General features: G+C 68.2%; 106 protein-coding genes (2 of these 106 only partly in view). 48 read left to right on the forward strand and 58 right to left on the reverse strand.

Features of this window, described 5'->3' with window-relative positions; translation table 11 throughout:
* The 3 genes from KO481_RS17980 to KO481_RS17990 form a co-directional block, all read right to left on the reverse strand.
* Positions 1-903 carry the beginning of a DUF5682 family protein gene (locus tag KO481_RS17980; protein ID WP_245401058.1) on the reverse strand. 1497 nt of this gene lie to the left of the window's left edge, so 903 of the gene's 2400 nt are visible here — the first part of the coding sequence; the start codon lies at positions 901-903; the stop codon falls past the left edge of the window.
* Between the two features lie 234 nt (positions 904-1137).
* The gene (locus KO481_RS17985; protein ID WP_215918298.1) at positions 1138-2238 is read right to left on the reverse strand and encodes an ATP-binding protein; all 1101 of its coding nucleotides are present in this window, start codon (positions 2236-2238) and stop codon (positions 1138-1140) included.
* Positions 2235-5267 (reverse strand): SWIM zinc finger family protein, encoded by a 3033-nt coding sequence (locus KO481_RS17990; RefSeq protein WP_215918299.1) that lies wholly within the window; start codon positions 5265-5267, stop codon positions 2235-2237. The genes KO481_RS17985 and KO481_RS17990 overlap by 4 nt, the downstream gene beginning before the upstream one ends.
* A gap of 411 nt (positions 5268-5678) precedes the next feature.
* Here KO481_RS17990 and KO481_RS17995 point away from each other — a divergent pair, with 411 nt between their 5' ends.
* From KO481_RS17995 to KO481_RS18015, 5 genes are all read left to right on the forward strand, one after another.
* Positions 5679-8090, forward strand: coding sequence for an AAA family ATPase (locus KO481_RS17995; protein WP_308166671.1), 2412 nt, complete (start codon positions 5679-5681; stop codon positions 8088-8090).
* Entirely contained in the window at positions 8075-8497 is a 423-nt protein-coding gene (locus tag KO481_RS18000) for a hypothetical protein (RefSeq protein WP_215918300.1), read from the forward strand. The genes KO481_RS17995 and KO481_RS18000 overlap by 16 nt, the downstream gene beginning before the upstream one ends.
* Before the next feature lie 335 nt (positions 8498-8832).
* On the forward strand, positions 8833-9243 hold the full coding sequence (locus KO481_RS18005; protein WP_215918301.1) for a YchJ family protein: 411 nt from the start codon (positions 8833-8835) through the stop codon (positions 9241-9243).
* 140 nt (positions 9244-9383) lie between these two features.
* Positions 9384-9656, forward strand: a complete 273-nt coding sequence (locus tag KO481_RS18010) for an Rdx family protein (protein ID WP_215918302.1) — start codon at positions 9384-9386, stop codon at positions 9654-9656.
* Positions 9657-9810: 154 nt separating this feature from the next.
* Complete coding sequence (locus KO481_RS18015) at positions 9811-11400, forward strand: carboxylesterase/lipase family protein (RefSeq protein WP_215918303.1); 1590 nt, start codon at positions 9811-9813, stop codon at positions 11398-11400.
* On the opposite strand, the gene KO481_RS18020 is transcribed toward KO481_RS18015, so the two are convergent.
* Positions 11397-12713, reverse strand: a complete 1317-nt coding sequence (locus KO481_RS18020; protein WP_215918451.1) for a cytochrome P450 — start codon at positions 12711-12713, stop codon at positions 11397-11399. The two genes, KO481_RS18015 and KO481_RS18020, sit on opposite strands and share 4 nt — an antisense overlap.
* Before the next feature lie 236 nt (positions 12714-12949).
* Between KO481_RS18020 and KO481_RS18025 the strand changes: the two genes are divergently transcribed.
* The 3 genes from KO481_RS18025 to KO481_RS18035 all read left to right on the forward strand — a co-directional run bounded on the left by KO481_RS18025 (position 12950) and on the right by KO481_RS18035 (position 15355).
* The gene (locus tag KO481_RS18025; protein ID WP_215918304.1) at positions 12950-13534 is read left to right on the forward strand and encodes a dihydrofolate reductase family protein; all 585 of its coding nucleotides are present in this window, start codon (positions 12950-12952) and stop codon (positions 13532-13534) included.
* A 14-nt stretch (positions 13535-13548) separates the two neighbouring features.
* Positions 13549-13905 (forward strand): YciI family protein, encoded by a 357-nt coding sequence (locus tag KO481_RS18030; protein WP_215918305.1) that lies wholly within the window; start codon positions 13549-13551, stop codon positions 13903-13905.
* Between the two features lie 154 nt (positions 13906-14059).
* Complete coding sequence (locus KO481_RS18035) at positions 14060-15355, forward strand: RNA polymerase sigma factor (protein ID WP_308166661.1); 1296 nt, start codon at positions 14060-14062, stop codon at positions 15353-15355.
* A 5-nt stretch (positions 15356-15360) separates the two neighbouring features.
* On the opposite strand, the gene KO481_RS18040 is transcribed toward KO481_RS18035, so the two are convergent.
* The 7 genes from KO481_RS18040 to KO481_RS18070 form a co-directional block, all read right to left on the reverse strand.
* Entirely contained in the window at positions 15361-16689 is a 1329-nt protein-coding gene (locus tag KO481_RS18040; protein WP_215918306.1) for a KamA family radical SAM protein, read from the reverse strand.
* Between the two features lie 19 nt (positions 16690-16708).
* Entirely contained in the window at positions 16709-18118 is a 1410-nt protein-coding gene (locus KO481_RS18045) for an amino acid permease (RefSeq protein ID WP_215918307.1), read from the reverse strand.
* A gap of 18 nt (positions 18119-18136) precedes the next feature.
* Positions 18137-19381 carry an ATP-grasp domain-containing protein gene (locus KO481_RS18050; RefSeq protein WP_215918308.1) on the reverse strand — a complete coding sequence of 415 codons (1245 nt, stop codon included), beginning with the start codon at positions 19379-19381 and terminating at the stop codon, positions 18137-18139.
* Positions 19357-20643, reverse strand: a complete 1287-nt coding sequence (locus KO481_RS18055; RefSeq protein WP_215918309.1) for an MFS transporter — start codon at positions 20641-20643, stop codon at positions 19357-19359. The genes KO481_RS18050 and KO481_RS18055 overlap by 25 nt, the downstream gene beginning before the upstream one ends.
* Positions 20633-21691 carry a GNAT family N-acetyltransferase gene (locus tag KO481_RS18060; RefSeq protein WP_215918310.1) on the reverse strand — a complete coding sequence of 353 codons (1059 nt, stop codon included), beginning with the start codon at positions 21689-21691 and terminating at the stop codon, positions 20633-20635. The genes KO481_RS18055 and KO481_RS18060 overlap by 11 nt, the downstream gene beginning before the upstream one ends.
* Positions 21692-22313: 622 nt before the next feature.
* On the reverse strand, positions 22314-23030 hold the full coding sequence (locus KO481_RS18065) for a TIGR03089 family protein (RefSeq protein WP_215918311.1): 717 nt from the start codon (positions 23028-23030) through the stop codon (positions 22314-22316).
* Positions 23018-24484: an LCP family protein gene (locus KO481_RS18070; RefSeq protein ID WP_215918312.1), complete on the reverse strand. Its 1467-nt coding sequence runs from the start codon at positions 24482-24484 to the stop codon at positions 23018-23020. Before KO481_RS18070 ends, KO481_RS18065 begins: the two co-directional genes overlap by 13 nt.
* Positions 24485-24610: 126 nt before the next feature.
* On the opposite strand from KO481_RS18070, the gene rfbD reads away from it, so the two are divergent.
* From rfbD to manB, 3 genes are all read left to right on the forward strand, one after another.
* Positions 24611-25456 carry a dTDP-4-dehydrorhamnose reductase gene (gene rfbD, locus KO481_RS18075; protein WP_215918313.1) on the forward strand — a complete coding sequence of 282 codons (846 nt, stop codon included), beginning with the start codon at positions 24611-24613 and terminating at the stop codon, positions 25454-25456.
* 312 nt (positions 25457-25768) lie between these two features.
* Positions 25769-26659 carry a glycosyltransferase family 2 protein gene (locus KO481_RS18080; RefSeq protein ID WP_215918314.1) on the forward strand — a complete coding sequence of 297 codons (891 nt, stop codon included), beginning with the start codon at positions 25769-25771 and terminating at the stop codon, positions 26657-26659.
* 61 nt (positions 26660-26720) lie between these two features.
* Positions 26721-27818 (forward strand): mannose-1-phosphate guanylyltransferase, encoded by a 1098-nt coding sequence (manB, locus tag KO481_RS18085; RefSeq protein ID WP_215918315.1) that lies wholly within the window; start codon positions 26721-26723, stop codon positions 27816-27818.
* A gap of 174 nt (positions 27819-27992) precedes the next feature.
* On the opposite strand, the gene KO481_RS18090 is transcribed toward manB, so the two are convergent.
* Complete coding sequence (locus tag KO481_RS18090) at positions 27993-28418, reverse strand: DUF4267 domain-containing protein (RefSeq protein ID WP_215918316.1); 426 nt, start codon at positions 28416-28418, stop codon at positions 27993-27995.
* Between the two features lie 89 nt (positions 28419-28507).
* Between KO481_RS18090 and KO481_RS18095 the strand changes: the two genes are divergently transcribed.
* Both KO481_RS18095 and KO481_RS18100 read left to right on the forward strand, forming a co-directional pair.
* Complete coding sequence (locus KO481_RS18095; protein ID WP_215918317.1) at positions 28508-29098, forward strand: TetR/AcrR family transcriptional regulator; 591 nt, start codon at positions 28508-28510, stop codon at positions 29096-29098.
* Positions 29099-29213: 115 nt separating this feature from the next.
* Positions 29214-30686 (forward strand): phytoene desaturase family protein, encoded by a 1473-nt coding sequence (locus tag KO481_RS18100; RefSeq protein ID WP_215918318.1) that lies wholly within the window; start codon positions 29214-29216, stop codon positions 30684-30686.
* 61 nt (positions 30687-30747) lie between these two features.
* Here the strand turns inward: KO481_RS18100 and KO481_RS18105 are convergent, their stop codons facing one another.
* From KO481_RS18105 to KO481_RS18125, 5 genes are all read right to left on the reverse strand, one after another.
* Positions 30748-31671, reverse strand: a complete 924-nt coding sequence (locus KO481_RS18105; protein ID WP_215918319.1) for a cation diffusion facilitator family transporter — start codon at positions 31669-31671, stop codon at positions 30748-30750.
* 117 nt (positions 31672-31788) lie between these two features.
* The gene (gene manA, locus KO481_RS18110; protein ID WP_215918320.1) at positions 31789-33003 is read right to left on the reverse strand and encodes a mannose-6-phosphate isomerase, class I; all 1215 of its coding nucleotides are present in this window, start codon (positions 33001-33003) and stop codon (positions 31789-31791) included.
* Positions 33003-34136 (reverse strand): SIS domain-containing protein, encoded by a 1134-nt coding sequence (locus KO481_RS18115; protein ID WP_215918321.1) that lies wholly within the window; start codon positions 34134-34136, stop codon positions 33003-33005. Before KO481_RS18115 ends, manA begins: the two co-directional genes overlap by 1 nt.
* A gap of 90 nt (positions 34137-34226) precedes the next feature.
* On the reverse strand, positions 34227-35603 hold the full coding sequence (locus KO481_RS18120; protein ID WP_215918322.1) for a phosphomannomutase/phosphoglucomutase: 1377 nt from the start codon (positions 35601-35603) through the stop codon (positions 34227-34229).
* Between the two features lie 25 nt (positions 35604-35628).
* Entirely contained in the window at positions 35629-36018 is a 390-nt protein-coding gene (locus KO481_RS18125) for a DUF3499 domain-containing protein (protein WP_215918453.1), read from the reverse strand.
* A gap of 130 nt (positions 36019-36148) precedes the next feature.
* Here KO481_RS18125 and KO481_RS18130 point away from each other — a divergent pair, with 130 nt between their 5' ends.
* Positions 36149-36625: a metallopeptidase family protein gene (locus tag KO481_RS18130; RefSeq protein ID WP_215918323.1), complete on the forward strand. Its 477-nt coding sequence runs from the start codon at positions 36149-36151 to the stop codon at positions 36623-36625.
* A 46-nt stretch (positions 36626-36671) separates the two neighbouring features.
* Here KO481_RS18130 and KO481_RS18135 read toward each other — a convergent pair whose 3' ends face one another.
* On the reverse strand, positions 36672-36905 hold the full coding sequence (locus tag KO481_RS18135) for a WhiB family transcriptional regulator (RefSeq protein ID WP_153410847.1): 234 nt from the start codon (positions 36903-36905) through the stop codon (positions 36672-36674).
* Positions 36906-37475: 570 nt separating this feature from the next.
* Between KO481_RS18135 and cofD the strand changes: the two genes are divergently transcribed.
* The 3 genes from cofD to KO481_RS18150 all read left to right on the forward strand — a co-directional run bounded on the left by cofD (position 37476) and on the right by KO481_RS18150 (position 40552).
* Entirely contained in the window at positions 37476-38489 is a 1014-nt protein-coding gene (gene cofD / locus KO481_RS18140) for a 2-phospho-L-lactate transferase (protein ID WP_308166662.1), read from the forward strand.
* A gap of 85 nt (positions 38490-38574) precedes the next feature.
* On the forward strand, positions 38575-39927 hold the full coding sequence (locus tag KO481_RS18145) for a coenzyme F420-0:L-glutamate ligase (protein WP_372452075.1): 1353 nt from the start codon (positions 38575-38577) through the stop codon (positions 39925-39927).
* 106 nt (positions 39928-40033) lie between these two features.
* A complete protein-coding gene (locus KO481_RS18150) occupies positions 40034-40552 on the forward strand; it encodes an NUDIX hydrolase (RefSeq protein ID WP_215918325.1) in 519 nt (172 codons plus the stop codon).
* A gap of 28 nt (positions 40553-40580) precedes the next feature.
* Here KO481_RS18150 and KO481_RS18155 read toward each other — a convergent pair whose 3' ends face one another.
* Together KO481_RS18155 and KO481_RS18160 are read right to left on the reverse strand one after the other, a co-directional pair.
* Positions 40581-42128 carry an acyl-CoA carboxylase subunit beta gene (locus tag KO481_RS18155; RefSeq protein ID WP_215918326.1) on the reverse strand — a complete coding sequence of 516 codons (1548 nt, stop codon included), beginning with the start codon at positions 42126-42128 and terminating at the stop codon, positions 40581-40583.
* Between the two features lie 190 nt (positions 42129-42318).
* Entirely contained in the window at positions 42319-43674 is a 1356-nt protein-coding gene (locus KO481_RS18160; RefSeq protein WP_215918327.1) for a cation:dicarboxylate symporter family transporter, read from the reverse strand.
* Between the two features lie 125 nt (positions 43675-43799).
* On the opposite strand from KO481_RS18160, the gene KO481_RS18165 reads away from it, so the two are divergent.
* From KO481_RS18165 to hpf, 11 genes are all read left to right on the forward strand, one after another.
* Positions 43800-45377 carry a sensor histidine kinase gene (locus KO481_RS18165; protein ID WP_215918455.1) on the forward strand — a complete coding sequence of 526 codons (1578 nt, stop codon included), beginning with the start codon at positions 43800-43802 and terminating at the stop codon, positions 45375-45377.
* Positions 45374-46123: a response regulator gene (locus KO481_RS18170; RefSeq protein ID WP_215918328.1), complete on the forward strand. Its 750-nt coding sequence runs from the start codon at positions 45374-45376 to the stop codon at positions 46121-46123. Before KO481_RS18165 ends, KO481_RS18170 begins: the two co-directional genes overlap by 4 nt.
* 354 nt (positions 46124-46477) lie before the next feature.
* Entirely contained in the window at positions 46478-47644 is a 1167-nt protein-coding gene (locus KO481_RS18175) for an alkane 1-monooxygenase (protein WP_215918329.1), read from the forward strand.
* A 79-nt stretch (positions 47645-47723) separates the two neighbouring features.
* On the forward strand, positions 47724-49199 hold the full coding sequence (gene ahcY / locus KO481_RS18180; protein ID WP_215918330.1) for an adenosylhomocysteinase: 1476 nt from the start codon (positions 47724-47726) through the stop codon (positions 49197-49199).
* Between the two features lie 105 nt (positions 49200-49304).
* Complete coding sequence (locus tag KO481_RS18185) at positions 49305-49931, forward strand: Uma2 family endonuclease (RefSeq protein WP_215918331.1); 627 nt, start codon at positions 49305-49307, stop codon at positions 49929-49931.
* Positions 49932-49986: 55 nt separating this feature from the next.
* Positions 49987-50634 carry a dTMP kinase gene (locus KO481_RS18190; protein ID WP_215918332.1) on the forward strand — a complete coding sequence of 216 codons (648 nt, stop codon included), beginning with the start codon at positions 49987-49989 and terminating at the stop codon, positions 50632-50634.
* A 78-nt stretch (positions 50635-50712) separates the two neighbouring features.
* Positions 50713-51390 carry an MtrAB system response regulator MtrA gene (gene mtrA, locus KO481_RS18195; RefSeq protein WP_245401060.1) on the forward strand — a complete coding sequence of 226 codons (678 nt, stop codon included), beginning with the start codon at positions 50713-50715 and terminating at the stop codon, positions 51388-51390.
* 271 nt (positions 51391-51661) lie between these two features.
* Entirely contained in the window at positions 51662-53542 is a 1881-nt protein-coding gene (mtrB, locus tag KO481_RS18200) for an MtrAB system histidine kinase MtrB (protein ID WP_308166663.1), read from the forward strand.
* Positions 53539-55392, forward strand: coding sequence for an MtrAB system accessory lipoprotein LpqB (gene lpqB, locus KO481_RS18205; RefSeq protein ID WP_372452067.1), 1854 nt, complete (start codon positions 53539-53541; stop codon positions 55390-55392). The genes mtrB and lpqB overlap by 4 nt, the downstream gene beginning before the upstream one ends.
* Positions 55393-55472: 80 nt before the next feature.
* Positions 55473-56111, forward strand: a complete 639-nt coding sequence (locus KO481_RS18210) for a ComF family protein (RefSeq protein WP_215918334.1) — start codon at positions 55473-55475, stop codon at positions 56109-56111.
* Between the two features lie 169 nt (positions 56112-56280).
* Positions 56281-57051: a ribosome hibernation-promoting factor, HPF/YfiA family gene (gene hpf / locus KO481_RS18215; protein ID WP_215918335.1), complete on the forward strand. Its 771-nt coding sequence runs from the start codon at positions 56281-56283 to the stop codon at positions 57049-57051.
* Between the two features lie 249 nt (positions 57052-57300).
* Here hpf and bluB read toward each other — a convergent pair whose 3' ends face one another.
* From bluB to KO481_RS18245, 6 genes are all read right to left on the reverse strand, one after another.
* Positions 57301-57927, reverse strand: a complete 627-nt coding sequence (bluB, locus tag KO481_RS18220) for a 5,6-dimethylbenzimidazole synthase (RefSeq protein WP_215918336.1) — start codon at positions 57925-57927, stop codon at positions 57301-57303.
* Between the two features lie 264 nt (positions 57928-58191).
* A complete protein-coding gene (locus tag KO481_RS18225; protein ID WP_215918337.1) occupies positions 58192-59445 on the reverse strand; it encodes a fatty acid desaturase family protein in 1254 nt (417 codons plus the stop codon).
* Between the two features lie 97 nt (positions 59446-59542).
* Positions 59543-60988: a fatty acid desaturase family protein gene (locus tag KO481_RS18230; protein WP_215918338.1), complete on the reverse strand. Its 1446-nt coding sequence runs from the start codon at positions 60986-60988 to the stop codon at positions 59543-59545.
* A gap of 106 nt (positions 60989-61094) precedes the next feature.
* Positions 61095-62243: a ferredoxin reductase gene (locus tag KO481_RS18235; RefSeq protein ID WP_215918458.1), complete on the reverse strand. Its 1149-nt coding sequence runs from the start codon at positions 62241-62243 to the stop codon at positions 61095-61097.
* Positions 62244-62369: 126 nt separating this feature from the next.
* Complete coding sequence (locus KO481_RS18240; RefSeq protein WP_372452068.1) at positions 62370-62957, reverse strand: DUF6912 family protein; 588 nt, start codon at positions 62955-62957, stop codon at positions 62370-62372.
* Positions 62941-64362 (reverse strand): WS/DGAT/MGAT family O-acyltransferase, encoded by a 1422-nt coding sequence (locus KO481_RS18245; RefSeq protein ID WP_215918339.1) that lies wholly within the window; start codon positions 64360-64362, stop codon positions 62941-62943. The genes KO481_RS18240 and KO481_RS18245 overlap by 17 nt, the downstream gene beginning before the upstream one ends.
* Before the next feature lie 195 nt (positions 64363-64557).
* On the opposite strand from KO481_RS18245, the gene KO481_RS43965 reads away from it, so the two are divergent.
* Both KO481_RS43965 and secA read left to right on the forward strand, forming a co-directional pair.
* Positions 64558-65154, forward strand: coding sequence for an Rv3235 family protein (locus KO481_RS43965; RefSeq protein WP_281066116.1), 597 nt, complete (start codon positions 64558-64560; stop codon positions 65152-65154).
* 96 nt (positions 65155-65250) lie between these two features.
* Entirely contained in the window at positions 65251-68094 is a 2844-nt protein-coding gene (gene secA, locus KO481_RS18255) for a preprotein translocase subunit SecA (protein WP_215918341.1), read from the forward strand.
* 109 nt (positions 68095-68203) lie between these two features.
* On the opposite strand, the gene KO481_RS18260 is transcribed toward secA, so the two are convergent.
* A complete protein-coding gene (locus KO481_RS18260; protein ID WP_372452069.1) occupies positions 68204-69019 on the reverse strand; it encodes a magnesium and cobalt transport protein CorA in 816 nt (271 codons plus the stop codon).
* Positions 69020-69169: 150 nt separating this feature from the next.
* Here KO481_RS18260 and KO481_RS18265 point away from each other — a divergent pair, with 150 nt between their 5' ends.
* Positions 69170-69859 (forward strand): DUF8020 domain-containing protein, encoded by a 690-nt coding sequence (locus KO481_RS18265; protein WP_215918342.1) that lies wholly within the window; start codon positions 69170-69172, stop codon positions 69857-69859.
* Between the two features lie 10 nt (positions 69860-69869).
* Positions 69870-70574: a DUF8020 domain-containing protein gene (locus tag KO481_RS18270; protein WP_215918343.1), complete on the forward strand. Its 705-nt coding sequence runs from the start codon at positions 69870-69872 to the stop codon at positions 70572-70574.
* Between the two features lie 188 nt (positions 70575-70762).
* Here KO481_RS18270 and KO481_RS18275 read toward each other — a convergent pair whose 3' ends face one another.
* Positions 70763-71365, reverse strand: coding sequence for a DUF8017 domain-containing protein (locus KO481_RS18275; protein ID WP_215918344.1), 603 nt, complete (start codon positions 71363-71365; stop codon positions 70763-70765).
* 670 nt (positions 71366-72035) lie between these two features.
* On the opposite strand from KO481_RS18275, the gene KO481_RS18280 reads away from it, so the two are divergent.
* The gene (locus KO481_RS18280; RefSeq protein WP_215918345.1) at positions 72036-72434 is read left to right on the forward strand and encodes a hypothetical protein; all 399 of its coding nucleotides are present in this window, start codon (positions 72036-72038) and stop codon (positions 72432-72434) included.
* Between the two features lie 66 nt (positions 72435-72500).
* Here KO481_RS18280 and KO481_RS18285 read toward each other — a convergent pair whose 3' ends face one another.
* The 3 genes from KO481_RS18285 to KO481_RS18295 form a co-directional block, all read right to left on the reverse strand.
* The gene (locus KO481_RS18285; RefSeq protein WP_215918346.1) at positions 72501-73439 is read right to left on the reverse strand and encodes an SDR family NAD(P)-dependent oxidoreductase; all 939 of its coding nucleotides are present in this window, start codon (positions 73437-73439) and stop codon (positions 72501-72503) included.
* A 188-nt stretch (positions 73440-73627) separates the two neighbouring features.
* On the reverse strand, positions 73628-74410 hold the full coding sequence (locus tag KO481_RS18290) for a ComF family protein (protein WP_215918347.1): 783 nt from the start codon (positions 74408-74410) through the stop codon (positions 73628-73630).
* A 35-nt stretch (positions 74411-74445) separates the two neighbouring features.
* Entirely contained in the window at positions 74446-75408 is a 963-nt protein-coding gene (locus KO481_RS18295; protein ID WP_215918348.1) for a DNA-processing protein DprA, read from the reverse strand.
* A gap of 391 nt (positions 75409-75799) precedes the next feature.
* Here KO481_RS18295 and KO481_RS18300 point away from each other — a divergent pair, with 391 nt between their 5' ends.
* Positions 75800-75940: a hypothetical protein gene (locus KO481_RS18300; RefSeq protein WP_215918349.1), complete on the forward strand. Its 141-nt coding sequence runs from the start codon at positions 75800-75802 to the stop codon at positions 75938-75940.
* A gap of 142 nt (positions 75941-76082) precedes the next feature.
* A complete protein-coding gene (locus KO481_RS18305) occupies positions 76083-76925 on the forward strand; it encodes an alpha/beta fold hydrolase (protein WP_215918350.1) in 843 nt (280 codons plus the stop codon).
* A 34-nt stretch (positions 76926-76959) separates the two neighbouring features.
* Here the strand turns inward: KO481_RS18305 and KO481_RS18310 are convergent, their stop codons facing one another.
* Positions 76960-77277 (reverse strand): hypothetical protein, encoded by a 318-nt coding sequence (locus KO481_RS18310; protein WP_215918351.1) that lies wholly within the window; start codon positions 77275-77277, stop codon positions 76960-76962.
* 214 nt (positions 77278-77491) lie between these two features.
* On the opposite strand from KO481_RS18310, the gene KO481_RS18315 reads away from it, so the two are divergent.
* Positions 77492-79363 (forward strand): DNA/RNA helicase domain-containing protein, encoded by a 1872-nt coding sequence (locus KO481_RS18315; RefSeq protein WP_308166664.1) that lies wholly within the window; start codon positions 77492-77494, stop codon positions 79361-79363.
* Positions 79364-79939: 576 nt separating this feature from the next.
* Here KO481_RS18315 and rsgA read toward each other — a convergent pair.
* The 3 genes from rsgA to KO481_RS18330 form a co-directional block, all read right to left on the reverse strand.
* A complete protein-coding gene (rsgA, locus tag KO481_RS18320) occupies positions 79940-80977 on the reverse strand; it encodes a ribosome small subunit-dependent GTPase A (protein WP_372452076.1) in 1038 nt (345 codons plus the stop codon).
* Positions 80938-82263 (reverse strand): 3-phosphoshikimate 1-carboxyvinyltransferase, encoded by a 1326-nt coding sequence (aroA, locus tag KO481_RS18325; protein WP_215918352.1) that lies wholly within the window; start codon positions 82261-82263, stop codon positions 80938-80940. The genes rsgA and aroA overlap by 40 nt, the downstream gene beginning before the upstream one ends.
* Before the next feature lie 190 nt (positions 82264-82453).
* Entirely contained in the window at positions 82454-83959 is a 1506-nt protein-coding gene (locus KO481_RS18330; RefSeq protein ID WP_215918353.1) for an aldehyde dehydrogenase family protein, read from the reverse strand.
* 145 nt (positions 83960-84104) lie between these two features.
* Here KO481_RS18330 and KO481_RS18335 point away from each other — a divergent pair, with 145 nt between their 5' ends.
* On the forward strand, positions 84105-84908 hold the full coding sequence (locus KO481_RS18335) for an SOS response-associated peptidase (RefSeq protein ID WP_215918354.1): 804 nt from the start codon (positions 84105-84107) through the stop codon (positions 84906-84908).
* 15 nt (positions 84909-84923) lie between these two features.
* Here the strand turns inward: KO481_RS18335 and KO481_RS18340 are convergent, their stop codons facing one another.
* From KO481_RS18340 to ybaK, 4 genes are all read right to left on the reverse strand, one after another.
* The gene (locus KO481_RS18340; RefSeq protein WP_215918355.1) at positions 84924-85214 is read right to left on the reverse strand and encodes a hypothetical protein; all 291 of its coding nucleotides are present in this window, start codon (positions 85212-85214) and stop codon (positions 84924-84926) included.
* A 235-nt stretch (positions 85215-85449) separates the two neighbouring features.
* Positions 85450-87162, reverse strand: coding sequence for an MDR family MFS transporter (locus KO481_RS18345; protein ID WP_215918356.1), 1713 nt, complete (start codon positions 87160-87162; stop codon positions 85450-85452).
* The gene (locus KO481_RS18350) at positions 87159-87653 is read right to left on the reverse strand and encodes a MarR family winged helix-turn-helix transcriptional regulator (protein ID WP_215918357.1); all 495 of its coding nucleotides are present in this window, start codon (positions 87651-87653) and stop codon (positions 87159-87161) included. The genes KO481_RS18345 and KO481_RS18350 overlap by 4 nt, the downstream gene beginning before the upstream one ends.
* Before the next feature lie 151 nt (positions 87654-87804).
* Complete coding sequence (gene ybaK, locus KO481_RS18355; RefSeq protein WP_215918358.1) at positions 87805-88311, reverse strand: Cys-tRNA(Pro) deacylase; 507 nt, start codon at positions 88309-88311, stop codon at positions 87805-87807.
* Positions 88312-88441: 130 nt separating this feature from the next.
* On the opposite strand from ybaK, the gene KO481_RS18360 reads away from it, so the two are divergent.
* Positions 88442-89269, forward strand: a complete 828-nt coding sequence (locus KO481_RS18360) for a sigma-70 family RNA polymerase sigma factor (protein ID WP_443677997.1) — start codon at positions 88442-88444, stop codon at positions 89267-89269.
* A 38-nt stretch (positions 89270-89307) separates the two neighbouring features.
* A complete protein-coding gene (gene rsrA, locus KO481_RS18365; protein ID WP_215918464.1) occupies positions 89308-89568 on the forward strand; it encodes a mycothiol system anti-sigma-R factor in 261 nt (86 codons plus the stop codon).
* Positions 89569-89656: 88 nt separating this feature from the next.
* On the opposite strand, the gene KO481_RS44810 is transcribed toward rsrA, so the two are convergent.
* Positions 89657-89731 carry a 50S ribosomal protein bL37 gene (locus KO481_RS44810; RefSeq protein WP_110293457.1) on the reverse strand — a complete coding sequence of 25 codons (75 nt, stop codon included), beginning with the start codon at positions 89729-89731 and terminating at the stop codon, positions 89657-89659.
* A gap of 204 nt (positions 89732-89935) precedes the next feature.
* Between KO481_RS44810 and KO481_RS18370 the strand changes: the two genes are divergently transcribed.
* Together KO481_RS18370 and KO481_RS18375 are read left to right on the forward strand one after the other, a co-directional pair.
* Positions 89936-90151 carry a biotin/lipoyl-binding carrier protein gene (locus KO481_RS18370; RefSeq protein WP_215918359.1) on the forward strand — a complete coding sequence of 72 codons (216 nt, stop codon included), beginning with the start codon at positions 89936-89938 and terminating at the stop codon, positions 90149-90151.
* Between the two features lie 104 nt (positions 90152-90255).
* Positions 90256-91767 carry a sensor histidine kinase gene (locus tag KO481_RS18375; RefSeq protein ID WP_215918360.1) on the forward strand — a complete coding sequence of 504 codons (1512 nt, stop codon included), beginning with the start codon at positions 90256-90258 and terminating at the stop codon, positions 91765-91767.
* A gap of 134 nt (positions 91768-91901) precedes the next feature.
* On the opposite strand, the gene KO481_RS18380 is transcribed toward KO481_RS18375, so the two are convergent.
* Positions 91902-92156, reverse strand: coding sequence for a WhiB family transcriptional regulator (locus KO481_RS18380; RefSeq protein ID WP_040827274.1), 255 nt, complete (start codon positions 92154-92156; stop codon positions 91902-91904).
* Positions 92157-92388: 232 nt separating this feature from the next.
* Positions 92389-93348, reverse strand: coding sequence for a diacylglycerol/lipid kinase family protein (locus KO481_RS18385; protein ID WP_215918361.1), 960 nt, complete (start codon positions 93346-93348; stop codon positions 92389-92391).
* A 140-nt stretch (positions 93349-93488) separates the two neighbouring features.
* Here KO481_RS18385 and KO481_RS18390 point away from each other — a divergent pair, with 140 nt between their 5' ends.
* Positions 93489-93983: a hypothetical protein gene (locus KO481_RS18390; RefSeq protein ID WP_308166665.1), complete on the forward strand. Its 495-nt coding sequence runs from the start codon at positions 93489-93491 to the stop codon at positions 93981-93983.
* A gap of 7 nt (positions 93984-93990) precedes the next feature.
* Here KO481_RS18390 and KO481_RS18395 read toward each other — a convergent pair whose 3' ends face one another.
* The 10 genes from KO481_RS18395 to KO481_RS18440 form a co-directional block, all read right to left on the reverse strand.
* The gene (locus KO481_RS18395; protein WP_215918362.1) at positions 93991-94599 is read right to left on the reverse strand and encodes a GNAT family N-acetyltransferase; all 609 of its coding nucleotides are present in this window, start codon (positions 94597-94599) and stop codon (positions 93991-93993) included.
* A gap of 19 nt (positions 94600-94618) precedes the next feature.
* A complete protein-coding gene (locus tag KO481_RS18400) occupies positions 94619-95866 on the reverse strand; it encodes an RNA polymerase sigma factor (RefSeq protein ID WP_215918363.1) in 1248 nt (415 codons plus the stop codon).
* Positions 95867-96035: 169 nt separating this feature from the next.
* Positions 96036-96377 carry a YciI family protein gene (locus tag KO481_RS18405; protein ID WP_215918364.1) on the reverse strand — a complete coding sequence of 114 codons (342 nt, stop codon included), beginning with the start codon at positions 96375-96377 and terminating at the stop codon, positions 96036-96038.
* Between the two features lie 116 nt (positions 96378-96493).
* Positions 96494-96970 (reverse strand): GNAT family N-acetyltransferase, encoded by a 477-nt coding sequence (locus KO481_RS18410; RefSeq protein WP_215918365.1) that lies wholly within the window; start codon positions 96968-96970, stop codon positions 96494-96496.
* A 52-nt stretch (positions 96971-97022) separates the two neighbouring features.
* A complete protein-coding gene (locus KO481_RS18415; RefSeq protein ID WP_245401062.1) occupies positions 97023-97637 on the reverse strand; it encodes an acid phosphatase in 615 nt (204 codons plus the stop codon).
* Positions 97638-97706: 69 nt separating this feature from the next.
* The gene (locus tag KO481_RS18420; RefSeq protein WP_215918367.1) at positions 97707-97970 is read right to left on the reverse strand and encodes a hypothetical protein; all 264 of its coding nucleotides are present in this window, start codon (positions 97968-97970) and stop codon (positions 97707-97709) included.
* 127 nt (positions 97971-98097) lie between these two features.
* Entirely contained in the window at positions 98098-98343 is a 246-nt protein-coding gene (locus tag KO481_RS18425) for a Smr/MutS family protein (RefSeq protein ID WP_215918368.1), read from the reverse strand.
* A 97-nt stretch (positions 98344-98440) separates the two neighbouring features.
* On the reverse strand, positions 98441-99535 hold the full coding sequence (locus tag KO481_RS18430) for an alkaline phosphatase family protein (RefSeq protein ID WP_215918369.1): 1095 nt from the start codon (positions 99533-99535) through the stop codon (positions 98441-98443).
* Positions 99535-100803 carry an alkaline phosphatase family protein gene (locus KO481_RS18435; RefSeq protein WP_215918370.1) on the reverse strand — a complete coding sequence of 423 codons (1269 nt, stop codon included), beginning with the start codon at positions 100801-100803 and terminating at the stop codon, positions 99535-99537. Before KO481_RS18435 ends, KO481_RS18430 begins: the two co-directional genes overlap by 1 nt.
* A gap of 101 nt (positions 100804-100904) precedes the next feature.
* On the reverse strand, positions 100905-101357 hold the full coding sequence (locus tag KO481_RS18440) for a MarR family winged helix-turn-helix transcriptional regulator (RefSeq protein WP_215918371.1): 453 nt from the start codon (positions 101355-101357) through the stop codon (positions 100905-100907).
* Between the two features lie 47 nt (positions 101358-101404).
* On the opposite strand from KO481_RS18440, the gene KO481_RS18445 reads away from it, so the two are divergent.
* A complete protein-coding gene (locus KO481_RS18445; RefSeq protein ID WP_215918372.1) occupies positions 101405-102097 on the forward strand; it encodes a class I SAM-dependent methyltransferase in 693 nt (230 codons plus the stop codon).
* Positions 102098-102208: 111 nt separating this feature from the next.
* Here the strand turns inward: KO481_RS18445 and KO481_RS18450 are convergent, their stop codons facing one another.
* The 3 genes from KO481_RS18450 to KO481_RS18460 all read right to left on the reverse strand — a co-directional run bounded on the left by KO481_RS18450 (position 102209) and on the right by KO481_RS18460 (position 107342).
* On the reverse strand, positions 102209-103756 hold the full coding sequence (locus KO481_RS18450; protein ID WP_245401063.1) for a GMC oxidoreductase: 1548 nt from the start codon (positions 103754-103756) through the stop codon (positions 102209-102211).
* Between the two features lie 212 nt (positions 103757-103968).
* Positions 103969-105192 carry an Rv3212 family protein gene (locus KO481_RS18455; protein ID WP_215918374.1) on the reverse strand — a complete coding sequence of 408 codons (1224 nt, stop codon included), beginning with the start codon at positions 105190-105192 and terminating at the stop codon, positions 103969-103971.
* Between the two features lie 380 nt (positions 105193-105572).
* Complete coding sequence (locus tag KO481_RS18460) at positions 105573-107342, reverse strand: DEAD/DEAH box helicase (RefSeq protein ID WP_215918375.1); 1770 nt, start codon at positions 107340-107342, stop codon at positions 105573-105575.
* 358 nt (positions 107343-107700) lie between these two features.
* Here KO481_RS18460 and KO481_RS18465 point away from each other — a divergent pair, with 358 nt between their 5' ends.
* Positions 107701-108399: a ferritin-like fold-containing protein gene (locus KO481_RS18465; RefSeq protein ID WP_215918376.1), complete on the forward strand. Its 699-nt coding sequence runs from the start codon at positions 107701-107703 to the stop codon at positions 108397-108399.
* Positions 108400-108497: 98 nt separating this feature from the next.
* The gene (locus KO481_RS18470; protein WP_215918377.1) at positions 108498-108725 is read left to right on the forward strand and encodes a DUF3107 domain-containing protein; all 228 of its coding nucleotides are present in this window, start codon (positions 108498-108500) and stop codon (positions 108723-108725) included.
* Between the two features lie 76 nt (positions 108726-108801).
* On the opposite strand, the gene fasR is transcribed toward KO481_RS18470, so the two are convergent.
* On the reverse strand, positions 108802-109461 hold the full coding sequence (fasR, locus tag KO481_RS18475; RefSeq protein ID WP_215918378.1) for an HTH-type transcriptional activator FasR: 660 nt from the start codon (positions 109459-109461) through the stop codon (positions 108802-108804).
* 227 nt (positions 109462-109688) lie between these two features.
* Here fasR and KO481_RS18480 point away from each other — a divergent pair, with 227 nt between their 5' ends.
* The 3 genes from KO481_RS18480 (at position 109689) to KO481_RS18490 (ending at position 113105) form a co-directional block, all read left to right on the forward strand.
* Entirely contained in the window at positions 109689-110579 is an 891-nt protein-coding gene (locus KO481_RS18480; RefSeq protein ID WP_308166666.1) for a DUF3152 domain-containing protein, read from the forward strand.
* 232 nt (positions 110580-110811) lie between these two features.
* Positions 110812-111996, forward strand: a complete 1185-nt coding sequence (moeZ, locus tag KO481_RS18485) for an adenylyltransferase/sulfurtransferase MoeZ (RefSeq protein WP_215918379.1) — start codon at positions 110812-110814, stop codon at positions 111994-111996.
* A 257-nt stretch (positions 111997-112253) separates the two neighbouring features.
* A complete protein-coding gene (locus tag KO481_RS18490; RefSeq protein ID WP_215918380.1) occupies positions 112254-113105 on the forward strand; it encodes a TIGR02569 family protein in 852 nt (283 codons plus the stop codon).
* A 123-nt stretch (positions 113106-113228) separates the two neighbouring features.
* Here KO481_RS18490 and KO481_RS18495 read toward each other — a convergent pair whose 3' ends face one another.
* Positions 113229-114698, reverse strand: coding sequence for an MFS transporter (locus KO481_RS18495; protein ID WP_215918381.1), 1470 nt, complete (start codon positions 114696-114698; stop codon positions 113229-113231).
* A gap of 127 nt (positions 114699-114825) precedes the next feature.
* Positions 114826-115343, reverse strand: partial view of a FadR/GntR family transcriptional regulator gene (locus KO481_RS18500; protein ID WP_215918382.1) — the 3' portion only. Its footprint extends 151 nt past the window's final position; only the last 518 of its 669 coding nucleotides appear in the window; its start codon lies off the right edge, out of view; it ends in the stop codon at positions 114826-114828.

A 115343-nucleotide genomic window follows, 5' to 3' on the forward strand; every position in this document is an offset into this window, starting at 1 on the left:
CGTCAGCGAGGTCTTGACCTTCGGTAATCCCTTGAGCAGCACCGCATCCGGCGCCGCGGGCCCCAACTTCCCCGCCAGCGCGGGCGCATGCCATGCCCCGCAGACCACCGCCAGCCGCCGCGCACCGCCCTTGAGCGCCTTGCGCATCGTCTGCCGCATGTACGCCTCGCGTCGCAGCGTGTGCGTGTCGATCGGGCCGCCGATGAGGTGCTCGAGTGAATCCTTCAGGGCCGGTCGCGAATCGGACCGGGCAGCCGTTGCCGCAGAACTGTCTGGAGTGGCGGGTGGGCTACCGGTGTCGGTGATGTCGGCTGCATTGGATTCTGCGGCGGGAGGGTCCTTGGGGGATGCTTCGCCCGCTGCCTCCCGCAGCGCGCCCATCGCCTCCAGGATTGCCTCGAAAACGTCTGCGTCGGCCGAGGATTCGATGATCGCATCCCACCATCGCTCGGGGTCGTCGTATCCCGCGGCGGCGGCGAGGGCCGCCAGCGGATCACCGCGACCGGCGTGCTCGTCCTCCGCCGCCAACGTGTTGGCGGCGGGCAGATCGCAGAAGCGCACTGGGACATCGTGTTCGGCGGCGTAGCGCAGTGCCTGCCACTCCGGGGAGAACACCGCGAACGGCCAGAACGCCGCGCGCGCGGGCGAATCCGGGAGGTAGGCCAGCAGGGCGACCGGGGGCGCCATGCCCTCGGCGGCGACATACGCGATCAGCGGGTCGGCGTCGGCCGGACCTTCGATGAGGATTATGTCGGGGCGAAAGCGCTCCAGCGCCAGGCTGAGCGAGCGCGCCGAGCCCGGGCCGTGGTGGCGGATTCCGTACACCCGCGTCTGCGGCACCGAGTCGTCGACGACTTGTGTGCCGAAGTGCTGAGATTCGGATGCTGTGCGAGTCGATCCCATGTCAAGCGCCTCGTCGTCGCGGCACCATGTGCTGCTGATGCGTCGAGTCCGATATGAAGACGCGGCTGGAGTGTCCGATTCGGGCAACCCGGAGCGAGTGCACCGTCGCGGCCGGTCCGGTCGATTCCATGTCAGGTCTCCCGTCGGTGGGGCGACACCCGGTGCGGATGCAGCGCCCTCGCGGTTGGACCGTGGCGCGGGTGCCGGATTCCGGCCCTGCGGGCCCGGACGCGCTCATCCGTGCACCTCGCGGCAGGCGCGGTAGAAGTCCGCCCAGTCGTCGCGTTCGCGCACGACCGCTTCCAGGTACTCGGTCCACACCACCGTGTCGGCGACCGGATCCTTGACGACCGCGCCGAGTACGGCGCCGGCGATATCGGACGCGCGCAGTACCCCGTCGCCGAAGTGTGCCGACAGCGCAAGGCCGCTGGTGATCACCGAGATCGCCTCGGCGGTGGACAGGGTGCCCGAGGGGGACTTGAGTGTGGTGCGGCCGTCGGCGGTGATCCCGGACCGTAGCTCGCGGAATACCCGTACCACCCGGCGCACCTCCTCGGCCGCGGCGGGCACCTCGGGCAATTCCAGTGCGGCACCGAGCTGTTCGACGCGGCGGGTGACGATCGCGACCTCCTCGTCCTCGCTGGCGGGCAGCGGCAGCACCACTGTGTTGAAGCGCCGGCGCAGGGCCGAGGACAGCTCGTTGACGCCGCGGTCGCGGTCGTTGGCGGTCGCGATCACGTTGAATCCCTTGGCCGCCTGCACCTCCGTGCCCAGCTCGGGCACGGGCAGCGTCTTCTCCGACAGCACGGTGATCAGCGCGTCCTGCACGTCCGAGGGGATGCGGGTGAGCTCCTCGACGCGGGCGATGGAACCCAGGCGCATGGCCGTCATCACGGGGGAGGACACGAGCGCGCCGTCGCTGGGCCCCTCCGCGAGCAACCTGGCATAGTTCCAGCCGTAGCGGATCGCCTCCTCCGCCGTCCCGGAGGTGCCCTGCACGAGCAGGGTCGAGGTGCCACAGACCGCCGCCGAGAGATGTTCGGACACCCAGGTTTTCGCGGTGCCGGGCACGCCGAGCAGTAGCAGCGCGCGGTCGGTCGCGAGGGTGGCGACGGCAACCTCGATCAGCCGCCGCGGTCCGACGTATTTGGGGCTGACGACGGTGCCGTCGGACAGGACGCCGCCGAGCAGATAGGTCACCACGGCCCACGGCGACAGGCGCCATGAAGGGGGCCGGGGCCGGTCGTCGACGGCGGCCAGGGCACGCAACTCGTCCGCGAAGGCATGCTCGGCATGCGGGCGAAGCAGGTCCGCGGGTGTGGTCGGGGTGGTCATCGCAGCTCCTCGAGCATCGTGGTGCGCTGAGTCAGGTTCTCGGCGAGTTCGTTGAAGGTGTTTTCCCAGTAGGGATCTCCGCAGCGGCGGGTGGCCGTCAGGACCGCGGCGGCGGCCCGGACCGGGAAGTATCGAGCGGCGGACTGGAACAACGTGCGGTAGGACGCGGGAGACAATCCGGGGGCGCCGGGGCGAGCCGCGGCGAGATGGGCGCGATCGAGCAGCAGCTGGACCAGGTGCTGTGCCAGCGGGACCGGCCAGGGCCGCGGCACGGCGTGCACCAGCAGCTCGATCTCGGCCAGCCAGCTGCTGTCGAGCGTGCGCAGGTGGGCCAGTTGTGCCTCGAGCGGTAGCAGCGCGAACAGCCGCCGGCGCACCTCCGGATCGGCGCCGAGCGTCGGAGTGCCGCTCAGCACCTCGAACAATGTTGCCGCCCAGCGGGTATCGCGCTGGGCGAGCGCGGCATCGGCCCACCCGGCGGTGATCGGTCCGAGCAACTCGACGGGCATGCCGACGCGGATCGCCCGCGTCGGCGCGCCGAACAGCGCGTCCCAGTGCCGCAGGGGAGTGGCGGCGATGACGCGGCGCAGCCATTCCGCCGTGACGTGGGGTGCGCCGTCGAGGCGGTAGGCGGTGCTCGCGGTGCGATCGGCGATACCATCGCGCCGGGCGGCATCGTCGAGGCGATCGGGCGGTTCGGCGACCAGTTGGCTGCCCTCCAGCCTGAGCCAGCGCCCCGACCGCTCGGCCATCCGGGCCGCGAACGCCGAATCGGGCAGCCGGGCAAGCAGATCCGCGGCCGCGCGGCGGACCTCGGCGCGGGAGTCGTCGAGCGCGGCTTCCAGCAGGGGCTCGTCGTCGAGTGCGAGACCCTCCTGCAGGACGGAGATCAGGTCGATCCGGACATGGGCCGGTTCGGAACGCCAGGTGCGAGCGAGCGCCTCGCCCGCGGCCCGGGGATCGGACCGGCGCAGCGCGGTCAGCCAGGATCGCCGCTCGGAGGGAGTGCCGTGCGACCAGACCCGCTCGTCATCGGGCCTGGCGCGCACCAGATTCCGCCACTGCGGATGACGGGCGGCCAGCCAGCGGCCGCGCTCCCCGGCCAGGGTGAGCAGGTGTTCCCGCAGCCCCGCCCGCGCCTTCGCCTGCTCGAGCAGCAGACTGCACAGCGCATCGGGCGCCCGGTAATCGCCCGGCGCGGCGACCTCGAACCATTCCTCCAGGAACGGTGAATTCTCCCGGAGCATCCGGCCGAGCCGCGCCGCGGGTGCGGGTGGCAGCAGCGGACGAACGTCCTCCTCGGCGGGTTCGCCCGGCGAGCCCTTGCCCGCCACCATGCCACCGCGGGCGAACGCATCGAGCAGTGCGGCGGATTCGAGCAGGATCGCCGCCGGGTCCCCCTGTAGCCGCCCGGCCACGTCCGCCACCGGCGCCGGCAGTGCGGCGACATCGGGTGCGCGCCGCGCGGTGCCGATTAGCGCCGTCGACGCGAGATCGGTTGCCACACAATCATTTCCACCGCCAATCGCTTCCGCGACAACATCGATGACATCGCCCGAGACCATCGCCGATATCGGTGTCAGTCCGTCGGCGCTCCACTCGCCGACCACCGTGATCGGATGCCCGCCGGACAGCCCGAGCAGCTTCCAGGGTTGCTCGGCCAGACGCGCCACCGGTAATGCAGCGCCATCCAAACTCACTACCTGCCAAGAACTTTCGGACACATTCGGCACAACATCGACCAGCAGCATCGGCCACGACCGCAGCCACGGATCGGCCCCGATCGCTCGAGCATGCTCACCGAGCGCGGCAGCGATACCGCCGGGCGTCTCACAAGCCGCTTTGGGTACCGCTGCGCCCCCTGTCCGGTAGGCGAAACTGCGCTGGGCCGACGCGTGCTCGCAGGTTTCGGCGTCGTCGCTCTGGGAGGCGGCCTCACCGGATGCACCCGAGACCGGCACGCGCGCGGGCGAATCGCCGGTGACCTGCGGGGCCGCTGATGGATCGGTAGTGCCGCCGCCGGCCCCGGGGAGCGCCGCCCCGAGCGTGGTGAACGGCTCCGGAGCCCCAAACCGCTCGCCCCACAGCGCACGCAGCCCCACGGCGCCCGGATAGAAGTGCAGCCCGGCCTCCACCTGCATGCCCGGCACCGGCATATCCGGCGGGAAGGCCGGACTGCCGAAAGAGTGGTCGATGATCAGCCCCCACCGCCCGTTCGACCGGCCGCGCACCCAGACGCGCCGCGTGAACAGCCGCTCCTCCTCGGTGATTCGCTGCCCCAGCACCATCCAGCGGTCGCGCACCGCGGGCTGCCCGCGCACCGCCTCCGCGGCGGTCGGATACCCGACGTGGGTCCGGACGGAGGCGGCCAGCGCCGGTTCGAGCTCGTCGAGGCGGCGATGCGCGGCGGCGAGGAGATGCAGCCGGGCGTACTCGCCGAGTAACTGCGCGGGCCAGTCCTCGCGGTAGACGACATTGCGCGGAAGTTGCCGCAACGCCTGCGCGACGCCGGGTGCCTGGGCGTCGACCATCCGTGCGGCGACCGCCTCGAATGCGGCGTACGAGCGGTCCGCCTGTGCGAGCCCGGTACGGACCTGATCACACAGCCAGACCTCGAGATCGGCCAGGCCCGAGGCCACCCTGGCCCGCCGCTGCTCCGCGGTCGCGGCCGACGGCGTTTTGGCTACCGCCGCAGCGGGTTCGGCGGCGCGCCGTGCCCGCGCGGCCAGCCATTCGGCGGCGTAACCGGCCGGCGCCCCGGCCTCCGGTACCGCGCCCTCGCTCCACGCGAGCAACAGGGCCAGGGCGTGCTTGCACGGGAATTTGCGACTCGGGCAGGTGCATGCGTAGGCGGGCCCATCCAGATCCACGGCGGTGCGATAGGGCTCGGCGCCGCTGCCCTTGCACAGACCCCACACCGCGGTGCCGTGGCTGCCGGTGCCGCTCCAGCGCCCGAGCAGTTTACGTGCGGCGGTAAGCGAGGCGGCGTCGGGCGCCAGCGCGGCGACCTGCTGCATGGTCCATGTCATTCGTTCCCTCCCGTCGTTGCCACGCACGGTAACCCAGACCACCGACACGTTCGCGGGATGTTAGCGAGTCAATTCCACTGGGCCGCTGAGTAATTGCAATCTCAAGTGTTCTTGCTTCGCCGCCTGCTTTCTGGCATTCTGACCTGTTCGGTTGATCCGAGCCGCCCGGCAACGGGCGCATTCCGTGGAACTGCCCGGCCGGGGACGGCCGAGGGGTGGACATCGGGCGGATCAACCCGCTCGATGGCCATGAGCACCCCGACCGGGCCGGTTTCCCGGTCGACCATTCTTTGATTCGATACTGCATTGTTCCGGCGGCGGCACAGCTCCCGCGCATCGGGTAGCGTTCGGCACGGCGGTCGGTCCGCACCGCGCACGTGGCGAACGCAGAGGGAGCGGCAATTGGGGGACGTGTCGATCGCGGCCGCGCCGCACCTATCCGATCTGGTGCGACGCCGTCTGGACAACGATCCGGCGATCACACCGGAGGTGGCCGCGACCGTGCTGGCGGCGCTGGGGGCCGAGCCGGATCGCTGGACGGGGCCGGGTATCGACGGGATCTTCCTGCGCGCCATCAGGGTTCGCGGCTTTCGCGGCATCGGTCCCGAGGCCGAACTGCGCCTGGAGCCGGGGCCTGGGCTCACGCTCGTGGTGGGGCGCAACGGATCCGGCAAGTCGAGCTTCGCTGAGGCCGCCGAGCTGGCGCTGACCGGCGTCACCCGCCGCTGGGCGGGCCGCGCGGCGGTCTGGCGCGAGGGCTGGCGAAATCTGCACGACGGCAATACATCCCGCATCGAACTCGAGCTCACGACCACGGGATCCGACGGCCCACTCCACATCACCCGGCAGTGGCCCGCCGACGTGGATCTGAGCGGCGGGGTCTGGACGCAGCGGCGAAAGGACGACGAGCCCACCGAATTCCGGGCCGAGCGCTGGGCGCGAGCGCTGGAGTTGTACCGCCCGTTCCTGTCCTACAGCGAGCTCGGCGCGCTGGTCGACGGCCGCCCCAGCGATCTGTTCGACGCGCTGCACCGGCTGCTGGGCCTGGACGATCTGACCGCCGCCCAGGACCGCACCCGGGCCCGTCGCCTCGAATTGGAGCGTGCGGCACGGCAATCGCGCGATGAGCGCCAGGCCCTGCTGACCGCGCTGGACACGGTGGCCGACGATCGTGCCGCGCGCGTCGCGGAGTTGTTGCGGTCCCCGGAACCGGATCTGGCCGCGATCGGCCGCGAGCTGTCCGGCGCCCGGCACGATCCGGTCGGCGCGACGGCGCTGCAGGCGATACTGCGGCTGCGGCTGCCCGCGAGGGCGGACGTCGAGGCGGCCGCGTCGGACGTGCGGGCCGGGACGGCCGGGCTGGCCGCGCAGACCACCGGCGATTCGGAGGCCGAACTCCGCGTCCTGCAACTGCTTCGGCAGGCCCGGGCCCACGTCGACGCCGACGGCGGCGAGGCGTGCCCGTGCCCGGTCTGCGGCCGCGGGGCGCTGGATCGGGAGTGGCTGCGCGAGACCGACACCCAGATCGCCCGCCTGACCGCTCGTGCGGCCGCACTCACCGCGGCCCGAGAGGCGCTGATACACGCGGTGGCCCGGGCGCGGGCACTGGTGCATCCCGTGCCCGCGGAATTGACCACCCCGCCACCCGAGGTGCCGAGCGTGGACACCGGCCCGGCCCGGCAGAGCTGGTCCGCCTGGGCCGAGCTGGCCCACGGCCGGGCGGGCGGAGACTTCCCGGATCGACTCCGCGCGTCCCACTCCGACGCGCTCGCGGGCCTGACCGCGCTGCGGGCCTGTGCCCGAAAGGAATTGGACCGTCTCGATGCGGTCTGGACCCCGCTGGTTCCGCGCATCGCCGCCTGGCTGGGCGATGCGCGCGCGGTCGCGGACGCGGATTCCGAGCTGCGCACCGTGCGGCGCGCCGAGGACTGGCTCAAGGCCGCGGCCGCGGGCCTGCGCGACGAACGCATGGCCCCGCTGGCGCAGCACGCCCGCAACATCTGGCGCGGGCTGCGCCAGCAGAGCAACGTCGACCTGGGCGTCATCCGGTTGCAGGGCAACGCCGGATCGAGCCGGAAGGTGCTGCTGGACGTCACCGTCGACGAGACCGGCGGCACCGCGCTGGGTGTGATGAGCCAGGGCGAACTACACGCGCTGGGGCTGTCGCTGTTCCTGCCACGCGCCACTGTTCCGGAGAGCCCGTTCGGATTCGTCGTCATCGACGATCCGGTGCAGGCGATGGATCCAGCCAAGGTGGACGGCCTGGCCCGGGTGCTGGCGGCCGCGGCGCGCAGCGGGCGGCAGGTGGTGGTGTTCACCCACGACGAGCGCCTGGCCGAGGCGGTACGCCGGCTGCGCCTGGGCGCCACGGTGCTGGACGTGCAGCGCCGCGAGCGATCGGCGGTGGAGGTGCGGGTGGCGGAGGATCCGGTGCGCCGCTACCTCAGCGATGCCAACGCGCTGCTGCGCACCAAGCAGCTGCCGCGCGCGATCGCCGCCGAACTCGTGGTCACCTGCTGTCGTTCGGCGATCGAGGCCGCGGCCCTGGCCCGGTCGCGCCGCGGCCTGCTCGCGGACGGCGTCGATCATCGCGAGGTGCAGCGCCGCGTCGATGCCGCGCGCACGACGTGGGAGAAGGTGTCGCTGGCCATCTTCGGCGATCCCGACCGGGTCGACGATCTGAACGATCTACTCGACCGCGACGCGCCGTGGGCGCGCGCGGTGGTGCGCGATGCCGCGGCGGGCGCGCACATCCGTATCGAGCGGGGGACGGGCGAATTGATCTCGGGGACACGGAAATTCGTCAAATGGCTCGATCCGTAGCCCCGACCGTCGCGGAGCGCTTGGCGGCCGCCGACGGCCTGCTGCGCGGCACGGTGACCGACGCGGGCGGGCTGTGGTCGCGCGCGGCGGTGTGGATTCTGCGGCTGGCGCTGGAGCAGTCGCTGGATCAGCTGTGGTCGACGGTGGCGCCGCCGCTGGCCCGCTGCAGCATGCGGGCCCAGCTGCTGGCGCTGGACACCTACGCCGGTCGCGACACCTCGGCCCGGATCTCGGCGCTGTGGGCGACGCTGTCTCGGGTGGGGCATCACCAGGACTACGAGCTGCCCCCGACCGTGGTCGAGCTGCGCGGCTGGTACGACGAAACCGCTCGGCTCGCCGACGAATTGGCGGCACTCGGCGCGCAGGATATGGCTACGGGCAAGCAAATACAGACTGGTCGGTCATAAATGCTCCGTATATCCGGTGATTTCGGGCCAATTAGGTCGAATACCAGTACTAACTCCGAGATTTCACCGATGCGCACCGCGTGTGGACAGTACTGTGTGCTTGCTGCGCGGTTTGCGGCATGAATGCGGTGGTACACGGTCAGGTTTCATCTGTCTCGATGAAAGAGAGCTGCATCATGAATCTGGGAACGCTCGGTCTGCTCAACACCGGTTCGGCGTTGGTGGCCAACGCCAGCGCCGCGTTGATCAATGTCATCAGCCTGCTCGGAATGCTGTAAGAGTTCGTCGGTGAACCGGGCGGTCCTCCGGGGCCGCCCGTATCCGATAATCGAACGATGCATATCGGGGATGGTCGGCGGACGGATGACGATCGGTGTCCCTGCCGCAGCGGTGAAGTCTTCGGGCAGTGCTGCGGCCCGCGCCTGGACGGATCCCGCCCGGCGCCGACCGCCGAGACCCTGATGCGTTCCCGGTACACCGCGTTCGCCGTCGGGGACGCCGCCTATCTGCTCGAGTCCTGGCATCCCCGCACCCGGCCCGCCCGGGTGGACCTCGATCCCGGGCAGCGCTGGATGATGCTGGAGATTCTGCGCACCGAATCCGGCGGACCGTTCGACGACACCGGCGTCGTCGAGTTCCGCGCCCACTATCGCGATGCGGGCGGCCGCGGCTCGCTGCACGAGTGCAGCAGATTTGCCAAGGTCGACGGCGCATGGCGCTATCTGGACGGTGATGTCGCGATGTAACGATTCGACTGCGGCTCCACGAGGTTGTTGCCCGTCCCGGTCGCCGCAAATACCGTTCGAAGAAGTAACGGCCTGAGGAAGCGGAGGATTTGCTGACAATGAGCTCCTTGGCATAATCCGGGCCGACGTAGGGTTCGGACATGTCACGAGTCGCGATCGAGTACTGCACCCAATGCCGCTGGCTGCTGCGAGCGGGCTGGATGGCTCAGGAACTGCTGAGCACCTTCGGCACCGAACTGTCGGAGGTTGCGCTGATCCCGGGGGCCGGGGGAGTCTTCCGCATCACACTCGAGGGCGAGCAGATCTGGGAACGCAAGTCCGACGGCGGGTTCCCCGATATTGCGTTACTCAAGCAGCGCGTGCGCGACCGGATCGATCCGAACCGGGACCTTGGTCACATCGATCGGGACTGACGCCCGCCGCGGATCCAACCTCGCTGTCGGACAATGTCTCGGACGTACTCTCGTTGTAGAGAGTGTGAGGAGGTGCCGAAGCCATGAGTGAGCGAATCAAAAGCGCAGCCACTCTAGTGGTCATGCTGGAGCCGAGCGCCAGCGAGGCGGAAGCATGAGCACTACAGAGTTTGCCTCCGGGTTGGTTACTCATGACCCCGCCCTCGTCGTACGGACCACCGCGGGAGCGGTGCGCGGTCTGAGCGACGGTTCGGTGTACATCTGGCGCAGCATCCCCTATGCGGCCCCGCCGTCGGGTCCGAAACGATTCAGCCGCCCGCAGCCGCCCGCGGCCTGGGAGGGGGTGCGCGACTGCACCGAATTCGGCGAGATCGCCCCGCAGACGATGGGCACGATGGTGCCGGTCGATTCGGGATTGCGGATGGGTGAGGACTGCCTGTGGGTGAACGTCTGGGCGCCCGCGGGGCCTGGTACAACCGGCACAATCGCCGGCGACGAGCCGCGCCCGGTGATGGTGTGGCTGCACGGCGGCGCCTACTGCCTCGGTACCGCGGCGCAGTCCATCTACGACGGCCGCAAGCTCGTCGAGACCGGCGGGGTTGTCGTGGTCGGCGTGAACTACCGCCTCGGCGCGCTGGGCTTCCTGGACCTATCCTCGCTGGGACACGATTTCGTGCCGAATCTGGGTCTGCACGACCAGATCGCCGCCCTGGAATGGGTGCGCGACAACATCGCCGGATTCGGCGGCGACCCGGGCAATGTGACCGTGTTCGGCGAGTCCTCGGGGGGCGGCTGCGTCACCGCCCTGCTCACCTCGCCCCCGGCCGCCGGGTTGTTCCATCAGGCCATCGCCCAGAGTCCGCCGGCCACCACGGTTTTCGGACCCGAGCGGGCCGCGGGTGTCGCGCGGCGCTTCCTGGAACTGCTGGAGTTACCGCCGCAGCGCGCGCACGAGCTGCTCGAGTGCCCGCTGGAGCGGATCGTCGACGCGGCCGGAATCCTGCTCGACGAGGTGCCGTTGCAGTCGCCGGGCCGGCTCGCCGCCGCGCCGGTAGTGGACGGTGAGCTGCTGCCCACCTATCCCGCTGACCGCTTCCAGGAGGGCCGCTCGCATCGGGTGCCGCTGATGATAGGCACCAACCGGGACGAGGCCTCGCTGTTCCGCCTGTTCCGCTCGCCGATCATGCCGGTGACCCCGGATGCGGTGAACGCGATGCTGAACGGCGTCGCCGCCGACCATCCGGAGCTGTCTCCCGAGCGGATCGCCGAGATCACCTCGGCCTATCCGGATCTGAGCACATCGCGCGGGGCGCTGGCGATGTCGACCGACGCCGCGTTCCGGATGCCCTCGCACTGGGTCGCCGACGCGCACTCCCGGCACACCCGCACCTGGATGTACCGATTCGATCAGGCCACCCCGATGCTGAAGGCGGCCCGGGTCGGCGCCGGGCACGCCACCGAATTGCCGTATGTCTTCGGCAATTTCGGCACCCTCAATCACGACCCGACATTCTGGCTGGGCGGGCGCAAGACGGCGATGGAGATCTCGGGCCGGATGATGCGCCGCTGGCTGGCTTTCGCGGAGCACGGTGTGCCCGCGGCGCTGGACGGCTCCAAGCATTGGCCGCCCTACCGCGAGGCCACCCGCACCACGCTGGTGATCGATGCCGTCGACCACGTCGTGGACGACCCCGACCACAACCTGTACACCGCCTGGGGCGATCAGGTCGTCGGCTTCAGCTAGGGCGTGTTCGCCTCGAGCCGCGCTGCGTGTTCGGCGCGGCGCCCGAGCGCCACCGGCATGTGGCTGTAGCCGCGCAGCGTGAACAGCGGCCGCCGGCGCGGCGGCCCGGCCAGCGTCAGGTCGGGGAAGCGCTCGAACAGTGCGCGCAGGGCGTGCACGGCCTCCATCCGGGCCAGGCTCGCGCCGAGGCAGGCGTGGATGCCCGTGGAGAAGGTCAGATGTTCCTTGGCGTTGGCGCGGGTGATGTCGAAGGTGTTCGGATTCTCGAATACCTTCGGATCGCGGTTCGCGCCCGCCAGCGACAGCGCGACCATGACGCCCTCGCGCAGCCGGATGCCCGCGTACTCAACCTCTTTCAGGGTGGCGCGGGCGGTGTTCTGCACGGGTGCGTCGAAGCGGAGCACCTCCTCGACGGCGTTGGGCCACAGCTCGGGCTCCTCGCGCAGGCGGGCCAGCTGCTCCGGATGCGCGAGCAGTTGCACGATGGCGTTGCCGATCAGGTTGACGGTGGTCTCGAAGCCCGCGCCCATCAGCAGGCTCGCGGTGGCCTTGAGCTCGTGGTCGTCGAGTTCGCCCGAGCTGACCAGGGTGGACAGGATGTCCTCGCCGGGCGTGGCGCGCAGGCGGGCCAGGTGCGCCTCGGCGTAGTCGTTCATCTCGTATATGGCGGCGACCGCGTCGCGGTAGTAGCCCCACGGGAGCCCGGTGTCCAGCAGCGGTGTCATGGCGTCGCCCCACCCCAGGAAGAGGTCGCGCGCGTCGTCGGGGAAGCCCAGAATCTCCGAGATGATCGCGATCGGCACCTGGGCGGCGTAGTCGGACACCAGATCCGCCGAACCGCCGGCCGGCAGCGCGCCGAGCAGCTCCTCGGTGACGGTCTCCACGCGGTCGCGCAGCCGTCCGATCGCCCGCGGCGTGAACGCCGCCGAGACCGGCCGCCGCATCCTGCTGTGCGCCGGCGGGTCGATGACCAGCATGGAGGGCGGCTCGACCGGATTGGGCGGCAGCGGCGCGCGGTCGCGCAGGCGCTGCATCGGCCGCGGCAGATCCATATTCTCCGCCGCGCGCACACCCATGTCGCTATCGCGCAGCATCGCCCGGCACAGCTCGTGTTCGACGGTGACCCAGGCCAGGGGGCTGCGAATCAGCGGCCCGCGGGCGCGGATGGATTCGATCACCGGGTACGGGTCGGCGGCGACCGCGGGATCGCCGAACAGCTGGGCCAGCGGATCCCCGCGGCGGGCATACGCCTTCATCGCCAGGCGCGGCACACCCTGCGCCGACATCCACCGAAACCAGTATCGCGGCTTCATCGTTATCCCCATGTCGTCTCATCCCGGTCGTTATCCACCGTACGCAGGCACGCCACGCGCGGAAACGTCCCGCGGTCGGAGCCTCCCCCCTACCGGGGTAGGACACACCGGAGACTCGGCGGTGTGAGCCAGTTCACAAGATAATCGTCTCGATCGTGTCGAATTCACGTGACGCCGTTCGAGGTGTAGGCGAGGGTCCGCACGGGCCCGTTCACTACGACAGACAGGACAGGGTGATGCGCAAACTGGTTGCGTTCGAACACATGACGCTGGATGGGTACGTGGCCTCGAACGAGGGGGCGGGTTTCGAAGCTATCGGATTCACCCACCGGGCCTACAGTGACGAGCTCAGCGACTACGGTGACGCGCACATCCGTGCCGATGTCGGCACCGCGGTATACGGGCGCGAGACATTCGTGGGGATGCGCGAATACTGGTCGGCGGTGCCGCAGAACCCCGATGCCACCCCGCACGAGCGGGCGCACGCCGCCTGGGTGAACACCGTGGAGAAGATCGTCTTCTCCACGACACTGGAGACGGCCGGCTGGAACAACGCCCGCGTCATCGGCTCCGATGTCGCGGCGCAGGTGCATGCGCTGAAGGCGGGGCCGGGCGAGACGATGATGATCTATGCGAGCCCGACGCTGGTGCACTCGTTCGTCGATTTGGGCCTGATCGACGAATTCCGGATCGTGGTGCACCCGGTGATCCTCGGCGGCGGCACGCCGCTGTTCCTCGACAAGACGAAACTCGACCTGGATCTGGTCGAATCGAAGGCGTTCGCCTCCGGCGCGGTCTACCTCCGCTACCGGATCGCGTGAAAGGGAGTACGACGATGCGTTCCATGGTTCTGATCCGGCTCGATCCCGCGCTCGCCCCCGAGGGCGGCCCGGACGAGGCGCTGATGTCTCAGATGGGTGAGCTGATCGAGGAGATGACCAAGGCCGGTGTGCTGCTGGACACCGCCGGGTTCCGGTCGACCGAGGAGTCGACCCGGATCCAGCAGTCCAAGGGTGTGCAGACCGTGATCGACGGCCCGTTCACCGAGTCCAAGGAGATCATCGGCGGCTACTGCCTGCTGCAGACCCGCACGAAGGAGGAGGCGGTGGAGTGGGCGTCGCGGTTCCTGCGGATCCACGGCCCGGAATGGGAGATCGGGGTCGAGGTGCGGGAGATCGACGAGCCCGCGTGAGGGAGCTTCGGGCGAATCACGGACCGGGGCGCCCCGCTCACGCCGGGCGCGGGGCAGGCCTGCACGAGTGCGGTGAGCGAGCAAGTGTCGCAGCCCGTTTCGCGGCGTGCGCACAGGCGCAGGGTCCGTGCGGCGCGGGCGTGAGCCGCGACCTGTGAGCGGCGCGAAGCAGGGCCGGTCGCAGGCCGCGGCGGGCGAGGGTGTGGCTCGGCGCGCGGTGGAGGCGTCCTGGCGCATCGAATGGCCCCGGCTGGTTGCCGGTCTCACCCGCGTGACGGGCGATATCGCGACCGCGGAGGAACTGGCCCAGGACGCGTACGTGGCGGCGCTGGAGCAGTGGCCGCGCGACGGGGTGCCGCCGAATCCGGGCGGCTGGCTCATGCTCACCGCGAAACACCGTGCCCTCGATCGGATCCGGCGCGACGGCGTCTTCGCCCGCAAGCTGGCGCTGCTCGGTCACGACCTGCTGACCGAGCAGCAGCCGGGGCCGGACGAGCTTGCGTCGCAGGACGATCCCCTCGAGGACGACCTGCTACGGATGATCTTCACCGCCTGCCATCCGGTGCTGTCCGCCCCGGCGCGGGCCGCGCTGACGCTGCGGATGGTGGGCGGCCTCACTACCGCGGAGATCGCCCGCGCCTATCTCGTGTCGGAATCTACTGTGGCGCAACGGATCGTGCGGGCCAAGCGCACGATCGCGGCCGAGGCAGTTCCCTACGAGGTGCCACGGGACGCGGAGCTGACCGCCCGGCTCGACTCGGTGCTCGAGGTGATCTACCTGATCTTCAACGAGGGCTATTCGGCCACTTCCGGGGCCGACTGGGTGCGCGCCGAACTCTGCGAGGACGCGGTGCGCCTGGCGCGCATCCTGGCCGGGCTGCTGCCCGACGAACCGGAGGCGCACGGCCTGGCCGCGCTGCTGGAGCTGCAGGCCTCCCGGATCCGGGCCCGCGGCGCAGCTGGCGGCGAGGTGGTGCTCCTGGCCGACCAGGACCGCGCCCGCTGGAACGGCCTGGCCATCCGCCGTGGCTTCGCGGCCCTGGGCCACGCGCACGCCCTGAACCGCCGGCGCGCCCTGCTCCCGGGCCGCTACACCCTGCAGGCCGCCGTGGCCGCCGCCCACGCCATGGCCCCGACCCCCGCGGACACCGACTGGCGCCGCATCGCCGGCCTGTATGCCGTTCTGGCGCAACGCTTCCCGTCCCCCATCATCGAACTCAATCGGGCGGTAGCCGTCGCCATGCTGCACGGCCCCGCCGCCGGCCTCGAACTGGCCGACGCGGTAGCCCAACCCCTGGGCGACTACCACCTCCTGCACGCCGTCCGCGCCGACCTCCTGACCCGCCTGGGTCGCACTGCCGAGGCCCGAGCCGAATTCACCCGTGCCGCCGAACTGACCCACAACGACGCCGAACGCGCTCTACTGCTGCGCCGAGCTTCCGAGTCATAGCGCGCTCACGCGCGTCGACCCAAGCTGTCCAGCATGGGTTCGGCACCGGCCGTCATTACCGGATCGTTTGGGCGCCCGGGAATCTCACTGCCCAACGCGGGCTCGAGGTCGTCGAACCAGTGTGCGCCGGGGTCGTATCGCGCGAAGAACTGGTGGCCGACCAGTTTCGGGTCGCGTGCCTGGAGCAGGCGCAGCGCGAAGACCTGTTCACCGTGCACGACCGGGGCGCCGTCGAGCACGACCTTGCCGATAGTGGTCGACATCACCGGGCCGCGGGCGGTGCGAGCCAGCCCCGAGACCTGCGAGACGGCGTCCACGTAGATGCGCAGGGCACGCGCCAGCGGCACCTCGAAGTAGCTGCGCGCGCCGGTGTCCCGCTCGACGAACATGTAGTACGGGATGATCCCGGCCACCACGCAGTGCTGCCACAGTTGTGCCCATGTGTCGGCGTCGTCGTTGACGTGCGCGACCAGCGGGGCCTGGGACCGGATCACGGCGCCGGTGTTCCGCACCCGTGCGATGGCCCGCTGCACCGCCGTGGTCTGCAGTTCCCGCGGATGGGAGAAGTGGGCCATCACCGCCACGTGCCGTCCTGCCGCGACGCACTGCTCCAGCAGGCGGAGCAGGTCGTCCGCATCGGGGTCGGTGGTGAAGCGGGCGGGCCAATACGACAGTGCTTTGGTCCCGAATCGCAGGGTGGCGACGTGCTCGAGATCGGTCGCGAGGAACGGCTCGATCCAGCGGCGTAATACGCCGGTGCGCATGATCATCGGGTCGCCACCGGTGAACAGCACATCCGTCACCTCCGGATGCCGGCGCAGGTATCCCGCCATGCGGTCCGGGGCCGATAGCGCCTGCCGGGTCTCCGTGCCGACGAATTGCGCCCAGCGGAAACAATATCCGCAGTAGGCATGGCAGGTCTGTCCCTGAGACGGGAAGACAAGCACCGTTTCCCGGTATTTATGTTGCAGGCCGAGAACCGGATGCCCGTCCAGAACCGGCACGTTCTCCTGGATCTGACCACCGGGATGCGGATTCAATGTGTGTCGCGCCGTCGCGGCCGCTTTGGTGAGCACATCGCGCGAGGCGCCCGCAGCCAGCAGCTCCGCCACAGAGGTGAACACGGTGGGCGGCAACATATCTCGATGTGGGAAGGTCAAACGGAAGATCGGATCGTCGGGTACGGCCGACCAGTCGATGAGCTCGTCGGCAACATAGTCGTTGACCCGGAAGGGCAGCACGGCCGACACGACCCGCAGGTCCCGCAGATAGTCGTCGGGCAGCCCACGGCGCCGTGCCAACTCTTCGAGCCGGTCTCCGGTAAAGAGCTTCATGGAGCTTCTCCTGAAATCGTTAGTCGTCACGCGGCGCTTCGGCTGTCACCGCGAGCATTTTCGGGGAGCGTCGCCGCTGCTGAACGACGCCCGCGACAACGGCGATGCCGGTGACGGTGAGCGTCAGCACGAGCGGCCTCCGGGTGCTGCCGGTGAACGCCATCCCCGCGATCACGACGACCAGCACGAGGCCGACCGCGTAGGACAGGTACGGCGCACCCCACATCCGAACGGTCAGCGTCGCAATCTGTTCCGGCGTCCGGCAGCGGCGGCTGCGGATCTGCGTCGCGCAGATACACAGGTAGACCACGACCGCGATGGACCCCGACGAGCTCAGCAGGAAATTGAATACGGTGCCGGTGGGCAGGAAGTAATTCGCCACCACGGCAAGGAATCCGGCGCTGGATGCGGCCAGCACACCGGCAACCGGTACCCCGGCGCGGTTCGTCCGACGCAGCAGCCGGGGTCCCTCACCCCGTTGTGCCAGCGAATACAGCATCCGTGAGGAGGCATACAGCCCCGAGTTCAGGCACGAAAGCACCGCGGTGAGCACGATCAGATTCATGATGGTCTTCGCGCCGGGAATACCCAGCAGGTTCAGGACCGCGGCGTAGGGGCTCTCGGTGACCTGCGCCGAATTCCATGGCAGGAGCGTGACAATGACGAAAACGGAGCCGACGTAGAAGAGCAGAATTCGCCCGGCCACACTGCGCATGCTCGTACGGATCTCCCGCGCCGGATCTTTCGCCTCACCGGCGGCGATGGTCACCAGCTCGGTACCGAAGTACGAGAAGAACACCGTCAGCGCCGCGGTCAGGAGCACGGTGTACCCCTTTGGGAACAATCCTCCGCGCCCGAGCAGATTCGTCGTTCCGGGTGCAGGACGATCGGGGAACAGGCCGGCGATCGCTGCGATGCCGATGCCGATGAACACCACGATCGCGGTGACTTTGATCAGCGCGAACCAGAATTCGAATCGTGCGAAGGAGCTCACCGCGGCCAGGTTCACCGCGGTCAGCGCGCTCATGAAGAGCAGTGCGTAGAACCATGTCGGTGGCCCGGGAAGCAGTTGGCGCGCGATGGCCGCGCCGGCGATCGACTCGAAAGCGACTGTGATGCACCAGTGATAGGCGTAGACCCACCCGACGGACAGACCCGCCCAGGTGCCCAGTTCCCGGGACGCATGGCTGGAGAACGAGCCCGTCTCGGGGTTGGCGGTGGCCAGCTCGGCCAGCATGCGCATCACCAGGATCACCACGATGCCGGTCAGCAGGTAGACCAGCACGATTCCCGGACCTGCTGAGGAGATCGTCTTTCCGCTGCCGACGAACAACCCGGCGCCGATGACGCCGCCGATGCCGATCATCGTCAGCTGCCGAGTGTTGATACCGGGCCGCAGCTTCCCCGAGTTCTGAGGTGAGATGGACATTTTGTTCTTCTTTCACGCTCACCGTGGTTGTGGCTCGGGCAGTTCCGCAGTGAATTCGGCGGTGGCACAGTCCATTCGGAACCCGGACAGGGTGGACGTGATGGCCGCGGCGACGGTGTGCGAGCTGTCGCCGCGGAATCGGAAACTCGCGCCGATGCCGACGTAGCCTTCCGTCTCGGTGATCGCATGTCCGACAGTCGGTATCGCACTGTGGTAGGGGGCATGATCCGGCGCGACATCGAGCCGAGCGGTTGTCACCATGCACGGCGGACGGACGCGCGGGCGTACCAGGAGTTGGCCCGCCACTGGTCCGTCCGGTAGCGGACGTGCTGCCGGGCGTCGCCCCATCTGAATGTCGATCGCCGTGCCGACCAGGTCGTATCCGTGCACCTCGCGCCACAGATGGGTGGCCTCGGCCCCCGGAATCCGGCCTGCGACCTCGAGCAGCTGCAGACGCGGCGCATCGGCCGGTCCGAGAAAGAGTTCGAGATGGAACACCGTCGGCACACCGGTGCTCAGCGCCGTGAGTACCGCACTCGCGAATGTCGCAAGTTGCTCGTTCAGTGAGTGATCGTCGATATCGACTGTGCCCCAGCTGTGTTCGCCGTTGGCGAAGTCCAGGCAGCTGTGGATGTACCGGGAACCCCGCCAGGGCCCGAGTTCGGAGCCGGTCCAGACCCCGTCGATGGATCCGGTCTCGTCGGGGCAGAAGCGCTGGACGAGAAAGGGTTCGCCGTCCAGATCCGAGAGGCCGGCGAGATCGGCGGGGGCGGAAAGCCGTACGATGCCCAGGCTGGCCGCGCCCAGCCGCGGCTTGAGAAGCACCGGAAACCCGTGCCGCTGAGCGAATTCCGCGACATCGTCGACCGAGTTCACGTTGCCGTACGCCGGCACCGGCACCCCGGATGCCGCGACCGTGTCGTACATGACCAGCTTGTCCCGGAACGGCAGCGCATGCGCTGGAAGATCGCCGGCGATGCCGAACTCCGCCCGCAGCTGCGCGGCCGTCAGCAGATCCGTTTCGCTGATCGCCACGAGGCGTTCGGGCACACCGTGACGACCGATGAGTCCGCGGACCGCGTCGTCGACCGGCTCGTGCCCGTCGAAGACCACGACCTCGGCCGCGGCGTGCCGCGGGATGCGATGGAGAACCTGTGCGGCGCAGACATAGGTCACGGTGTGGACGGTGTGATCGATGCGTTCGAGATACGGGGCGATGGGACCGCGAGAGCGGTGGATCACGAGGATGTGGGGACGGCGCATCGGTTGCTCCTGTCGAGTGTGTCGATTCGGCGATCGGTGCGGCCGAGCACACCGAGCCACACCAGTGCGGTGGACACCGCGACGAAGACCGCGGCGCCGACGAATACCGGGCGGGGATCGCCGCCGCTGACCCGGGTGAGCAAGCCGCTCAGCATCGTGCCCGCCACCGAGGCCGCGAGCACGAGCGACCGGGCCGTGCTGGTCACCCGGCCGAGCAACGCCCGCGGCACCACCCGCTGGCGCAGCGTCCGAATCACGACGACCACCACCATGCAGGCCCCCGCCAGCAGCGCGTTGGCGGCGGCCAGCCAGAGCACGCCGGGGGACAGGCCCACCAGCACCAGCCCGACGGCCATGAGCACCGTGCCCGTCAGGCAGGTCGCTATCGGCGACCGGCGCGGCCCGACCGCGGCCGCGAGGAGCGCACCGAGTGCCCCGCCGACCCCGCCCCCGGCCACCGCGAGACCCACCAGCACCGCGGATGCTCCGAGGCGTTCGCGGGCGAAGAACGGGATCAGCGTCTCGGCGCCGAGCCCGAGGGCGGTCGCCGTCTGCAGCAGCGTGATGCCCGCGACGACGGGTGAGGTCACCAAATACCGCAGTCCGTCCCGGAATTCGGCGCCTACGGAGCCGAAAACCCGCGCGCCGTGGATCGCCGGGTGCGCGGCGCTCACAGGCGGTGTGGCGCGGTCGAATTCCGCGGCCGGCATCCTGCGGTATGTCCGCCACACCGTCACCAGCGAGACCGCGAACGTCCCGGCATTGGCCAGCAACGCCGCCTGCTGGCCTGCCTGTGCCACCAGCACACCCACGGCGGCGGGACCGAGCACGAGCGAGAGCTGTCCGGAGGTCTCCAGAAATCCGTTGGCGCGCAGGAGCGGAGCTCCGGTGTACAGGTCGCGCACCGCAACGGTCAGTGCGGTCTCGAAGAACACCCCGGCCACCCCGGTGATGCAGGCGACGCCGAGGATCACCGCCACCGGACAGCCGTGCACCGCCACCGCGAGGGCCAGCAGCAGGAAGACCGTCATCCGCACCGCGTCCGCGGCGAGAAGCACCCGCCACGGATCGGCGCGATCCACCAGCGGACCCGCGGGCAGTCCGGCGATCAGATAGCCGATCGCGCGCGGCGCGGCGGCCAGCGCCGACAGCACCGCACTGCCGGTCAGCTGCAACACCAGCAGCGGAATGGCCAGGATGGCAAGACCGTCGCCGAGCAGCGAAACCGATTGGCCGAACAGGAACAGCCGGCTACCGTTCATCGCCCGTCACCGTCCACGTGTAGCCGGATAGCTGCTCCAGCCGGGAGCCGTGGTCGGTCTTCAGGCCCCACTCGAGGGTGCCGTAGTCGATGCGCTCGATGCCGCGCTCCAGCGCGGCCCGGACCTGCGTGTAGAAGAGCGTCACGAAGTAGGCGCCGTATGCCTCGGGCAGGTGTCCGCACCACAACTGCCGCAACGTGTTTCCGTTCCGCAGCCCGTGGGTGAAGCCGACGACCCGACCGGCCCGCAGCACCGCCGTCACCACGATGTCCTCGCGGGGGTAGTGCTCGAGCATCCGGTCCAGCGCCGCGGACTGGGTATCACGATCCGCCGCGGAGTTGTACTTCCGCAGCAGGTCGAGGCGCAGGTCCAGCACGTCGTCGCGGACATCGGCGAGGTCGACCTCGCCGACCGTCATATCCCTCTCCGCGAGGCGACGCAGCAGCCGCCCGATGCCCTTGCGGCGTGGGCGCGGCAGCTGCCCCAGATATTCGTCCATGCTGCCGAAGGTCACCGGGAGTACGCAGGTCGGATACAGCTCCACCGGACGCGCACCGTACTCGATCAGGGCTTGGCGCAGGAGTTCCTGCCGCTCCGGTATGTACAGAAACGACACCGACCGCGCTCCCTGCGCCGCGGCCCAGGCGTTCACGCTGTGCAGGGCTTCCCGCAGTATCGCGGGGTCCGACGCGCCGGAACCCGCTGCCGCGCAGGAGTATCCGGGCAGGGTCACCACTACCGACGGATACAGTGTCGCGGTGTCGGGCGCCGGTGCCGCGGCCGTGCGCGGCTCCGGCGACGGGAGGTCGCCGCGCAGCACGGCCGCAATGTCGAACCGGGCGTCCGAAGGCGGAGACTCCAGCCAGCGGGCATGCCATCCGACCCTCGGCTGTCCGTCCACCGAGACGATCAGCCACCGCGGTTCGCCCGGCAGCAGCGGCCCCATGGTCTCGAGCCAGCGGATCGACACGGTGTATTCGGGCACTTCCGCGGCGAGGCCGTCCCATTCGCGGGGGCGGAGGGTTGTGGCCCTCGAGTCGACACGCATAGCTCACCTACACATCACGGGGAGGGGTGCACCGAGAAGGGTCACCGAAATGCTTATATATCGATAGATGACGGCACTGTAATTTACGTGCCGTGAATCGCTGTACCGTACCGCTGACTAACGTAACATGCGTTCACCGCTGGGAAGGGCGCGGCGAGCGGAAAATTTTCGAATGCTGTATTCCTGCAAGCGGATACGAAGCTCAGGTGCTGGTACGGGGCGGCCGGCGGACTCGAGCCGCGGAAATTTGGGCCACCTTGCGGATATTTGCGACTGTCGCCGATCGACGCGCTCGGTGGTCCTTCGTCGAATCGAGAATGGTGCCTGCGTGAACGTCGTGCGCGCCGATGGATGAGGGTCGGTCCGATCACCCGCGGTGGTCGCGTCGCCACATTTCGAATCGAATGTGACGGCGTCCGCGCGGCGTGGTCGGTTCACAGCGGCCCGCCGCGTCGGCGGGCGCTATCGTCGCTGAGTTGGATCGGCCGACCTGCCCGTGAGCATCTGTACACCGAGCGATACCGGCCGATCCGTTTCCGCCTGGCGGCCGACGGGTGACAGGGCCGCTTCGACACTGTGTCCCGGACGCTCGCCGGTCCGGCGGTGTTGTGCCCGTTGAGGTTCAGGCGCGGACGTGGGTGACGCGTTCGGAACTGATGCGGTGTTCGTGTTTTGCAGGATCCGGATTGGCGACCTGAACCAGGGATGCGCCGGCCGCGTACACCGCGACCAGGCCATCGACGATCTTGGTGGGGGTGTCCCACGGCGTGCTCGACAGCACTCGGTCGGCGGCTGAAAATCCTTGGTGCGCAGCGGAGTCACGGGCCTGGGTCAGCACCTCGCCGACCGGCATGCCCGCCAGCGCGGTGCCGGCGCCCCCGGGATGGAACTGGTCGCCGTGGGCGCGCACCGAGGTGGCGAAGTCGGTGACGCCGATCGGCAGATCTCGCACCGGCATGCCCATCGGATCCAGTGACAGCGCCGCGACCTCGGCGACGCCGTCCACCTCGTCCAGCCGATCGGGGGTGACCAGGGCGAGTTCGGCGTCGTCGTCGGGGCGCAGCACCACCTCGACGCCTGCCCACCAGGCGCCCAGCAGGACCGCCGCGGTCTGCCAGTGCGCGGGCAGCAGCACCGCGACCCGGGCGCCGGGGATGAGGCCGAACTCGTCGCGAATCAGGTTGGCGGTCTTGGATGCCCAGTTGGCCAGGGTCAGGGCGGACAGTTCGATGCGTGCGCCGGTGGCATCGTCGTAGTAGGTGATGCGCGGGCCCGCGGGGTCGCGGTCCAGGATCGGATCCAGGATCGCGTCGGTGAGGGTCCGGGTCAGTTCACGCATTTCGGTCCGTTCTGGCCTGCGTCGATTGGGGGCGCGGGCGGCACCGGCGTCGCGGTGCCCGAGGCCGAGGTTCCCGACATGTCGAACAGCGGGCCCGCCGAGCCCGGACCAGAGTAGTCACCGGCCAGCACCACGCGCACGGCCCCCTCCGCCAGCCCCGGCTCGACCCGCGCCGGCAGCCCGCCCAGGGCCTTGGCCACCGCCGCCGCCCTCGGATCGGAGCTGCGCCCGGACGACACTCGGCTGGTCGATACCGGCCCGCCGATCCAGTTGTCCACCGTGCCGGTGCGGAAACCCTTGCCCGCCAACGCCTGTGCTACCCGCCGGGCCAGCCCGGCGGTCCCGCTGGCGTTGTAGATGTCCACGGTGATCGGGGTGGGGGCCGGGCCCGCAGCGGATCCGTCGATCAGCCCGGCCACGAACGAGCGGACCGCGGGGGGATCCACCCGCACCACCGACTGGCCGTTGTCGAGGATCGAGTTGAGGTCCTGCACCGGGATCGTCTGGAATTTCACCGTGCCGCCGGTGAGATCCCGCAGCTGCCGCAGGAACGACAGCACGTCCCAGTTGTCGTCGAGCACGATGGTGCGCCCGACCGCGGTGCTGAGCGCATCGAGCCGGGATGGGTCGGTGAGGATCTTCGCGCTGAGCGTCTGATGCACCAGCGAGGCCATGTACACCTGCTGGCGCACGATCCGATCCAGATCCCCGCGCGGCAGATCGTGGCGCTGGCGCACGAAGCTCAGCGCCTGCGGCCCGTTGAGGCGCTGCACGCCGGCCGGGAAGTCCGCGCCCGACAGCGGCTCGTCGACCGGATTGTTCAGGCACACCTCGACCCCGCCGACCGCGTCGGTGAGCAGCGCGAATCCGAGCAGCCCGACCTCGGCATAGTGGTCGACGGTGATGCCGGTCAGATTCGCCACGGTCTTGATCAGCACCTGCCGCCCGGCCCGGGTGGCCTCCTGTTCGGCGTCGGCGGCCGAAACCCCTTGGTTGACCAGCTTTTCCCGGGTCATCTCCTTGGTCGACCCGTAGGCCGAATTGATCTTGCCCATGCCGATTCCGGGAATGTCGACATACGAATCGCGGGGGATCGAGATGGCCGAGGCCGAGCGGCCGTCGTTGGGGATGCGCAGCAGCACGATGGTGTCGGTATTGGTGCCGACCTCGTCGCCGGCATGCAGCATCGCGCGCTCGCGGGGGGTGAGCGGATTGCCGTGCGCGTCGGTGCGGCTGTCGACGCCGACCATCAGAATGTCCGTCGCGCCGTCGCTGCGGCCGCCCAGGCCCAGGTCGCTGATCCGCTCGATGCCCGCGATCACCTTGTCGATGCTGTGCCAGCCGAATCCGGTGACGGCGAACACGACTGCGGCGACTGCGGCCGTCAGCAGCCGTGCGGGCCCGGCCTGAGTTAATCGGCGGCGGGGCGTCGTTGCGGTCCAGCTCTGCGGCAATGCTCCATTCCTTTCGGACCTGCCCGCGGAATTCGAAACACACGCATCCACCCCTGAGACGAGGCTAGTCAACGCGGCCGCATACACCCCTGAACCACCGCTGGCCCGGCGTGCCAGACTGGCCGCGTGGGACGACTTGTCGTGACGGGCGCGGGCGGGCAGCTCGGCCGGGCGGTGCGCGCGCTGGCGCCGCGGGCGCTGGCACTGAATCGCGAGGAACTGGACATCACCGACGACGCGGCGGTCCGCGCGGTGCTGTCCTCCGGAGACGTGGTGCTCAACTGCGCCGCCTACACCGCCGTCGACGACGCCGAGACCGATGCCGCGGCGGCGTTCGCGCGCAACGAGACCGGGCCCGGCGTGCTCGCGGCCGCCTGTACCGCGGTGGGCGCCACGCTGATTCACGTCTCCACCGACTACGTCTTCGACGGCACCGGCGACCGGCCCTACGAGCCCGGCGATCCGACCGGACCGACCACCGTCTACGGCCGCTCCAAGCTGGCCGGTGAGCGCGCGGTGCTGCGCGCGGCGCCGGGCGCGCACATCGTGCGTACCGCCTGGGTGTACACCGGCGATCGGCGCGATTTCGTCGCCACCATGCGCCGGCTCGAGCGCGAGCGCGACACGGTGAGCGTCGTCGCCGATCAGATCGGCTCGCCCACCTTCGCCCCCGATCTGGCCGCGGGCCTGCTGGAACTGGCGGACCGGGCGGGCGACGGGGAGGTCCCCGCGATCCTGCACGCCACCAACGCCGGTGCGGCCAGCTGGTTCGAACTTGCCCGCGCGGTATTCGCCGGTATCGGCGCCGATCCCGAGCGGGTGCGCCCCTGCACCAGTGCGGAATATCCGAGTTCCACACCGCGCCCGGCATATTCGGTGCTGTCGAATAGTGCCTGGGCCGCCGCCGGTCTCACCCCGCTGCGCGATTGGCGGCTCGCGCTCGACGACGCGCTCATGCCTCCACCTCGCTAGCGCTCGGCTCCGGCACGAGCGCGATGGCGGCAGTGCCTATTTCGCTCGCTTCGCTCGCCGGGCCTCCACCTCGCTAGCGCTCGGCTCCGGCATGAGCGCGATGGCGGCAGTGCCTATTTCGCTCGCTTCGCTCGCCGGGCCTCCACCTCGCTAGCCCTCGGCTCCGGCATGAGCGCGATGGCGGCAGTGCCTATTTCGCTCGCCGGGCCTCCACCTTGCTAGAGCTCGGCTCCGGCGCGAGCGCGATGGCGGCTGTGCCTATTTTTTCGCTCGCTTCGCTCACCATGCGCATACACCAGTAGGCTGCTCCGCGTGAACTCTTCGGATGCGGATCGTCCCAGCCTGGTCGTCGTCACCGTGACCTACTCGCCGGGCGAGCACCTCGAGCATTTCATCAGCACCCTGGCCGCGGCGACCGGTGAGAAGCCGCAGGTCATTCTCGCTGACAACGGCTCGACTGACGGAACTCCCGAATTAGCGGCCGAGGCGAACGAGCACGTGCGGCTGCTGCGCACGGGCGGCAACATCGGCTACGGCGGCGCGATCAACCGGGCGGTGGCCGAGATCGATCCGGAGATCGAATACGTCGTCATCGCCAACCCCGATATCCGGTGGGGCAACGATTCGATCGACACGCTGCTCGAGGCCGCGAAGCGCTGGCCTCGCGCGGGTGCGCTGGGGCCGATGGTGCGCGAGCCCGACGGCAGCGTGTACCCGTCGGCGCGGTCGGTGCCCGGGCTGCTCGACGGCGCCGGCCACGCGATCCTGGGCAGCGTCTGGCCGGGAAACCCGTGGACCCAGCGCTACCGCCAGGACAACGAGCAGATCAGCGAGCGCACCGTGGGCTGGCTCTCGGGCTCGTGCTTGCTGGTGCGGCGCGAGGCCTTCGACAGCATCGACGGATTCGACTCCCGCTACTTCATGTACATGGAGGACGTGGACTTCGGCGACCGCATGGGGCGGGCGGGCTGGCACAATGTATTCGTGCCATCGGCCGAGGTCACGCACGCGAAGGGGCACGCCGCGGGGCGCCATCCCGAGACGATGCTGCCCGCGCACCACGCCTCGGCATATCGTTTCCAGGCCGACCGGCATCCGCACTGGTGGCAGGCCCCGCTGCGGCTGGCGCTGCGGGCCGGACTTGCGGTTCGCTGCCGGCTTGCGGTTCGATCTGCGCTGCGCAACCGCGACGCCCAGCACTAGCCCGGGACCACCGCGCGGCAGCGCAACGATTTCACCGACCGAACCTGACAAGGGGAGATTGATGGCGGACAACGTTGTGTCCGATGGCGGCACCCCGGCCGATGCCGTGATCCTGGTGGGCGGCCAGGGCACCCGGCTGCGCCCGCTGACGCTGTCCGCGCCCAAGCCGATGCTTCCTGTCGCGGGCCTGCCGTTCCTGCACCACCTGCTCGCGCGCATCGCCGACGCCGGGATCAACCACGTCGTGCTGGGTACCTCGTTCAAGGCCGAGGTCTTCGAGGAGCACTTCGGCGACGGCTCCGAGCTCGGGATCGAGCTCGAGTACGTCACCGAGACCGAGCCGCTGGGCACCGGCGGCGGCATCCGCAACGTGCTGGCCAAGCTGCGCGCGGACACCGTGATGGTGTTCAACGGCGATGTGCTCGGCGGCACCGATCTGGGCGCGGTGCTCGACACGCACGCCGCCACCAATGCCGATGTGACACTGCACCTGGTGCGGGTGAGCGATCCGCGCGCGTTCGGCTGCGTGCCCACCGACGACACCGGCCGGGTCACCGCCTTCCTGGAGAAGACCCAGGACCCGCCGACCGATCAGATCAACGCCGGCTGCTACGTGTTCCGCCGCGAATACATCGAGAAGATCCCCACCGGTCGCCCGGTGTCGGTGGAGCGCGAGGTGTTCCCGTCGCTGCTGGCCGAGGGCGCGCACATCCAGGGCCACGTGGACACCTCCTACTGGCGCGACATGGGCACCCCCGAGGACTTCGTGCGCGGTTCGGCGGATCTGGTCCGCGGCATCGCCCCCTCGCCCGCGCTGCCCGGTCAGCGCGGCGAGGCGCTGGTGCATCCGGGCGCGGGCGTCGCGCCCGGAGCGCTGGTGATCGGCGGCACGGTCGTGGGCCGCGGCGCCGAGGTCGGCGCGGGCGCACGCCTGGACGGTGCGATTCTGTTCGACGGCGCGCGGGTGGAAGCCGGTGCGACGGTGGAACGTTCGATCATCGGCTTCGGCGCCCGGATCGGTCCCCGCGCGCTGGTCCGCGACGCCGTGATCGGCGACGGCGCGAATGTCGGCGCCCGCTGCGAACTACTACGCGGCGCGAGAATCTGGCCGGGTGTCGACCTGCCCGACGGCGGGATCCGGTTCTCCACGGACGTATAGGGTATCGCCCTCTTCGTCACCAGCCCGGATCTGCCGATGGTGATCGGTATTGCGGTGGGCTGGGCGGATCGGCTGCCCCACCGGCCGTCACGGCAGGTTCCCGGGAAGTGCCGCTACGGGTTTGAGGAAGCGCGGTCGGACTGCGCGGCAGGCCGTACGGCCGGGTTCAGGGGATCAGGCAGGAACCGCGACCGGCTGGGGGATGGCCGTGGGCGCGGTGCGGCTGTCGCGGATCAGCAGCACGCCGGTGAGGATGACCAGGGCGGCGGTGACGAAGTGGACGCTCAGCGCGGTCGCCACCGAGCCGTGGTGGGTCAGGACCGTCAGCATGTCGCCGAGCGGGGTGAGGCTGAAGGCGAGCATGGCAACGCCCAGGGCGAACCGCTGGCGGGCGATCAGCAGCGCCAGGATGACGACGCCGGAGGTGACGTCGCGTACGCCCTTGAGATTCATGAATGCGGCGGCCTGGCCGTGCGGCCAGGCGGGCAGGCCGAAGCTGTGCGCCATCCACGCGGGTGCGACCAGATATCCGACGCCGATGTACAGGATGAAGGCCGCGCCGATCAGGGCGAGTCCGGTCGTGATGCGGGATACAGTCATGTCGACGCTCCAATTTCTAGCGGTGCTAAGTGATGAGGCAATGCTAGAACGTGCAGAGCTACTTTGTCTAGCGATGCTAGAATTCTGCCATGACCACACAGACCCGTCGAGAGCGCCAGCGCGCTGAACGACATCAGCTGATCATCGAAACCGCCCGCGACATCGCCGAATCCCAGGGCTGGGAGGCGGTGACGATACGACGACTGGCCGACGCCATCGAGTACAGCCAGCCCGTGCTGTACAGCCACTTCGCCAATCGGGACGCGATCGTGGCCGCTGTCGCGATCGAGGGCTTTACCGAGCTGGCCGCCCGATCGCGCCGGTTGCGCGAGGCGGCGGACACCCCCGAGCAGGCCCTGACCGCGGTCGCGGGCGGCTATCTGGACTTCGCGCGCAGCAGCCCGGCGCTCTACGACGCAATGTTCGTACAGAAGGTGGACCTGATCTTCGGACCGGGTGCGCCGCAGGCGTTGCAGGACGCCTTCGGCGAGCTGGCCGCCGTGTTCGCACCCTTCGCGGGCGAGAATGATGTGGAAACCTCTACCGAGGTCGGCTGGAGCGCCCTGCACGGCCTGGCCACCCTGGAACAGGAGGGCCGCCTGCGGCCGAGCTTTCGTGACCAGCGCCTTTCCCTTCTCGTGGAGCACTGGACGCGGAGGGAGCCGCCGGTCGTCGGGTGACTGCGGGGAACCATGCCGTGATTGCTGACGGGGAGGGAGGTGCGCCCGCGGGCACAGTCGGCGCGTGGGAGCTGCCGCATCGGGTGGCGGGGAACCGCGCTGTAGCGTGGTTGACATGGTTGACGCCGTGGTGGTCGGAGCGGGGCCCAACGGGCTGGCCGCGGCGGTGATCCTGGCCAGGGCGGGCCTGGCCGTCGAGGTGCACGAGGCCGGCGAGACGGTCGGAGGTGGTTGCCGCACAGCGGAATTGACGCTGCCGGGATATCGGCACGATGTCTGTGCGGGGGCGCACCCGATGGCGGCGGCCTCGCCGTTCTTCCGGGCGTTCGATCTTGCCGCGCACGGGGTGGAGCTGCTGGCGCCCGAGATCTCCTACGCGCATCCGCTCGACGGCGGCGGCGCGGGGCTGGCGTGGCGCGACCTGGATCGCACGGTCGCGGGGCTGGGGCGCGACGGCGCGGCGTGGCGGCGGTTGTTCGGGCCGCTCGTGCGCGAATGGCAGGAGCTTGTCGCGCTGGCGATGTCGGATCTGCGGCATCCGCCCCTGCGCGCGGCGACAGGCGTGCGGTTCGGGCTGCGCCTGCTCGAGCAGGCATCGCCTTTGTGGGGCATGCGTTTTCGCGATGAGGTGGCCCCCGCGATGCTCACCGGCATCGCCGCGCACGCCATCATCCCGCCGCGGGCCTTCTCCGCCGCCGGTGTCGCGCTGCTGCTGGGCAGCCTCGCCCACGTCGACGGCTGGGTGATTCCGCGCGGCGGCAGCCAGGCGATCGCGGACGCGCTGGCCGCGGAGATCGAGAAGTCCGGTGGCCGCATCGTTACGGGGAGCCGTGTCGATTCGCTCGACGAATTCCGTGGCGCGCGAACGATTCTCCTGGACACCGCGCCCGCGGAGCTGTTGCGCCTGGCCGGTGACCGGTTGCCCGCGGGGTACGCCGCGCGGCTGGGCCGCGTCCGCTACGGCGGCGCGGCCTGCAAGGTCGACTTCGCGCTGTCGGGCCCCGTACCGTGGCGGGCGCCCGGGTGCGCATCGGCCGGCACGCTGCACGTGGTCGGCACCCGCGCCGAGGCGGTCGCCGCCGAAAGGGCCGTTGCCGCAGGACATCATGCGGACCGCCCCTACGTTCTGGTCGTGCAGCCCGATGTCGTCGACGACACGCGTGCTCCGCAGGGCGGCCACACGCTCTACGCCTACGCCCACGTGCCCAACGGCTCGACCCGCGACGTCAGCGACACCATGATCGCCCAGCTCGAGCGTTTCGCCCCGGGTGTGCGGGACCTGATCCTGGCCCGGCACGTGCGCACCGCGGCCGAAATGCCCTTCTACAACGCGAATTACATCGGCGGGGACATCTCGGCGGGAGCAATGACGATGCGTCAGACCATTTTCCGCCCCACCCCGCGCTGGAATCCGTACTCGACCCCGTTGCCGGGTGTCTACCTCTGCTCCGCGTCCACCCCGCCGGGACCGGGCGTGCACGGCATGTCGGGGCTGCATGCGGCCCGCCACGCCCTGCACACACGGTTCGGCATCACCGAGGATCCGCTTGCGCTGCTGCGGCGCACCGCGCCGAAAGCGGCCCCGTAGCAGCCTGGCCCGCCGCTCGCGCCTGCGGCATCAGCGTCGATCCTGAGCCAACGATGACGGGTCAGGCCGCCGGTTGGGTGCGATACAGATCCGGCTCGATGTACATCAGCCGCGCGACCGGCACCGCCGCCCGCACCCGGGCCTCGGCGTCGTCGATGGCGGCGGCGATATCGGCGATCTCCAGCCCCGGCACGATCGCCACCTTCGCCGCGACGAGCATGTCCTCCGGGCCGAGGTATTCCGTGCGCAGATGGATGACCCGGTCGATGCGGACCCCGTCGACGAGGTTCTCACGAATCGCCCGCACCTGATCCGGCGTCGCGCCCTCGCCGATCAGCAGGCTCTTCATCTCGACGATCAGCACGATCGCGATGGCGCCCAGCAGGATTCCGACACCGACGGTGCCGATGCCGTCCCAGACCGGATCGTTCGTGAGCATCGTCAGGACCACCGCGAGCAGCGCGATCAGCAGGCCGATGAGCGCCCCGGTGTCCTCGAGCATGACGACCGGCAGTTCCGGATTGCGTGAGGTGCGGATGAACCGCCACCAGCCGGTATCGCCGCGCAGCGCGGCCGATTCCCGCATCGCGGTGGCGAAGCTGTAGCCCTCGAGCGCCGCGGCGACGGCGAGGATGACGACCGCCACCACCGGCGAGCTCAGTTTCTCCGGGTGCTGAATCTTGTGTATTCCCTCCCAGATCGCGTACATCGAACCGAGGGTGAACAGCACCAGCGCCACCACGAACGAATAGAAGTACCGGTTGCGTCCGTAGCCGAAGGGGTGCCGTTCGTCGGCCTGCTGCTCGGCGCGTTTGCGGCCCAGCAACAACAGCCCCTGATTGCCCGTGTCGGCGAGCGAATGCACCGCCTCGGCGAGCATCGATCCCGAACCGGTGATGAACGCGCCGGCGAACTTCGCCACCGCGATGCCCGCGTTCGCGCTCAGCGCCGCGAAGATCGCCTTTTTGCCACCGCTGGCAGACATCGTGTCGCCCAAGCCCTTTCGCCGTCACACCCGTCCGGCTCAGCGGCTCCGCGCGCACCGCATGTCCGATTTGTCCGTTAATCTACCTGTCCACGGGTCGCAGGGTGAGCGCGGTCCCTACTCTCCGCCCACACACGCGCAGAACACCTGGGCGGGTCCCTCCGCCGCCTGCGCCCGGATATTGGTGTCCGCGGCGGAAATCCACGCCGCTCCGCCGGGGGTGATCAGCAGCTCGTCGCGGCCCTGCAGCAGGCGTACCGTTCCCGCCGTGCACAGCAGGATGCCCGGCCCGGTGCGCGGAATCGGCACCGGCTCGGCCCCGGCCTCGAGTTCGAAACGCCGCAGCGCGAATTCCGGTGCGGGCGTGCGATACCGGTACGAATGATCGCCGACCGGTTCGGGCGCCACGACGGGCACCTCGAGCGGTTCGAAGTCCAGCACCCGCAGCAGCTCGGGCACGTCGACGTGCTTGGGGGTCAGGCCGCCGCGCAGCACATTGTCGGAATTGGCCATGATCTCCACGCCCATCCCGCTCAGATAGGCGTGCAGGTTCCCGGCCGCGAGGAACAGACCCTGTCCGGGGTCGAGGGTGATCCGGTTGAGCAGCAGCGCCGCCAGCACGCCGGCGTCGCCGGGATAGGCCTCGGCGAGCTCGAGGACGGTGCGTACCTCGGGCAGGAATTCGGTGTGACTGTCCGACAGATACCGGACGCAGCCGTCGAGCACCTTGGGCAGCAGCGTGGCCACCATCGCCTGTGGCAGCGTGATCCAGGTGGTGAACAGGGTGCGCAGCCCGGAGGAATCCGGTTGTGCGGCCAGCAGTTCGGCGTAGGACGCCAATTCCGGCACGGCCAGCGCGCGCAGCAACGCGACCGAGCGGTGCGGATCGCGGAACCCGGCCAGCGCCTCGAACCGCTCGAGCGCCACCACGAGTTCGGGCTTGTGGCTGTCGTCGCGGTAGTTGCGCATCGGCGAATCCAGCGGCACCTGGTGCTTGTTCTCCCGCGCGAATCCCGCCCGTGCCTGATCGGCGCTGGGGTGCGCCTGCAGCGACAGGGGTTCCTCCGCGGCCAGGATCTTCATCAGGAACGGCAGCCGGCCGCCGAATTCCGGTGCGACAGCGCCCAATTCCCGCTGCGGATCCTCGGCGACCCATTCGAGCAGCGACTCGAAGCGCCCGTCGACGCGCACCTTGGCCGGATCGGCGGGATGGGCGCCGAACCACAGCTCGGCCTCCGGATGCGCCGAGGGCACCTCCCGCCCGCACAGCTGAGCGAGCGCGGTGCGCGAACCCCAGGCATAGGAACGCAACGCGCCAACGAGTTCGTGCACTAGAAATTGCCCCTGTCGTAGTGGGCAGGACCGCCGGTGGCGGCCGCGGGACCGCCGAGCAGACGCAGATAGGCCGCGGCCATCTCGAGGCGCAGCATCAGCACCGCCAGCTTTTCCAGCTCACTGCCCGCCTCTGCCTCGAGATTCACCAGTTCGGCATCGATCAGTCCGGATCCATTGCCGAACAGGGCCAGCCGGCGGCGGGCAGCGACCTGATCCGGGTCGCCGCTCACCACGAACAGGCCCACCCGCTGCACCGGCGCCGGGCCGTCGAGCTGCTCGTCATGGAAGAGCGGATCGAAACCGGGCGCGGCCGCACCGGCGGCCGCGGAGATGCGGGTGTGGGCGGCGGCGACCTCGGCCAGATCGGCGGCCGCGGCGATCTGCCCGGCCGTGGCCAGCAGCACCTCGGCACCGTGCAGCGCCACCTGGTTCGCCCCGGCCGAGTCGCCGGCGAGCACGATGCGGCGCTGCTGCATGCGCGCGGCCAGGAGTTTGGCCGGATTGTGGAAGACCTCGTTGGTGGGGCCGTCGCTCAGCGCCTCGGCATCGAGCGCATCGGCCAGCGCGTTCAGCTCGGGCGTCAGCGGACCGATGTGCGCCGGATCCACCACCTGCAGCACGGCGATGCCGACGGCGAGATAGCGCAGCACGCGGTTGTGGTCGAGCACCCGCACCCGCGGTGGGAGCAGCACCGCGCTGCCGGCGGCGGCGGTGCGCAGCGGGCCCTCCTCGGGGGCGGCCACGACCACCTCGGCGCTGCGGCGCAGCGCGCGATCCACCGCTTCGACGATGCGCGGATCGCCCGAGTCGTCGGCGGCGACCAGCACCACATCGAGCGGGCCCACCCACTGCGGCAGGGCCGAGACGGGCACGATCGGCAGACCGGCCCGGTCGCCCAGGCAGGCCAGGAGCACGGCGGCCGCGCGGGCGGCTCGGCCCGCGCCGGTGACGACGACCAGGCTGCGTGGCCGCATGTCGCGCAGCCGCCCCAGCACGTCCTCACTCACGGCCGCCGCCGTGGCGCGCACCTGCGCGCCGCCGGATGCGGCCGAACGCAAATTCCCTCCGGAGTCGGCGGCCTCCAGCGAGGCGACGTCATCGAGGTCGAGTACGGGTGTCCCTGCGATCATCGGGCGTTGCCACCTCCCCTCATCGAGTCACCAGGCCGGGAAACCTGTCCGTTCCGGGCGAATACACACCCTGTGATTCCACTATTCCAGTCAGCCGCGCACGATGCCCAGGATCTCGGTTACGAGTGCGTCTACTTCCTCGGACGATCGGGCCTCGACGTTCAGGCGCAGCAGCGGTTCGGTGTTGGAGGCGCGCAGATTGAACCATGCCTCCTCGGGCAGGTGCACCGTCACACCGTCCAGCCGGTCCACCGAAACGGCCCGGTCCCGGAACGCCTCCAGCACGGCCATCGTCCGCTCCTTCGCGTCGGCCACTGTGGAATTGATCTCTCCGGAGGCCGCATACGTTTCATACGCCGAGGCGAGCTCCGAGAGCGGGCGATCCTTCTCGCCGAGCGCCGCCAGCACGTGCAGGGCCGCGAGCATGCCCGAATCGGCGCCCCAGAAGTCGCGGAAGTAATAGTGCGCGGAGTGCTCGCCGCCGAAGATTGCGCCGGTGGCCGCCATCTCCTGCTTGATGAACGAGTGGCCCACCCGGGTGCGGATCGGGGTGCCGCCGAGTTCGGTCACGAGTTCCGGCACCGCGCGCGAGGTGATCAGGTTGTGGATGATCGTCGCGCCCGGCTCCTTGGCCAGCTCGCGCTCGGCCACCAGGGCGGTGATCGCGGAGGGCGAGACGGGCTCGCCGCGCTCGTCCACGACGAAGCAGCGATCGGCGTCGCCGTCGAAGGCCAGGCCGATGTCGGCGCCGGTGCTGCGGACGAACTTCTGCAGGTCCACCAGATTCTTCGGATCCAGCGGATTGGCCTCGTGATTGGGGAACGAGCCGTCGAGTTCGAAGTACAGCGGCTCGATGGTGAGCGCGCCGACCGCTCCCAGCACCGCGGGCACCGTGTGGCCGCCCATGCCGTTGCCCGCGTCGACCGCGACCTTCAGCGGGCGCACCGAGCCCAGATCGACCAGCCCGCGCAGGAATTCGGCGTAGGGCTCGAGCAGGTCCCGGGTGCTCTCGGCGCCCGGGGTGCCGTCGTACGCCGGCACGCCCTCGATGAGTTCGCGGGAGATGGTGGCCAGGCCGGTGTCCTGCCCGACCGGCAGCGCGTTGGCCCGGCACAGCTTGATGCCGTTGTAGCGGGCCGGGTTGTGGCTGGCGGTGAACATCGCGCCGGGGCAGCCGAGACGGCCGGAGGCGAAGTACAGCTCGTCGGTGGAAGCCAGGCCGATATGCACCACGTCCAGGCCCTGCGCCCGCACGCCGGCGGCGAAGGCGGCGGCCAGGGTGGGGGAGGAGTCGCGCATATCGTGGCCGATGACCACCTGGGTCGCGTTCTCACCGCGCATCAGGCGAGCGAACGCCGCACCCACATCGCGCACGAAACCGTCGTCGATCTGCTCTCCGACCACTCCCCGTACGTCATATGCCTTGACAACTGCTTGAACGGATTCGGCAGACCGGGCGACTGTCATGCCCAACACCCTAGTAGTGCCGCACTCAGTTCGGCGGATCGGGGAGGACGCGCAGGTGCCCGCGTCGCCCGGTGCGCGCCGGACGTGCCGGGCGCTGCGGTGCGGGCTGGTAGTCCTGGTATCTGCGCTGCTCGGGTTCCGGTGCGCGGCGGCGCATTCCGGCCTCGCGCACGGCCTCGGCCAGCGCGGTCAGATCGTCGTCGTCGGGGGTGCTGGAGGAGAATCCGCCCTCGTGCCGGACCATCTCCCAGCCCTTGGGGGCGGTGATGCGGGAGGCGTGGGTCTCGCACAGATCCCAGGAGTGCGGCTCGGCGACGGTGACCAGCGGGCCGACGACGGCCATGGAGTCGGAGTAGACGTAGGTCAGCGTCGCAACGGCCGGGTTCTTGCAGCCTGGTCGGCAGCAACGACGCATGGGAATCACGCAAAGGAGAGTAACCCTCCGCGCGCCCGCGCGCCGCGAAGACACGCACGAATCACGGGGCCAGTTTGCGGCCTTCAACCTCGGCTGCACCGGCCGGGACGGGGTGACTACTGTCGTGGTTATGACCCGTTCACGCAAGCGCCGGCCGCCGACGGCACGCTCGGTGATCCGTCGCGGGCGGGGCCTGCGCGGCCCGATGCTGCCGCCGACGGTGCCGGCTTGGCGCACCCGGGGCCAGCAGTTCGACCGGCTGGTTCTCGAGGCGTTCGCACCGCTGGACAGCCGCTGGCACGACCGCCTCACCAAGCTCGATATCGCGGTCGACGATGTGCCGAAAATCCGTCCGCTGCACCCGGATTCGGTGACCTGGCCGGACGAGGTGGTGGCCGATGGGCCGGTGCCGCTGTCCCGGCTGGTCCCGGCGGGCGTCGATGCGCGCGGGGCGGCGACGCGCGCCCGCGTGGTGTTGTTCCGCAAGCCGCTGGAGCTGCGTGCGAACGATCCGGACGATCTGGTGGATCTGCTGCGCGAGGTGCTCGTTCAGCAGATCGCGACGTATCTCGGTGTCGAGCCGGACGTCATCGATCCCGAGGAATGAATGTGAAACGGGAGCCGCAGGGGTGGTGGACCCCCCGGGCTCCCGGCTAACCGATGCCGCGCTTGAGGCGGCGGCGCTCCCGCTCGGAGAGGCCACCCCAGATGCCGAAGCGCTCGTCGTGTGCGAGTGCGTATTCCAGGCACTCGTCCCGTACCTCGCAGCCCAGGCAGATCCGCTTCGCCTCGCGCGTGGAACCGCCCTTCTCGGGGAAGAACGCCTCCGGATCCGTCTGGGCGCACAGGGCCCGTTCCTGCCACTGCTCTTCGATGGTGTCGAACATGGCATCGAAGTCCGTGACGATGAGACTCAACTTCGGCGGCTCAGGCTTGCGCTGGTTGGCTGCCCACTGTCCTCCCTGCCGTGGTGCGGCCCCCATCGCCATGGTTCCCCCCTCTCCTTCTTCGTCGATCCAGCTGTCCATGTAGACGCCAGGTGCTGCGCCTGCCATGGAATCGGTTTGCGATACACCACCCGGAATGCCCGACGGGGCCAGCTCCTCGGCCATCGCTCCGCCTCCTCACTGTGTGTTAGCGCAGAAAGATTTATCCGTCGGACCCGATCTGCAAACCGACGGCCCAACACCGCGACGTTGTCCCGCGGACATCCCCGAGCTCGTCATTCTCGTTCGAACATCTGTTCGAAATCTGGTCTGCGCCTTGCACTCTCGCGCACACCTGAAATGACATGCCTGTGATTAGACACGCCGGACGCCGTGATGGTCAAGCTGCTGACACAATTCCGTTACTATCCACCGCTATCCTCGAGGCCGTTCGGTAACCTCCGAGTAGCAAATGACCAGCAAATATGCCCCGAAGCGTGATCTTCAGATCAACGCATAGGCTATGCGGATGTGACTGGAGAACAAGCGGACATCGCGACCGATACGGGCGAGGCGGGGGCACAGCCCAGCATTGCGGTGTTGGTCGGCGGAGTCGGTGGCGCACGGTTCCTGCAGGGCGTGCGCGAACTGCTGCCCGAAGCGAATATTTCGGCGATCGTGAACGTCGGCGACGACGTCTGGATGCACGGTCTGCGAATCTGCCCCGATCTCGACACCTGCATGTACACCCTCGGTGGGGGCATCGATACCGAGCGCGGTTGGGGCCGGCAGGGGGAAACCTGGCACGCCAAGGAGGAACTGGCGAAATATCACGCGCAGCCCGATTGGTTCGGTCTCGGCGATCGAGATATCGCCACCCATCTGGTGCGCAGTGAAATGCTGCGTGCGGGTTACCCGCTCTCGGCGGTGACCGAGGCCCTGTGCAACCGCTGGCAACCGGGTGTGAAACTGCTTCCAGCAACCGACGACAGGTGCGAAACACACGTCGTGATCAGCGAACCGGACAACCCTGGCGAACGTCGCGCGATTCATTTTCAGGAGTGGTGGGTCAGGTACCGTGCGACCGTTGAGACCCATGGATTCGTCACAATCGGGGCGGATCAGGCCAAGCCTGCCCCCGGTGTGACCGAAATCATAGAGAGCGCTGACGCGGTCCTGCTGGCGCCGTCGAACCCCGTGGTGAGCATCGGCGCGATCCTGGCGGTGCCCGGAATCCGCGGTGCGCTGCGCACCACATCGGCGAGCGTCGTCGGGCTGTCGCCGGTGATCGACGGAAAGGCGCTGCGCGGCATGGCCGACGAATGTCTCTCGGTGCTCGGGGTGGAGACCTCGGCCGAGGCCATCGGCCGGCATTTCGGCGCGCGCTCGGACACCGGCATCCTGGACGGCTGGCTCGTCCATTCCACCGACACCGCGCAGGTGCCGGGCGTGGAGGTGCGCAGCGTGCCGCTGCTCATGAGCGACCCGGCCGCCACCGCGGAGATGGTGCGCGAGGCGCTTGATATCGCGGGGGTGAAGCCGTGAGCGGAGCGCAGCGGAGCGAACCAATGTGCCAGCATGCCGAAGGCACGACGGAGCCGAGCGCCAGCGAGGTGCAGTCGTGAATTCGATCCTGCCCGAGTCCGGCGATCACGCGCCCGGCGGCGATCTCCGCATCATTCCGGTGCCGGGCCTGCCGGAGTTCCGTCCGGGCGACGATGTCGCCGAACACATTGCGGCGCAGGCCCCGTGGCTCGCCGACGGCGACATCCTCGTGGTCACCAGCAAGATCGTCGCCAAGGCCGAGGGGCGCATCGTGGCCGCGCCCGCGGATCCCGAGGAGCGCGACGAGGTGCGCCGGGAGCTGGTGCGCTCCGAGGCGGTGCGGGTGCTCGCCCAGAAGGGCCGCACCCTGATCACCGAGAACAAGCTGGGCATCGTGCAGGCCGCCTCCGGTGTCGACGGCTCCAATGTCGACCAGGGCGAGCTGGTCCTGCTGCCGTCCGATCCGGACGGCAGCGCACAGACCCTGCGGTCCGCGCTGGCGCAGCGGCTGGGGGTCCGGGTCGCGGTTGTCATCACCGACACCATGGGCCGCGCGTGGCGCACAGGGCAGACCGACGCCGCGATCGGCGCGGCCGGGCTGCGGGTGCTGCACGACTACGCGGGCGCGGTCGACGGCCAGGGCAACGAGTTGCACGTGACCCAGGTCGCGGTCGCCGACGAGCTGGCCGCGGCCGCGGATCTGGCCAAGGGCAAGCTCGGCGGTGTCCCGGTGGCGGTGGTGCGCGGGCTGAGCCCGCACGACGACGGCTCCCGTGCGGCGGATCTGGTGCGCGGCGGCGAGGACGACCTGTTCTGGCTCGGCACCGCCGAGGCCATCGACAAGGGGCGCCGCGAGGCGCTGCTGCTGCGCCGCTCGGTACGCCAATTCGCCGATACGCCAGTGGAACCCGAGGTGATCCGGTCCGCGGTGGCCGCGGCGCTGACCGCACCGGCGCCGCATCACACCCGGCCCGTCCGGTTCGTGTGGGTGCGGGACCGGGAACTGCGCGCGCGGTGGCTGACGGCGATGGCCGAGAAGTGGCGCGCGGACCTGTCCGCCGACGGCTGGGCCGCCGAACGGGTGGAGCGCCGCGTGGCGCGTGGGCAGATTCTCGTGGGCGCCCCGGAGGTGATCATCCCGATCTGCGTGCCCGACGGTGCGCACGACTATCCGGACGAGCGCCGCCGCGCCGCCGAGTCGACCATGTTCACCGTCGCGGTCGGCGCGGCGGTGCAGGGCCTGCTGGTCGCGCTGGCGACCGAGGGCGTGGGCAGCTGCTGGATCGGATCGACGATCTTCGCCCCGGAGCTCACTCGCGAAGTGCTGGGGCTGGCCGCGGACTGGAATCCGCTGGGTGCCATCGCCGTCGGGTACCCGACCGAGGAGTTGTCCCCGCGCGCGCTGCGCGATTCCGGGGACGGATTGCTGGAACTGTAGGTGAGTGGTCCGGGTGCGCGGCGGATGCGAGCGCGCCCGGCCCGGTTCGCCGGGTGTGCTCGAATCGATCTGCCGCCCGGGAGATCGGCCGAATGGAAGGAAACGGATGAGCGCGGGCTCATTGCATGCGTCGGCAACCGAACTGCTCGAAAGGTGGTCTCCGGCAACCAGTCCGGAGCAATCGGTGCGCGAGGCGATGCTGGCCTTCCTGGGCTCGGCGCCGCGCGGCTGCCTGCGCGAGCACGCGCCCGGCCACATCACGGCCTCGGCGGTCGTTTTCTCGCACGATCAGGGCGAGGTGCTGCTGACCCTGCATCCGCGCGTGGGCCGCTGGATCCAGCTCGGCGGCCACTGCGAGGAATCCGACGACTCGGTGCAGGCCGCGGCCCTGCGGGAGGCCACCGAGGAGTCGGGCATCGCCGGCCTGACACTCGAACCGGGGCTGTACGGCGCCCAGGCCCATCCGATCACGTGCTCCCTGGGTCGCCCGACCCGGCACCTGGATCTGCTGTTCAGGATCACGGCACCGGAAGGTGCTGTGCCGGTGCGCAGTTCGGAATCCACCGATCTGCGCTGGTGGCCGGTGGACGGGCTGCCGGACGATGCCGACGTGCTGATCCGGTGAACCCCGCGGACCGCGGGGTCGGCGCGGGTCAGAGCGGGAGCAGATGGTGCTTGCGCGGCCCGGCCTGAACGGTCTTGTCGCGCAGCAATTGCAGCGCCTTGCGGATCTCCAGCCGGGTGTGCGCCGGTTCGATCACCGCATCGATGTATCCACGCTCGGCCGCGATCCACGGGGTGGCCACGGCGGTGTTGTAGAAGTCGATGAGCTGCTCGCGCAGCGCGGGCCGGTCTTCCTCGGAGGCCGCGGCCAGCTGCTGGCGCCCGATGAGCCGGACCGCGGCCTCGGCGCCCATGACCGCGATGCGGGCGGTGGGCCACGCCAGGTTGATATCCGCGCCGAGCTGTTTGCACCCCATGACGGCGTAGCCGCCGCCGTAGGCCTTGCGCACGATCACCGAGACGATCGGGACACTCGCCTCGACCACGGCATAGAAGAAACGACCGCCGCGCTTGATGACGCCCATCCGCTCCTCGTCCACGCCGGGCAGTACGCCCGGGGTGTCGACGACGAAGACCAGGGGGAGGCTGAACGCGTCGCAGAGCCGGATGAAGTGGGCGGCCTTGTCCGAGCAGCGCGCGTCGATGGCCCCGCTGGACACCAGGGGCTGATTGGCGACGACGCCGACGGGACGGCCGTCCACGCGGGCGAATCCGGTGATGATGTTGAGTGCCGAGGCGTCGCCGACCTCGTGGAAGTCGCCGTCGTCGAAGATGCGCAGCAGGATGTCGTGCATGTCGTAGCCGGCGCGGTCGGAGTCCGGGATGACGGCGTTCAGCTCCCGATCCGACTCGGTGACCTCGGGTTCGATTCCGGGATTGACGACCGGCGGGCTATCGAAGCAGCTCGACGGCATGAAGCCGAGATACGAACGGACCCAGTCCAATGCGGCGCGTTCGTCCGCGGCCACGTGGTGGATGTTGCCGTTGTCGGCCTGGGCCTGGGCGCTGCCGAGTTCCTCGAGGCTGACCTCCTCGCCGGTGACCTCGCGGATCACCTCGGGCCCCGTGACGAACATGTACGCCGATTTCGTGGCGACGAGCACGTCGGTGTTGATCGGTGAATACACGGCTCCCGCAGCACATTTGCCAAGCATCACCGAAATCTGCGGCACCACGCCGGAGAGCCGGAGCTGCCGACGGCACATCGCCGCGTACCAGGCCAGCGACGTCACCGCGTCCTGCACGCGCGCGCCGCCGGAGTCGTTGATCGCGATGAACGGGCATCCGGTGTCGGCGGCGAAATCCATTGCCTTGGCGACCTTTCGGCCGAACATCTCGCCGACCGAGCCGCCGAACACCGTCTGATCGTGCGCGATGACGACCACCGGGCGGCCCTCGACGGTGCCGCGCCCGGTGACCACCCCGTCGCCGAACAGCGCGTCGGGCTGCCCGGGTTGCCTTGCCAGGGCGCCGATCTCGACGAAACTCCCGGCATCGAGCAGCATGTCGATGCGCTCGCGCGGGCCGGCGATGCCCTTGCGTGCCCGCTTCGCCACGGCGGCGGGCCCGGCGGGTTCCTTTGCCGCTTCCAGATTTCGGTACAGCAGCGCCAGCTTCGCCGCGGTCGTATCGGTCACTCGCTCACCCTCCTGCTGTGTAGTCACCCCGTAGCAACCGTAGGTCGAACTGCCGAATGTACTGCTATAGATCCATTGGCGTGTCGTTTACGGCAGTCTCGGGCATCGCGAGCAATCGCGGAAAAACGGAAACGCCGACGCCCTCACGCTGGGGAGCGGAGGGCGCCGGCGCACCGGGAACACGGCGGGTTCAGGCCGTGACCAGGTCCTTTTCCTCGACGGGAGCGGGCATTTCGGGAGCATCGTGCTCCTGCACCATCGATTCGTCGAAGGGCAGTTCGCGATCGAGCACCCGGCGCACCCTGTCGGGATCGATGGTCCGCGTCCAGGTGCCGACCAGGACCGTGGCCACGGCGTTGCCGGAGAAGTTCGTGATCGCGCGGGCCTCGGACATGAACCGGTCGATGCCCACGATCAGTCCGACGCCGCCGAGCAGGTCCGGGCGATGGCTCTGCAGACCGCCCGCCAGCGTCGCCAGGCCCGCGCCGGTCACCCCGGCCGCGCCCTTGGAGGCGATGACCATGAAGACCAGCAGGCCGATCTGCTCGCCCAGCGCCATCGGCTTGCCCATCGCATCGGCGATGAACAGCGAGGACATCGTCAGGTAGATCGCGGTGCCGTCCAGATTGAACGAATATCCGGTCGGCACAACGATTCCCACCGTCGAACGCTCGACGCCCAGGTGCTCCATCTTGGCGATCAGCCGCGGCAGCGCCGATTCGGAAGAGGACGTCGAGAAGATCAGCAGATACTCGCGGGCCAGGTACCGCACCAGCTTGAAGATCGACGCGCCGGACGCAACCCTCATCAGTGCGCCCAGCACGCCGAAGACGAAGACCAGGCACGTGAGGTAGAACGCGAGCATCAGCGTCGCGAGCTGCTTCACCGCATCCAGGCCGGTACTGGCCACCACGTTCGCGATCGCGCCGAACGCGCCGATCGGGGCGACCCAGAGAATCATGCTCAGGATCTTGAACACCAGCTTCTGCACCAATCCGACGCCGCGCAGGATCGGCTCGCCGGACTTGCCCATCGCCTGGATCGCGAATCCGGCCAGCAGCGCGACGAACAGCGTCTGCAGCACGCTGCCCGCGGTCAGCGAGGACAGCAGCGAGGTCGGGACGATGCTCTCCAGGAAGTGCCAGGTGCCACCGCCGCCCGCGGCCTGCTTGGCGTAGACCAGGGCATCCTTGGCGTGCGCGTGAATGTTCAGCCCGGTGCCCGGATGCACCAGATTGCCGACCAGCAGCCCGATCGCCAGGGCCACCGTGGACATGACCATGAAGTAGACGATGGAGAGCCCGCCGATCCGGCCCACGCGGGCCGCGGCGCGCACCGAGCCGATGCCGAGCACGATCGTGCAGAAGATGACCGGCGAGATCATCATGGTGATGAGGCTGACGAACATGGTGCCCAGCTGGCCCACCGACTTGCCGAATCCGGGAGCCAGCCAACCGGCCAGGACGCCGGCCACGACGGCCGCGATGACGGCCAGATAGAGCCAGTGGGTACGGTCGCGGCGACCCGATCGTGCAGCGGTTGTCATGGCAAGTCCTCCGGTACCCGCGTGATCTGGGCCACGCGTTCGAAGAGTCATCCTGACGGCTACCGTGACGACGGTCACCATTGCGTACATTTCGTTCACGGGAGGTGGGTGTGTGGAACCGGCGCATGACCCTGGCCGGTCAGGTCTTCCTCGTCCAGCTCGTCGTGCTGGTCGTCGTCATCGCCGCCGGGTCGGCACTGGCGGTGTGGGAGGTGCGCCGCGAACAGGACGACGCGACGCGTCAGCGGGTCGTGGGCATCGCGGTGTCGGTTGCGCAGGCGCCCTCCACGATCGCGGCGGTGCGGACCCCGGACCCGACGGCGCTGCTGCAGCCGGTGACCGAGCGGATCCGGGTGCGGACCGGCGTCGACTTCATCGTCGTGATGGCGCCCGACCGCACCCGCTACACCCACACCGATGTCACACAGATCGGAAAGCCGTTCAGCGGCACCATCGATCGCGCGCTGGCCGGTGCGACGTTCACCGAGACCTACACCGGAACGCTGGGCCCCTCCATCCGGGCGGTGACACCCGTCGTCGACGGGGGCCGCGTCATCGCGCTGGTCTCGGCGGGCGTGACCCGCGCGCGGATCGGCGACGAGGTGCTCGCGCAGCTGCCGCTGATCCTGGGCGTGGCCGCGGCGGGCCTGCTGCTGGCGGTGCTGGGTGCGCTGCTGTTCCGCAGACGGCTGCTGCGCCAGACGCACGGCTTGGGCCCCGCGGAATTGCGCATCCTGTACGAGCATCACGACGCCGTTCTGCATTCGGTGCACGAGGGCCTGGTGGTGTTCGACCGGGACGCCGAGGTGGCCGCGGTGGTGAACGACGAGGCCCGCCGCCTGCTGGACCTGCCGGACGGACCGGTGCGCCGCACGGATCTGCCGGTATCGCTGCGACGGCTGGAGTCCGTGGTCGTGCGGGACGAGATGCACGTGACACCCGAACGCGTGCTGGTCGTCAACCAGGACATCGTCACCTGGTCCGGCCGTCGGCGGGGCATCGGGGATGGTAAGCGGACGGAGCTCGCGAAGTCGGCGGGGTGGGTCGGCACTGTACTCACCGTGCGCGATCACACCGAATTGCGGGACATCATGGGCGAATTGGACTCCGCGCGCGGCCTGGCCGAATCGCTGCGCGCGCAGTCGCACGAGTCGGCCAACCGGTTGCACGCGGTGATCACGATGGTGGAGCTGGGGCAGTTCGGGGAGGCCGTCGACTTCGCGACCGCGGAATTGCAACTGTCCCAGGCACTCATCGACCGGCTGACCGCGGCGGTGCACGAGCCCGCGCTGGCGGCGCTGTTGCTGGGCAAGGTGGATCAGGCGATCGAGCGCGGGGTCGAGCTGACGGTCGGGGACGACACCCACGTCGATTCCGCGGCGCCGCTGACCGTGCACGAAATAATCACCCTGGTAGGCAATCTCGTCGACAATGCCCTCGACGCCGTCGCCCGGCAGCCCGACGCGTGGGTGGAAGTCACAGTGCGCGCCGGGGATTCGGACCTGCTGGTGCGCGTGGCCGACAGCGGGCCGGGCATGTCCGCCGACGCGTTCGCCCGCGCGACGGAGCGCGGATACTCCACCAAATCCGACCACCACGGGCTGGGGCTGGCATTGGTGTGGCGGCTGGTGGCCCGGCACGGCGGCACCTTGGAGGCCGAGCGGACGCCGGAATCGGCGGTCGTGGTGAGGATTCCGCGATGAACCCGCAGACCCCGCCGATCCGCGTGCTGATCGTCGAGGACGAGCCGCGCATCGCGCAGGCGCATCGCTCGTATGTGGAGCGCGTGCCGGGCTTCGCGGTCGTCGGGGTCGTCCACACCGGCCGCGAGGCGATCCGGGTGGCGACCCGGGCCGCGGAGAGAACCGATGGGCCAGCGCGCCCCGGCGAACGACGGAGTCGTGAGCCGATCGATCTGGTCCTGATGGACATCGGGCTGCCCGACATCGGCGGGCTCGAGGTGACCGCGGCGCTGACCCGCCTGCGCCCGCGGCCGGACGTCATCGCCATCAGCTCGGCCCGGGACCTCGACATGGTCCGTGCCGCGGTTTCCCACGGGGTGGCGCTCTACCTGCTCAAACCCTTTCCCTTCGCGGCCTTTCGGGACAAGCTCGAGCGCTACCTGGAATTCCGGGCGGCGCTGCCGGATTCGGCGGCCTCGAGCCTGACCCAGCACGACATCGACCGGGCGTTCAGCGCCCTGCGCACCCCCGATCCCCGCGCGGTCTCGCCCAAAGGCATTGCGCCGCAGACCCTCGAGGAGATCTCCCGGGTGCTGCGCGCGGCGCCCGGCGGGCTGTCGGCCACCGAGACCGGCCGGTCCGCGGGTGTTTCGCGGGTCACGGCCTGGCGGTACCTGGAGCAGCTGGCCGCCGAGGGGGTCGTCGAGCGCCGGACCGACTACGGGCGGGCGGGCCGGCCGCAGGTGAGGTATATATGGCGGCGGTGAACAGTTGATGTCACAGTTGCGCGAAGATGAACAGACCGGTCCGTTACGGCGGCCCCGAATGTATCCGAATTGTGTTGTGTTGTATAACGATTGCGCCGATGCCCGCGGCGTGTGCTCCGGGGCAGCTGGCCCCGACCGGTAGGACTCGACGAGAGGACGACGCGCCGCGTCACGGTGGAACTTGCGGGTTGCCCACCGGATGCAGAACTTGCAGGCACATGTGTAATGGCTTAAAAGCGGACCGTAGCGTATGTAACGGTCCCCAGATGAGGGCAGGACGGCCGCCTGTAACGGGCGTATGGTCTGCAACTATTGACGGGCAGTAGTTCCACGGAATCATTTAGCGGGGCAAACGTGCAATCGGTCGGCAATCGCTCGGGCAGGCCCGATCCCAAGCGGTATCTATGGGTGCTGGGGTTGGTGGCTCCCAGCTGTGCGCTCTGGCCGTCGCAGCTGGTGCTGCACACCGGGTTACGGGTGTTCTGGTGGGTCGGCCCGATCATCGTGCTCATCGTGATTCCGGTGCTGGACTGGGTGGTGGGCGAGGACGGCACCAATCCGCGCGACGAGGACTACGAGCTCCTGTCGAACGACCGGTATTACCGCTGGTGCACATATATTTTCCTGCCGATCCAGCTGATCGGTCTGGCGATCGCGGGCTACATGTGGTCCGGGAATCAGCTCAGCGTGCTCGACAAGCTGGGGCTGGCCACGACGCTGGGCCTGGTGAGCGGGATCGGTATCAATGCCGCCCACGAGCTGGGGCATCGAGTGGAGCGGGCCGAGCGGTGGCTCGCGAAGATCGCACTGGCTCAGTCGGGTTACGGCCACTTCTACGTCGAGCACAACAAGGGTCATCACGCCCGGGTGGCGACGCCGGAGGATCCGGCCAGCGCCCGGCTGGGGGAGTCGCTGTGGGAATTCCTGCCGCGCAGCGTGATCGGCGGATTCCGCTCGGCGGTGACGCTGGAGCGAGATCGCCTGCACCGCAGGGGTTTGAGCTGGTGGAGCCCGCAGAACAACGTCCTGCAGGCCTGGTCGATGACGCTGGTGCTGTATCTGGCGCTGGTGGTGGCGTTCGGGCCGGCGCTGCTGCCGTACCTGTTGCTGCAGGGGGTGATCGGGGCCGGGCTGCTCGAGACGGTCAACTACGTCGAGCACTACGGACTGCTGCGGAGCAAGCGGCCCAACGGAACCTGGGCGCGCTGCTCGCCGGCGGACAGCTGGAACAGCGACCGCCTGGTCACCAACATCTTCCTGTTCCATCTGCAACGGCACAGCGATCATCACGCCAATCCGGGACGCCGGTACCAGACGCTGCGTAGCACGCAGGAGGCGCCGCAGTTGCCCGCCGGTTACGCGAGCATGATCGTGCTGGCCCTGGTGCCGTCGGTATGGCGCCGCGTGATGGATCATCGGGTGCTGGCCCACTACGAGGGAGATGTCAGCCGGGCCAACATCGCCCCGCGCAAGCGGGGGCGGATCCTGGCCGCATACGGTGGGCGGGCAACCGCGGCATAGCGGTCCGCACCACCTTGCGTACCGTGTACGCACGATTGGTACTAGTCTCTTCTGCGTACACGCCGACCAGGAGAGGCTGATGACGACCGCAGTGAGCAGCATGATGACGGCCGACCACCGCAACGGGATCGATTACAAGGTGGCGGACCTGTCGCAGGCCGAGTTCGGCCGCAAGGAGATTCGACTGGCCGAGCACGAGATGCCCGGCCTGATGGCGTTGCGCCGGGAGTACGCGGAAGTGCAGCCCTTGAAGGGTGCGCGCATCTCCGGGTCGCTGCACATGACCGTGCAGACCGCGGTGCTGATCGAGACGCTGGTCTCGCTGGGCGCGCAGGTCCGGTGGGCCTCGTGCAACATTTTCTCAACCCAGGACCACGCCGCCGCCGCGGTCGTCGTCGGGCCGCACGGCACCGTCGAGGAGCCCAAGGGCGTGCCGGTGTTCGCGTGGAAGGGCGAGAGCCTCGAGGAGTACTGGTGGGCCGCGGAGCAGATGCTCACCTGGCCCGGCGAGCCCGCGAACATGATCCTCGACGACGGCGGCGACGCGACCATGCTCGTGCTGCGCGGCGCGCAGTTCGAGAAGGCCGGCGTGGTGCCGCCGCAGGACGAGGACCACTCCGCCGAGTACACCGTGTTCCTGAACCTGCTGCGCGAGCGGCTCGGGACCGACAAGTCCAAGTGGGGGGCGATCGCCGATTCGGTGCGCGGCGTCACCGAGGAGACCACCACCGGCGTGCTGCGGCTGTACCAGTTCGCCGCCGCGGGCGAGCTGGTGTTCCCGGCGATCAACGTCAACGACTCGGTCACCAAGTCCAAGTTCGACAACAAGTACGGCACCCGGCACTCGCTGATCGACGGCATCAACCGCGGCACCGACGTGCTGATCGGCGGCAAGAAGGTGCTGATCTGCGGCTACGGCGACGTCGGCAAGGGCTGTGCGGAGTCGCTCGCGGGCCAGGGCGCGCGGGTGCAGGTCACCGAGATCGACCCGATCAACGCGCTGCAGGCGCTGATGGACGGCTACGACGTCGTCACCGTCGAGAAGGCCATCGGCGAGGCCGACATCGTGGTCACCGCCACCGGCAACAAGGACATCATCGGCCTCGAGCACATGAAGGCCATGAAGGACCAGGCCATCCTGGGCAACATCGGCCACTTCGACAACGAGATCGACATGGCCGCCCTGGAGCGCTCGGGCGCGAGCCGGCTGAACATCAAGCCGCAGGTCGACCTGTGGACATTCACCGAGTCGGGCAAGTCGATCCTGGTGCTGTCCGAGGGCCGCCTGCTGAACCTGGGCAACGCCACCGGCCACCCCTCGTTCGTGATGTCCAATAGCTTCTCCAACCAGGTCATCGCCCAGATCGAGCTGTGGACCAAGCCGCAGGAATACGACAACGAGGTCTACCGCCTGCCCAAGTACCTGGACGAGAAGGTCGCCCGCATCCACGTCGAGGCCCTCGGCGGCACCCTCACCAAGCTCACCAAGGACCAGGCCGAGTACATCGGCGTGGACGTGGAGGGCCCGTACAAGCCCGAGCACTACCGCTACTGACCTCCTGCGCCCCGCCGGATTCTCCGGCGGGGCGAAGGGACGCCGCTCGGAGTCCCGGCGGCCTTTCCGGATCGACTCGTAGTCCGGCTATCGGAGGAGCGCATCTTGTCCGTACTGCTCGATTGGGCGCGGGAAGAGAACCTGCAGCCGGAACCGATCACCCTCGAGATTTGGCGGCAACTGCCGGAAGAGTTCTGCCGGTTGGTGGAGGTGGTCAACGGAGAAGCGGTCCGTGCGGAGTTGCCGCGGCGTACCCACCAGAAGGCCGCGAGGCGGATAGCGGACCTTGTGGAGTCGGCTGCCGAGGCGCACATGGACCGCTACAACGACGGCTGTCTGGACGTCGACACCGACTTCGACGTGCTGCTGTGGGAACTGCCGAGAGCGACCATTCGGCGGCCGGACGTGGCGCTGTTCACCTGCGCCCCCGATGAGTTGCGACCACTGCCCGCGTCGCTGATCAAGCTGGTGATCGAGGTTGTCTCCCCGGGCACGGAACGAGTCGACACCACCGACAAGCTTGCCGAGTATGCGAAGGCGGGCATTCCCTGGTACTGGATCGTGTGGGTGTCCGATAACCGGGTCACCTCGATCGAAACCTATGTGCTCGACCATGTGCTGAGCCTCTATCGTCCACATCAGAAGCATGACCGCGATGACATGGGCACCACGGTCGATGGGCCGATCGTGTTCGAGCTCGACTGGAATCGGCTCGACGAGTTGACGCGCTGAGGCATTCCGCCGGGGTGGGAAATTTCTGTCGGGGGCGGGCGGTAGCCTGCTGTTCATGGGAGCGTTGGTTGCGGTGGAGGGCCTGGACGGGGCCGGTAAACGCACGCTCATCGAGGCGGTCGCCGCGGGGCTGACCGCGTGCGGCCTGCGGGTGGGCACGCTGGCCTTCCCGCGGTACGGGCGGTCGGTGCATGCGGATCTGGCCGCGGAGGCGCTGCGCGGGCGGCACGGAGATCTGGCCGCCTCGGTCAACGCAATGGCGTTGCTGTTCGCGCTCGATCGCGCCGATGCCCGCGACGAGCTGTCGAAGCTGCTGGCGGACAACGACATTGTGCTGCTCGATCGCTACGTCGCCTCGAATGTCGCCTACAACGCCGCGCGGACCGACCAGTCCGCCGACGGTGAAATGGCCGCCTGGGTAGCCGAATTGGAGTTCGGGCGATTCGAACTACCGGTGCCGGAGCTACACGTGCTGCTCGCGGTGCCCACCGAACTCGCCGCCGAGCGGGCGCGCCGCCGCGGCGAAAGCGATTCGAACAGAGCGCTGGACGCCTACGAGCGCGATCGAGAACTGCAAGAGCGCACGGCCGAGGTCTATCGTGTGATGGCCGAAGCACACTGGCGTGGTCCATGGTGGCTGCATGCACGGCATGACGATCCGGCAACTTTGACCGCGCGCCTGTCGAAATTGATTGCCCGATAGGGTTGGATGTGCGTCGGAAACGTACCAGTGTTGGCGTGGTTGCCCGTTCCGAGCCGGAGAGATGACAACATAGTAGTTATGAAGCCGAAGATTCTGGTCGTCGACGATGATATGGCGCTCGCGGAGATGCTCACGATCGTCTTGCGCGGCGAGGGTTTCGATCCTCACACCGTCGGCGACGGCACGCAGGCGCTCACTGCCGTCCGGGAATTGCGCCCGGACCTGGTTTTGCTGGATCTGATGCTGCCGGGCATGAACGGCATCGATGTATGCCGCGTGCTGCGAGCCGATTCCGGCGTGCCGATCGTGATGCTCACGGCCAAGACCGACACGGTCGACGTCGTGCTGGGTTTGGAGTCCGGCGCCGACGATTACATCGTCAAGCCGTTCAAGCCGAAGGAGCTCGTCGCCCGGGTGCGCGCACGCCTGCGCCGCACCGAGGAGGAGCCCGCGGAGCTGCTGTCCATCGCCGACATCGTCATCGATGTGCCGGCGCACAAGGTCACCCGGGGCGGTCAGCAGATCTCGCTGACCCCGCTCGAGTTCGACCTGCTGGTGGCGCTGGCCCGCAAGCCGCGCCAGGTGTTCACCCGCGAGGTGCTGCTGGAGCAGGTGTGGGGCTATCGGCACGCCGCCGATACCCGCCTGGTCAATGTGCACGTGCAGCGGTTGCGCGCGAAGGTCGAGAAGGATCCCGAGAACCCTGAGATCGTGCTGACCGTCCGCGGCGTGGGATACAAGGCCGGACCACCGTGAGGGAGCTTGCGACCGAACTGATTGGCGCTGCGATCCCGGTCGCGGTTCTGCCGGGCGCTAGCGGGGCGGGTGTGAGGGAGCTTGCGACCGAACCGATTGGCGCTGCGATCCCGGTCGCGGTTCTGCCGGGCGCTAGCGGGGCGGGTGTGAGGGAGCTTGCGACCGAACCGATTGGCGCTGCGATCCCGGTCGCGGTTCCGCCGAGCGCCAGCGAGGCGGGACCGTGATAGAGGCCTCCAGAGGCCGCGCTCAGCGGCTACTGGCGGCGACGGTGGCCTGGTTCAGATCGGTCGGAGAGTCGCTGGGCCACATCTGGCGGCGTTCGCTGCAGTTGCGCGTCGTCGTGTCCACGCTCACCCTGTCGTTGATCGTGATCACCATCCTCGGCGTGGTGTTGACCAGTCAGATCACCGATCGGCTGCTCGAGGCCAAGATCGCCGCCGCGACCGACGAGATGAGCCGCGCCCGCACGACCGTGGAGAATCAGCTGGTCGGGGTGCACGATTCGAGCACCCAGATCACCCGGCTGCAGGCCGCGCGCGATGCGCTGTCGACCGGCGCCGGCAGTGGTGCCCAGAGCGCCGGCGCCGCCGGCAATTTCGACTCGGCGCTGGAGATGGTCGGGGAGAACATGCAGCCGATCTCCGCCGGGCCGGTTGAGGAGGTGCCCGCCGAGCTGCGCCGCTTCGTCCAGCAGAACCAGGTCAGCTACCAGTTCGCGACGGTGTCCGATCCCGACGGCTACCACGGGTCGGTGCTCATCATCGGCAGCCCGAGCGTCGAGGTGCCCACCCTCGAGGTCTATCTGATCTTCCCGATGACCAACGAGCAGCGCAGCCTCGCGCTGATGCGCGGCACCATGTTCATCGGCGGCGCCGTGCTGCTGGTCCTGCTGGCCGCGATCACCGCGCTGGTGACCAGGCAGGTGGTGCTGCCGATTCGTTCGGCCGCGCGGATCGCCGGCCGGTTCGCCGACGGGCGCCTGAAGGAGCGGATGCTCGTCCGGGGCGAGGACGATATGGCCAGGCTGGCCATATCGTTCAACGCGATGGCCGAGAGCCTGTCGAATCAGATCACCGAGCTCGCGGAGTTCGGCAATCTGCAGCGGCGCTTCACCTCCGATGTGAGCCACGAGCTGCGTACCCCTTTGACGACCGTGCGCATGGCCGCGGACCTCATCCACGGCTCCAGCGACGATCTCGATCCGGCGCTGGCGCGCAGCGCCGAGCTGCTGGTCACCGAGCTGGACCGGTTCGAGGGACTGCTCAACGACCTGCTCGAGATCAGCCGGCACGACGCCGGTGTGGCCGAGCTGCAGGTGGAATCGCTGGACGTGCGGATGTGCGCGCGGGCGGCCATCTCCACGGTGCGGCACCTGGCCAAGGAGTCCGACGTCGAGGTGGTGGTGGACCTGCCGGAGGAGCCGCTGGTCGCCGAGGTGGATCCGCGGCGAGTCGAGCGGGTGCTGCGGAATCTGCTGGCCAACGCCATCGATCACAGCGAGGGCCTGCCGGTGCTGATCCGGATGCGCGGCGATGTGGCCGCCAACGCGGTGGCGATCGTGGTGCGCGATCAGGGCGTCGGGTTGCGCCCCGGCGAGGAGAAGCTGGTCTTCAACCGGTTCTGGCGCTCGGACCCGTCCCGGATGCGCCGCTCCGGCGGCACCGGGCTCGGGCTGTCGATCAGCGTCGAGGATGCGAACCTGCACGACGGCAAGCTCGAGGCGTGGGGCGAGCTGGGCGTGGGCGCCAGCTTCCGGCTGACGCTGCCGCTGGTGCGCGCCCGCAAGATGGGCGTCAGCCCGCTGCCGCTGGAGCCGCCGAAGCGGCGGGCCGCGCAGGCCGAGGTGCCCGCCCTGCTCGCGGCGCCCTCGGATGCCGACGACACGAGCGAGCTGGACATCGCGGCCGATGCCGTTGTGACACAGCCGGAATCGGTCGTGCTCGAGCCGGACGGGGTCATCGTCGATCCCGCGGCTCGCACCATCGAGCCGCCGCCCGTCATCGCCGAGCCCGCGGCCACCGACAGCGGGCCCGACATCGATCACCGGCCGGATTCCGAGCCGCAGGACGGCGCCGCGCCCGCGGCCCGCAATGGCACCACCGCAGCGGGAAAGCCGCTGCTGACGGACTCCGGAGAAGGAACGCTATGACGCGTTGCCCGAGCGTGCGTCGCCGGGGACGCAGCCCGCGCCGCGTCCCGCGCCTGTGGATGGCGTTGGGGGCGATCGTGTTTGCGGTGCTGCCGCTCGGTGGCTGCGCGAACCTGCCGGATTCCTCGGCGCCCCAGGCGCTGGGCACCATCAACCACGAACCCACCAGCACCGCCCCCGCCCAGCCCGCGCCCGGTATCGATCCGGACGTGCTGGTACGGAACTTCCTCTCGGCCACCGCCGACCCGACCGACCGGCACCAGGCCGCACGGCTGTTCCTGTCTCCGGCCGCGGCGCTGAGCTGGGACGACACCGCCAGCACCGCGATCGTCGACGCACCCGACACGCTGCGCACCTCCCGGACGCCCACCACCGCGACGTACGAGATTCGCGGCCGCAAGCTCGGCGAGCTCGGCGCCGATGGATCGTTCCGGGCGCAGGACAGCACGTACGAGGCGGTCATCCAGATGACCAAGACCGGCGGCGAGTGGCGGATCGACCAGTTGCCCCCCGGGGTCGTGGTGGACAGCTCGGCCTTCTACAAGTCCTACCGGCGGTATTCGCTGTACTTCGCCAACAGCTCGGGCACCAGTATGGTCCCCGATCTGCGCTGGATTTCCACGCCCAAGGAGCAGCTGACCCAGCGGCTGCTGTCGCTGCTGGCCGAGGGATCGCAGCACGCGCTGGCGCCCGCGGTCCGGAATCTGCTCGCCCCGCCGGTGACGCTGCGTGGCGGAATCACCAAGGCCAACGGCGAGACCGACAATGTCGGCGTCGGGCTGGGCGGGGTGATGATCGACTTCGCCGGCGCCTCGGGGCTGGAGCCGCACAACAAGGAACTGCTCGCCGCGCAGGTGGTGCTGACGCTGGCCGGCGCGGACATCCTCGGCCCGTACGACCTGCTGGCCGACGGCAAACCGCTCGACGAGCGCTTCGCCGCCAACGGCTATTCGGTGGGCGATGCCGCCGCGCTCAATCCGATGACCGACCGGCACGCCGGGATCGGCCTGCACGCGCTACGCGACGGCTCGCTGGTCGCCGTCGATCCGGACAAGGGCGAGATCGTCCCGGCGCCAGGCTATTTCGGCACCGCGCGCAACCTGCAGTCGGCGGGCATCTCGGAGGACGGTCAGGTGGTGGCCGCGGTCGCCGACAGCGGACGGCCCGCCCCGGCCCCCGCGCGCACGCTGGTCATCGGCAGCTACGACGGCACCGCGACGTTCTCGGTCGCGCAGGGCAACACGTTCACCCGGCCGTCGTGGACCTCCGACGGCGGCTCGGTGTGGACGGTGATCGATGGCAACCGGGTGATCCGGGCCGTGCACGACCATGCGACCGGCAACGTGTCGGTTCAGGACGTCGACACCTCCACGCTCACCGTGGGGCAGCCCAACAGCACCGATCCGGTCCCGCGCCTGCCCATCACCGATCTGCGGATCTCGCACGACGGCGCCCGGGCGGCGATCATCGCCGGCGGCAAGGTGTACATGGCGGTGGTGGTGCCGCATCCGGACGGGCGTTATTCGCTGGAGTCGCCGCTACCGGTCGCCGTCGACCTGAGCACCACCGCGGTATCGATCGACTGGGCCACCGCCGACATGCTGATCCTCGCGCGGGAGGGCAATGTGGATCCGGTCGAGTCCGTCTTCCTCGACGGGACGGATCTGAAGGCGGTGGCCAGTCAGAACCTGACTCCGCCGGTGCGCGTGGTGGGCGCCGGACCCGATGCGGAATACGTTGCCGACGCACGCGCGGTGATGCAGCTCAAGTCCGCGGTTCCGGCGGCGGACGAGTTCTGGCGTGAGGTGCAGAGCCTCGGCGCCAACGCGGTGCCGGTGCTGCCGGGCTAGTCCGGTCGTAAACGATTCTGCCGAAACGGATTCGGACGGTCCGTGCCGAACCTGTCGGTGGCCGCGGGCATACTCGGCGCATGCTGCTGGATTTGATCCTGCCGCGGGAGTGCGGGGGTTGCGGGGTGCTGGGGGTCGTGTGGTGCGCCGACTGCGCGCGGAGTCTGGCCGGGCCGCCGGTGCGGGTGTCTCCGCGCACGGATCCGGGGGTGCCGTGCTGGGCGCTGGGTGGGTATCGCGGCGCCGGGCGGCGGGCGGTGGTGGCGGTCAAGGAGCGTAATCGCCGCGATCTGGCCGTGCCGCTCGGCCGGGCGCTGGCCAGGGGGCTGGACGCATTGCGCGATCCCGAGCGGGCGCTGGTGCTGGTGCCCGCGCCGAGCCGCCGCGCCGCCGCCCGCGGCCGCGGCGGCGATCCGGTCGCCCGGGTCGCCCGCATCGCGGCGAGTTGGCTGATCGATTGCCGTGCTGTCTCCGCATTGCGAATGCAAGGCGCAGTTCGCGATTCGGTGGGGCTGGGTCCAGCGCAGCGCCGAGCCAATCTGCATGGGCGGATAACGACACCGCCCGGTGGCCTGCCCGGTGCGCTCTCTGTACCAAATATCGAGGTAGTTCTGGTGGACGACGTGCTGACCACGGGTGCCACCGCCAGCGAGTCGGTCCGTGCGCTGGCCGGTGCGGGAGTAGACATTCGTGCTGTCATGGTGACTTGCGCCGCGTGACTCAGCGAAATTTGCGTGAATACTGGCGGACGAGTCGCTGGCGTAATAGCGTGGCCATCAGAGCGATCTGACACCTATCCCCAGAGGTTGGAGGTGGCGCCTCGAGCGACTTCGTGCCGAGGTTTCCGGAGTTGAGCCTCACCTCGGCACGGACTGTTACCCGCCGCGCATGACTCGAGTGCGTGGCCAGATCCGGGAGGTACGCGTGACGACTTCACGACCTTCAGTGAAAGAAGCAGATTCCACGGCCCGCTACGGCACCCTCGATGCCGTCGAGTTCGATGCAGCCGAGCAACCTGCGGCAGACCAGCCCAAGACACCTGTTGCGGACATCGTAGTCAAGGGACGAAACGTCGAGGTTCCCGATCACTTCCGAATTCATGTGGCGGACAAGTTATCTCGACTGGAACGCTTCGATCCGCTGATCTATCTGTTCGATGTCGAACTCTTCCACGAACGCAACCGCCGCCAACGCAAGAGTTGCCAGCGGGTGGAGATCACCGCCCGCGGCAAGGGGCCGATCGTGCGTTCGGAAGCCTGTGCCGACAGCTTCTATGCTGCCCTCGAGTCGGCAACGGAAAAGCTGGAGAGCAGGCTGCGCCGCAGCAAGGACCGCCGGCGCGTGCACTACGGCGAGAAGACGCCGGTCTCGGTGGCCGAGGCCACGGCCGACCTCGTCGACGACACACTGATGATGGGGAACGGCGCCCTACCGCACGAACACACGTCGCAGGACCTGGAATCGGCCGACTACGCCGGTCCCGGGCACATCGTGCGGACCAAGGTGCACCCCGCCGCCCCGATGTCCGTCGACGACGCGCTCTACCAGATGGAGCTCGTCGGCCACGATTTCTTCCTCTTCCACGACCGTGAGACCGACCGACCGTCGGTGGTCTATCGTCGTCACGCCTTCGACTACGGCCTGATCCGGCTGGCGTAGTAGAACTCGAATGCGGCCGGGATCCCTACCGGGATCCCGGCCGCGTTTTGTGGTAAAGGGCCGCGCAACAACTGATTTCGTGCGTACATGGGTAACTTGCCGGGCACGGGCCCACCGAGAGCGCGCCGCCTTCCGCGGGCCCGACGAGCAAGTCTCGCGGCATGCAACGGCACGCTGAAGTCCCGGGGAGGCGGGGGAGCAGTCCCGGGGAGGCGGGGAGCAGTCTCGGGAAGGCGGGGGAGCCGAGCCCTAGTACCGTTCCCAGTGGACGGCCTCGGACAACGGCCTGCGGTCGCGCCAGCCGAACCGCTCCAGGTCGGGAACCTTCTGGAACTCGCGCACGGGGCCGACGCACAGCCACGCGACGGGGCGGATGCCCGCCGGCAGCTGCATGAGCTCGGTCAGCACGGGGGAGTCGTAGAAGCTCACCCAGCCGACGCCGATGCCCTCGGCGGTCGCGGCCAGCCACAGGTTCTGGATGGCCAGAATCGTGGAGTACAGGCCCGTCTCCGGGACCGTCGCGCGGCCCAGGATCTGCGGTCCGCCGCGGCTGTCGTCGTGGGTCACAACGATGCCGGTGCCGCTCTCGGTGATGCCCTCGATCTTGATCGGATCGAAGGTGCGGGCCCGCTCGGGCGGCAGCGACGCGTGGAATTCCTTGCGCTTGTCCGCGACATGCGTGGCGAACCGGCTCAGCGTGTCCGGATCGCGCACGATGACGAAATCCCACGGCTGGGAATTGCCCACGCTGGGTGCGCGGTGCGCGGCGTCCAGCAGCCGCATCAGCGTGGCGTCATCGACGAGTTCCCCGGTGAATTCGGCTCGCACATCACGCCGCCGCCGAATCACCTCGTAGATGTTGTGCTCTTCATCCATGGGGTGCTCTGTCAACATGTGTACCTTCAGCCAATCGCACTGGTAACCGCAAAACATCACCAGTCAACCAGAGGGTTGCTTTCCACTGTCGAGGAACCCTCGAATTTCGCTCGTACCGTGACATGTGAGGCGCACCCCGTCCCGATCGGGAACGGGGTGCACGGGCATTGCGGCGACCCGCCCCGTCCCGCAGGCACGTTCGTGGCCGCGATCGAGCGGAGTGGGCTCGGGCGCCCGAGACATGCCCGAATACCGTTGCGCCCCTTAGCCGACCGGCACCGCGCGCCGCGCTTCGGCGATGCGGCGGCGGCCCTGCTTCAGGGCGGTGCGCAGGCCGCGGCGGCGGCCGGTGCTGGGATCGATCTCGGCGGTGCCGCCGAAGACGCGCTCGGACTTGGTCTCCGGGGCGTCGTCGGTGCTGCGGCGCAGATACTTGTTGGGCAGCGACAGCTTGATGATGGTGCGCCACGACTTGCCGTACTGCACCGGCAGCGAACCGGTGGTGTAGGGCAGGTCGTACTTGTCGCACAGTTCGCGCACCCGCACGGCGATGGAGGCCAGGCGGTTGCTGGGCAGATCGGGGAACAGGTGGTGCTCGATCTGGTGCGACAGATTGCCGGTCATGAAGTGCAGCAGCGGGCCGCCGGAAATGTTTGCGCTGCCGAGCATCTGGCGCAGATACCACTGGCCCTGGGTTTCGCCGTCGATATCGGCCTTGGTGAATTTCTCGGCGCCGTCGGGGAAGTGGCCGCAGAAGATCACCGCATTGGTCCAGATATTGCGGATGATGTTGGCCGTTAGATTGGCGGTCAGCGTGGTCAGGAACGACGGTCCGGTCAGCAGCGGGAAGATCACGTAGTCCTTGGCGACCTGCTTGCCGACCTTCTTCAGGACCATGCGGCGGTCTTCCTCGAACTGCATCCGCTCGGGGCTGTCGGGCGCCCACTTCTTCTTGGCGACCTTGCCGAGCTCGAGGTGCTGGATCGCGACGCCGTATTCGAAGAACATCTGCAGCAGCAGGTTGTAGACCGGCTGGCCGAGATAGAACGGCGACCAGCGCTGGTCGCGGGTGACGCGCAGCAGGCCGTAGCCGATGTCGTCGTCCATGCCCAGCACGTTGGTGTACTTGTGGTGCAGGAAATTGTGGGTGATCTTCCAGTGCGCGGAGGGGCCGACGTTGTCCCATTCCCAGGCCGAGGAGTGGATTTCCGGATCGTTCATCCAGTCCCACTGGCCGTGCATGACGTTGTGGCCGATCTCCATGTTCTCGATGATCTTGGCCGTGCTCAGCAGCGCGACGCCGGCCAGCCACGCGGGCGGCAGAAAGCTCGCGAACAACACCGCGCGGCCGCTGATCTCCAGCGCGCGCTGCAGACGGATCACATTGCGGATGTACCGGGCATCGCGCTGACCGCGGGAGGCTTCGATTTCACGCCGGATCGAATCCAGCTCGGCACCGATCGCCTCTACGTCCTCCGGGGTGAGGTGCGCGTATTCCTTGACATCCGAGATCGCCATGCCGGTTACACTACCGTAGGTTACGGCTCCGTAGGTTATCTCGGGATCGGTTCACAACTGTGGCGTACGCCGCATTGTGATCGTAGACAACATGTGCTTAGTCGACCCGGCGCGACCGCCGCCGCCGCCGTATCCGCCACAGCGCCCGTTCCCGCAGCGCGCGGCGGCGCAACAGCTGCTGCTCCTCGCGCGCCCGGTCCTGAAGGGCCTGGGTGGCCTCGATGAGAGCCTGTTGCTCGGTGCGCGCCTTCTCCTGCAGGGCCAGCTTCTCGTGCCGCGCCTTCTCCCGCAATGCCACCTTGGCCTCGGCCAGGGCCGAGCGCAGGCCGCGCCGCTCGCCGGTGTGCGGATCGATGCCGGGCCAATGCGTCTCCGCCCAGTGCTCGGTGCTCGGCAGCGCGGGCAGCGACAGGCCCGCGAACATGCGCTCGGAGGAGGTCTCGGGCGCGTCGTCGGAGGTGCGGCGCAGGAACCGGTCGGGCAGGGCCAGCTTGTGGATGGTCCGGAAGGCCAGCAGATACTGCTTGCCCAGCGATCCGGTGGTGTAGGGCAGATCGTATTTGTCGCACAGTTCGCGCACCTGCTCCGAGATCTCCGGGTACCGGCTGCTCGGAATGTCCGGGAACAGGTGGTGCTCGATCTGATAGCAGAGATTGCCGCTCATGAAGGCCATGACCGGACCCGCCGTGAAATTGGCGCTGCCCAGCATTTGCCGCAGATACCACTCGCCGCGGGTCTCGGTCTCGAACTGTTCCTCGGTGAATTTCTCCGCGCCGTCCGGGAAATGGCCGCAGAAGATCACCGCGTAGGCCCACAGGTTGCGGACCAGATTCGCCGTGGCATTGGCCTTCAGCGTCTGCTTCCATGCCGGCCCGGTGAGTGCCGGATAGATCACGAAATCCTTGACAACCTGCCGCCCGGCCTTGCGGAAGAATGCCTTGTTCGGCTCCGACAGCAGCTGCGTGGGGTCCACGTCCAGCTGCGCCTTCTCCGCCGCCAGATCGTGCAGGGCGATGCCCCATTCGAAGGTCGCCGCGAGGACGAGATTGGCCAGGGGCTGAATCAGATGCACCGGCCGCCACTGCTCGTCCCGGGTCATCCGCAGGATGCCGAAGCCCAGATCCTCATCCTTGCCCAGCATGTTGGTGTAGGTGTGGTGGGAGTAGTTGTGGGCTCGCTTCCACTGCCCGGAGGTGCCCGTCATATCCCACTCCCAGGTGGTGGAGTGGATCTCCGGGTCGTTCATCCAGTCCCACTGCCCGTGGCTGATGTTGTGCCCGAGCTCCATGTTCTCGATGATCTTGGCAACTGCCAGCATGGCCGTTCCGGCCAGCCACGCGGTGCGCCGCTTACCGGCGAACAGGGTGGCGCGGCCCGCGGTCTCCAGAATGCGCTGAGCTCGGATGGACCGCCGGATGTACTTCGCGTCGTTCTCGCCCAGCGACAGCTCGACCGTGCGCCGGATGGTATCGAGCTCGTGTCCGAGCGTTTCGATATCGGCCGCGGTGAGGTGGGAGAACGCCTTGATGTCGGTGATTGCCACAGTGGTTACGGCTGCCTTTGCTTCGCCCCTAGGAATGGTGCTGTTAATCGAGAGTAGCCGGTTCCGGTGTCCGGTCGCTTACGTGCCGACCACGTCTTGACGTGTCTCACACGTCGAGCGTGCAGTCACCGGCAGCCGCCGAAATGCACGTCTGGATCTTTTCCCCGGCCTGGTGCTCGGTGCCGTTGCGCAGATCGCGGGCGTGCCCGTCGGTGAGGGCGACCACGCAGGTCTGGCAGATGCCCATCCGGCAGCCGAACGGCATCTGCACGCCCGCGTCCTCGCCGGCCTGCATCAGCGTGGTGGCGCCGTCGACCCGCACGCTGCGGCCGGTGCGCGCGAAGGTGACGGTGCCGCCCTCGCCGACCGCCGAACGCTCCACCTCGAACCGCTCGATGTGCAGATTCTCATTGGAACCCACTGCGGCCCAATGGGTTTCGATGTCGTTGAGCATGTCCAGCGGGCCGCACGCCCAGGTCTGGCGCTCGCGCCAGTCGGGGTACAGCTCGTCCAGGCTCGCCAGCGAGAACTTGCCCCGCTCACCGGTCAGGTTCACGTGCGAGGTGAAGCTGGGGTGGCGGTCGTGCAGGGCGCGCAGCTCCTCGCCGAACATCACGTCCGCCTCGGTGCGCGCGGAGTGCACGTGCACCACGTCGGTCACCGCGCCGCGGCGATCCATCGTCCGCAGCATCGCCATCACCGGCGTGATGCCGCTGCCCGCGGTGAGGAACAGCACCTTGGCCGGCGTCGGCTCGGGCAGCACGAAACCGCCCTGCGGCGCGGCCAGGCGCACGATCGTGCCCGCGGGCACGCCGTTGACAAGGTGGCTGGACAGGAAACCCTCCGGCATCGCCTTGACGGCGATGGAAATGAGCCGCTTGGCGCGATTGTCCGGATCGGTCCAGTCCGGCGGGCTGGTCAGCGAGTATGAGCGCCAGTGCCAGCGGCCCTCGATCAGGACCCCGATGCCGATGTACTGCCCCGGGGTGAACCGGAAGTCGAAACCCCAGCCCGGCTTGATTACCAGCGTGACCGAATCGGCGGTCTCCGAGCGCACATCCACGATCCGCCCGCGCAGCTCGCGCGCGGACCACAGGGGATTGACCAGGTGCAGATAGTCGTCCGGGAGCAAGGGGGTGGTGACGCGCGCGGCCGCGCCGCGCAGCGCGTCGAGCCGGGTGCGGCCGGCCATCTTCGCCTCGGCGACCGGGGCCTCCAGCCATGCCCGAACGCCTTGTACCGATTTCAAGACCATCGTGCGAATGCTCATTCCTATGATCATGCGCCGTCCGGGCGCAGCCTTCGCAGCAAGGTTACGGCATCGTAGGTTAGGGCGTACATGGTGCAGGCCACAGTGAGTGTCGTGCCTGGTGGTGAGCCTTTACAGCAGTTCCAGCAGGAAGGGGAGCTCCTGCGGGGCGTACCAGGCCAGCTGGTGGTCCTCGGCGTCGCCGAGCACGAATTCGGCGTCCTCGTCGCCGATGTCGGCGGCATCGACCACGTCGACGGCCTTGGCCACCGCCGGCTCGGCCTCGGCCAGGTCGACGTGCACCGAGGCGATCTGCTTGTAGGTGACCGCGGCCGACAGGCGCACCACGGCGTCGTCGAGGTTAGGGCGCAGGGTCGCGCCGGTCACGTCGGCGGCGATCACCGCCCGCCGGTAGACCGGGCTCGAGTAGGGGCCGTCGTCGCCGGCCTCGTCGGGGTCCTCGCCCGCCATGAACGCCGCCTCGCGGTCGTTGGCTAGCAGCCGCAGCGCCGCCCGCGCCGCCTCGATCATCGCGACCTCGGCCAATTCCTCGTCGTCACCGGAGGCGTAGGCCTCGCGCAGCGCGGGGGTCACGGCGAAGGCGAGGTCGTTGATCGCCCGGATCTCGCGATCGGCCACCAGCGTGCGCAGCATCGGGATGGTCGCCGGGATGTAGACCCGTAGCTTGTCCGAACCGGCCGCTTCATTGGATGCAGGCACCGAGCATCTCCTCCATGGATTCGTGCACCGCCGCGGACAGCACGCCGATGTCGGCCATCGCATCGCGATCGGCATTGAGACCGTAGAACACTCGCCCGTCGTAGGACGTGATTCCGACGCTCGAAGCCTGGTTGCGCAGCAGCGGCGACACCGGATACATCTCCAGCATCCGCGCGCCGCCGATGTACATCGGCTGCTGCGGACCCGGCGCATTGGTGATCACCAGATTGAACGTGTGCTCTGCGAACGTACTCGCCGCCCGCACGCTCATCGCATGCAGACTCGCCGGGGCGAAGCCCGCCATGTGCACCAGCGTGCCCGCCCGCACACCGCGCCGGTGCCGGGAATTGTCATCGGTGGCGTGCGCGATATGCGACAGGCGCATCACCGGATTCGGCTCGCCGATCGGCAGATCGATCAGGAACGAGGTCACCTCGCTGTCGGGGCTGTGCGGGTCGTGCTCGTCGTAGGAGGCCTTCGAATCGTTCAGGTAGACCGACATCGGCACCACCGCGCGCAGCACCGCCGATTCGGTCAGCACCTCCCCGCGCGACTGGATGAAGATGCGTAGCGCGCCGGTCATGACCGCGAGGATGACGTCGTTGATCGAGCAGTCGAACCGCTTGTGGATCTTGCGGTAGTCCTCAAGGTTCGTCGCGGCCACGTCGAAGCGGCGGCTGCGGGAGGTGGGGGCGTTGAACGGGCTGTCGGGCGCGGTGGTCGTGCGAACGGCGGCGAACATGCGCCCGGCCATCTTGCCCGCGGCGTCGGCCATGGTGAAGGCGCGCGCGCCGGTGTGGCGCAGCACCTCCAGCGCCTCGGCGGGCTGGCCGGCCAGATCGGCCACCGCCATGGCCAGCAGCTCGGCGTCGGTGGGTTCGCGCCTGGGCACCCAGGCGTCGGGCGCGATCTCCCGCGGTGTCGGGCCGGTGTCCAGGATCACGTGCCCGATCTCCAGGGCGGCGGCCCCGTCGACCAGCGCCGAATGGGTCTTGGTGAAGATCGCCCGGCGGTTGTCGGACAGGCCCTCGATCAGATACATCTCCCAGAGCGGGCGGGTCTGATCCAGGGGGCGCGAGGCCAGCCGCGCGACCAGATCGAACAGCTGCTCGTCCGTGCCGGGGGCGGGCAGCGCCGAGCGTCGCACGTGATAGGTGAGGTCGAAGTGGCCGTCCTGGATCCACACCGGACGGCCCAGCTCGAACGGGACCTCGCGCACCTTGCGCCGATAGTGCGGCACCAGCGGCAGGCGGCTGTGCACCAGCTCCACGAGCCGGTCGTAGTTCAGCGGCCCGGACGCGGCCGCCGAGTCGCGCACGATCGCCAGGGAGCCTATGTGCATCGGATTGCTGCTCGACTCGAGCCGGTAGTACGCCGTGTCCTGTGGTGTCAGCCTCGTGATCACGCTGCCTGTTGCCCCTTTCGACTCCTCGCGCTCCATTGTGATCTGCTCACACCCGTTTGGCGCCGGGTGCGTGACATGTCGCGGAAATACCGACCCGGCGACGGGTCGCGTGGCATGCTGTGCCGAGCTGTGGATGGGGCAGGGGGAGTTGGGCCCGCATCCTTGGAGCCGACTCGATGACGAAGGGGGACGTGGATGCTGGGATCTCGCCGGTCGCTGTCACATGTACCAGGCTTCGAACCGCCGCTCACGGGCGACCCGGGTGATCGGGTGCGGTCGGGCGATCCGGCGCACCGGGCTACGCCACCTCCGGCGAGCCAGGCCGCGCTGCCGTGCCCTCACCAGTTTGTGTCTCGGTTCGCCGACGTGGCCGCGGAAAGCGATGGTGCCGGACCCCAGGCCAGGCGTCATCCTACGCGGCGTCGGTCGCCGCACGACGGACGCTCTACATCGTACGCCGATGCGGATGAAACTGATTCGGCGGCAAAACGATTCGCTGAACGGTCGCTGCGGCTGGTGCTGGAGGTGGTGGACGGACGGCGCGGCGCCGCGCAGTTACGTCGGCTGGCCGATCCGGCGATCGTGGCGGCGGTGGAGACCCTGGCCCGCACCGGCGAGGCCGACCGCAGGCTGGGCACGGCGGTGCTGGTCGCGGTGAACACCGTGCCCGCCGGGGCCGGGGCGGCGGAGGTGTTCGGGGGATACGAGCGGGGCGGGCGTCGTTTCGCGGTCGCCGCGCGCATCGTGGCGCGGCGCGGCGAGTGGAGGCTGACCGCCCTGCGCCTGCGATGAAGCTGCCCACCCCTCTAGCATGGTGACCGCATTACCATGAACCTTGCTGAGGTAAGCACCGCAAGACGACCACCGACCAGAGGACTGACGAGACCCGTGCCTGCGCTGACACTGACGAGGTTGCTACGTTTTGGTGAGGGTCGCACCGTCAAGCGGCTCGCGAGGCTGGCGGACGAGGTCCTGGCTCTGGAGGAAGAGTTCGAGGCGCTGTCCGACGCGGAGCTGCAGGCCAAGACCGACGAGTTCAGGGAGCGCTACGCCGAGGGCGAGACGCTGGACGAGCTGTTGCTCGAGGCCTTCGCGGTCGCGCGCGAGGCGTCGTGGCGCGTGCTGAACCAGAAGCACTACAAGGTCCAGGTGATGGGCGGCGCGGCGCTGCACATCGGCAACGTCTCGGAGATGAAGACCGGTGAGGGCAAGACCCTGACCTGTGTGTTGCCCGCCTACCTCAACGCGCTGTCCAGCGACGGTGTCCACGTCGTCACCGTCAACGACTACCTGGCCAAGCGCGATGCCGAGTGGATGGGCCGCGTGCACCGGTTCCTCGGTCTCGAGGTGGGCGTCATCCTGTCCGGCATGACCCCGCAGGAGCGCCGCGCGGCCTACCACGCCGACATCACCTACGGCACCAACAACGAGTTCGGCTTCGACTACCTGCGCGACAACATGACGCACACGCTCGATGATCTCGTGCAGCGCGGGCACAACTTCGCCATCGTCGACGAGGTCGACTCGATCCTCATCGACGAGGCTCGCACCCCGCTGATCATCTCGGGTCCGGCCGATGCCTCCTCCAAGTGGTACGCGGAGTTCGCGCGCATCGCGCCGCTGCTGAAGAAGGACCTGCACTACGAGGTCGACATCAAGAAGCGCACCATCGGCGTGCACGAGGCCGGCGTCGAATTCGTCGAGGATCAGCTGGGCATCGACAACCTCTACGAGGCCGCGAACTCGCCGCTGGTCAGCTACCTGAACAACGCGGTCAAGGCCAAGGAGCTGTACGAGCGCGACAAGGACTACATCGTCCGCGACGGCGAGGTCATCATCGTCGACGAGTTCACCGGCCGAATCCTGGTGGGGCGCCGCTACAACGAGGGCATGCACCAGGCCATCGAGGCCAAGGAGGGCGTGGAGATCCAGCCCGAGAACCAGACGCTGGCCACGATCACGCTGCAGAACTACTTCCGCCTCTACGACAAGCTCGGCGGCATGACCGGTACCGCCGAGACCGAGGCCGCGGAGCTGCACCAGACCTACACCCTGGGCGTGGTGCCGATCCCGACCAACAGGCCGATGGTCCGCAAGGACCAGCCGGACCTGATCTACAAGACCGAGGAGGCCAAGTTCGCCGCGGTCGCCGACGACATCACCGAGCGGCACGAGCAGGGCCAGCCGGTGCTGATCGGCACCACCTCGGTCGAGCGGTCGGAGTACCTGTCCAAGCTGCTGACCAAGCGCGGCATTCCGCACAACGTGCTCAACGCCAAGTTCCACGAGCAGGAGGCGCAGATCGTCGCCGAGGCGGGCCGCCCGGGCGCGGTCACCGTCGCGACGAACATGGCCGGTCGTGGTACCGACATCGTGCTCGGCGGCAACCCGGACATCCTGGCCGACCTGGTGCTGCGCCGGCAGGGGCTGGATCCGGTGGAGACCCCGGAGCAGTACGAGGCGGCCTGGCACGGCACCCTCGAGCAGGTCAAGTACGAGGCGGACGAGGACGCCGACGCCGTGCGCGACGCGGGCGGGCTGTATGTGCTGGGCACCGAGCGGCACGAATCGCGCCGCATCGACAACCAGCTGCGCGGCCGCTCCGGTCGTCAGGGCGATCCGGGCGAGTCGCGGTTCTACCTGTCGCTGGGCGACGAGCTGATGCGCCGGTTCAACGGCGCGGCGCTGGAGTCGATCATGACCCGGCTCAACCTGCCCGACGACGTGCCGATCGAGGCGAAGATGGTCTCCCGTGCGATCAAGAGCGCGCAGACCCAGGTCGAGCAGCAGAACTTCGAGATCCGCAAGAACGTCCTGAAGTACGACGAGGTGATGAACCAGCAGCGCACGGTCATCTACGCCGAGCGCCAGCGCATCCTGTCCGGTGAGGACATGGAGGGTCAGGTTCAGGAGATGATCACCGACGTGATCACCGCCTACGTCAACGGCGCCACCGCCGACGGCTACGTCGAGGACTGGGATCTCGAGAAGCTGTGGACCGCGCTGAAGACGCTGTACCCGGTCGGCATCGACTACAAGGATCTGACCGGCGAGAACGAGCACGATGAGATCGGCGAGCTGACCCGCGAGGAGCTGCTCGACGCGGTGCTCGACGACGCGCACGACGCCTATGCGCGCCGCGAGAAGGAGATCGACGATCTCGCGGGCGAGGGCAGCATGCGCAACCTGGAGCGCCAGGTGCTGCTGAGCGTGCTGGACCGCAAGTGGCGCGAGCACCTCTACGAGATGGACTATCTCAAGGAGGGCATCGGCCTGCGTGCGATGGCCCAGCGCGACCCGCTGGTGGAGTACCAGCGCGAGGGCTTCGACATGTTCGCCGCGATGCTCGAGGGCCTGAAGGAGGAGTCGGCCGGCTTCCTGTTCAACCTGCAGGTCGAGGTCCAGGCCCCGCAGCCCGAGGGGGTGGCCATCGATCAGGGCCTGCGTTCCCCGGTGGGCCGGATGGTCGACGCCCCCGTCCCCGGCGCACCGCAGCCGCGGCCCACCGGCAACGGTGCCCCGGCGGCGTTGCGCGCCAAGGGAATCGACAGCGAGGGCCCCGGCGGCATGGTCTATTCGGGTCCCGACGAGGGCGGCCGCGCCGCCCGCCGCACCGACGCCCAGGAGTACGGCGAGCACGACGACTCCGGCCTGAGCCGCCGCGAGCGCCGCGAGGCCGCCCGCCACGAGGGTCGCGGCGAGCGCACGCCGAAGGCCAAGCGCCGCCGGTAATTTCGCCTCGCGACACACGAATGATGAAGGCGCCCATGGGTTTCCATGGGCGCCTTCATCATCATCAGCGCGTGCGAACGGGGCGGCTGGGCGAGTTCGGGAATCGGCATCACAGCCAGTCGTTGCTGCGGAAGGTGATGAACAGTCCGGTGCAGATGGTCAGGATGATGACGAGCACCACCGGATATCCCCAGGCCCAGCGGAGTTCGGGCATGTTCTCAAAGTTCATGCCGTAGATTCCGGCGATCATGGTCGGCACGGCCGCGATCGCCGCCCAGGCGGAGATCTTGCGCATATCGGTGTTCTGCTGCATGCTCACGCGCGCCAGCGCGGCGTTGATCAGGGCGCTGAGCGACTCGTCGAAGTCGCGGACGCGGTCGACGGTGGCGGTGTGGTGATCGGCGACGTCCCGGAAATAGCGGCGAATCTCCTTGGGTAGCGGCAGATTCGTATCATGGCTGAGCATCTGCAGCGGCAGGGACAGCGGGGCGACGGCGCGCCGTAACTCGACTACCTCGCGCTTGAGCTGATACGTGGCCTCGATCGCGATCTCGCTGACGGCATTGCGTTCGTGCTCGACGTACTTCACGGTGCGCAGCACGAGGATCAGGATGTCGTCGTAGCGTTCGAGTTTGGGCCGCTGGTGACCGTGCACCGCGTCCTCGGTGGCCAGTTCGTGCAGCCCGAAGATGTGTGCCACGTCCGCCATCTGCTCGGCATCGGGCTCGTGCAGCCCCACCCACACGAATCCGGATCCCCGCTCCCGCACCTCGTCCAGCGCCGCGGCATGGGCGAACCGCCCCGGCAGCCGCCGCCCGTCGCGATACACGGCGCAGTCGACGATTGCCCGCGCGGTCGGCACCGGAATTCGCGGGCGCGCGTCGGCAATACGTCGGCGGAACGGTATTTGGGGCATGGACGGCACAGCTGGATGTTAACGGGCCGCGTTTCCGGCATGCGAAAACCGACCCCCGTGATCGAATCGCGTGTCGATATTGGTCACGTGACCATGTAGTGGCGGGTACGATCCTCGCAAGCGCGCGCTCATCAATCTCGATGGAAGATGAGGGCTTTCATGTCTCTGCGATCAGCCGCGCTCACCGCTGCCCTGGCCGCCTGCGTGGCCACTGCGACGGCCACCACCGCCCACGCCGCCCCCGCGCCCGCATCGCCGGTCCTGCACTATGTGATCGACCGCAACGCGCACACCCTGACCGGCACCATCGACAACGGCCGCTTCGCGCTCGTCGATCGCAATCTCGTCGTCCGCGACTATGCCGGGAACGATATCGCCACCGTTCCACTGGATCTCGATATCGGCGGCGTTATCCATGCGGTGGGCCAGCAGATTTCCGACGGCGGTCGCTCGCTGCGAATCACCGCGCCGGTCGTCGCGCTGAAACCCGTTGCCTCGCCGCTGGAAGACCAGCTCGCCATGAACGATCTGATCAATTCGGTGAACTTCGGTATGTCCGCGGGCGCCATCGCCGGCACCGCGATCGGGGCGCTGATCGGTACGGGCGTCGGCGTGCTCGTGGCGGGCGCGACCTGCCTGGTGATCTCCGTCGCGTGTGTGCTCGCCGTGCTGCCGATCGTCGCCCTGGCCGGTGGCGTGGGCGGCGTGCTCGGGCTTGCGGCCGGCGGTGCGCCCGGTGTCCTGGTCGGAGCGGCGAACTATGTCCAGACCATGCTGGCGCCGCCGGGACAAAGCAAATACGCCAGCCAAATCCCTGCCCTGGCACCGCAATCCGTGCCTTCTCGGTGAGCGGGCGGCCATGAAAACATCCGTTCACGCATTCGCCGCGACACTAGTCGCCGGAACCCTGCTGGCCGCGACGGCTGCCACCGCCGACGCGACCCCCGGCAGTTCACCGTCACTGCGATTCCGGCTCGAACACGGCGTCGTCGTCGCGACCCTCGACCACGGCCGGTTCGCCCTCGCCGCGGATCGGCGCTCGGTGCAGGTCCGCGACGACACCGCAACGGTGGCAACCACTTTGCCCCTCGAATACACCCTCGACGGACAGTCGCGCGCCATCGCGGAGCAGATCGCCGGGGACGGGCACACCCTGCGGCTCATACCGGACGTATCCCCACTGCATTCGGTGGCCTCGCCGCTCGAGGACCAGCTCGCCGCCAACGACAGCACGGGTGTCCTGGCGACCGCGGTGACGGCCGGTGCGGTGGGGGGAGCCGTCGTGGGTTTGGCGGTCGCCGGAGCATCCTGCCTGGTGCTCACCGTGGCATGCCTGCCGCTGCTCCCGGTGGGGGCGGGCGCCGGCGCGGTACTCGGCACGATCGGTCTCGGACTCGCGGCCGGGGTGTACAGCGCATGGAATTACCTGTCCACGGTGGCCTCCCCGCCCGGGCAGAGCAGGTACGCCACCCCCGGCGGCTTCGGTACGAACGGCGGTGGAACTCCCGACGACCACGTCCAGATTCCGAATCTGCCCAGCGGCTCGCAGGGGGGTTCGAACTGACGCCGAAGCGCGGCGCGCCCAATTGCGCTGCGCGACAGTCGTCGCGGGGACGTTACGGCGCGAACGTGACTTCGTCGATGGCGTCACGCATCGAGGGCACCCGAGGCGTCATTCATGGCTCAGTATGAATGGTGTAGGGGCTCATGGTGACTCGCGACAGGTCGCGGTCGGTCGTCGACCGCCTGCGATCACCGGGGGCGCAGGCTGGCGATGATCGCGGTGATGTCGCCGGCGGGGGCGGCATCGGCGACGCCTTCGTCCATGACCGCGACGAACAGCACGGTGTTGCCGCGGTTGGCGAAGGCGACCGTCGTCACCTGGACCCGGGGCGGCAGGCAGGCGCCCGGATGGACCGGCGCGGAGGTCACCGCCTGCCAGGCCTTGATCGCGCCGCGGTCGAGCGAAACACTATGCGCCGGTGAGGCGATGACCTTCACCGCGCTCGCCGGCCCGCTGACCGAATCCGAGCTGTCGACGGCGGCGTTCTGTGCCCACAGCTTGCCGTCCTCCACGGCCGCCTGCCGTGGGTCCGACGGGCCGATCGGCATGAATCCGACCATGCCGCGATCGATGCCCTGGTTCTGCGGGCAGGCGTGCTGCTTGTAGATCGTCACCGCGTGCATGGTGGTGGTGAGTTTGCCGCTGACGTCCTGGTATCCGGAGAACGTGCCCGGAGTCTGGACCGTCCAGCCGGGTGGTACGTCGTAGGCGACCTGTTGCTCGCGCGAGAGAACTCCCTGCCACCCGGGTGTCACCGCGGGCACGGTGATCGACCCGACGGTGTCGGCCACTCGGGACGCCGAAGCCGCGGTTGCCCTGCCGTGGCGCTTCGAGTTGTGGTGCTGGACAGTCCCTATCGTGATCGCGAGCAGAGTGATCACCAGGACTGCGCCCAGCGCAACGAGAATGGGCCCCTTCTTCGGCTCCGGGTACGGCTGACGGCGCCGCGCCTGCAGGAACGGACCGAGGGTGGTGTTCGCTAATGTCGACGGAACCTGTTGTGTAGCAACAGGTCCGGAGGCAGGCGGGTAGGACGGTGAATATCGACCGCCCACAGTCTGCCACTGGGGTGGTTTCTCCGGCTGATACCGCATGCTCACGATCGGTAACCATAGTGCGTCGTCCCTCCTGGGTGTACCACACGCCGATACCTGCTCGCGCGCCACTTCGATCGGCCCGGCTCGCTCGCGATGTCGACTCGGCCGCACCGTGATTCGATCGAGCCGGATGCCCATCGTCTCGCCCGTGTACTCGAGGCCAGGGGCGCCGCGGCCATGCCTGTTCGTCATGGCGCGGATCCGGATTCGACCTGCTCGAACGCCGCGCCGGTGATGTGCTCAGGAGCGGGTGGCCGCCGACTTGACGGCAACATATCCATACGGAAAGACTTAGCCGGTTCCGCACATCGACGCGGTACCGGCCGCGCACTCCGCGACGGCCCGAATCCCCTCAGGAGACACGGTGGACACCCTTCGTAGAACCGGACCGATCGCCGTATTCGCCGCGGTCGCGGCGGGACTGGTATTGGCAGCCCCGCAGGCCGCGGCCAACACGATCACCAACCTCACTGTCGCTCCCGGTCTCGGCAACGGCTACGGCACCGGTTGCTCGTACCAGGTCTCGGCCACGGTTCAGCAGGATCCTGCCCACGTGATCCTCCTGGACAACGGATGGGAGCCGCGCGGCGGCCCGAACCCGGTGGTGTCGGGCGCCTCGATCACCTGGACATGGACTCCGGCCACGTCCGGTCAGCACACCCTCGAGGCGCTGTACACCTACATGGGCGCCAACGTATCCAGGACGATCACGGTCGAGGTCGGCACCGGTCAGAATCTCGGCAGCGCCTGCGTGGTGCGATAGCGTTTCCGGCGGCCGCTCCGATGCCCGGCGGGGCTGTCGGCGTGGCCGATAAGGACATCTCGCCGGTCAAAGCCGAGACTCCTTTGGGGGCAGCGGGAACGGATCGAGACCGGTGAGTGCCACACTGGCGGACCATAATCTGGCGGCCGCCTCGGGGTCGGTCATGTGTGTGCGGGGTGTTTCTCTGTGGGCCTCACCACGAAGACCGAAAATCATTGGGCCCCATAGTTGTCCGCTGACTATCTCGGTGTCGACGGTGGCCCGGACGACGCATCGGGCCCCCGCGTCCTTGCCGTGCACCACAACACCGGCGGGCAGCCCACGCAGGCGCTGGGATGTGGTGCGGACGAATACCGGTGGCCGTGATGGAGTCAGTGAATCCAGCGCGCCGCCGGGGTGGGCGACGATGCTGGCGGTGGCGGCGCCGCGGGCGCGCAGCCTGCGATCGAGTTCGAAACCGAACAGCATCTGAGCCAGCTTCGATCGGCCGTAGCTGCGCTTGGCACGATAGTCGTGCTCCGATTGCAGATCGGCGAGCTCGAGCCGCTCCGACCGCGCGGCGAAGCTGCCCACGGTAATCACCCGGCTGTTCGCGGTGGCGGTCAGCAGGGGCTCGAGGTGGGCGGTCAGCGCGAAGTGCCCGAGATGATTTGTCGCGAACATCAATTCGTGGCCTCGTGCGGTAACCCGGCGATCCGAACCCGACAGCATCACCCCGGCGTTGAGTACGACCGCGTCCAGGCTCTCGACACCGAGGGCGGCCACCGTCGCGGGCAGCGAGGACAGATCCGCCAGATCCATATGCACCCAACGCAATCGAGCGTCCGGAACCCGCCTGCGGATGGTCCGCACCGCGAGTTCGGCCTTGCCGGCGTCGCGGCAGCCCAGCACCACGGTCGCCCCGCCCGCCGCGAGCTGCTCGGCGACGAAATACCCGATGCCCGCACTGGCGCCGGTAACCAGGATCGTCTTCCCCTCGGCTCGGCCTCCGATATGCCATGTCATGCCGTCGAGTCTCATCTCCGGCGCTTGCACCGCGCTCACACCCCGCTGGCGTCGCTCAGCGGGTTCGGGCGCCTCCAGTTCACGGGTGGTGCCGGCTCGGTGGTCCAGACGTATTCAGCCGGTCGCGACACGGCTGGGAATTGTCGATCCAATCCTGTCGCTGCACTGAGCGCCCAGACGGGAACGCACTATCCACGCCCCCAGTCGAAGCTTGCTGCCGAACGGCAGACAAGGCCGTCGACCGGGCAGGCCAGGGGATCGTAAGGATTGTCGAGTGATTGAAGTACCGGACGATCTGCTGACCATTTCCAGCTCAGCCATCGTGCGATGCAGAGGACCGTAACAGTGTGCGCGCCGGCGCGCTTGACCGCGATGGCGGCGCCCTGCGCGCTGGCTCCGGAGGTCCAGGTGTCATCGATGACGAGTACATTGCGACCGTTGACCATCGATCGCTGGTCGTCGGGCACGGCGAACCGATCGGGGACCAGCACCCGGCGGGAATCGATGCCCGTGCCTGGAATCAGATGGAAGGCCCGAAGATTCGAGGTGACCTGGCGGACGTCCCCGGCGAGCTCGGCCAGGGGGTGTGTGCGTGCGGGTCGCTCTGCGGACGGGACGAATGTGATCGCCTCCCAATCGGTGCCGAGCCATTCGGTAATGCACGATTGATGCAGCGCCACTGCGGCTTTGATCATGAGCCGGAGATTCTGACGGCAGCGATCTACAGGTGGAATTGTCTTGTATGCGCGGACCTCGTGTGCGGACTGGTGCTTTCCGTCCGGATGGTAGCCCTGGGCGTAGGTCAGCAGAATCGTTCGGTCGGCCAGCTGACCACGGAACTGATGCTGGTGGATGCGGCAGTAGCCGCATAGGCGATCGTCGCCCGCCGAGCCGCGGCACACGACGCAGATGCCTTCCGTGCCGGGCACGTACGTATTGCGGAAGAATGCGCCGACTCGTTCCTGCACCATTGTCCTGAGCTCCTGAGCAGGATCTCCTGGTGTGATCATCCGTTCGTGTCGAGCCAGTCGGTGATTTTGGCGCGGTGGCCGAGGATGGTTCGGATGTGTGCGATCGCTTCGTCCGCGGAAGCGGCTACGTAAACCCCTGGAGCGTGCAGGAGTTCGCGTCCCCAGGTAGTGGACAGGACGACCGAAGAGTTCAGGACTACCGGCCGGCCGTGTGCCACGGCTTCACGCGCCTGGATGCGCGTTCCGCTTCGTTCACCCGCCTCCACGATGATGGTCGCTGCGGCGTAGGCGCTCATGGTTGCGTTGCGGGCCGGGAATGACCAGCGGGTCGGGGCGTACTCGGGTAGGAAGTGCGTCAGAAGCATTCCGCGCGCGCCGATTTCGGTCTGCAGTATTCGATTCGATTGCGGGTAGACCTTATTCAGCCCGTTGCCGAGGACTGCGACAGTTCGCCCGCCGGCCTCGAGTGCCGTCTCGTGTGCGACGGTATCCACTCCTTCGGCCAGTCCGGCGATCACGGAGATGGACTCGGCAACCAGGTTGTGGGTGACGGCCCGGGCGAATCGGATCCCGGCGTCGGTCACCTTGCGCGACCCGACGACGCACACGCCGGTATCCGCCTCGATCAGCTTGCCGTTCGTAAATACGACGGGCGGCATCTGCCGCACCGAGCGCAGCTGGTCGGGGTACGACGGGTCCATGAAGGTGTGGAAGTCGAACGGTGCGTGCTTCCACTCCGCGACATCGCGGACGGCCTGCTCGAGGAGGGCGTCGTCACCCTCGCCGCCGCCGAACAGATCGCGGGGATGGTCGTCGCTCCACAGTGCGCTCGCACTGCCGCGATCGCGTACGCGTTCGGTCAGGTCCGCCCATTCCGCGTTCTTCGGTTTGAGGCGCATCAGTGCGACCAGTGCGGCACGGTCGTTGTCGTCCCAGTGCGACGCCGCGTCCGCCGCTGCGTCGGCGTCCCAACGCTGGATGGCGTATGGGTGGGTCACCTACCCTCCTCGGATCGCAACTAACGAACATATGTTCGAATTATGCCACCGGTCGCGGCCGATGGTCGGAGCGTGGTCGCAAGAGTAGTCCCGCCCGGCAACGGTTGGGCGTGTCGCGGTACCGTCCGGCGGCGCCGTGTCGCCGTGCGGGCGGCAAATCAGACTGGCCGGAGGCCGATTTCGCCGCATCCGTGGCGCAGGGTATGCAGGCCGAAGGCGCAGCGGGCCGGTGGCGAAGTATCCGATGTCGAGCGAGCAACCCCATCGCCGTCGGCGCCGCGTTGGAAGTCCTGCGCTGGCGTCGGTGATCGCATCGGCCAGGACGGGCTCAGGGCCGCGCCCGCTCGCGAGCTATCCGATCGGTGCCGCGACCGAATACTTCGCTGGTGCAGTGACCCTGATCGCGGCGATGTCCGCCGCCGCGGTGGTGTGCCCCGAACTGCACTCCGACCCGCAACTCGACGTCCGCCGAGGACGGCTCGCGCGAGCGATGCCGCTGGAGGCCCGCCCACCAGTATTCGCAGCCGAGTAGGAGTCGATCGCGTGTGCAGCCCTGGTCGCCAGGGCCACACCGCCGGCGTGCTCACGAAAAGCTGACATCACCCCGTGGTCGGAGGGCAGGATCCGCTCGTGGCAGGTCGCGCGCTGGGGTGTTCGTCCGTAGCGTTCTCGGCGTGAGCAAGGATCTGGCGACCACCGACTACCACGTTGATGGTGTGCGCTGCGCCGTATACGACAGTGGCCCAGCCGATCGCGGAGAGGCCGTCGTCTTCGTGCACGGTAATCCGGGGCCGATGGACGACTGGGCCGAGCTGGCGCCGGCCGTCGCGGGGTTCGCGCGCGTGATCGCCATGGACATGCCGGGTTTCGGGCGGGCGGAGCGGCCGCGATCGTTCGATCACAGCGTTGTCGGGCATGCGCGATTCCTCGGGCTGCTGCTCGACCGGCTCGGTGTCGAGCGGGCGCATCTGGTGTTGCACGACTTCGGCGGGGCGTGGGGACTGCGGTGGGCGCTGGATCATCCGGAGCGGCTGGCCAGCGTCACGCTCATCAATACCGGTGTGCTCGAGGGCTACAGCTGGCACCGGTACGCCAGGATCTGGCAGACGCCGATAGCCGGCGAGCTGTTCCAGCTGATGAGCACGCCCCGCGCCACGCACATCGCGCTGAATCGCGATAATCCGGTACCGCTGCCCCGGGACTATGCCGACCGTGTCGGCGGCTACGCGGACTGGGGACACAAGCGCGCGGTGCTACGGCTCTACCGCAACTCGCGCGACCCTGCCAGCGCCTTCCCGGAAAACTCCGGCGCCGTGGCGAATTCGCTGCCGACCTGCGTAATCTGGGGCGACGGCGACCCCTATATCCCCGTCCGGTTCGCGCAACGGCAGCGGAACTACTTCCCCCAAGCCGAGATCCACATCCTCGAGGGCCTGGGCCACTGGCCGTTCATCGATGACCCGCAGGCCGTCCTCGCGCCGCTGACCGCCTTCCTGCGCAGGCAGATTCGGCCGTGACCGCGGCTGGCACCGGCGAACCGGATCTTCCCGATCATGCACACCATCGTCGTCCGCAGACCTCGTGCACGAGCGCCCCGGCCTCGCAAAAGCTGCCAATGAGGTCTCCTCCGGGGCGAAAGACGCTGCCGCCGACCACTATCGGCGCAATCACAGACTGTACGAGGTCCAGACCATGGTGTCGTGGATGAACGCACTGATCGACCGCAACATCGAACAGTTCGGTGACGACTGGTGGCCCCGTTAGGGTTTGCTCGAGATCGAACGCGGCCATGTGCAGCAGCTCGGTGATGCGATCGGGTTCGCTCGCGAATACCGGCGTCTGCGACATCGCGGGCGGGTCGGTGGTCATCGCTGCCTGAAGGCACAACGGGGCCGGCGACTCCGTCATTGTCGAGGCACAGTCGGTACCCAACCGACTTCCGGGTAAGACAGACCCGGCGGGGCTCAGGGTCCACATCCCTTCGGTACGTTAGTATCTCGTCGTCAGGTTGCGGCCCGACGGGCTTCCGTGAACGTGGATATGCCCCCACCGCACGAGAATTCGTGCTACCGGGGGTATTGCTGTGTCGAGTCAGGTGTATCGATCGTCCGTACAAGAGGTGCTAAACCTTTCTGTTGAGCAACAGCTGTCGGCGATGATTGCCGAGCACCTGGGGCGTACCCGTCGGCAGCGACCATCCTCTGAGGAGCGGTCGTGGAATGTGAGCCTGCCGCGGGTCGCGCATGACCTGAGGGCAGTGGGGCTCGGGCACGTGGAGATGCTCATCGAGTATCAACTACCGGAATCGAGCCGCAGGGCCGACGTGATCCTCAGTGGTGTTCACCCGCAGACTGGTGAGGACAACTACGTCGTCGTCGAATTGAAGCAATGGAGCCGGGCGGAACTCGCACATAACAGCGATCGCATCGTTCGGGCATCCGGCGTCCCGGACGAGCAGCTGCATCCGATTGATCAGGTGAGCGCCTACTGCGGCTTTCTGACTCAGTACGTCGAGGTGCTACACGACAGACCGGAGGCGGTGCATGGAGTCGCCTACTTGCACAACGCAACTGAGAACTCCGTCAGCACACTGCGTGCCCGCGTGCCGGACAATTCGGGACGAATGTTCACTGGCGAGCAGCAACCCGATTTCCTGACCTATCTGAAGAGTCAGTTTGCTCCGGAATCCAATACGGGCGCAGCGGATCGGCTGTTGCAGAGTGCAATTCGACCGAAGCAGAATCTGTTCAGCTTCACCGGCGCTGAACTCCGCGAGGCCACACGATACTCGCTGCTCGATCACCAGAAGCTTGCGTACGAAACGGTGATGAGCCAGGTGCGCTTGGCCAAGCAAGCCGACCAGAAGAGCATCGTTATCGTGACTGGCGGACCTGGCAGCGGGAAAAGCCTTATTGCCGCCGCGCTGTTGGCCGAGCTGAACCGGGACGGGTACCGAGTGCGGCACGCCACAGGCTCGCTGGCATTTACGGAATCGCTTCGAAAATTCCCGGGCAAGGGGTCGACAGAGCTGCAGGGATTGTTCAAATACTTTCGGAACTTTGCAGATTCGGAGAAGAATGACCTGGATGTCCTGATCTGCGACGAGGCGCATCGTATTCGGGAGGTATCGACCAACCGCTTCACGCCGGCGGCGAAGCGCACCAAACGGCCACAGATCGATGAACTTATGGCCGCGGCACGGGTGCCTGTGTTCCTCCTCGACGAGAATCAGGTGGTACGCCCCGATGAGATCGGGACGGTCAAAGCGATCAGAGAACACGCGCTTCGCTGTGGATATTTGCCACACCATGTTGAACTGGACGGCCAGTATCGGTGTGGAGGCAGCGCCGAATACGACGAGTGGGTGCGTCGGCTGGTTGGTCTTCGAGTCGGAGGCCCCACCCCGTGGCGTGGTGATTCGAACTTCGATGTGCGGATCGCGTCGTCGCCACGAGAAATGGAAGATTTCCTGCGGAGCAAGAACTCTGACGGTATGACCGCAAGGATCGCCGCTGGATACTGCTGGCCGTGGAGTTCGCCCAATGAAGACGGCACATTGGTCAACGATATCGTTATCGGCGATTGGTCTCGACCATGGAATCTTCGGGGTGACCGAGCTGTCGGCGACGCTCCGCCGAGTCCGCTCTGGGCAACCGATCCGCGAGGATTCGGTCAGGTCGGATGCATCTATACCGCTCAGGGATTTGAGTACGATTGGTCCGGAGTTATTTTCGGACCGGATCTCGTTGTCCAGGACGGGCATTTGACTACGGTGCGTCAGGGTGCGAAGGATTCGGCGCTGAGAGGAACAAAGAAAGACCCTATCGCCGACGAAACCTTTGATATTCTGGTACGGAACATATATAAGGTTCTGCTAACGCGAGGAATGCGCGGCGTCGCAATATATTCCGTAGATCCCGAGACCCAGGCATTCCTTACCGGCCTGTTGAAATGAAGTTCTCGACTCACGCGGTCCAGGGCTCCAGCAAATCGAGCAGGTTCCCAGAATGGTCACGGTCTGCTGGTACGAGGTAGTGCAGTTGCGATAGTGATTCCTGGCTCGGATCCGGCACACTGTGCGGCGTAACTGGGCCCGCTATTGTGGAACGGTCACCACTGAATTGTTTCGTTCTGCGCACCGAACGTGGCAAGCTTCCGCTTCGGTTGCATGCAGATCAGGGAAACCAGCTGTTGGTGGTGGGTGGCGCCCCTGAGTTGACGGTGTGGTCACTCCCGAACGTACGCAACCCACCGGGTTTGCTCAGGGCGGGCATACATAGAACTATACATCTTAGATGTATAGTTCTATGTATGCCCGCAAGGGTCGAGCTCTGGACTCCGATGGCCGATGGCACTCGGATCGCGCCGCGCGGATCGAGGTCCCAGCAGATACCTGCGGCGGTTGTCGTGTAATCGCCATAGACATGCCGGGTTTCGGCTGGCGCAGCGGCTCCGATCGTTCGATCACGGCGTCGCCGGGACTGCGCGATACCTCCAGACGGCGCGGGTGGTTACGTAAATCGCTGTGCCGCTAGCTGTTCCCCATGACCCAGGGATCGTTGGAGTTCAGTGCGACCAGCAGCAGGCGGATTGCGGCGACCCGGCGTTCCTTGCCCGGCAACAGATCCAGTGCGCATTCCGGGTCGGCGGGTGGGCCGAGGTGGGTGCAGCCGCGGGGGCAGTCCTCGATGGCGTCCGCCAAGTCGGCGAAGGCCTCGATGACGTCGTCGGGGGTGATGTGGGCCAGGCCGAAGGAGCGGATGCCGGGGGTGTCGATGACCCAGCCGCCGTCGGGGAGGGGCAGGGCCAGGGACTGGGTGGAGGTGTGGCGGCCCTTGCCGACGCCGGAGACGTCGCCTACGGCTCGATCTGCTTCCGGGACAAGGCGATTCACCAGGGTAGATTTTCCTACGCCGGAATGGCCCAGCAGACACGACAGCTTGTCATGCAGCAGATCGTGCAGGGATTCTAGTGGGTCCTCGCGCCCCGCGTGGACGATGGTCAAGTCCAGATCGGTGAATTCCGAGGCGAATTGGGAGTCCGCGGCCAGGTCGTGCTTGGTCAGGCACAGAACCGGCTCCAGGCCGCCTGCATACGCCGCGGCCATCGCGCGCTCGACGAAACCGGTGCGCGGTGGGGGATCGGCCAGGGCCACGACGATGATCAGCTGTTCGGCATTCGCGACGACGATCCGCTCGAACGGATCGGTGTCATCGGCGGTGCGGCGCAGGACCGTCGAACGATCGGCCACCCGGACGATGCGGGCCAGCGTGTCCGGCTTGCCGGACAGATCACCCACCACGTCGACCTGATCGCCGACCACGATCGGTGACCGGCCCAGCTCCCGGGCGCGCATCGCCACCAGCGGCCGATCCGGATCGCCGTCGAGCACGCAGCTCCAGCGCCCGCGGTCGACGCCGATTACCATGGCGGCCTGGGCATCCCGGTGTTCGGGGCGGGTCTTGGTGCGAGGACGCGAGCCCCTGCCCGGGCGCACCCGGACATCGGACTCGTCGTACTCGCGGCGCCTCAGGACGCTGCTCCCTCGCCCGAAAGCATTGTCTCCCAGAGGGATACGAAGTCGGGCAGGGTCTTGGCGGTGGTGCCGATGTCCTCGATCTGCACCCCGGGCACCCGCAGGCCGAGGATCGCGCCGGCGGTGGCCATGCGGTGGTCGGCGTAGGAGTGCCACAGCCCGCCGTGCAGCGGGGTGGGCACGATGTCCAGCCCGTCCTCGGTCTCGGTGACCTTGCCGCCGAGGCGGTTGATCTCGGTGGACAGCGCCGCGAGCCGGTCGGTCTCGTGCCCGCGCAGGTGGGCGATGCCGCGCAGGCGCGAGGGCGAATCGGCCAGTGTGGCAAGGGCTGCCACGGTCGGGGTGAGCTCGCCGACGTCGTGCAGGTCGATATCGATCCCCGCCAGCCGCTGGGGCCCGTGCACGCGGAGCTTGCCGTGCGCGCGGCGAACCTCGGCGCCCATGCGCACCAGGATCTCCCGGATGACATCGCCCGGCTGGGTGGTCAGCTGCGGCCAGTGCGGAATGGTCACCTCACCGCCGGTGACCGCGGCCGCGGCCAGGAACGGTGTCGCATTGGACAGATCCGGCTCGACCTCCCAGTCCACGCCATGGATCGGGCCGGGTGCGACGGTCCACACCTGCTCCTTGCGCGGATCCGTCGGCGCGGTGACCTCGACGTCGGCCTGGCGCAGCATCTGCACGGTCATCTCGATGTGCGGCATCGAGGGCAGCGCCGCGCCCTCGTGGTGCACGGTCAGGCCCTCGCCGAAGCGGGCCGCGGACAGCAGCAGCCCGGAGACGAACTGCGAGGAGCCCGACGCGTCCATGGTGACCGACCCGCCGCGCAGCCCGCCCGCGCCGTGCACGCTGAACGGCAGCTTGTCCCCGTCGACCGTGGCCCCGAGCGAGCGCAGCGCCTCCAGGATGGTGTCCAGCGGACGCAGGCTCGCCTGCTCGTCGCCGGAGAAGGACACCTCGCCGCTGGCCAGCGCCGCCACCGGCGGCAGGAAGCGCATGACCGTACCGGCCAGGCCGCAGTCGACATTCGCTCCGGTCAGCGGGGCCGGGGTGACGGTCAAAGTGTCTGCGTCACCGTCGATCCCGGCGCCCATCGCCCGCAGCGCGGCGATCATGAGGTTGGTGTCACGGCTGCGCAGCGCCCCGGTGATGGTCGAGGGCCGGTCGGCGAGCGCGGCGAGGATCAGGGCCCGATTGGTGATGGATTTCGAACCCGGCAAGGTGACGGTCGCGTGGACGGGGCGGTCGGTGTGGGGCGCTGGCCAGAGAGTCACCCCTCCATCTTCGCTTATCGACCGTTTCGGGGTGCGCACGGTCATGAACTCGCAGCAAAACGGCCATCGAAACCGGCCGCGGCCTGTGATCAATCACAGGGGATGTTCGCGTGTTCGACCGGATGTCACATTCGGTCGACTGATCCGACCGAATGTCACCTTCGATCGGGATCAGTCGACCGAAGGTGACATTCGCTCGATACCGGCGGAGGCGGCGCTGCTTGGCTGGGCGGGGCTACTTGTGCCGCCCGTGGATCAGCGGAACGATCCGCCGCAGCAGCTTCATCGTGCTCTCGGTGCGCTTGTAGCTCAGCAGCGCCATGCCGGGAATCGCGAAGCGCTGCACCGCGATCGAGTGCGGATCGGCGAACTCCAGCAGACCGGGCGCGCCGTGGATGCGCCCGATGCCCGATTCGCGCCGCCCGCCGAAGGGCAGCGCGGAGATGGCCGCGAAGCCCAGCACCGAGTTGACCGAGGTGGCTCCGGCGCGCAGGCGCCGGGCGATCTCGACGCCGTGCTTGCGGGAAAACACCGCCGAGCCCAGGAAGTACTTGGAGTTGTTGGCCAGCCGGACCGCCTCGTCGATGCCGTCGACGGAGCGGATGGTGACCGTCGGGCCGAAGGTCTCGTCGGTGACGGCCTCGGAGGTCTCCTCGACGTCCAGCAGCACGACCGGCTCGATGTAGGGGCCCTTGATCGAGTCCAGCCCGCCCATGACCGCCGTGCCGCCGTTCTTCAGTGCGCTGTCGATGTGGCGGCGCACGACGTCGATCTGGCTGGGCATCGTCATCGGGCCGTAGGCGGCCTTGGCGTCCGAGCCCGGGTGGACGTTCGACAGGACCTTCTTGACCTCGGCGACGAACTGATCGCGAATCGACCTGTCGACGTACACGCGCTCCACACCCGCGCAGGTCTGGCCGCTGTTCATGGTGGCGCCGTAGGCGACCGCGTCGGCCGCGGCCTTGATGTCGGCGTCCGCGGCCACGATCACCGCGTCCTTACCGCCACATTCGAGCAGCACCGGGGTGAGCGAGTCGGCCGCGGCGGCCATGATCCGCTTGCCGGTGCCGGGGGAGCCGGTGAACGCCACCTTGTCCACGCCGGAGGTGACCAGGGCCGCGCCGGTGGCGCCGTAGCCGTTGACGGTGATGAAGACGCCCGCGGGCAGTTCCGGATTGGCCTCGGCGAAGGTCTTGGCCATGAAATTGCCGATGCTGGTGGAGTATTCGCTGGGCTTGTACACCACGGTGTTGCCCGCGGCCAGCGCGTAGGCGATCGAGCCGTTGGGGGTGTAGATGGGGTAGTTCCACGGGCCGATCACGCCGACGACGCCGAGGGGACGGTATTCGATGGATGCCCCGAAGTTCGCCATCGTCGCGCCGGGGGAAACCTTGCGGGTCTTCAGCACCTTCTCGGCGTTCTTGGCGGCCCAGGCGATGTGCTCGAGGACCAGCATGAGCTCGAGGAAGGCGTCCTCGCGCGGCTTGCCGTTCTCGGCGTGGATCAGGTCGCACAGCTCGTCGGAGACGGCGACGAGCCGAGACGACCAGCGCAGCAGGTACCGCTTGCGCTCGGGGTAACTCAGGGCGCCCCAGGTGGCGGCGGCGGTGCGCGCCGTGGCGACGGCCGCGGCCACCGCCTCGGGGTCGGCGATCGGGTGCGTGGCGATGGTCTCGCCGGTAGCCGGGTTGACCGAGGTCAGCACGGTCTCACTGGTGGTCTTCGACTCGGTGGTGGACATGTTTTCGGCGACCCCTACTGAGAAAGTGACGGCGTGAAGTTCTCATAGCTTGATATGAAGTCTACTGCCGTCAGTTTGGATTTCCGGCCAATATTCGATGCCGGGCCGGCCGCGGCTGTCGGTGGGTGATGGCAGCATGGGGGACATGTGCGGCAGATACGCGACCACCGTGGATCCGGGCCGTCTGGCGGCCGAACTCGACGCCCTCGACGAGACCGGCGACCCACCGGGCTCGGGCGCGGGCGCCCCCGGCCCGAACTACAACGTCGCACCGACCAACAGGGTGCTGACCGTGGTCGAGCGGCACGATCGCGACCACCCCGAGGACGATCCGCGCCTGCGCATCCGCCGCATGCGCTGGGGCCTGGTCCCGGTGTGGACCAAGGCCGCCGAGCCCGGCGTGCCGGTCAAGGGAAAGCCGCTGTTCAACGCCCGCGCGGATCGCGCCGCGGAGGCGCCCTCGTTCCGGGACGCGGTCAAGAAGCGCCGCTGCCTGGTGCCGATGGACGGCTGGTACGAATGGGTGGTCGAGGGCGAGGAGAACGCGAAGGGCAAGGCGGTCAAGCGGCCCTACTACATGTCCAACGCCGACGGCTCGCGGCTGTACATGGCCGGGCTGTGGTCGATCTGGCGCGACCCGGCCCGGCGGGAGATGGATCCGCTGCTCTCGTGCACGATCCTGACCACCGACGCGATCGGCGATCTGACCAGGATTCACGATCGCATGCCGCTGATCATGCCCCGCGAACACTGGGCCGCCTGGCTCGATCCCGATCACCCGGCCCCGCACGAGCTGCTGGAAACTCCCGGGCCGGAACGAGTTTCGGGCATCGCGGTCCGTGAGGTGCCGGTTCTGGTGAACAGCGTGCGCAACAACGGCCCGGAGTTGCTGAGGCCGGTGGGATCCGGCCCGGTCGGGGAGCAGGCCGGGCAGATCAGCCTGCTCTGATCCCGCCCCTCGGCGTCAATCGCACTGCGCGGTTCCTGCGAGGAGATTGAGTCCGCACTTGACCAGCTCCGCACCCATGTTGATGCTTCTCGTGGCCAGGTCCGCGCCCATGTCCGAGCCCATGTCAATGATCCTCGTGGCCAGGCCGCCGCCCAGCTCCTCAGCCTTCCTGCCCGGCTCGGACTTTTCTTCCGGACTGGGATTTTCGGCGTGGTTGCCGAGAGGGAAATCTGGATTGTCCGGCCCCGCCGTGGCGGTCGCCGTGCCGAGTAGCAGGAGCGCACCGCTGGATGCGACGACGATCATGGTGCGGACGGGCCGACGCCGGGACGACATCGCGCGGCGGTTCGATGAGGGACGGTAGTCGGGCGACGGGTGAGCCATTCGCATCACATCCTCGGAGATCGGCAAGTACGACGAACGGGCCCGTCAAGTAACGCATTACCGGGGTGCATTTCTCGTGATTTGCACGATTGGTCCCCGTGGTTCTGCGTGTTCTCGACGGGCCCGTCGCGGCGGTCGAACGACCAGTTCCGCGTGGTCAGGCGACCGGTTCGACCTCCGCGCGGTCTCGGGCGCGAGATTCGCTACTGGCCGCGATGCCGCCCGCGGTGCGCAGCGGCACCTCCTTCCAGAAGGCCACCAGCACCAGGGCCAGCACCGCCAGGGCTGTCACCGAGAGGAAGACCGTGTCCATCGAATCGGCGAAGCCGACCTTGAACGGCCGGGCCAGCGTCGGATTCAGCTTCTGGATCACCGAGCTGTCGCTCAGCACGTTTGCCGCGGCCGACGTATCGTGCGAGATCAATCCCTTGGACAGCGCCGCATCGGCCGGGTTGCTCGAGTGCACCCCCTGCACGATGGCCTGCTGATACGCGGGCTGGGTCGCCGCAACCTGCATCTGATGCCCGATGTTCGGGGTCAGCTGGGCGAACAGGATCGACAGGAACACCGCCACGCCCATGGTGCCGCCGATCTGCCGGAAGAAGGTCGCCGACGAGGTCGACACGCCCATGTCCTTCGGCGGCAGCGCATTCTGCAGCGCCAGCGTCAGCGGCTGCATCAGGTTGCCCAGCCCCAGGCCGACGATCGCCATGAAGATCATCACCAGCCACAGGTGGCTGTCGGCGCTGACCAGATGCAGCAGGAACAGGCCCACGGTCAGCAGCGTGGCGCCGATGATCGGGAAGATCCGGTACCGGCCGGTGCGGGAGATGGTCTGACCGGCCACGATCGAGGCGGTCATCATGCCGAACACCATCGGCAGCGTCTGCAGCCCGGCGATGGTCGGGCTCGAGCCCCGCACCACCTGCAGGTACTGCGGCAGCAGGCTGATGCCGCCGAACATGGCCGCGCCGACCACGAAGGAGATCACCACGCCGAGCGCGAAGGTGGTGTTCTTGAACATCCGCAGCGGAATCAGCGCGGCGTCACCGAGTTTCGCCTCCACGGCGATGAAGCCGAGGATGCCGAGCACGCCGATCGCGTAGCAGGTCAGCGACTGCGCGCTGCCCCAACCCCAGCTGCGGCCCTGTTCGGCGACCACCAGCAGCGGCACCAGGCCGACCACCAGCGCGAGCACGCCCCACCAGTCGATGCGCACCTGTGTACGCGTGCGCTTGGGCAGCTTCAGCACTTTGGTGACCACGGCCAGCGCGAGCGCGCCGACCGGCACGTTCACCAGGAACACCCAGCGCCAGCCGGTGATGCCCAGGATGTGCGCCTGGCCGGCCAGCAGGCCGCCCAGCACCGGGCCCACGACGCTGGAGGTGCCGAACACCGCCAGGAAGTAGCCCTGGTAGCGGGCGCGTTCGCGGGGGCTGACGATATCGCCCATGATGGTCAGGGCCAGCGACATCAGGCCGCCCGCGCCCAGGCCCTGCAGCGCCCGGAAGAAGGCGAGCTGGTACATCGAGTCGGCGAACGAGCACAGCAGCGAGCCGGCCACGAAGATCGTGATGGCGGCCAGATAGAACGGCTTGCGGCCGAACATGTCCGAGAGCTTGCCGTACAGCGGCGTGCTCAGGGTGGAGGTGATCAGGTAGGCGGTCGTCACCCACGCCTGCATGGAATAGCCGTGCAGGTCGTCGGCGATGGTGCGGATCGAGGTCGACACGATGGTCTGATCGAGGGCTGCCAGCAGCATCCCCAGCATCAGGCCGGACAGGATGACCAGCACCTGGCGGTGGGTGAAGCCGCCCGCTGATCTGGGTTCGAGGGACGGCCGATGTGCCGTCTCGGTGGCGGTGGTCATGAGAGTTTCTCCGTCGCAGGATCTTTGGGGGGAAGGTTGAGCATCGCCGGGCGCGCCTGTTCGTAGTCGTCGACGAAGCGGCGCATCACGTGGGCGAGCTGTTCGCGGTCGTCGTCACTCCAGTGCGAGAGCACGGTGGAGAGCGCTTCGTTGCGGCGACGACGCAGGGAGGCGGCCAGGTCCCGTCCGGCGTCGGTGACGGCCAGGACGCTGGCCCGGCCGTCGGCGGGGTCGGCACGGCGCTCGATGAGCCCGCGCTTGACCAGTGCCGCGGCCTGGCGACTGATGGTGGAGGCATCGGAGTAGAGCAGTTCCGCCAGGGCGCCCGAGCGCATCGGGCCGTCCGCGAGCAGGCGGAAGATGATCCCGTAAGATGCAGCCTCGATCTCGCCTCCGGAGGCGGCCGCGATCTGCGCGGCGGTGCGCTCGCGGATGCGTCCCAGTCGGATCAGTTGCAGGGCGATCAGATCGATCACCTCGTCGTGGTCCATGGGCCGCGCGCCTCCTTGGTCAGCTCAACTGGTTAACACAGTCAATTGCTTGCTTATTCCAACTAGTTGTACTGGGCAAGTATGTGCTCGATCGGGGAGATATGCAAGGAGCGCTGGACGATAGTCCAGCGTGTCGGATAGGGGTGGGAGGTCAGGACGTCGCGACGGGAGCCGTGACGGCGTCGGTCAGGCGGATCAGATCGGCGGGGGCCAGTTCGATCTCCAGCCCGCGCCGGCCCGCGCTGCACAGCATCCGGTCCCACTCCAGCGCGGACGCGTCGATCACCGTCGGCAGGGCGCGCTTCTGGCCGAGCGGGGAGATGCCGCCCAGCACATAGCCGGTGGTGCGCTCGGCCTTGGTCTTGTCGGCCATGGCCGCCTTCGGCGCGCCTAGCGCCGCGGCGGCGGCCTTCAGCGAGAGCGTCGTCGGGACCGGCAGCACCGCCACCGCCAGCCGCGCCGGGGCGGACCCGCCCGACAGCTCGATCACCAGCGTCTTGAAGATCTGCCCGTCCCGCACGCCCAACTGCTCGGCCAGCGCCGACACCGCCTCCGCGCCGAAGGAGTCGTTGCGCGGGTCGTGCTGGTAGGCGTGCACCCGGTGCGCCACCTTCGCCTGGGTCAGGGTGCGGATCGCGGGGGTCGAAGCGGCGGCCATGGCGGCCACCTTAGGTGTGCGGGGGCCCACCCGGCCAGTCCATTGCGCCCGACGCGCGGGAACACAGCGACCCTCCGGCATGTTGCACGCGGTACGCATCCCATTCCGTGAGAATCGAAGGAGTTTGCCGGTGACGGTTCTGATCGATGAACGTCCGGTCCGTCTCGGAACCTCGCCGCTGTTCAGCCAGCTCGCGCAGGTCCCCCGGGCCACCGGGTTCCCACTGTCCACCTCGCTCGCGGTAGATTCTGTGATTACGGCGATCGAAGGGATGGGCGTGACGAGCGACGAAGATTTGGCGGCCGATCGCCTCGATGGTGACGCCGAGAGCGGCGGCACGACGCAGGCGGGCCCGGCCGACCCGGCCGAACTGGCGCAGCGGTTCGAGCGCGACGCGCTCCCGCTGCTGGATCAGCTCTACGGTGCGGCGCTGCGGATGACCCGCAACCCCGCCGACGCCGAGGATCTGGTGCAGGAGACCTTCGCCAAGGCGTATCAGGGCTTCCGGTCCTTCCGCGAGGGCACCAACCTCCGCGCCTGGCTGTACCGGATCCTGACCAACACCTACATCAACTCCTATCGCAAGAAGCAGCGCCAGCCCGCGCAGTACCCCACGGACGAGATCACCGACTGGCAGCTCGCGGCCACCGCCGAGCACACCTCGACGGGCCTGCGTTCGGCCGAGATGGAGGCGCTCGAGGCGCTGCCCGACGACGACATCAAGTCGGCGCTGCAGGAACTTCCGGAGGAGTTCCGGATGGCGGTCTACTACGCCGATGTCGAGGGTTTCCCCTACAAGGAGATCGCCGACATCATGGGCACCCCTATCGGCACGGTCATGTCCCGGTTGCACCGCGGCCGCAAGCAGCTCAAGGGCCTGCTCGCCGATGTGGCACACGAGCGGGGATTCGACCGGAACGAGGCGGGCAGCGGGGCTCGTCAGGAGGTAGCCCAGTGAGCACGGAACAGGAGCGGGGGACCGAGGCGGAGGCCGATATGAAGCTCGATTGCACGGCGGTGCTGGCCGATGTCTGGCTCATGCTGGACGGCGAATGCGACCAGGCCACCCGCGAGCGGCTCCAGCATCATCTGGAGACCTGTTCGCCCTGCATCGACGCCTACGGCCTGGAGGAGAAGCTCAAGCGGCTGCTCAACCGCAAGTGCGGCGGCGACCGGGCCCCCGATTCGCTGCGCGAGCGCCTGACCCTGGAGATCCGGCGTTCGATCACCGTCACCGGGACCCAGCTCGAGCCCTAGTCCGTTCTCCCGGCATACATACAGATCAGCGGCACGTCATCGACGAGATGACGTGCCGCTGAGTGCATATGCGAGATATGCGAACGATTCAGCTGTTCGGACGCTTGCCGTGATTGGCGGCATTGCCCTTGCGGCTGCGCTTCTTACGACCACGCTTACCCATGTTTGTCTCCTTCCTGATCGGCAGTCATTGTTCCATGCGGGTACGGCGATCCCGTCGCCCGGTCGGCCGCTGCGCCGATGCCCCGGGATGCCTTACCCCGGATACGGGCGGGTAAACCCCTGCTGATCGGGTGGTACCGGTCAGGATGTGATTGGCTGTAGCGTCAGCTGATCGACCGCAGCGGCGATCTACCGGAAGGGTGTCATGGCCGAGGAAGTGCTCGCGGAGATGGTCTCGACCGTCTTCCAGATCGTTGCGGAAGAGGGCGCGGTTGTGCAGGAGGGCGACACCCTGGTGTTGCTGGAATCGATGAAAATGGAGATTCCGGTGGTCGCCGAGGGACCGGGCACGGTGGCCTCGATCAACGTCAAACCGGGCGACGTGCTGCAGAAGGGCGACCTTATCGCCGTCATCTCCTAGGGGATGGTGAGTCGGCGGAGCCGGCGGGGCGGGTAGATGCAGCGATCCCACGCCGGGGTCGGTGTGGCCGCAGGGGGCGGTGTGGTGCGTGAAGGAGAGGTTTTATGTCGACGTTGAGTGATCTGCTGGCCGAGCACACCGATCTGCCGGGTGCGGCCGTCGACCATCTGCAGCGGGTGGTGGGCGACTGGCAGCTGCTGTCGGATCTGTCGTTCGCGGATCTGCAGCTGTGGGTGGGCGCCGGGCCCGTCGCCGAGGGCGCGGATGTGGTGTGCGTGGCGCAGTGCCGCCCGACCACCGCGGCCACCGTGCATCCGGAGGACCTGGTCGGCTCGCTCGCCTCGACGAGCGATCATCCCCAGGTCTTCGAGGCTCTGACGACCGGCGCGATCGTGCGCGTCGACACCGACCGCGTCTCGACCGGCGTCTACCACCCGAATCCGGCGCACGTCATGCGCGAGGCGATTCCGGTGCGGGTCGGCGAGGACATCATCGCGGTGCTCGGCCGGGACATCGAGGTGCAGCGATCCAAGATCCGCGGCAGCCTCGAGAACGCCTACATGTCCTGCGCCGACGACCTGTGCCAGATGATCGCCGACGGCACCTTCCCGACCCTCGAGGACCGCACGGGCTCGCATTCGAGCCCGCGCGCCGGGGATGGATTCATCCGCCTGAACACCGAGGGCATCGTCGAATACGCCAGCCCCAACGCGCTTTCGGCCTATCACCGGATGGGCCTGCAGGCCGATCTGGCCGGGCAGGATCTGGCGCAGACCACCCGCTCGCTGATCACCGACCCGTTCGATGCGCAGGAGGTCGTCAGCGATATCCAGGCCGCACTCGCGGGCAAATCGGGCCGCCGCATGGAGGTGGAGGCGCGCGGGGCGACGGTGCTGCTGCGCACCCTGGTGCTACGCCCGCACGGCGAGCTGGCCGGCGCGGCGGTGCTGGTGCGCGATGTCACCGAGGTCAAGCGGCGCGATCGGGCGCTGCTGTCCAAGGACGCCACGATCCGCGAGATCCACCACCGGGTGAAGAACAATCTGCAGACCGTCGCCGCGCTGCTGCGGTTGCAGGCGCGCCGCACCGAGAACGAGGAGGCGCAGCTGGCGCTCACCGAATCGGTGCGCCGGGTCACCTCGATCGCGTCGGTACACGAAATGTTGTCGATGTCGGTTGACGAGGAGGTCGATCTCGACGAGGTCGTCGACCGTTTGCTGCCGATCATGGCCGACGTGGCCACGGTGAACACCGCGCGGATCAAGGTCCGCAGGGAGGGCTCGCTGGGTGTGTTCTCCGCCGAACGCGCCACGCCGCTGGTGATGGTGCTGACCGAGCTGGTGCAGAACGCCATCGAGCACGCCTTCGATTCCGGCGAGAACGGCACCGTCACGATCCGTTCGGAACGCTCGGCGCGCTGGCTGGACGTCATCATCGGCGACGACGGCCGCGGGCTGCCGGACGGGTTCAGCCTCGAGGGTTCCGACCGGCTCGGCCTGCAGATCGTGCGCACGCTGGTGACCGCGGAACTGGGTGGATCCATCGGTCTGCATCCGGGTGCGGATGTGGGAACCGATGCGGTGCTGCGTGTTCCGCTGGGTCGCCGTTCGCGATAATCGCCGTGCGATCAGGGGGGAAATCCCTTGGCGCACAATAAAGCCCGGCACCTTACGGGGTGCCGGGCCGGGAGTGCGCTACGTGCCAGGGATGGTGCGTTTGATTCGCGGTGGCCGTAACGCCGACCGTCGTGCTAGACGACGGCCCGGGTGCGCGTCCGCGCGTTGCGCCGCTTGAGCGCGCGCCGCTCGTCTTCGCTCATGCCGCCCCATACGCCGGCGTCCTGTCCGGACTGCAGGGCCCAGGACAGGCAGTCGGCGGTGACGGGGCAGCGGGCGCAGACCAGCTTGGCATCGGCAATCTGCGCGAGCGCCGGACCGCTGTTACCCACAGGGAAGAACAGCTCGGGGTCCTCGTCACGACAGATGGCCTTGTGGCGCCAGTCCATTCCTCTGCTCCTTTGCTGGGCGCCGTAGGGCGCCGTGAGTTTGTGGTTCGTTCACTTGTGCGACTCGAATGTTTCCGCACGATTGCTTGTGAATGCTTTCACGAACACCGTAGATGTCAATAGCTTGGTGTTGCACCGTGGGGAAGCTCACGCTTAAGACCCCTGCACTGAGGGCCTGCGGAGTCCTTTCTACTCGCTCCGACCGGTTTTCGCACCGCAACCGGGAGGTTTCTCAGTCGTGTCGGCCCGATTCAGGCTGCGGAGCAAGCACGTCCAAGATCTTCGGCACGGCTGTGAAATCCACCATGTTGCGCCGGCCGATGAAATCGCCATCGATTTGCAAACCGATCGGCATGTCGGACTCGACCCGCACCGACGGGACATCGTCGGTGCGAAAGAGATTGCGGGCCTTGGGGTCTCCGTCGGTGGCCAGGATCTGCCGGACGACCAGCAGGGTTTGCACCACACTCATGGTCCGCATGGCGAACACCCCGAGGCCGGTCTCGAAGGCCGTGCCGGGATTCGTGTGCGCAGGGGTGTTGTCAAGGTAGGTCCACGGGGTGGTGTTCGTCACGAATGCGTAATGCACCCCGGACACCGGATCGTGGCCCGGAATGTGCAGCGTCACCGACGGTTCGCGGCGGCGCGCACGAAAGAATTGCCGCACAGTGGTGCGCACGTAGCGGGCCGGGGTGGCCGGATTGCCGTTGGCGCGGCTGTGGTCGATGGCCTCGCAGACATCGGCATCCAGCCCCACCCCGGCGCTGAAGGTGAACCAGCGGTCGTCCGCGATGCCCAGCCCGATCCGGCGGTCCCGTTCCAGCGACAGCAGGTCGATCAGCTGGTTGGTGGCGGCCACCGGATCGGGCTTGATGCCCAGCGACCGCGCGAAGACGTTGGCCGAACCGCCGGGGATGACGCCGAGGCGGGGCTTCCACGCCTGCCCGTCGTCGATCTGCGGCAGCGGGAGGAAGCCGTTGATCGTCTCGTTGACCGTGCCGTCGCCGCCGTGCACGACGATCAGGTCCATCTCGTTGGTGGCGGCCCACTGGGCCAGTTCGGCCGCGTGGCCGCGGTGCTGGGTGTGTGCGACGGTCAGCTGCGTGCGACTCTCCAGCGCGTGGGCCAGCAGATCCCGGGTCGCCGCCGTGGTGGAGGTGGCATTCGGGTTCACGATCAACAGCGTCCGCACGCGTCGAGCCTACTGATCGCCCGCGGCCGAACCCGCCCGGTGGCCGGAACCAGCCGCTTCGGGTGCACCCGTAGCCGACGCCCGGCCGCACCCCGGCGGCCCGGTCGTAGGCTGGGGCGGTGGCGAAGCAGAATGGTCCCGTGACGAAGCAGGGTGATTCCGGGGCCGACGAGAACTCCGGAGCGGGTGCGAACCCGGGAGCCGCAGGCGAATCCGGAACACCGGCGCGGATCCCGGCCACGATTCGCGGCGCGGGTGCGCTGGCGGGTATCGAGGGCCTGGTCGGTCTGGGCATCGCGGTCGCCCTGGTGGTGCACGGCAGCGGCGCGCACGCCGGCATCCGCGGGCCCGGAGCGAGCGCGCAGCCCTACGGCACCGCCGCCTGGTTCGCGATCCTGTCCGCGGCCGTGCTGGCCGCCGGGGTGAGCCTGATCCGCGGCCGCCGCTGGGGCCGTGCCATCGTGGTGATCGCCCAGGTGCTGCTGCTGCCGGTCGCCTGGAACATGGTCAGCTCGCATCGCCTCGAGCTCGCGATTCCGATCGGGCTGGCGGCCCTGGTCACCCTCGGACTCACCTTCGCCCCGCCCTCGGCGCAGTGGATGGCCCGCGGCTACGGGGTCGATCCGGAGGAGTGAGGGGCGCTCAGCGGGGCGCTCGCCACATCGGCCACATCGGCGGGCCGCCCTCGGTCGGGTCGAGTTCGCCGTCGGACTCGTAGCCGAAACGCTCGTAGTAGGGCACGTTTTCGGGCTTGCTGGACTCCAGGTACGAGGCGGCGCCGACCTCGTCGCAGTACTTCAGGCGGGGCGCGAGCAGCGCGTGCCCGAAGCCGCGTCCCCGCGCGGTCGGGAGCGTGCCGAGGAAGGCCAGGTACCAGTGCGGTTCGGTGGGGTGATGGCGCGCCATCCGGTCCGCCAGCCGCGCGGCCGTCCCCAGCCTGCCGCGGAATCCGCGCCACAGTCCCGGCAGCATGCGCAGCTGCGTCCACGCCGAAGGCGTCCAGACCCCGGGCGGAGCCCAGACGGCCACTCCGGCCATCGCGCCCGCGTCATCGATCGCCACGTCCACCGCGCCGGCGGCGAGGAACTGGTGGCGAACCTGGGCGGCGAACAACCGCGCCGCGCGCTCGGCGCGGGTCGTGGGATCCGGGATCAGCCAGCCGATGACCGGATCGTCGGCGAAGGCCAGGCCCAGCACGCGCGCCAGTTCTGGAACATCGGATCGGGTTGCCGCGCGCACGATGCGCTCCATACGGTTCACGATAGGCGATTCACGTGCCCATCTCGGCGAGCCGGGAGGCGAGGAAGGCGCGCTCGGTGTCGTTCTCGGTCAGCAGGATCGCCTCCTGGTAGGCGGTGCGTGCCTCGGGGGCGCGGCCGAGTTCGGCCAGGAAGTGGGCGCGGGCGGCGGCCAGGTAGCCGTACCCGGCCAGCTGCGGTTCGGCGGCCAGCTCGTCCAGCGCCGCCAGGCCCGTCTCGGGGCCCTGCGCCATGCCGCGCGCGACCGCCCGGTTCAGCGCCACCACGGGTGAGGGCCAGACGCCGATCAGCACGTCGTAGAGCCCGGCGATCTCGTGCCAGTCGGTCCGGTCGTAGCTCGGCGCCTCGGCATGTACCGCCGCGATCGCGGCCTGCAGCGCGTACCGACCCGGATTGCGCGACAACGCCACCCGGACCAGGGCGATGCCCTCGGCGATCTGCCCGTGATCCCAGCGGTCGCGGTCCTGTTCCGACAGGCGCAGCATGGTGCCGTCGTCCGCGGTGCGGGCCACCCGGCGGGCATCGGTCAGCAGGATGAGCGCGAGCAGTCCCGTGACCTCCTGGTTGTCGGGCTGCAGCGCGTGCAGCATGCGGGCCAGGTCGGTGGCACGTTCGATCAGATCGCGTCGGATCAGGGCCTCGCCCGAGGGCGCGGTGTGGCCGGTGGTGAACAGCAGGTGGATCACCGCGAGCACGCCCTCGATGCGCTCGGGGAGTTCGCGCGGGCCCGGCACGCGGTAGGGAATGCGGGCCGTGGCGATCTTCTTCTTGGCGCGGGTGATGCGCGCGGCCATCGTCGGCTCGGCGACCAGGAAGGCGTGTGCCACCTCGGCGGTGGTGAGGCCGCAGACCAGCCGCAGCGTCAGGGCCACCTGGGCCTCGGGGGACAGGGCGGGGTGACAGCAGGTGCAGATCAGGCGCAGCCGGTCGTCGGGGATCTCCTCGAGGGCGGTGATGGCGGCGTTGGCGGGGTCCGGAGCCGGTTCGTCGTCGATCAGCAGCGGCAGTGCGCGCTGCATCGTCGACTGGCGGCGGAGCAGATCCAGCGCGCGGTTGCGCGCCACCGTCGTCAGCCAGGCGGCCGGGCGGGCCGGGATGCCGTGCTGTGCCCAGTTCGTCAGGGCCTGCGCGTAGGCGTCCTGCACGCATTCCTGGGCCAGATCCAGGTCCCGGGTGACGCGCACGGTCGAGGCGAGCACGAAGGCCCATTCGCGACGGTGCGCGTCGGCCACCGCCGCGGCGACATCGGAGTGAATCATGGTGCCGGCCAACGTGATTCGATGACTCTGAAAGTACTTGGACCGCAGTCTATATCGAGCCCTGGGACAACATGTGCGGGACCGATCCCGCGGCCACAGGTGCGGCGTGCGCGGGATCGGTCACTGTGCGTGCGGCGAATCATGATGTGGTGGGCAATGATTCGGAGGGTCAGTTGAAGACCCGGATGGGGCGCACCTCGACGCCGCCGCCCTCCATCGGCACCTGCTTGGCGATCGCCAGCGCGGCGTCCAGGTCGGGCGCCTCGATCAGGTAGTAGCCGCCCAGCTGTTCCTTCGTCTCGGCGAACGGGCCGTCGGTCACGACGAAGCCGCCGGCGCCGTCCGGCCGGATGGCGGTGCCGGTGTGGCTGCGCTCGAGCGCGTTGCCGCCGGCCAGCGACGGTCCGTTGTGCTCCATGAAATTCTGGTGGGCCCGCATCATCGGCGCCTCGGGTGCAGGCTCGTCCAGAACGCGCTCGTCCTGGTAGATCAGAACCAGATATTGCGACATGGTGAAAGTCCTTCGAACTGGTGGCCCGCCTTTCGGACCATTCAACTCTCCGACGTGCACCCCGCGGTGAAATCGACATCCACCGGAAGAAGTTTCCGGCGTTTTCTCCCCGGGCCTCAGCGCGAGGCGAGCTGGGTCAGTGCGTCGCCGGTCAGGCGATACCCGGTCCACTCGTCCTGGGGTGTGGCGCCCAGCGACTTGTAGAAGTCGATCGAGGGGGTGTTCCAGTCCAGCACCGACCAGTCCACGCGGCGGTACCCCTGGTCGACGGCCTCGCGCGCCAGCGCCGCCAGCAGCGCCTTGCCCAGGCCCAGTCCGCGCGCCTGCGGCTTGACGAACAGATCCTCGAGGTAGATGCCGTGCGTGCCGGTCCAGGTGCTGTAGTTCAGGAACCAGATCGCGCAGCCGAGCACCTCACCGCCCGAATCACGCTGTGCCACATGGGCGAACAGCTTCGGTTCCGGGCCGAACAGCGCCGCGTGCAGCTGCTCGTCGGTGAGGGTGCATTCGTCGCGCGCCCGCTCGTACTCGGCCAGGTCGTAGACGAGGCCGACCATCGCGGGCACGTCGTCGGGTGTAGCGCGGCGGATCATGAGGCTCCTTCGATCGGGAAAGGTGGTGTGCTGCGGTGTCCCGGCGCCGGGACTATCGGCCCAGGCCGTCGAGGTCCGAGACGATGTTGTGCGCCCGGATCGTGCGGGTGCGGTGCTCGTGGCCCAGGACGCTGATCGCGGCGGTCGACAGATAGAACCGGCGCCCCTCCCGCACCTCGAGTTCGGCCCAGCGGGCGATCAGCACCCGGGAGAAGTGCCCGTGGCCGACCAACACCACGTCGCGGTTCTGCAGCTCCGGCTCCACCTTGGCCAGCACCCGATCCGCCCGCTCCCGCACCTGGGCGGCGGATTCGCCCCCCGGCACCGGATCGGTGAAGATCGTCCATCCCGGCACGCTCCGCTCGATCTCCGGCGTGGTCAGCCCCTCGTAGTCGCCGTAGTCCCATTCGACCAGATCGTCATCGATCTGCACCTCCGTCAGCCCCGCCAGCTCGGCGGTGTGCACCGCCCGCTGCCTCGGGCTGCACAACACCAGCGGATCGGAAAGCCGCAGGCCTTCGAGCACGCTCCGGGCCGCCCTGGCCTGCTCTTCCCCGACCTCGGTCAGCGGAATATCGGTCCGCCCTGTATGCCGGTGCCCCTTCGACCACTCGGTCTCCCCGTGCCGCAGCACAACCACCCGGAACTCCGTCGCGGAACCACTCATACGCTCGATCATGCCGGATGGCGGTTTCCGCCCCAGCCGGGCGGCCCGCGGAACAGGCCACCCTCAACCTCACCACCGATGGCAGCGGTGGTCCCAGTGGCCCCAGCCGTCGTGGTCGTCGTTGTGCCAGAAGCCGTGGCGGTCGCAGTGCCAGTCGTTGTGGTGCCAGTCGCCCGGGTCGTGCCAGCCGGGGTTGTTGTAGCCGCCCCAGTCGTTGTCCTGTTGTGCGGGAAGGGTGTACGACGGCGCGGCGGCGGCGGTGCCCGCTACCGGGCCGATGAGCAGGGCGCCGGCGGTGAGGGCGATGAACGTTGCGGACAGTTTCTGCTTCATGATGATCTCTCCGGTAGTTTGTTGCCCCGACCTCGAAGTCATTGCACGCCCCCGGGGTTCCGGACGCAATGACCTCGAGCGGATTCACAGCCGATTCACGTGCTCGGCACACGAGCGGAGGGTAGGCCTACCGGAAGTACACCAGCACGCGGCCGGGGTTGGCGGGGTCGGTTTCCCTGCGCGCGTACAGCTTTCGGATGTGCTTCTGGTCGAGGAAGCGCAGCACGCGGGTGTGGAGCTGGCCGGAGCCCTTGCCCGGGATGATTTCGGCGACCGATGCCCCGGAGGCGGCCGAGGTGACGAGGAATTGGCGCATGGCCAGGTCGATGTCGCGGTTGTTCCGGAAGATGGGGTGGAGATCCAAACTGAGCACGATCAATCCTAAGTCTGGATCTGTCTGCCCTGGTCTCCATTCTTTCGTGAGAACATCAATCATCCCAGGCGGTGACCGGGTCGTGCCATCGGTCTGGTCAGTTCTTGCGGTTGAACACGTCCGTGCCGAACCGTGGCAAGCCGGGCGAGGCGGCGTAACCGAGATGCGGCAGGCCGAACGTGTCCTCGATGCTCGCCAGCAGCGAGTAGTGGTTGTACGGCGTATCGCTCCAGGTGTTCGGGGCGGTGTAGCGCGGGGAAATCACCAATGCACCGACGCGACCGCCACCCATACCGGTCAGGCCCGGCAGTGCCGCGTTCGGCCCGGGGCCCTCACCGCAGCATGCCGAGGCATCCTGTTGTGGCCCATCGGATTCGTCGAAGGTGATGATCAACACGCCGTCCTGTTGGAATGCCGGCGCGGATGCGATCACCGGAACCCATTGCCGCAGCCATGAATCCGCCGACGCCAGGCCGCCGGGCGCACCCGTCACGCAGGGCGAGTCATGTCCGTCGTCGCACAGGTTCGGGGTGATGAAGGAGAGGTTCGGTGTCGTGGATGGTTGCGCCAGATCGGTCTTCAACGCGGTCAAGTCGACGTCCCGGCTCTGGCAGTCCGGCGAATCGATGATCTCGTGGAAGTACACGAACGGGTTGTGCCGCGCCGCGTACTGACTGGTGGTCGTGGCCTTCTGGGTGGTGTCCTGGGTCCCGATGGCCGGATGCCGACACGGAGTCCCCATATCCTCCATGTAGCCCTTCCAGGTCTTGCCCGCGGCGCTGAGCTGGCCCGCGAGAGTGTGCACCGAGGTCGGATAGACACACCCCTGGCCCACCGCCTGCTGTGGTGGCACCGTGCCGGTGGCGGCGAAATCGGTGTAGATCTGGCAATCGGCCTGAGTTTGCGTGTTCGGGCCTTGACCCGATATCTGCGCGATGTAGTTGTCCAGGCTGTTGTGCCCGATACCGTAATACTGCGACAGCAGCACACCCTGAGCGCGCAGCGTCCGGCTCAGATACGGCGCCGCCGAAGAGGCGCCCCAGGTCTCGTCGAAGCCCTTGTTCTCCAGCTGAATGATGAAAACGTGTCCCCCCGACGGCACCGCGGCGGCCGCGGGTCGGCTCGCACCCGTAGTCAGCGCGGATACGACCAGCGCTACGACGGCACAGAAATAGGTGAATCGTCGGGTCATCAGACACTCCATTTCAGCGAGGCGGCCAGTGATTGCAGGGCGTTCCAGTCCTCGAAGTCCGCGACGACGGCCGGTGCGCACACGCCGCCGGCCATCGGTGGTACGACCCATTGCGGCGCAGCGTGATTCGGCGCACTGCTGAAGTCGAGAACCTCGGCGAGGTTGTTGGCATTCGTGTCGCGCGGCGTCAAAGGTGCTAGTCCCCAACGCCATTCGATGGCCTTCAGCACCGACGTGTGATCGTAGACGTTCTTCGCGACGTAACCGCGCCGTGCCAGCGGCGATATCACCAGGCATGGCACCCGGAACCCACGTAGTCCCCAATCCGGGTTCGCATCCGGTGCGACCTGCGGACGAACGTGATCGAAGAACCCGCCCCACTCGTCGTAGTTGATGATCAGCAGTGTGCGTGACCAGGCCGGGCTGCTGGTGACCGCCCTGTACACCTGGTTCAGGAATATCTGTCCAGCCCGGATATCGGCATGCGGGTGATCGTCGGCCGAGGTTCCGGTGTCCTCGTCGAGGAATTTGGGATCGACGAAGGAGACCTGGGGCAGCGTCCCGGCCGCACAATCGGTGAGGAACGCGCTGAACGGGTGGCTGATCGGCAGGTATTTGGTGCCCCAGAGCGCCAGGAAGGGCACGTCGTTGTAGTAGTAGCGGCCCTGCAGTCCGGCCGCTGCCAGGCGATCCCAGATCGTAGGCAGGGTCGAGATGGTGGTCGAGTTGTGGATGCGGTCCGTTTGCGCCGCATGCTGATAGAAGCGGTTCGGATAGGTCTCGGCCATGATCGCGGAGAAGTAGTTGTCGCACACGGTCCATGCGGGTGCGGCATTGCCGTAGAAGCCCAGATCACCCGATTGGTAATAGCCGATGCAGAATTCGTCGTTCTGGCCCGCCCGCAGCCACCCGTCACAAGCTCCGTTGTTGTACTCGACGCGTCCGCCCTCGAACGAATGGTCCGGATCGTTGTACTGGCAACCCTGGGTGGTCTGCAGGTGAAAAGTGTTGTGCGGCTGACCATTTTTGTCGAGGTAGGTCAGCCCTGCCTGTTTCCCGTTCGCCCCGGGCAGCCATCCCAGATAGTGATCGAACGATCGGTTTTCCATCATGACCACAACGATGTGATCGATGCCGGAGTCCGCGGGCACGGGTAGCGGCGCTGCCGTTGCCCGGGGACTCTTCGAGGTGATTGCGGCACCGAGTGCGGCCATACCGGCACCGGCGAGCACGGCTCGGCGGGTGGTGCGAGGGGATGAATCTGTCACGCAATAAACATCGCGCCTGCGATTACTCAAAGGTAGCCAGAGTGGTACGGCTTTGCGAGAACCGCATGAACACTAACAGTCGCAAGCCCGCTGCTGGTTCGCTAGGGATGCGAGGGTTCGGGTGGGGATGGGTGGGGGGAACCGGCGACGCCGAGCAGACGGCGTAATTCGCGGCGATCGGGGGCGGTGAGGTTGGACAGGGCTCGGCGTTCGGCCTCGAGCATGAGGGGATCTATACGGTCCAGGAGGGATCTGCCGTCGCGGGTGAGGGTGGTGGGGAGGGAGCGGCCGGACGATGCGGTGGTGGGGCGGGCTACCAGGCCGCGGGCCTGGAGCTCGCGGATCACCTTGTTCATCGCCTGCGGTGAGACCCCGGCGTTGCGTGAGAGTTGCGCGTTGGACTGCTCGGGGGACTGGGACAGCATGCGCAGGCAGAGATATTCGGGGAAGGCCAGTTCCAGCGGTTCCAGCACCGTCGCGGTCACCTCGGCGCGCAACGCCGACATCACTCGGTACAGAAGGTAACCGAGGGGCTTTTCCTCGAAACCCTCCATGCCGAACATCTTGACACATATCAACCAGGTTGACATACCATAGGGAGATGACGAGTCCTTCGAATGAAGCGATGTTCGAATCCGCCTACCGTGGCCAGGCTCCCGAACTGGGTGAGGGGAACCGGCCGCCGTGGAGTCTCGGGGAACCTCAGCCCGAGATCGCCGCGCTCATCGACGGGGGGAAGTTCCACGGCGAGGTGCTCGACGCCGGCTGCGGTGAGGCCGCGGCGTCGCTCTATCTCGCCGAAAAGGGTTTCACGACAGTCGGTCTCGACCAGTCATCCACGGCCGTCGAACTCGCGCGCGCCGAGGCCGCTCGGCGCGGCCTGGCCAACGCCAGCTTCGAGGTCGCCGACATCAGCTCGTTCACCGGCTACGACGGGCGCTTCGGCACCATCGTCGACAGCACCCTGTTCCACTCGATGCCGGTCGAATTGCGCAAGGGCTACCAGGAATCCATCGTGCGCGCCGCGGCCCCCGGCGCCTCCTACTTCGTGCTGGTCTTCGACCGCGGCGCGCTGCCCGAACAGGCCCCGGTCAACCCCGTCACCGAGCAGGAGTTGCGGGAAGTAGTCGGTGCGTACTGGACGATCGATGAGATCCGCCCGGCCCGCATTCACGCCAACATCCCGGACAATTTCGCCGGCTTCGGGGATTTCGTCCGGGAGGAAGGCCTCCGCGACGAGGGCCCGGGCCGCAAATCGGTACCCGCCTGGCTGCTGTCGGCACACCTGGCCTGAACCGGGGCGCACCGTCGTTCGCCGTGTGCTCGGTGACGCCCTGGGGCGGCACCGAGCGGTCCGCGGCCGCTGGCCGATTCCGGTCTGCGGACGCGGACGTCGAACGGCGGCTCACGCAAAATCGGCGGCGATGATCGTCTCGATATTGCGTTCGGCGAGGGCGGTGATGGTCAGGAACGGGTTGACCCCGGTGCTGCCGGGTATGAGAGAGCCGTCCATGACGTACAGGCCCGAATATCCGCTGAGGCGACCGTAATTGTCGGTGGACTGCCCGAGCAGACATCCACCGAGGGGGTGATAGACGAAGTCGTCGCCCCAAATTTTGTACGTGCCGAAGAGATCCGACCGGTAGACCGTGCCCGCCTTGGCGTTGATGGCGTCGAACACGCGCTTGGCCGCGGTGATCGAGGGCTGGGTGTAGGACGCCTGCCAGGACAGGTCGACCCCGCCGGTCGTCGAGTTGTAGCTGAACTTACCGCGGTTGGGATTCTCGGTGATGGCCAGATAGAGGTTGACGCCGTTCTCGGTACTCGTTGGGAACGGAGCGATTTCGGCGAATACCGGCCCCCCGGAATCGGCCCAGTTATTGATACCCATGCAGGGGATCGCCGATTGCGTCGCCCCGGTCAGATCCAACCCGGCCCGCCCTACCATCACATTGCCGTTATTGCCCCAGCCGGAGCCGACGGTGCTCGACAGATTCGGCAGCTTGCCCGTCGCCAGCATGGTGACCAGTAGTTTGCTGGTGCCGACACTTCCGGCGCTGAAGAACACCTTGTCCGCGGTGACGGTCTTGGTGGCGACGGTGTTGCCCAGCACATCGGTCTGGGTGATCACGATGGTGTATCCGGTGGTCGCCGGTGCAACGCTGGTGACCTTGTGCAGTGGCGAGATGCTCAGGTTGCCGGTTGCCGCGGCCACTGCGAGATACGTCTTGTCGAGCGACTTCTTCCCGTAATTGTTGCCGTAGATGACCTCCTCGGCGAGCGCCGACTTCGTTGCGGTGCCGGCCTGTTCCTGCTTCATATAGCCGAAGTCGTAGACGTTGGGCACGAATACCGTCGAATAGCCCGCGTTGTTGGCGGTCTTCTGGCTGACCCGGGCGTATTCGTAGCATGCCGCGGAGGCGAACCAGGTCTGGTCGATCGTATTGACCCCGAGACCGGCCTCGGCCCGCGGGAAATAGGTCGAGTACATCGAGGTCATATCGACCGACGGCAGCACGGTTGCCAGATAGCTCTGCAGGGGCCGCGGCGCCATGCCGCCATTGACCAGCGACCCGCCGCCGACGCCTCGGCCCTGGTACACGCGGGTCGCTGCGAAATGTTCCGAATCCAGTACGCCGGCGTCACTGGGACTGATCGACTTGTTGATGTCGATTCCGAGAAAATATCCCACCGGCTGATCGGTCTTCGTCCGGAACCAATACGACCGCTGATCCGGATTCAGCATGTTGCAGAAGATTTTTCCGTCCGATCCGGCGGTGGTCCAGCTCTGCCCCATCTCGACCATCGCGACCTTCTTCCCGGCCTGGCACAGCCGCAGCGCGGCGACCGCCCCGCCGTAACCGCTGCCGATGATCAGGATCGGCACGTGATCCCCATTACCGATGGGCGCGGCCGTCGCCTTTGCCGTCCACGCCGCCGGATTCAGCGTCATCGCCCCCGCCGCCAACGCTGCCCCCGCTAAAAATCTCCGGCGAGTTACCCTGTGGCGCATACTATTACGGGCCACCAGACGTCTGTCGAACATGACCGAGCCTTTCGCAACGAGGTCTATGACCGCCTCGAATCGGCAGACTGTAACAGGTTTCAGTTGAAGCTCGAAGCGAAATCGTCGCCGACGGGTGTGCGGAGGCCGGACCCGAGGGCCTACGGCCGGCCGAGAGCGTACAGCTGCCCGCCGCGTCGCTCGAGGATGGTGTTGCCGACGACGGCCAGGGAGATCGGGCCGTTGTTGTAGTTGCTGCGCTGCACCGGAATTCGCGTCGTCTCCGCGCCCGTCTCGGGATTGAGGGCCGCGATGCCGCCCGCCACCGGGACGATGATCTGGTCGGCCATCAGGGCGGGGGAGCCCAGGGCTTCGGTGCTGGACCACATCGGGTCGAAGGTGGTGGCGTTCAGGGCGATCACGCTGCGACCGGTGAAGACCAGGTACGCCGACCCGATGTGGGTGGTGGACATGTCCGGCGAGAGCGGTTCGGTGAGCTGGTGTTCGGCAATGGAATTCGCGGTGGCGTCGTAGATCTCGAATTCCGGTGGGCTGGTGGCTGTTCCGGGCAGGTAGAGCGCGATCCGGTTGTCCGACACCGCGATCACGCGGGCGCCGTCGACGGCCGCGCCGGGCTCGGTCAGCACGTGGGAGCCGTACTCCTCGGGCACCGTGGCGTCCTTGGGCACCGGATTCTGCACGCTGAGCCGGTCCGAGCCGTCGCCGGGGCAGCGCTCGAGCACGGCCAGGCGGGTGCTGCTCGACCCCGAGGACAACAGGGTGCAGCCCGTGCGGGGCTGGGTCTTGGTGTTCACGGGCGCGTCGACGTAGCCGAATTCCAGGGTGCGCACCAGATCCGAGCGCCACACCTCGAGCCGATCCGAGCCCTGGGCCAGGAAATAGGTGCCGTCCGAGGTCAGCGTGATCGCGTGATCCATATAGCTGCTGCGCGCGGTGCGACGGGCGCCGCTGTCGGCCGCCAGCATCGTGGTCTGGCTGCAGCCCCGCCCATCGCGGTAGGTGACCACGGCCGTGCCGTACTGCGCCTCCACCCCGCACAGCGGGATATCGCGCTGATACTTCCAGAGCTGCTTACCGGTCACCGGGTCGAGCCCGGCCACCGTGCCGCCGTCACCGGTGACCGCGACCCCGCCCGATGTCAGCGCGCGCAGGGCCGCCCCGTCGGGTGCGTGCCAGAGCTCGCGCAGGGACTGCGGCAACTGCGCGGCGGCCGGGGGCTGGGTGGCAGGCTGGGCGGCGGGCTCGGAGGTGGTCCCGCGCGCGTCGCTGATCGACCACACGATGATGATCGCGATCACCACGGCGAGGGCGATCGCAACCGCTGCATAGATATCGGCGCGCGTCCGCCGCTCGGGTGCGAGCACGTCAGCGAGACTAGCCGATCGAACTGAGACACACCTGATCGTGCCGTCGGCGCGCGGCGGCCACCAGCGCCCGGCTCGGGTCTCGTTCGGCGCTCCCGCAGGGACCTGACCCGCGGTTCCGGATCGCCCCCACGGCATCCGGCGGCGCCGGGCGGCCAGCGCGTCGTGGGCCCGCATCACCTGCCGTGCGCGGCGGGAACCACGCCTCGCGGAGGATGCGGGATCGGTGGGCCGGTGGTTCTGGACGACCACGCCGGGTTGACCGAGTGCGGCGGAGCGTATGGGCCGGGACGAGCGTTACGGCGGCTGCGCCGGGACGACGGAGGCCGTCGCGGATGTCCGCGACGGCGTCCGGCCGGATCGGTTTCGCTACCGGGGAATCAGGCCGATGCGGGGACCGGCGTGTCGGCCTGCGCGCTCCCGCTGTCGGCTCCCGCGGGCTTGCGACGGCGCCGCCGACGACGGGCGGGCTTTGCGGCCTCGTCACCCTCATCGGTGGTCGCGGCATCATCGGCGGACCCGGCGGTGTCCACGGATGCGGCCTCGTCGGAGTCCGCCGCGGCCGACTCCTGCGCACCCTCTGCGGCGGCATCCGCGTCACCTGGGGAGCGGCGACGACGACGGCGACGGGCCGGTTTCACCGAGCCCTCGTCCGAATCGGTTTCGGCGGCAGGCGAATCGGTGGCCTCGTCGTCGATATCGGTTGTGCCCTCGGCATTTTCGGTGCCCTCGACCGGCTGCCCGCCCCGGGTGCGGCGGCGGTTGCGCTGGCGCGGGGCGCGCGGCTCGCGCTCCACCACGACCGCGTCCTCGTCGCGTTCCACCTTGCGGCGCAGCGTGCCCGTCGCGCCCTCGGGGATGCCCAGCTCCGAAAACAGGTGCGGCGAGCGCGAATACGTCTCCACAGCCTCCGGAATCCCGAGCCCCAGCGCGGAGTCGATGGCCGACCACCGGTTGAGCTCGTCCCAGTCGACCAGGGTGATCGCGACGCCCGTGCGACCGGCGCGACCGGTGCGGCCGATGCGGTGCACGTAGGTCTTCTCGTCCTCCGGGCACTGGTAGTTGATGACGTGGGTGACATCGTCGATGTCGATGCCGCGGGCGGCCACGTCGGTGGCGACCAGCACGTCGATCTTGCCCTTGCGGAACTTGTCCAGCGCCTTCTCGCGCTGGACCTGGCCCAGGTCGCCGTGCACGGCGCCGACCGCGAAGCCGCGCTCGGCCAGATCGTCGGCGACCTTCTGCGCGGTGCGCTTGGTGCGCGTGAAGATCATGGTCGCGCCGCGCTCGGAGGCCTGCAGGATGCGCGCGACCAGCTCGCTCTTGTCCAGCGCGTGGGCGCGGTAGACGAACTGCGCGGTGCGATCGTGCACGGCCGAATCGTGCGGCTCCTCGGCCCGGATGTGGGTGGGCTTGTGCAGGAAGGTGCGCGCCAGGGTGATGATCGGGCCGGGCATGGTCGCGGAGAACAGCATCGTCTGCCGCTTCTCGGGGACCATTCTCAGAATGCGCTCGATATCGGGCAGGAAGCCCAGATCCAGCATCTCGTCGGCCTCGTCGAGCACCAGCACGCCGACCTTGCCGAGGATGAGGTGCTGCTGCTCGGCCAGGTCCAGCAGGCGGCCCGGGGTGCCGACGACCACGTCGACCCCGGCGCGCAGCGCCTCGATCTGGCTCTCGTACGGGCGGCCGCCGTAGATGGAGGTCACCTTCAGCGAGCCCTGATGATTGCTCAGATATTTGCCCGCATTCTCCAGATCCTGGGTGACCTGGATGCACAATTCGCGCGTGGGCACGATGACCAGCGCCCGCGGCGTGCCGTCCAGTGCGGTGGTGCCCGAATCCGCGGTGGAAATGCGGTGCAGCAGCGGCACGCCGAATCCGAAGGTCTTACCCATACCGGTGCGCGCCTGGCCGATCAGATCCTCACCGGCCAGCGCGAGCGGCAGGGTGAGTTCCTGGATGGCGAAAGTACGTTCGATTCCGATCTCGCCGAGTGCGCGCACGATTTCCGGGCGCACTCCCAATTCGGTGAATGTCGGTGCGGTGTGTGTGGGGTCGAGTTCTGCTGTCAGCAGCGTATCGGTCAACCCCGGTTCCTGTTCCACAGTGATCTTGCTCAGGTTCTTGCCTTCCTCGCGGTATCGCATCTCGCGCGCACGAGGTGTGGGGCGGACCCGGCGGTCCACTCTCGGCCACATATCCGGCGGTTTGTACCACCTCGGCCGCTGCGGGATGCCGGTGGCGGCATCAACCTGGCGCGGCGCATCGGTGTTGCGGATCTGGTGCGCGCACATTTTCCATTTGGGCGACGGCCCTCTGCTCGATCTTGAACCTGCCCCGTCACGAACTGGTACCCGAGCGGAAATTTCCGTTGCCCACGCAGATTGTAGCGTGATATCTTCCGTCGCCCGATTTCCGCCGTCGCAATTGCGATATCCGGGTGTGCCGGATTTGAAGTCTCGTCCGGTGGTGTGCGCCGCGGCACCCCCTACTAGGGTGGAGGCCATGGGAGCAAACCCGCCTGCCGCGCTGGATATTTCGTCCGATTCCACCGTTCGCATCCCCGCCGATCACCCCGGGGTAACCGATCTGTTCGCCGTGCTCGCCTACGGCGAGATCTCCGCGTTCTACCGGCTCGCGGAGGAAGCGAAGCTGTCTCCGACGCTCCGGGGCAAGGTCTCGGTCGCCTCGATGGCCGCCGCGGAGATGGGCCACTTCCAGACCCTGGAGGATGCCCTGGCCCAGCGGGGCGTCGAGGTGTTCGACGCGATGGCGCCGTTCGTGCGCGCGCTGGACGCCTATCACGATTCGACCGACCCCTCGACCTGGCTCGAGTCGATGGTGAAGTTCTACGTCGGCGACGGCATCGCCGCGGACTTCTACACCGTGCTGGCCAGCGCGCTGGCGCCCGAGGTGGCCGCGGTCGTGCGCGATGTGCTCGCCGAGACCAACCACTCGCAGTTCGTCGTCGAGGAGGTGCGCCGCGCGGTCGCCGACTCCCGCTCCCAGCGCGACCGGCTCACCCTGTGGGGCCGCCGCCTGCTGGGCGAGGCGATCACCCAGGCGCAGTGGGTCATGGCCCAGCGCGACGAGCTCACCGAGCTGGTGCTGGTGGCCACCGGCGATCTCAATGGCGTGGCGGCGCTGTTCGAGCACATGCAGAACAGCCACGCCGAGCGCATGCGAGTACTGGGTCTGGGCTGAGCGCCTGGTCCGCGCACAAGTTCGCTCACAGCGTTACATTCGCCCGCTCGTCCTGCATTAGCCTTGTGCAGACTGGAACTGGACTTAGGAGGATGGCCGTGGAGGTCAAGATCGGTATCTCGGACAGCCCACGCGAGCTCGTGATCACCAGCTCGCAGACCCCGGAAGAGGTCGAGGCGTTGGTGACCGGTGCGCTGAGCGCCAAGGAGGGCGTGGTGTCGCTGACCGACGAGAAGGGCCGCAAGTACCTGATCCAGGCGGCCAAGGTCGCGTACGTCGAGATCGGCACCTCCGCCCAGGGCCGCGTGGGTTTCGCCGCGGTCTGAGCTCCCGCTGAGCAACGCAAATCCGGGCCTCGACTGAAAGTCGAGGCCCGGATTTGCGTTTGGGGAAGGCGGGAGCCTAGTGGTGCAGGGGCACGGTTTTCAGGCCGCCCCAGCACAGGGAGACGGTGGTGTCGACGGCCTCTTCCTTCGGAATCGGGCGGTCGGCCTCGAGCCAGTAGCGGGCGGTGATCTGGCTCGCGCCGACCAGGCCGACGGCGAGGATGCGGGCGCGGTAGGGGTCGAGCCCGGAGTCGTGGGCCACCAGATCGAAGACCGCGTCCACGCACGCCTCGGTGGCCTGCTCGACGCGGCGCTGCACCTGCGGCTCGCTGGTCAGGTCGGACTCGAAGACCAGACGGAAGCCCTGGGTGTCGTGATCGACGAAATCGAAGTAGGCGGCCACGGCCGCGCGCACGCGCTGCTTGTTGTCGGTGGTGGAGCGCAGCGCCTGGCGCACGCTCGACACCAGCGCGTCGATGTAGTTCTGCAGCACCGCCAGATACAGCTCCAGCTTGCTCGAAAAGTGCTGGTAGAGTACGGGTTTGGAGACACCCGCGCACTGCGAGATCTCGTCCATGCCGGCCGCGTGGTAGCCGCGTAGCACGAAGACCTCGCTGGCCGCAGTCAGCAGCTGCGCCCGGCGGGCATCGCGGGGCAGGCGGGTTCCTCGCTTGCTCGGCGCCATGGTCTCGGACGACAGTCTGGACGACGTCATCCGGTCCACGAGGTCTGTCATTTCGGCTCTCCCAATCGATTCCCGGCGGAAAAGGTATGCACGGGTATCCCACGAACGATACTCGTCCGTGCCCCGCGGTGCTGATCCCGGTAGTTATTGGCAACATGTCAGTAACTTGCCGTCGTAAGCAATCTCGCACAACCGTGTGAAAAACCGCAACCGTTTCCGCTAAGTCAGCTAAGTGAGATCCAGCGTACTGGCGTGCCAGGTGTGGGAGTCTGAACTGCGTGACCGACCATCGGGACGGATCATCGGACGGTAGGGCCGCACGCGGCCCCGTCGATGCGGTCATGGCCTACGCGTTGCCCGTGCTCTTCCTGCTGACGGCACTGGTGATCGCGGATGCGGTCAAGGGGGGTGGCGGGCCCCGCGTCGCCGTCGCCGGCGGACCCGGGCTCGGACACCTGAGCCCCAACGGCCGCAACAGCGGCATCATCGGCGGTCCACCGGCCGGTGACGGCAGGTTCGCGGCGAACCTGCCGACCGGGGCGCTGCCGGACGGCGGCGCGTTCACCGAGGCCGGCGCCGGGGACTGGCATGTCGTCCCGGGTACCTCCGCGCCGGTCGGCGCCGGGCAGCAACACACGTTCACCTACACCGTCGAGATCGAGAACGGGGTCGACACCTCGGGATTCGGCGGCGACGGCTCGGTCGCCAGCATGGTCGAGGCGACCCTGGCCAATCCCAAGAGCTGGATCAGCGACCCCCGCTTCGGCTTTCGCCGCATCGATTCCGGCGAGCCGGACTTCCGGGTCTCGCTGACCTCCCACAACACCACCGAATCCGCCTGTGGTTTCGAGATCCCGATCGACTCCTCCTGCTACAACTCCGATCTGGGCCGCGTGGTGCTCTCGGAGGTGCGCTGGGTGCGCGGGGCCCTGGCCTTCGAGGGCGACATCGGCTCGTATCGCCAGTACCAGATCAACCACGAGGTCGGCCACGCCCTCGGCTATCACGAGCATCAACCGTGCGCGTCGGAGGGCGGGCTGGCGCCGGTGATGATGCAGCAGACCTTCGGCACCCGCAACGACGACATCGCCGCCCTCGACCCTCAGGGCGTGGTGCCCAAGGACGGCAAGACGTGCCGATTCAACCCGTGGCCCTTCCCCCGCGGATGAGCGGCTCCCCCGCCTCCCCGCGACTTCAGCGTGCCGCTGCTTGCCGCGAGACCTGCTCGTCGGGCCGGCGGGTGACGGCCCGCTCGCGGTGGGCCCGTCCCCGGTGAGTTACCCATGTGCCCACGAGATCAGTTGTCGCTTTGGCATGCTCTCGGTGGGCCGGTGGGAAGAAGGTTTCGATTCGGTGTGTTGCATAGTTGTGCACATCGAATTCGATGAAGGAGTTCAGGACGTGTCATCACCGAAGCCCCTGCCGCCGTTGGTCGAGCCGGCCGGCGAGCTGAGCCGGGAGGAGGTCGGTCGCTACAGCCGCCACCTGATCATTCCCGATCTGGGCGTGGACGGGCAGAAGCGGCTGCGCAATGCCAAGGTGCTGGTGATCGGTGCGGGCGGGCTGGGCTCGCCGGCGCTGCTGTATCTGGCCGCGGCCGGGGTCGGCACCCTGGGCATCGTGGAATTCGACGAGGTGGACTCGTCGAACCTGCAGCGTCAGATCATCCACGGCGAATCCGATATCGGCCGTAGCAAGGCCGACAGCGCGCGGGACTCGATTCTGGAGATCAATTCCGGAATCGACGTGGTGCTGCACAAGTTCCGGCTCGACAACGACAACGCGGTGGAGCTGTTCCGGCAGTACGACCTCATCGTCGACGGCACCGACAACTTCGCCACCCGCTACCTGGTCAACGACGCCGCGGTGCTAGCCGGCAAGCCCTACGTGTGGGGCTCGATCTACCGGTTCGAGGGCCAGGTCTCGGTGTTCTGGGAGGACGCGCCGGACGGGCGCGGCATCAACTACCGCGACCTGTACCCCGAGGCCCCGCCGCCGGGCATGGTGCCCTCCTGCGCCGAGGGCGGCGTACTGGGCGTGTTGTGCGCCTCGATCGGCTCGATCATGGTGACCGAGGCCATCAAGCTGATCACCGGCATCGGTGAGCCGCTGCTGGGCCGGCTGATGGTGTACGACGCACTGGACATGAGCTACCGGACCATCAAGCTGCGCCGCGATCCCGAGCGGGCGCCGATCACCGAGCTGATCGACTACGACGCGTTCTGCGGCGTGGTGTCCGAGGAGGGCCAGGCCGCCGCGGCCGGTTCGACGATCACCGCGCGCGAGCTCAAGGACATGCTCGACGCGGGCAAGGACGTCGCGATCGTGGACGTGCGCGAACCCGTGGAATGGGACATCGTCCGGATCGAGGGCGCGCAGCTGATCCCCAAGGACCGCATCCTGTCCGGTGCGGCCCTGGCCGAGCTGCCGCAGAATCGCCCGATCGTGCTGCACTGCAAGACCGGTATCCGCTCGGCCGAGGCCCTCGCGGCGCTCAAGCAGGCCGGTTTCTCCGACGCGACTCATCTGCAGGGCGGAATCATTGCCTGGGCCAAGCAAATAGACCCCTCGCTGCCGGTCTACTGACTGATCCGCCTCCCCGCGACTTCAGCGTGCCGCTGCCTGCCATGAGACCTGCTCGTCGGGCCGGCGGGTGACGGCCCGCTCGCGGTGGGCCGGTACCCGGTGAGTTACCCATGTGCTCACGAGATCAGTCGTCGCGTTGGCATCGCCCTTCAAGAGTGCGGCAACATCTGCGTCGGCGACCGGCGGTTGGCATGGTAGGCAGTGTGGTCCCGGCGCGGCGCAGGTATAGACGCGCGGGTCGGGAGTAGCGTACTGCCGTGACTTCTGTGGAACCCCCCGAGCACGTCAGGGCCACATTCGGTCTTCGCGAAGTGATGCCGGTCCCGCTGGGGGATTGGGACGGCGGCTGGCGATGCGGGGACGTGGTGCTGTCCCCGGTCGCCGATCACGCGCGATCCGCGTGGTCGGCGAAGGTGCGTGAGACGCTCCAGGTGGACGGGCTGCGGCTGGCGCGGCCGGTGCGGGCCACCGATGGGCGCTACGTGGTCTCCGGTTGGCGTGCGGACACTTTCCTCGAAGGCACGCCCGAACCCCGGCACGACGAGGTGGTGTCGGTCTCGCTGCGGCTGCATTCGGCCACCGCGAAACTCGAGCGGCCGCGTTTTCTGGTGCAGCAGCCCATCGCGCCGTGGATGGACGTGGACGTCTTCGTCGCCGCGGACAGTGCCGCCTGGGAGCCGGTGCCGCTACGCGGCCTCGAGAACGGGGGCATGCTCGCGGTCACCACGCCGGACGGGCAGCGCAGCATCGAGATGCTCACTCAGCTGGCGACCCTTCGCAAACCGGTGCAGACCCCGCCGCAACTGGTGCACGGCGATCTGTTCGGAACCGTGCTGTTCGGCGGTGCCCTCACCCCGGGCCTGACCGATATCACCCCGTATTGGCGGCCCGCGCCGTGGGCGGCCGGGGTGATCGTGGTCGACGCGCTGGCCTGGGGCGGCGCGGACGAGGGGCTGCTCGAGCGATGGTCGGATCTGCCGGAATGGTCGCAGATGATGTTGCGGGCGGTCATGTTCCGGCTCGCGGTGCATGCGCTGCACCCGCGCTCGACGCCGGAGGCATTTCCGGGGCTTGCGCATACCGCCGATATGGTGCGGCTGCTGGTGTGAAAAGGGGAGTGCGGTCGTCGCCGTATCTCGGCCGGCGACGACCACACTCGGTAACCCGGCAGGGTCAGGGCCGGATCACTGCGGCACATTCCGCCTTTACATAGTGGCCCGGCGACCCTGTTTCTAAACGTTCGCGTACGCCAGGGACGGAATCCTGTCCACCGCGAACGCCGATCGCAGATAGAACCACCAGGTGACCCCGCCCAGGACGAGGAACTCCACCACATACAGCCACATCGCCGGGGCCATCCCGCCGAAATGAATGCTGGACTCGCGCAAGACCTGCTGCAGCAGCCAGCCACCGGACGCGCCCACCGCGCCGACCACACCGATCGCCGCACCGGCTTGGCGCTTGGCCGCGATCACCGCGGTCGACGGGTCCCGCCCGGCCTCCGAGGCGCGGCGCGCGGCCTCGGCGCCGAAGATGGACGGGATCATCCGGTAGGTGGAGCCGTTGCCGACGCCGCTGAGCACGAACAGCAGCAGGAAGGCGACGAGGTAGAGCGGGAAGCTCTTGGCGGACAGTCCGATTACGGTCAGCACCGTCGCGGCGGCCATGCCGACGAAGACGTAGGCGGTGATCCGCGCGCCGGTCAGCCGGTCGGCGATCCATCCGCCGAACGGGCGGCTCAGCGAGCCCACGAGCGCGCCCAGGAACGCCAGATTTCCGATGGTGCTGAGCCAGCCGATCCTGGCCAATTCCGGGAAATTGGACTTGATGAGCGTGGGAAATGCGAAGGAGTATCCGATGAACGATCCGAACGTGCCGACATAGAGCAGCGCCATGATCCAGGTGTGCCGGTTGGTCAGCGCCAGCCGATAGGAACTGCCGTCGGCCTTGGCATTGGCGATCGAATCCATGTATCGCAGCGCGGCGAACATCGCGATCAGAATGAACGGTATCCAGACCAGCACCGACAGGGTGATGCCGAAACGGTAACCCGCGGGATTCTTGGCCATGAGGTGGGTGCCCAGGGTAATGATCAACGGGACGAACAACTGGGTCTGTGCCACACCCAAATTACCGCCCGCGGCGTTGATGCCCAGGGCCGCCCCCTTTTTCCCTTCCGGGTAGAAGAAATTGATATTGGCCATCGAGGAGGAGAAATTGCCGCCGCCGACGCCGGCCAGCATGGCCAGCACCATGAAGACCCAGAACGGGGTGCTCGGCTGATTGATGAAATAGGCCAGGCCGAGCGTCGGGATCAGCAGCATGCTCGCGCTGAATACGGTGAATGCCCGGCCGCCGAATTTCGGAATGGCGAAGGTGTAGGGGATGCGCAGCGCCGCGCCGACCAGGGTGGGGGTCGAGGTGAGCAGCAGCGAATTCCCTACTGCCGCAGCGCCTGTCATGTAATGGAAACCCGCCGAACCCATGGCGGTGACCACGCTGGCCCACAGCACCCAGACGCTGAAGCCGAGGTTCTCGGAGAACACCGACATGATCAGGTTCTTGCGTGCGGTCTGCCGCCCGCCGTTCTCCCAGAAGGTTGCGTTGTCGGGCTCCCAGTGGTCGAGCCAGCGTCCCCGGCGTCGATAGGTGAATGCCGGTGTGTCCGGCGCGGCGGTGTGCGCTGCGGCTTCGATCGTCATCGGCGCTTTCCTCTCGGGAATGAGTCGCCGTTCACGGTACGAACGCGCCGTTACGCGGGTATCTCGAGCGATGACAGCCGCGGCAAATCCCGCTCACCGCGGCCGCGTCACCTCGGTGACATCTCGTTTACCGTTCCGGATACTCCGCGATCAGCGAGCTCAGGAAGCAGTTGGCCGCGCGCGCGGCGCGCTCGGGATCGCCGTCGATGACCGCGTTCACCAGCTCCGCGTGCTCGGCGTGATACGAGCCGCCCGCCTGAGCGGTGCGGCTGCGGATGCCCTGCTCCATCACCGGCAGTAGGGAGTCGTAGAACTCCAGATACACCGCGTTGTGGCTGGCGACCACGATGGCGCGGTGCAGCTGGATATCGGCGTGGATGGCGCCAGGGTCGTCCTCGTCCCAGGCCCTGAGGCGCTCCTGCATCAGCCGGTTCAGCATGGCGATGTCGGCATCGTCGCGGCGCTGGGCGGCCAGGCGCGCGGCCTGGGTGTCGAGCGCCTGACGCAGCTCGAGGATGTCTCGCTCGACCGCGTCGGCGAAGTATTTCGCCAGCGTGCCACCGAGGTCGGACATGGCGATGACGTAGGTGCCCGAACCCTGGCGGCGTTCGAGCATGCCCGCGTGGACCAGGGCCTGCACCGCCT

The sequence above is a fragment of the Nocardia albiluteola genome (assembly GCF_018860155.1).
Lineage (GTDB): Bacteria > Actinomycetota > Actinomycetes > Mycobacteriales > Mycobacteriaceae > Nocardia > Nocardia albiluteola.

Coding starts and splice junctions, on each gene's coding strand:
- KO481_RS17985 (WP_215918298.1), bottom strand. CDS start 2,238: ATGACCACCCCGACCACACCCGCGGACCTGCTTCGCCCGCATGCCGAG.
- KO481_RS17990 (WP_215918299.1), bottom strand. CDS start 5,267: ATGACATGGACCATGCAGCAGGTCGCCGCGCTGGCGCCCGACGCCGCC.
- KO481_RS18000 (WP_215918300.1), top strand. CDS start 8,075: ATGGCTCGATCCGTAGCCCCGACCGTCGCGGAGCGCTTGGCGGCCGCC.
- KO481_RS18005 (WP_215918301.1), top strand. CDS start 8,833: ATGCATATCGGGGATGGTCGGCGGACGGATGACGATCGGTGTCCCTGC.
- KO481_RS18010 (WP_215918302.1), top strand. CDS start 9,384: ATGTCACGAGTCGCGATCGAGTACTGCACCCAATGCCGCTGGCTGCTG.
- KO481_RS18015 (WP_215918303.1), top strand. CDS start 9,811: ATGAGCACTACAGAGTTTGCCTCCGGGTTGGTTACTCATGACCCCGCC.
- KO481_RS18020 (WP_215918451.1), bottom strand. CDS start 12,713: ATGAAGCCGCGATACTGGTTTCGGTGGATGTCGGCGCAGGGTGTGCCG.
- KO481_RS18025 (WP_215918304.1), top strand. CDS start 12,950: ATGCGCAAACTGGTTGCGTTCGAACACATGACGCTGGATGGGTACGTG.
- KO481_RS18030 (WP_215918305.1), top strand. CDS start 13,549: ATGCGTTCCATGGTTCTGATCCGGCTCGATCCCGCGCTCGCCCCCGAG.
- KO481_RS18040 (WP_215918306.1), bottom strand. CDS start 16,689: ATGAAGCTCTTTACCGGAGACCGGCTCGAAGAGTTGGCACGGCGCCGT.
- KO481_RS18045 (WP_215918307.1), bottom strand. CDS start 18,118: ATGTCCATCTCACCTCAGAACTCGGGGAAGCTGCGGCCCGGTATCAAC.
- KO481_RS18050 (WP_215918308.1), bottom strand. CDS start 19,381: ATGCGCCGTCCCCACATCCTCGTGATCCACCGCTCTCGCGGTCCCATC.
- KO481_RS18055 (WP_215918309.1), bottom strand. CDS start 20,643: ATGAACGGTAGCCGGCTGTTCCTGTTCGGCCAATCGGTTTCGCTGCTC.
- KO481_RS18060 (WP_215918310.1), bottom strand. CDS start 21,691: ATGCGTGTCGACTCGAGGGCCACAACCCTCCGCCCCCGCGAATGGGAC.
- KO481_RS18065 (WP_215918311.1), bottom strand. CDS start 23,030: ATGCGTGAACTGACCCGGACCCTCACCGACGCGATCCTGGATCCGATC.
- manB (WP_215918315.1), top strand. CDS start 26,721: ATGGCGGACAACGTTGTGTCCGATGGCGGCACCCCGGCCGATGCCGTG.
- KO481_RS18090 (WP_215918316.1), bottom strand. CDS start 28,418: ATGACTGTATCCCGCATCACGACCGGACTCGCCCTGATCGGCGCGGCC.
- KO481_RS18095 (WP_215918317.1), top strand. CDS start 28,508: ATGACCACACAGACCCGTCGAGAGCGCCAGCGCGCTGAACGACATCAG.
- KO481_RS18100 (WP_215918318.1), top strand. CDS start 29,214: ATGGTTGACGCCGTGGTGGTCGGAGCGGGGCCCAACGGGCTGGCCGCG.
- KO481_RS18105 (WP_215918319.1), bottom strand. CDS start 31,671: ATGTCTGCCAGCGGTGGCAAAAAGGCGATCTTCGCGGCGCTGAGCGCG.
- KO481_RS18115 (WP_215918321.1), bottom strand. CDS start 34,136: ATGATCGCAGGGACACCCGTACTCGACCTCGATGACGTCGCCTCGCTG.
- KO481_RS18120 (WP_215918322.1), bottom strand. CDS start 35,603: ATGACAGTCGCCCGGTCTGCCGAATCCGTTCAAGCAGTTGTCAAGGCA.
- KO481_RS18125 (WP_215918453.1), bottom strand. CDS start 36,018: ATGCGTCGTTGCTGCCGACCAGGCTGCAAGAACCCGGCCGTTGCGACG.
- KO481_RS18130 (WP_215918323.1), top strand. CDS start 36,149: ATGACCCGTTCACGCAAGCGCCGGCCGCCGACGGCACGCTCGGTGATC.
- KO481_RS18135 (WP_153410847.1), bottom strand. CDS start 36,905: ATGTTCGACACCATCGAAGAGCAGTGGCAGGAACGGGCCCTGTGCGCC.
- KO481_RS18150 (WP_215918325.1), top strand. CDS start 40,034: ATGAGCGCGGGCTCATTGCATGCGTCGGCAACCGAACTGCTCGAAAGG.
- KO481_RS18160 (WP_215918327.1), bottom strand. CDS start 43,674: ATGACAACCGCTGCACGATCGGGTCGCCGCGACCGTACCCACTGGCTC.
- KO481_RS18165 (WP_215918455.1), top strand. CDS start 43,800: ATGACCCTGGCCGGTCAGGTCTTCCTCGTCCAGCTCGTCGTGCTGGTC.
- KO481_RS18170 (WP_215918328.1), top strand. CDS start 45,374: ATGAACCCGCAGACCCCGCCGATCCGCGTGCTGATCGTCGAGGACGAG.
- ahcY (WP_215918330.1), top strand. CDS start 47,724: ATGACGACCGCAGTGAGCAGCATGATGACGGCCGACCACCGCAACGGG.
- KO481_RS18190 (WP_215918332.1), top strand. CDS start 49,987: ATGGGAGCGTTGGTTGCGGTGGAGGGCCTGGACGGGGCCGGTAAACGC.
- mtrA (WP_245401060.1), top strand. CDS start 50,713: ATGAAGCCGAAGATTCTGGTCGTCGACGATGATATGGCGCTCGCGGAG.
- lpqB (WP_372452067.1), top strand. CDS start 53,539: ATGACGCGTTGCCCGAGCGTGCGTCGCCGGGGACGCAGCCCGCGCCGC.
- KO481_RS18210 (WP_215918334.1), top strand. CDS start 55,473: ATGCTGCTGGATTTGATCCTGCCGCGGGAGTGCGGGGGTTGCGGGGTG.
- hpf (WP_215918335.1), top strand. CDS start 56,281: ATGACTCGAGTGCGTGGCCAGATCCGGGAGGTACGCGTGACGACTTCA.
- bluB (WP_215918336.1), bottom strand. CDS start 57,927: ATGGATGAAGAGCACAACATCTACGAGGTGATTCGGCGGCGGCGTGAT.
- KO481_RS18225 (WP_215918337.1), bottom strand. CDS start 59,445: ATGGCGATCTCGGATGTCAAGGAATACGCGCACCTCACCCCGGAGGAC.
- KO481_RS18235 (WP_215918458.1), bottom strand. CDS start 62,243: ATGGTCTTGAAATCGGTACAAGGCGTTCGGGCATGGCTGGAGGCCCCG.
- KO481_RS43965 (WP_281066116.1), top strand. CDS start 64,558: ATGCTGGGATCTCGCCGGTCGCTGTCACATGTACCAGGCTTCGAACCG.
- KO481_RS18265 (WP_215918342.1), top strand. CDS start 69,170: ATGTCTCTGCGATCAGCCGCGCTCACCGCTGCCCTGGCCGCCTGCGTG.
- KO481_RS18270 (WP_215918343.1), top strand. CDS start 69,870: ATGAAAACATCCGTTCACGCATTCGCCGCGACACTAGTCGCCGGAACC.
- KO481_RS18285 (WP_215918346.1), bottom strand. CDS start 73,439: ATGACATGGCATATCGGAGGCCGAGCCGAGGGGAAGACGATCCTGGTT.
- KO481_RS18290 (WP_215918347.1), bottom strand. CDS start 74,410: ATGGTGCAGGAACGAGTCGGCGCATTCTTCCGCAATACGTACGTGCCC.
- KO481_RS18310 (WP_215918351.1), bottom strand. CDS start 77,277: ATGACCACCGACCCGCCCGCGATGTCGCAGACGCCGGTATTCGCGAGC.
- aroA (WP_215918352.1), bottom strand. CDS start 82,263: ATGACCGTGCGCACCCCGAAACGGTCGATAAGCGAAGATGGAGGGGTG.
- KO481_RS18330 (WP_215918353.1), bottom strand. CDS start 83,959: ATGTCCACCACCGAGTCGAAGACCACCAGTGAGACCGTGCTGACCTCG.
- KO481_RS18335 (WP_215918354.1), top strand. CDS start 84,105: ATGTGCGGCAGATACGCGACCACCGTGGATCCGGGCCGTCTGGCGGCC.
- KO481_RS18340 (WP_215918355.1), bottom strand. CDS start 85,214: ATGATCGTCGTCGCATCCAGCGGTGCGCTCCTGCTACTCGGCACGGCG.
- KO481_RS18345 (WP_215918356.1), bottom strand. CDS start 87,162: ATGACCACCGCCACCGAGACGGCACATCGGCCGTCCCTCGAACCCAGA.
- KO481_RS18350 (WP_215918357.1), bottom strand. CDS start 87,653: ATGGACCACGACGAGGTGATCGATCTGATCGCCCTGCAACTGATCCGA.
- ybaK (WP_215918358.1), bottom strand. CDS start 88,311: ATGGCCGCCGCTTCGACCCCCGCGATCCGCACCCTGACCCAGGCGAAG.
- rsrA (WP_215918464.1), top strand. CDS start 89,308: ATGAAGCTCGATTGCACGGCGGTGCTGGCCGATGTCTGGCTCATGCTG.
- KO481_RS18370 (WP_215918359.1), top strand. CDS start 89,936: ATGGCCGAGGAAGTGCTCGCGGAGATGGTCTCGACCGTCTTCCAGATC.
- KO481_RS18375 (WP_215918360.1), top strand. CDS start 90,256: ATGTCGACGTTGAGTGATCTGCTGGCCGAGCACACCGATCTGCCGGGT.
- KO481_RS18380 (WP_040827274.1), bottom strand. CDS start 92,156: ATGGACTGGCGCCACAAGGCCATCTGTCGTGACGAGGACCCCGAGCTG.
- KO481_RS18395 (WP_215918362.1), bottom strand. CDS start 94,599: ATGGAGCGCATCGTGCGCGCGGCAACCCGATCCGATGTTCCAGAACTG.
- KO481_RS18400 (WP_215918363.1), bottom strand. CDS start 95,866: ATGATTCACTCCGATGTCGCCGCGGCGGTGGCCGACGCGCACCGTCGC.
- KO481_RS18405 (WP_215918364.1), bottom strand. CDS start 96,377: ATGTCGCAATATCTGGTTCTGATCTACCAGGACGAGCGCGTTCTGGAC.
- KO481_RS18410 (WP_215918365.1), bottom strand. CDS start 96,970: ATGATCCGCCGCGCTACACCCGACGACGTGCCCGCGATGGTCGGCCTC.
- KO481_RS18415 (WP_245401062.1), bottom strand. CDS start 97,637: ATGAGTGGTTCCGCGACGGAGTTCCGGGTGGTTGTGCTGCGGCACGGG.
- KO481_RS18420 (WP_215918367.1), bottom strand. CDS start 97,970: ATGAAGCAGAAACTGTCCGCAACGTTCATCGCCCTCACCGCCGGCGCC.
- KO481_RS18430 (WP_215918369.1), bottom strand. CDS start 99,535: ATGACCCGACGATTCACCTATTTCTGTGCCGTCGTAGCGCTGGTCGTA.
- KO481_RS18440 (WP_215918371.1), bottom strand. CDS start 101,357: ATGGAGGGTTTCGAGGAAAAGCCCCTCGGTTACCTTCTGTACCGAGTG.
- KO481_RS18445 (WP_215918372.1), top strand. CDS start 101,405: ATGACGAGTCCTTCGAATGAAGCGATGTTCGAATCCGCCTACCGTGGC.
- KO481_RS18450 (WP_245401063.1), bottom strand. CDS start 103,756: ATGACGCTGAATCCGGCGGCGTGGACGGCAAAGGCGACGGCCGCGCCC.
- KO481_RS18460 (WP_215918375.1), bottom strand. CDS start 107,342: ATGCGATACCGCGAGGAAGGCAAGAACCTGAGCAAGATCACTGTGGAA.
- KO481_RS18465 (WP_215918376.1), top strand. CDS start 107,701: ATGGGAGCAAACCCGCCTGCCGCGCTGGATATTTCGTCCGATTCCACC.
- fasR (WP_215918378.1), bottom strand. CDS start 109,461: ATGACAGACCTCGTGGACCGGATGACGTCGTCCAGACTGTCGTCCGAG.
- KO481_RS18495 (WP_215918381.1), bottom strand. CDS start 114,698: ATGACGATCGAAGCCGCAGCGCACACCGCCGCGCCGGACACACCGGCA.